Genomic DNA, 115,343 nt, shown 5'->3' on the forward strand with positions numbered 1-115,343 from the left:
ACCCAACACAGTGGAGCCACACCTTCTGAAGGGACCGGGCCCAATGCCGCTAGCGAAGGATCTAGATACCTGTATTTGGAATCCTCCAACAGCGGAGTAGGTTCCAATGCCTCGGCCATTCTTGATGGCCCCTGTATTGATGCTTCCTTATTAGCCAATTCTCAACTTACCTTCGACTACCATGCCTATGGGTCTACCGCAAGTCTTTCGGGTGCGAGTATAAAAGTGCAAGGAAGCTTGGCCGAAGGGCTGTGGTTCGATCTGTTCAGCACACCAACAACCCTAACGAGCCAGAATACTTGGATGCCCGTTTCTGTGGACTTGAGTAACTACGATCGAACCTTAAAACTTAGGGTAGTGGGGAGAACTGGAAATGGTTGGAAAAGCGATTTGGCCATAGACAATTTTAGAATTAAATCTGATTGTACGAGCTCTTTGGCTTCTCTGCCCTATTCCGAGGATTTTGAAACCCAAGGAGCACTGGGTCATTGGATACAGATCACAGGCGATGACGGCGATTGGACCCAACATACGGGAGCCACACCTTCCAATGACACAGGTCCAAGTTCGGCAAGTGAGGGATCGCGCTACTTATATCTCGAGGCTTCCAATAGTGGAATGGGCGCCAATGCCACGGCTATTTTGGAGGGACCTTGTGTGGGTAGTCCCCTTTTATCTGGAGCCCGGCTTATTTTCGACTACCATGCTTTCGGAACGAGTGCCACAGGAGCAAGCATAAAAGTGCAGGGAAGTACGACGGAAGGGGTTTGGTTCGATCTATTTGCAACGCCTTCTACCTTGATGAGTGAAGATCTTTGGATTCCCGTTTCTGTTGACCTCAGTAGTTATAATGATGATATAAAACTTCGCTTTGTGGGGAAAACAGGCCCCGGATGGTCCAGCGATTTGGCTTTGGATAATATCAGAATACACGAAAACCCTGTTTGCGAGCTGCCCATTCCTCTGTTGCCTCATGCCGAAAGTTTCGAAACACAGAACAATTTTGGGTTGTGGTCTCAAACTACGGGCGATGATGGCGATTGGACTCAACATACAGGGGCGACCCCAACTTCCAGTACGGGGCCGAGCGCCGCGAGTCACGGCGGTCAATATCTTTATTTGGAGTCCTCCAGTGTTTCCAATGGTGGGATAGGCTATAACGCAACGGCCATTATAAATGGTCCCTGTGTAGAAGCTGCAATGCTTTCCGACGCCCAATTAATGTTCGATTATCATGCCTATGGATCCAGCATTTCCGATGCTAGCTTAAAAGTACAGGCGAGCACGATTCATGGTGTTTGGTTCGACCTGTATACTACACCATTTCCACTCACAAGTCAGAATGTTTGGATTTCAGCATCTGTTGATTTGAGTAATTACAATCAGGATCTAAAGCTCCGATTCGTAGGGAAAACGGGCGCTAGTTATCGAAGTGATTTAGCCATAGACAATATTGAAATTGTCCAAACGCAACAAGCCTCCGTCGCAACAACACCCATTTTGACAATTGGGGAAGGCAAATCTTTATCCGAAATAGCCGTATATCCCAATCCTACATCGGGGATGGTGTTTATGGAATCTACTAGCTTAGAACGAATCATCAAGGCGGAGCTTTTGGATATGCAGGGACGGACCCTAAAAACCATTTTAGTAAATGATGGAAAGGGCTCTATCGATATTTCAAGCTTTGGTAGTGCAACGTATTTGCTGAAGATATCTACTGAAAGTAATGGTGAAATTATAAAGCGCATCATAAAACGATAGCAACCAAACTAAAAAAAGCCAGATTGACAATCTGGCTTTTTAATTATTGTCTGTTTTTGGACTTCACATTTTTGTTGAAGGGAATGCCCAATTGTATGGCTATGCTTTCATCGTCCGTATGGTCGGCGAGGTCCACCCCATATTGGATCTTTTTGGGGTCATCGTATACAAAGGTTCCGAAGAGACGATCCCAAATGGAGAACATATTTCCGTAGTTGGTGTCTGTCCAAGGCAGCTCGAAATGATGATGGAACTTATGCATGTTTGGAGTAACGATGAGGTAACTCAAGGTTTTATCCAAGGCCATGGGCAATGAGATATTGGCATGAGTCCAATAGGTGAACAACACGCTCAAAATTCTGTAGAACAAATAGAAAGCAATGGGCATTCCTGTAATGACCACCGCAATAAGGGCAAAGGTTTCACGAATGATGAAATCAATGGGGTGGTGCCGTGTCCCTGTTGTGGCATCTACGTTCTTATCGCTATGATGTACAATGTGCAATCGCCAAAACGCCGGAATTTGATGTAAAAAATAATGCACCCCATATTGGGCAATGAGGTCTAAAATGAGGATGGCCAAAATGAGCTCTACCCAAATAGGTGCTTCAAAAAAATGCAATAGTCCAAACTGTGAAGTGTTGAGCCAAGTGAAGATTCCCGCTGTTGCAATGCCGAACACCGCATTAATAATCATCACGAACAACAAAAGGATTAAATTGACTTTGGCGTGCTTCCATTTCTTGTACCTCAGCTGAAAAAGGGAATAATGCCCTTCCAGTATCCAAAAGAAGCCCAAGACTAAAAATACCCATCCGGCTTTCATCCAGATGGGCATGGTTTCAAAAAAGTTCAGGAATTCCTGCATATTATTATTTCAATATCTTATCGTATCGATTGGAGTTATTCAATATGGAAATGGCCTCCAAAATTTCAGGATTGTTCTCTACCTGATAATCATACAATCCTTCTCTATAAAAATAGCGTTTTAAAATTTCATCGGATAACAAAGACTTGATTTCGGCTTTTTTGCTCACCAAATCCTTTTCCTTAGCACGATCTATAGATTCCATCAAGGCATTGTAACTTGATTGAATATCCTCTTTCAACTCATCATCTTCGGCGCGACGCAATGCCTCCGCAAATTTCTTTTCGGATTCGGTTTCATACTCAAATCCATTCTTTCTTAGGTATTGAATAAAATCTTGAAAAACGGCATCGTCGATAGCGAATCCTTTCCAATCGGTCATTGGGTTCTTATAATAGTACTGCGTGGCATAATCGAAAATAGCATTGTCTTTGAGCAGTGCAGTCGTTATTGGGCTGAACTTGGCGGATTCTAACTCCACATCGGGTAAAATTCCACCACCATCATAGACGGTGCGACCGCCTTTGGTTTTGAATTTGTTGTATTCTTTAGGGTCCAAACGGATGGGATCTCCATTTTCATCACGGTTCCAATAATCTAAGGCTTGGATACAACGACCACTTGGGGTGTAGTACCTAGATATGGTCACTTTCAACTGGGTTCCATAGGCCAATTTCTTGGGCCTTTGTACCAGTCCTTTTCCGAAGCTTCTCGCTCCTACCACCACGGCACGGTCTAAATCCTGAAGACCACCCGATACGATTTCGCTGGCCGAAGCCGAACGCCCGTTTACCAAAACTACTAGGGGAATCTCGGTATCGATAGGCTCGTTACGTGTCTTATAGGTCTTGTTATATTTTTCAATAACAGATTTTGTAGTGGTAATGGTCTCCCCTTTGGGAACAAACAGATTTACCACATTAATAGCTTCATTGAGTAATCCTCCAGGATTGCCTCGAAGGTCCAAGATGATCTTTTGGGCACCGCCCAGCTTCAATTCTTCCAAAGCTGCTTTGGTTTCTACTGTAGTCCTACGGTTGAATTTTCGCAATACGATGTAGCCAATATCACCTTCGATCATTTTGTAATAGGGCACCGCTTTTACGTCTACCTTTTCACGGGTTAGGGTAGTGGTTTCCATTTTTCCTTGCCTTCTGTAAGTTAAATCTACAGTGCTACCGGCAGATCCCTTCAATAAGTCGCCAGCATCATCTTCGAAATCGGCCAAGTTGATATCTCCAATTTTTACGATCTCGTCTCCCGCCTTCAGTCCTGCTTTATCCGCTGGATAGTCTTGGAAAGGTTCCGTGATCACGATTTTATCCTTAAATGTGCGCACGGAGGCTCCAATCCCGGTGTAGGTTCCCGAATTCTTAATACGGGCATCCTCTACCGCTTGTTCGTTCCAATACACGGTGTAGGGATCTAAATCTTCCAACATTCCCTTAATGGCATTGTCCATTAAGGTAGCCGGGGTGTTTTCATCCACATAATTCATGTTGAGCTCCTTATAGAGCGTGGTGAAAATTTCTATCTGTTTGGCGATTTCAAAAAAATCGCTACGAAAACTGGAGGAGGTAATAAGCAGCCCGATAGCAAGGATCGGTATTAAGATTCTTCGCTTCATAATCCATATTTTAATTCCAAAATTCTATTAAATCGTCTATATCTTCTGTGTCGTTCAGTATTTTGATGTTTTCCCATTGAAATTGGCCATTGACAGTAGCGAACACGCGGTAATATCCGGGAGTTAAGCCTTTCAAATTTATCGACACATTTGTTTGATCTATATCATTAACCGTAATCACCGAACCCGTTGTTATTTCAGATTGCGCATATGTGCCCGAGTTGTAAATAGTGGAAAAATCCTCGCCTTGATGAATTTTTTCCTCTTCAGCAGGAACCAACCAAACATCGGAAATGACGCCTAGGGCATTGATGTTGATCACCGACCTCGTAAGTGTGGGGAAAACGGTAAGCGTTTGCCCATCCACAAAAACGTTCGGATTTCCCAGAACGAAGAATTCTTGATCGGGAATTTCTCGAGCACGAACTCCAGTAACCAACGAAAGTGATTCCACTTCCGTTATCATTGGGCCATCATCTTCTTGCATAGCGGTGTTGCTATTATCGTCGTCGTTTTTACAACCCACAAAAAGGAACAACGCGCAAAGTAGCAGGTAAAGGGTTCTCATATTCGGATTCGATTTAGAGGACCCAAAAGATAAAGAGCTTTTGGCGGATAAGATGGTAAGCATCTGTTAATTTTTGGCCTTCCTTCTTTTGAGGTATCGCCTAAGGATAAAGAACAAAATGCCGAAAATTAAAAACAGAGGCCATAGGTATAGAATCCCCAAAAAGAACACGGAGATTCCGTCCCATCCTCCTTTAAGGGCATTCACCATTTTCTGACCATAGGAAACGGTAACCCCAGTTTTTGCAGTGACCTTATAAAAGTGAATGGTTACGGTACTTAGGGATACTCGGTTTTTGAGATATTCCAAACGACCTTGCTTGGCTTCTATCTCTTCGCGGATGTTAGATAGTTCACGTTCTATCTCCAACATTTCCTCGACGTTTTTGGCTTTTTTCAGGAGCTCCAAATACCGGTTTTCAAGCTCTTTTTTGGCCTTTAATCTGGCTTTCAGATCTACAAATTCTTCCGAAACGTCCTTTTGGCTTATGTCCCTGCGATCGAAATATTCGACCCCTTCAGAAACCCCGTCTACGAAGGCATCAAAATTTTCGGAAGGCACCCGTACGGTTACATTTTGGTACAATTTGTTGTAACTCTTGCCAGAATTGTCATTTTGTACCAGGCCTTCGTGCTGGCGCACCAAATCCTGAATCTTCCCCTGGGTAGCCTCCAGGTCCTTGGTTTCGAATTCCAACTGGGCTGTTTTAATGATTTTTTGTTGGGCGGCTTCGGTTTGTTCTCCTGCAATTACTTTACCAACCTTATCATATTCCACATCATCATAGGAAGATTTGTTAGATTCGATAACGCTGAAGGTCATGCCGTCGGCAAAGGCTTCGTCTCCAGGTGATTCAGCTACAATACCTTGATTGTCAGAGCAGGCCACAATGGTGAGGCCTACAAAAAGCAAACTAAAAAATTTCATTACGTAATGTTTTTTAGCAGTGCCTTAATGGAGGAGGAGATTTTAGCATACTGCGGTTTATCTTTACTAATATACATAAAGAGTAGTGCAAACTTCTTGCCGTTTATGCTTTCTATAACACTTTTTTCCAGGCGATAAGCTTCCCGAAGTTGTCTTTTGATCCTATTTCTGGAGATGGCCAATTTAAAATTCCGTTTGGGAACAGCGAAGGTAGCTTGATGGTTTTCGGCGCCTTCTTGCTCTAAATAGATAAGTTTTATAGGAAATTTTTTGATCGATTTTCCTTCGGAAAACAACCGGTCTATGGTCTTTCTCGATTTTAGTTTCTCCTGTTTTGGGAATTTTTGGCTCACGGGGTAAAGATAGAAATAAAAAAACCTCGCTAAGGGAAAGCCTAGCGAGGTTCTATATTTTGAAAAACGAAACTAGTTCGCTTCGTAGGTGTTGTTTTCAGGTGCGATATCAGCCATCAATTTCGATGGATCGATCACCAAACGCTTCACCTTTTTGTTTGTCGGAATTTCGAACTCATAGGTTGGGTATGCCCATGCCCAATCTTTCAAAACCACACGGTCTATGTCTGGAGTAGGGTTGGTCTTTTCCCCACGCATCATTTGCAATGGAATGTAATAGGAAGCCTTACTTCCATCTTCGAATTCGGCATATACGTCGATAGGCATTCCCATAAGTCCAATACGCTGAAGGGTCACCTTCGTAGTCCCGTTTTCTTCAGAAACATTCTGAATGCCGTAATCGATGGTATTGGTAGTTTGCATAAAATCGGTCAAGTACCAATCCAGTTCCATGCCCGAAATTTTTTCGGCCACACGGATAAAGTCGTTGGGCGTTGGATGCTTAAACGCCCAATCTTTATAGTATTGTTTAATGGTCTTTTCCAGATTTTCCTTCCCAATCACATATCCCAATTGGGCCATGAACACGGCTCCTTTGCTATAGGCTGTGATTCCGTACGAACGATTGCTCGCATAACGATCAGCGTGGGTAGTAGCTGGTTGCTCCTGTCCGCTAGTTGCTAAGAAATTGTAACCGCGATAGGATCCAGCCACTGGGTTGGGATTGTCTTCTTCCATCACCTCAGCCTCAGCAAGGGCCGAAATGTATGAGGTAAATCCTTCGTCCATCCACTCATGTTTAGCTTCATTGGTAGCCAATAAAAATTGGAACCAAGAATGGGCCAATTCGTGTGCCGTAACACCGAATAAGCTTCCAAATTTACGCTCTCCGGTAATGAGGGTACACATGGCATATTCCATACCACCATCACCTCCTTGAATTACCGAATACTGCTTGTACGGATATGGGCCGATATGCTTGTTGAAATATTCCAACAATGCCGCTGTCTTAGGCTGAAGCTTTTTCCAATTCTCGATGATATCTGGATTGTTTTTGTAGTAGAAATTCAACACTACACCATTGGGTCCTTCGTAGGTATCGTGAATGTATTCCGGATCGGCCGCCCAAGTAAAGTCATGCACATCTGGCGCGTCGAACACCCAGGTTTTCTTTCCGCGACGCTTTTTAGGCTCTCCTTGTAAATACCCAGTTCCGCCGACAATATAATCTTCATCAATGGTGATGCTTACATTGAAATCGCCCCAAACGCCATGAAACTCACGAGCAATGTAAGGGTCGGCATGCCATCCTTGAAAATCGTATTCCGCTAATTTTGGGAACCATTGCGTCATGGACAAGGCCACACCTTCTTTGCTGTTTCTCCCACTTCTTCGAACTTGAACAGGCACCTGAGCATCCCATTCCATAGCCAATACGGTACTTTCACCGGGTTGAATGGGTTTTGCCAAATCTACTTCCAATACGGTACCCACAACTTCGTATTTCAACTTGGCACCATCTTGGGTAAGGGATGTTGGTTTTATGTATCCAATTTCTGAAGGAGTTAATTTCGAAATTCGATCTCCTACACGTGGATCGGGATCACCAATGGTTCGAGAACGAACATCCATTTCACTTCCCGGTTGAAAGGCATTGAAATACAAATGGTAGAATACCCTATCCAATACGTCGGGCGAATTATTGGTATACGTGATTTGTTGGCTCCCTTCGTATTGCCATTTTTCTACGTCTACGTCGATTTCCATTTTGTAATCGACTTTTTGTTGCCAGTATGAGGTACTGTTTTGGGCGTGTGCTACGGTGATGCATAACAAGGCCCAAAGACTATTCTTTAGAAATTTCATTATCGTGACATTTTATCTGCCATAATTAAGGCATTGTACAAATTCACCATTTTTCCGGAGTTGGAAATGGTGTTAAAGTTACTTTGTTTCGAAGCATCCCCACCTAAGATCACAGGAGTCTTGGAGGTAAGTCCGCTGTTCATAAGAATTTGCTTTACTTGTTTCGCAGAAAGCTTGGGGAAGTACGAACGGATCGTCGCAGCGACACCCGCCACTGCTGGTGCTGCCATCGATGTTCCTTGTAGATATTCGTATTCATTTAGCGGAGTAGTTGAATAAATCTTTACTCCGGGTGCAAAAGCATCTACATTGGATACTCCATAGTTGGAGAAGTTAGCTACCATTTCGCTACCGTAGTCATAATTTAGGGCCCCAATGGTAATAAAGGTGTCCCCAATTTCTTCTCCGGTTCCTTTTTGGTCGTTAGGGAATACTTGAATGGTATCCAAATCATAGGCCTCGTTTCCTGCTGCATTTACAATTAGCACGTCTTTTTTGCTAGCGTATTTTATCGCATCCCAAACCCATTCTGGATGTGGGGAGTAATACTTTCCAAAACTTGTATTGATGACCTTGGCTCCATTATCTACGGCATAACGAATCGCTAGGGCGATGTCTTTGTCATACTCATCGCCATCTGGCACCGCACGGATGACCATGATCTCTGCATTGTCTGCAACCCCGTTCATTCCAATTCCATTATTTCTTTTGGCGGCAATGATTCCGGCCACGTGGGTTCCGTGTAGGGCATCTTCTTCCTTAGGATCTGGACCGTCTACATCGTTGTTCCCATAACCCTTCTTGTCATCTAGGTCATCTGGGTTGTCTCCAATGGCCTCCCTAAAGTTGGTTTCCATATTAAAGTGGGTAGTAAGTCGACCTTTGTAGTAATCGATACCTCCGTTAATTTCCTTGATCACTTCTGGAATGGAATCCCCGAAATTCAACATTTGGCTAAGCATTCCGATTTGCTGTTGCTCATCGGCCGATGGGTTTTGAATGCCCGCAAGATCTTCTTTGGTATAGTCTTCTTTCCCAAATTTCTTGGCCATGGCTTCGTGTGCAGGCTTTACCTGCGCCAAAATTTGAGTGTACTGCTGTACGACGCCATTGGCCTCGGCTACATCCTTTTCGTATTCTGCCACGGCCTTTTTATAAATATCAAAGTCAGCACGATCTGTTGCGCTAATGGAGGCCTCTGTTTTTCCTTCGAATTTTGGGCCTAATTTTTTCATGTAGCGAACATATTCCATATTCTCTGCTATAATATCTCCCAGGAAGTTCCATCCGTGGATGTCATCTACATACCCATTGTTGTCATCGTCCTTTCCATTGCCAGGAATCTCGTCCTTGTTGGTCCAAATAACATCTTTAAGGTCTTCATGTTCAATATCTACACCACTGTCTATAACCCCAACGATCACTTTTTGGCCTTTTCTTCCTTTTAGGATCTCATTGTAGGCTTTGTCCACACTCATTCCAGGAATGGTATCGGTGAGGAGGTCGGCTGCCGCCCATGACTTCAATTGGGAATCTGTTAACGGCTGTGCCTTTAAGGGCAGGGTGTCAATATTTTCTATAGGAGTGGACACTATAGGCGCTACTCCGCCTGTACAACCAGAAAGTAAGGCTGCGGTTGCTACAGTAAATAAAGATGCTTTTATAAAATTCATGCTCAGGTATTTAATTAAATATTTCATCAATAGTAAAGGTGTCTTTTAAACGGACTCCTTTTTCGGTATGTTTTACGGTAATAATCGGATTGTGTGCATCGTGCTCTAGAAACAAATAATAATTGTTGTCTGCTGCCGCGTTCAAAAACTTCTCTTTTTCGGAGAGTGTCTGCAAGGGCCGAGTATCGTATCCCATTACAAACGGAAGAGGTAAATGCCCTGCCGTAGGTAATAGATCGGCCATAAAGACGATGGTCTTATCCTTATATTGAATGTGGGGAATCATTTGTTTTTCGGTATGTCCATCTGCAAAGAAAATGCCGAAATCCAATTCTTTCTTTTCAGAAAAGTCTCCAACCGGGTCTGCAACGAATTTTAGCTGTCCACTTTCCTGCATGGGGAGAATGTTTTCTTTCAGGAAAGAAGCCCGCTCCCTTCTATTGGGGTTTGTTGCCCAATCCCAGTGGCGCTCGTTGCTCCAAAATGTGGCATTTTTAAAGGCTGGTTCATACCCCGTTCGGTCTTTGTTCCACTGAACACTTCCGCCGCAATGATCAAAATGAAGATGGGTCATAAAGACATCGGTAATGTCGTCGCGATGAAAACCGTGTTGTTGTAGTGAGTTATCTAGGTTGTGAGTTCCCCAAGGATAGTAATACCCGAAAAACTTTTCGCTTTGTTTGTTGCCCATCCCTGTATCGATAAGTGTAAGCCGGTCGCCATTTTCAACCAACAGGCAACGGGCGGCGATATCAATCATATTATTGTTATCCGCCGGATTGGTTCTACTCCAAAGTGACTTGGGAACCACACCGAACATCGCGCCTCCATCGAGCTTAAAGTTACCAGCTTCTACAGGGTATAGTTTCATAGAAAGCGCAAAATACAAAAAGGAGTGGGATTGCGTACGGATGTTAAGGCTTTATTAAGACTTCTGTGAGAAGCCTATGAGTTGCGACTTGCCGCAATCGCTTTTACGTTTTCCAAAAACCCCACACTAATGGCATTAAATGGTTGGACCTTCAAACGATCAGGGAGTTTATAAAACCGCTAGAAATACTATTTTCCATGTGACAAGGAGTTCTCTTTTCATTAAACGAATGAAAAAGAATAGGCTCTATGAAAGTTTTGGTTATTTTTATGAACCAAACTAAAAAAAATGGTAGAACTCGCCGGTATCATCATACTAGGGATTCTTGCGCAATGGGTAGCATGGCGTTTTAAAATCCCAGCAATCTTACCTCTTATCCTCATTGGCCTTTTCGTTGGCCCTATATCGACACTAATCTCAGAAGACGGGACCCAGTGGATCCAACCCATTTGGAATGGGGAAGAAGGATTGTTCCCTGGAGAAAGTCTATTTTATTTTGTTTCATTGGCCATTGGAATTATTCTATTTGAAGGAGGACTTACCCTTCGCTTTGGTGAAGTGAAACGTGTGGGTGGTATTATTGGGAAATTAATTAGCCTGGGTTCTTTTGTCACTTTTGTGGGTTGCGGTGTCGCCGCCTATTTCGTTATGGGTCTAGGCTGGAAGGTTTCCTTTCTTTTCTCTTCACTTATAATCGTGACAGGGCCTACCGTAATTACCCCAATATTGAGAAACATTCCTCTGAAGAAAGATATTTCTGCGGTGCTAAAATGGGAAGGAATCCTGATCGATCCCATAGGCGCTTTAGTAGCCGTATTGGTGTTCGAGTTTATTTCGGTGAAAGGGGATCTAGGATTTACCAAACAGGCTTTTATTGAATTCGGAAAGATTTTACTAATAGGTTTCTCCTTCGGAATATCTGGGGGATATGCCCTTTATTTTGCGATTAAAAAGAATCTGATCCCGCATTACTTATTGAATGTGGTAGCCCTATCTGTAGTATTGCTCATTTTTGTGGAGAGCGATATTTTTGCTCATGAATCGGGGCTGTTGTCTGTTGTAGTTATGGGGATGTTCTTAGGGAACAGCGATCTTCCAAACCTCAAAGAATTACTCTATTTTAAAGAATCTTTAAGTGTACTGCTTATTTCTATTTTGTTCATTCTGCTTTCAGCAAACATTACGCTTGATGATCTGTATTTGGTAGCCAATTATAAAACTGCTATTCTTTTCGCTATTGTCATCTTCGTGGTAAGGCCTTTGGCGGTCTTCTTAAGTACGACAAAGTCCTCACTAAAAACCAACGAAAAGCTATTTATAAGTTGGGTTGGGCCTCGAGGAATTGTAGCAGCGGGTATTGCGTCGCTTTTCGGGAGCAAATTGGTTCAGAAAGGTGTTGAGGGTGCAGAATATATTACACCGCTTGTTTTTGCTGTGGTGTTAACGACCGTTTTATTGAATGCCACAACCGCCCGCTATTTTGCGAAAATCGTAGGGGTGTTCTTGAAGAAATCGGAAGGAATCCTTATAGTGGGTGCTTCCGAATTTCCGAGGCTACTGGCAAAGTACCTGCATACCAATGGGAGGCATGTAGTAGTTATAGATAGCAATCAGGAAAATGTGAAAAGGGCCAAGGAAATGGGCGTAGAAGCGCTTACGGCCAATGTATATTCGGATTCACTTAAAGACAATGTGGAACTGAGCGATGTAGGATACCTCATGGCCATCACGGGGAATTCCGACATCAACAAATACGCCTTGAATAAGTTTCAGAAACAATTCGGGGAGAATGGGGCTTTCAGATTAATAACTTCCGAAGAAATGGAAGACCGGAACAATAATCCAGAGCAAGGACTGTTTTCCCATATAGACGATTTTGCATCGGTAAGCAAAGTAGCTCAGGAACACCCTAGTATTTTGGAACTTCCTTTAAAGAGCAAGGAACACTACGATGGAATCATGGACAAAACCGATACAATCAAAGAGAGCATTCCTTTATTCCTGAAGGACCCGAAAGGAGATTTAAGAATCATTTCGTCCCATAACAAAAACATGGAGGACATTAAAAAAGGGTTTGCCTTGGTCTATATCGGAAAGCCGCTTGAAGTAGAAATACAGGAGAATTAAAAAAATTGCGATCATTTGAAAACCCCAAAGACATACCCTTATATCATCCTAATTGCATTGTTGGTCTTTTTTTCGTGTAAGGAAGATGAAACCAGAACTTGTACGCAATGCAACAATGAGCAAACCCCATCTTTCGAATTATGTCGGGAGCCCAACGGAAATGCGTCGGTGAATGGTGAAGACACAGGAACGAATTACGATGTTTATTTGGCCGATCTGGAGGAAGTCGGGACTACCTGTGGAGGCTAGGCCATAAACTTCTGTCTACTTTTTAGTCAGGTCTATCCTCACTCCAACGGAGAAGGTGGTTCTGTCGGAAACAAAAAGCGAATTACTTGTTGTCGTTTTTTCACCCCCTTCTTCAGCCTTGAACTGTATGTTGTTGTATTCGAATAGGTTCAGGATAGCCGCCAAGGCTATGTTTTCTGTGATATCAAATTCAACGCCACTGTAAACCCTCGCAGCGAACCCCGAAGTATTCTGTTTAAACCCAAAAGCCGATACATTTCCGAAAGTATATCCAGCATGTACGCCCCCCAAGATACTCGTGTTCCCTTGGCCTATTGGCACTTGATATTCTGCAGCTGGACCCAATAGGATTTGGGTTGCTTCAACGTTAGTATCACTTCCCACGGCTGTATGTAGGGTTGCTTTGGGACCTAGGTAGAAAGGGTTGTCGGCAATGGATGTTAGGTAAAACAAAACTCCCGCAGCACCAACCATTTCTGTTTCTTCATCCTTCGCAAAGCTTATCCCTAGATTGGTATCTATAAACGGGGTATAATCAATATTCTCATCCGGTGAAGTAAAACTACCGTCTTCAGGTTTTGTTGGCTTTTCTGGGCAGCATTCCAGCTTGTGCCTTTTGTATTTGGCGGAAGTCACTTTACCAAAGCGGACGCCAAACCCTATTATGTTGAAATGATCATTGGCGTATCTGGAGTAAGGCCCAGTAACTTTTCCCTTGTAGTGATAAATTGCACGTTTAACCTTGTGTTTGTTCTTTTCGTTGCAAGGACATTCAATGTCTATTTCTGTAGTAATTTCCCATTCAATCGATAAAAACTGTGGGCTTTTTTTATACCCTTGTTTCCATTTCAAAGGTTTTAAGTTTGTGCCTGCCACGATTTCGCAACCTTTATGCATAAACTTTATAGGCTTCAAGTCGATTCCTTTATTATAGAATCGCCGGGCCTTTTCATAGTACTTCTTGATGATCCGCTGCTTGTTCGTGGGAATATCCTTGTAGGGTTTAATAAAAAGGTCCCGACCAAATTCCTGCAATGTCTTAGAGGGACTGTAAACTTCGAAGGCGATATGGCCATATTTACCCATTACTAAATCTTGGGGTAAGTTTATGGTATCCATAATTCGATTAATTTCTTTGGCCAAAACCTTCTTGGAAGCGACCAATTTATTTCGGGGAATTGATTTGAGCAATTTAGAGGCATCGCACGTTTTGGGTTTCACCTTTTCCTCCTTTGCTTTGTTAAGGATATTTAAAATAGTGGTGCGAAGGTTCTTTCCGCTTTTCACCCTTGGGTTTTCCCTTTGTGCATGAATACAATCGAATGAGATGAATATAAACGCCAGACAAAGCGCCCTTGCAATTGAAGTTTTCATTGTTTAGAGTTTTAAAGGCCTAAATATTCCCCTAAACACCTATATATGCAAAAGAATGGGACTAGTAACAGTAAAAGGTTGACGAGTAACAGTGAATTAATCGATCGTCTTCAACTGGGTATTGTCAATTATGGAATGGATTAATCGTTCAGCTTAAGAACGGCCATAAAGGCTTCCTGAGGAATTTCCACATTACCCACAGCGCGCATTCGCTTCTTACCTTTTTTCTGCTTTTCCAAAAGTTTACGTTTACGGGAAATATCCCCTCCATAACATTTGGCGGTAACGTCCTTTCTCAAGGCCTTCACAGTTTCACGGGCAATAATCTTTGCTCCAATCGCCGCCTGAATAGGAATATCGAACTGCTGTCTCGGGATAAGTGTGCGTAGCTTTTCACACATTTTCTTCCCAATATCGTAGGCATTATCCTGGTGCAATAGTGCGGAAAGAGCATCTACCGTTTGCCCATTGAGGAGCACATCTACCTTCACAAGCTTGGAAGCCCGAAGCCCGATGGGACTGTAATCAAAGGAAGCATATCCTTTGGATACCGTCTTAAGACGATCATAGAAATCGAATACAATTTCTGCCAGGGGCATATCGAACATGAGCTCTACCCGTTCTGTGGTGAGATACGTTTGATTGGTAATCTGCCCTCTTTTTTCGATGCACAAGGACATTACGGGACCCACGAAATCCGCCTTGGTAATGATGGTCGCTTTTATATAAGGTTCTTCAACACGGTTTAAAGTGGAAGGCTCTGGCAAATCACTCGGGTTATTTACCAAGATAATATCGTCGGGTGCCCTGTTGGTAAAGGCGTGGTAGGACACGTTAGGTACAGTAGTGATTACCGTCATATCGAATTCCCTTTCCAATCGTTCCTGAATGATTTCTAAGTGAAGCATTCCTAGGAAACCACATCGGAATCCGAAACCAAGTGCCGCTGAACTTTCTGGCTGAAATACCAAAGAAGCATCGTTCAACTGCAACTTCTCCATAGAAGCACGAAGCTCCTCATAGTCTTCGGTATCTACAGGATAAATCCCGGCAAATACCATGGGCTTTACGTCTTCGAAACCTTCAATCGCATTTTGGGTTGGGGTTTTTGCGTCGGTAATAGTATCCCCCACTTTCACTTCTCGAGCATCCTTAATGCCAGTGATAAGGTAACCTACATCTCCACAGGTGATCTCCTTTTTTGGAGTCTGTTTTAGGTGTAAAGTTCCCACCTCATCTGCAAAATAGTTCTTGCCCGTGGCGACGAACTTAATTTGCTGTCCTTTCTTAATAGATCCATTTACAATTCGGAAATAGGTTTCCACTCCACGGAATGGATTGTATACAGAATCGAAAATCAACGCCTGTAATGGCTCTTCGGGTTCACCTTCGGGAGCTGGGATTCTTTCAATAATGGCTGTTAGAATCTCTTCGATTCCAATTCCGGTCTTCGCGCTTGCAGGAATCACCTCTTCAGCATCGCAACCCAAAAGGTCTACGATATCATCGGTTACCTCTTCTGGATTGGCCGAAGGAAGATCTACCTTATTAAGTACAGGGATAATCTCTAAATCATTTTCCAACGCCAAATACAGGTTGGAAATGGTTTGAGCTTGGATGCTCTGTGCGGCATCTACCACCAACAAAGCCCCTTCACAGGCAGCAATGGAACGTGACACCTCGTAGGAGAAGTCCACGTGACCGGGAGTGTCGATAAGGTTAAGGATATATTCCTCTCCCTCATGGGTATAGTTCATCTGAATGGCATGACTCTTAATGGTAATTCCACGTTCACGCTCCAGATCCATACTATCTAGAAGTTGATCTTGCGCCTCACGTTGGGTAACCGCTCCGGTAAAATCCAAAAGACGGTCCGCCAAGGTACTTTTACCATGGTCGATGTGGGCGATGATACAAAAATTGCGAATGTTCTTCATAAGTTCTTTCCAACAGCAATTAGGCCGCAAATATAGTGCAATTTAACTGCTTTTTAGTTGAAATCTAGCCTATTGTTTTGCCCTCTGCTTCATTAACCACTTCACCTATACCTTATTCTAGGGTAGGAAAGATTCTTTATTTCAGTATTTTTGCAGCAGCTATGGTAAAGATAGGAGACTTAGAAGTAGGAGAATTTCCATTGTTGCTCGCCCCGATGGAAGATGTAAGCGACCCACCGTTCCGCGCACTTTGCAAGGAGCAAGGGGCCGATGTGGTGTATACGGAATTCATTTCTTCGGAAGGGTTGATTCGTGATGCCGCTAAGAGTGTTATGAAGTTGGATATCTACGAAAAGGAACGTCCTGTAGGCATTCAGATTTTTGGTGCGGTATTGGAATCCATGTTGCGAAGTGTAGAGATTGTGGAAGCCAGTGGACCGGATATTATCGACATCAATTTTGGTTGCCCTGTGAAGAAGGTGGTGAGCAAAGGCGCCGGCGCCGGAATTCTGAAGGATATCGACCTTATGGTGAAGCTTACCGAAGCCATGGTAAAGCACACCAAACTACCCGTAACTGTGAAAACCCGTTTGGGCTGGGACCACGATTCCATAAAGATTGTAGAAGTAGCAGAGCGTCTTCAGGATGTGGGCTGTAAAGCCATTTCCATTCACGGGCGTACCCGGGCACAGATGTATAAGGGTGATGCCGATTGGGTGCCGATTGCCGAAGTAAAGAACAATCCAAGAATGCATATCCCTGTTTTCGGGAATGGTGATGTAAACTCACCGGAACGCGCCATGGAAATGCGCGATGTATATGGCTTGGACGGAGCTATGATTGGCCGAGCCAGTATTGGATATCCTTGGTTCTTTAGGGAAGTAAAACACTATTTTGAAACCGGAACTCACTTAGCCCCACCCACCATGGTAGAACGGGTAGAAGCGGCCCGTAGGCATTTACAAATGTCCATCGATTGGAAAGGTGAAAAACTGGGCGTGTTCGAAACCCGAAGACACTACACCAATTACTTTAAAGGCATTCCCGATTTCAAGAAATACCGAATGAAAATGGTAACCAGCGATGATTCTGCTTCTGTATTTGAGGCCTTCGATGAGGTACTCGAGAAGTTCGGTGACTTTCAGTTTGTTTAATCCAACAGTTTTTCCGTCACTTTTAAGGAAGCTATTTTGGAGGCGAGTGCCCCCAATGCACTAATGGTGACTAATACCAATAGTAAGTTCAAAAGGTTGTACTTAACTGGGTACGGCAAGGTGGGTGTAATGGGAACCAGTCCAAATTTCAGCTGTAACAATACGGCAGCGGAACCCAAGAAGAGTCCAATAGCAACACCCAATAAAGTCATCATAAGACCATTGTAGAAGAAAATTTTGCGTATTTCCCCAATGGTCAATCCCAAGAAAAACAGGGTTCTAATGTTGCCGCGTTTTTCCAGAATCACCATAATTATGGTTCCAGCTAAATTAAAAATAGCGATGGCCGCGATCAAGCTTACAAAAAGGTAGGTGAATAGGTTTTCGGCATTCAACATCTTGTACAGGGCATCATTTTGCTGAATGCGGTTTTTAATAACCACTTCTTCCGGGAACATAGCGGTAAGTTGAGGCACAATGGTTTCTTCTACAGCTCCTGGATTTAGTTTAAATTCCAATGAAGAGACCTGCAAAGAATCCAGACCTAACAATTGGCGTGCGAATTCCAGATCGGAAAAAACATATTTCCCGTTCAGTTCGTCATTAATTTCATAGATGCCGCTCGCGACTACTTTGCGTTTAGTAAATGCCGAGGAAGGGTCTAAAATATTGATCTGCCCGGTGCCGGGCTTGGGTACATAGACCTCCAGTAAATTACCATAATCCCTTATGGGAAGGGATAGCTTGTTTACTATGGAGAAACCCACGACCACTTCATCTTGATTGGGGATCATCCAATCGCCACTGAAAAGGATACTGTCTGTGGGAATTACCTTTTCGTATTGGCTGTCGACCCCTTTAATAAAAGCAATGTGGTTTTTACCTTGGTATTGAAGGAAGATACGTTCTTCGATGATTTTCGAAACCGCATCCACACCCTCCAATTGCTGTAGTTGTACAAACTGTTCGGGAGAAATGGAGAGCGTCTTACCTTTGGCAGGGTTCACTTTTAGGTCACTATCAAAAACGTTGGTGAATTGTAGTGCAAAATGTTTCAATCCCGAAAAGCCTGAAAGGACAATGAAAAGGGCCATGGATCCCACAATAACAGCTACAATGGCAATACCCGAGATGATATTGACGGCATTTCGATTGCTTTTGGAAAACAAATACCGCTTCGCTATGTAGATGGGATACCTCAAAAAGACTATTTCTTTTTCCTGCGCTCCAGTAGATCCGGATTTTCAATAGGATTGTCTTCCCCTTTAACGGCTTTTTCGATCTTTTCTATATAATCGAGGGAATCATCGTTATAAAAATTGAGGTCTGGCATTTTGCGCAACTGATCCTTGGTGAGCTGGGCCATTTGGTGCTTTATCCTTGGGGTAAGGGTATTGATTTCACTTACGATGCCTTCGGCTTTATCTGAAGGGAATATACTTACATATACCTTGGCGATAGAAAGATCTACCGTAACATTCACTTTGGAAACCGAAATAATGATTCCCATTTGTCCTGCTTCCCGTAGCATATTCTGTAGCAGGGTAGAAAGGTCTTTTTGAAGGACCCCTGCGATTTTCTTTTGCCTATTACTTTCTGTCATGCTGCAAAAATACTACAATTAATTAGGAATCTACTTAAGGTCATGTACTTGGGTTTTGTAATTTTGAAAAATAGAAAGTATAGTAAAATTCCATGAACAAAATTGAACATATCGGTATTGCGGTGAAGGACATAGAAGCTGCCAACTCCGTCTACAAGAGCCTACTGGGCTATGAGCATTACAAGACAGAAACGGTTGAAGGGGAAGGGGTCACTACTTCCTTTTTTACCTGTGGGGAAAGCAAAATAGAGTTGTTGGAAGCAACCCGGGAAGATAGCCCCATTGCTAAGTTTATAGAAAAGCGGGGAGAAGGGATTCACCACATCGCTTTTGCCGTAGATGATATCAACGCCGAAAAAGAACGGCTCAAGGCGGAAGGGTTTGTGGTTTTGAACGAAGAACCAAAACGCGGAGCCGACAACAAGTGGGTGGTTTTTCTACATCCAAAATCATCCCATGGCGTGTTGGTAGAGCTGTGTCAGGAGATAAATTAGAAATAGTTTTGCTAAGATTATAAAGTATCATACCTTTGCCGCTCGTTTTTACGGTACAACACACTGTTACTGAACAAAAAACGGAAAGGTCCCATAGCTCAGCTGGTTAGAGCACCTGACTCATAATCAGGGGGTCCTTGGTTCGAGCCCAAGTGGGACCACAATTTTTTTTTTGAAAAAGGACAATTTAATTGGAAAAAAGCAGTTAATATTTTTTTGATAACTTCATTTTTACATTGTTGTTTAAAAAAAATTATTACATTAGCCCATGTATATGCGACCCCAAATCGTAACTATAGCAACCCTTGTGCTATTCTTAGTTAATAGCACACTCATGCTAGGACAGTCCACAGGTAAGGAGGCAGGACCACCACCTCCTGCCCAGAGAACTCCTGGCGAACTCCCTATTGATAGCGGTTTATATATATTGTTGATTGCCGGAATTATTTACGGCGTTTACGTGCTGCTTCAAAGAAGAAAGGCTAAAAATATCCTTGACTAAGCCTTTTTAAGTATTTTCCCACGACATCGAATTCTAGATTTACGGTTGTTCCCGCTTTTATAGCATGAAATGTAGTATGTTCATACGTATAAGGTATAATGGCCACACTAAATTCCCTTTCTTTCGAATTTACCACCGTTAAACTCACGCCATTCACCGTAATGGAGCCTTTTTCAATCGTTACATTTCCGAAGGAAGGATCGTATTGAAAGGTGAACACCCAACTTCCGTCCATTGAGGTTACTGCTAGGCAGGTACCTTTCTGGTCCACATGTCCTTGAACGATATGGCCATCGAGTCGGTCGCCCAACTTCATGGCACGTTCCAGATTTACAGAACTCCCCACAGCAAGTTCCCCTAGATTGCTCTTATCCAAGGTTTCCTGAATGGCAGTAACCACATATTCGTCGCCATCTAAGGCTACAACAGTTAGGCATACGCCATTATGTGCTACACTCTGATCTATTTTCAGCTCTGGGGTAAGGGAAGATTTTACTTTAATATGAAGGTTTTCGGCATCTTGGGTAAGATCGGTAATTTCTCCAATAGTCTCTACAATTCCTGTAAACATGAATTAAATGGGTTACATTTGTGCTACAAAAATAATACAATATTAAGTAGCGAGTCGTATGTCCAAAAATGAAAAAATAGTAGTTGGGATTTCCATCGGGGATCTTAACGGGATTGGAAGCGAAGTGGTATTGAAAGCTTTTCAGGACACTAGAATGCTGGAGTTTTGTACCCCCGTTATTTTTGCTTCGGTGAAGTTGATGTCCTTTTTCAAAAAAACCTACGGCTTGGATATGAGCTTGCACGGCATTGATGATCTCAACAAGATCGTTCACAAAAAAATCAATGTGCTCAATGTTTGGAAAGAACCCGTGCAGATTGAATTTGGAAAAGAAGATCCTAAAATGGGAGCCTTTGCCATAAAATCATTGGAAGCCGCTACTACAGCCTTGAAGAATTCGGCGATCGATGTTCTCGTAACGGCACCTATTAATAAGAGCAATGTACAATCGGACAGCTTCAAGTTTCCAGGACATACCGATTATTTGGCGAAAGAGTTGGGCGGAAATAGCCTCATGCTTATGGTAACCGAAGACCTGAAGGTAGGTTTGCTTACCGATCATGTGGCCGTCAAGGACGTTCCGGGAACCATTACTCGGGAATTGGTGGAGAAAAAGATCAATACAATCCATAAAACCTTGGTAGAGGATTTTGGTGTGGTAAAACCAAAAATTGCTGTATTGGGCATCAATCCACATACGGGAGATAACGGAGTTATTGGCGATGAGGATGATACGGTATTAAGACCGGCCTTAGACAATATTCGGAACAATGGAAAGATCGTGATGGGTCCTTATGCGGCCGACAGCTTTTTCGGATCGGGGAATTACAAACACTTCGATGCGGTAATTGCCTCCTATCACGACCAAGGCTTAATTCCTTTTAAGACTTTGTCTTTTGGGATGGGGGTGAACTATACCGCAGGACTTAATAAAATACGCACTTCTCCCGACCACGGAACGGCCTATGACGTAGCTGGAAAGAATGTAGCCAATGCTGACTCTTTTAAGGAAGCGGTTTTTACGGCCATTCACATATTCCGCAAACGCAATGATTATAAGGATTTATCGGAAAATCCACTCAAGACCAATCGCAAGAAAACGGCCCCAAAAAAGAATTCATAATTCGAATTGGGAAATTAAAATATTTTTTATCTTTGCAGCCGCCTTATTCGTAAGGAGATAGCAAAATTTTAGGTGTGATTATGAAGGAACTGAAAGAATTTACTATTCCTTTTGTGGGATTAAAAGTTGGAGAACACACCTTCAAGTTTGATATCGGAAACACGTTCTTTGAGCATTTTGAGTATGACGAATTTAACGATGCCACCCTTGTTCTAAATGTATTGCTGAACAAGAAAACGACATTGTTGGAGTTTACCCTTCAGTTTAAGGGGCAGGTAAATGTTAATTGCGACCTTACCAATGAGCCCTATGAGCAACCGATAGAAGGAACCTACCATTTTGTGGTAAAGTTCGGCGAGGAATACAACGATGAATTAGAAGATATTCTCATCATTCCCCACGGAAGCTATCAGGTAAACATTCAACAACAAATTTATGAATCCATTGTGCTGTCCATGCCCGCACGCAGGATTCACCCTGGAATTGAAGATGGCAGCCTTAAAAGCGACATTCTCGAGAAACTTGAAGAGTTGAGCCCAAAAGAGGAAAAGGAGACCGAAGAGGAAACCGATCCACGATGGGACGATTTAAAGAAACTATTAACGGACAAATAATATTAAGTAATGGCACATCCTAAGAGAAAAATCTCAAGAACTAGAAGAGATAAAAGAAGAACGCATTACAAAGCCACAGCTCCTAAGATCGCTACAGACCCAACAACGGGAGAAGCTCACCTTTATCACAGAGCTCACTGGCACGAAGGAAAACTATACTACAGAGGTCAGGTAGTTATTGATGCAACCGAAGAAGCGGAAGCATAAAACCAGACACATAAAAACGTAAAACTCTCACGATCCCAGCGATGGAAGTGGGAGTTTTTTGTTAACGCTCATCTTACTTCAAAAACGAATATTTTTTAGGTTGTTTTTGATTAAAAATTAGTAATTTTCACTCCTTTTTAAAGGTTTTTGCCATTTTTTAGTGAATTTTAATTCGATTTTATGAGTAAAATCACAGCGGCGATTACAGCTGTAGGGGGCTATGTCCCAGAGTATGTTCTCACCAACCAGATCCTGGAGACCATGGTGGATACGAATGATGAATGGATCGTTACCCGAACTGGAATTAGAGAACGCCGAATCTTAAAAGAAGAAGGGAAAGGGACTTCCTACCTGGCCATTCAGGCAGCAAAAGACCTTCTTGAAAAAAGCAATACAGATCCCAAGGATATCGATATGGTGATTTTGGCCACGGCCACACCCGATATGCCCGTAGCAGTAACTGGCGTTTACGTTGCCTCAGAGATAGGAGCCGTAAACGCTTTTTCATATGACCTAGTTGCGGCCTGCTCAAGTTTTCTCTTCGGAATGTCTACAGCGGCCAAGTATATAGAGTCTGGGCGTTACAAAAAAGTGCTACTTATTGGGGCCGACAAAATGTCCTCCATTATCGATTACGAAGATCGAGCTACCTGCATCATTTTTGGAGACGGTGCCGGAGCGGTACTTTTCGAACCCAATGAAGAAGGACTTGGGGTACAGGACGAATTTTTAAGAACCGATGGTGTGGGTAGACCTCACCTTAAAATAGATGCGGGAGGTTCCATCCTTCCAGCTTCGGCAGAAACCGTTGCGAACAAACAGCACTATGTTTTCCAAGATGGAAGAACCGTGTTCAAGTTTGCGGTTTCTAACATGGCCGAAGTAAGCGAAAAAATAATGGAGCGTAACGGACTTTCGGGCGAAGATGTACATTGGTTGGTTCCCCACCAAGCCAATAAGCGAATTATCGATGCCACGGCAAGCCGTATGAACCTTCCCGAAGAGAAGGTGATGATTAATATCGACAAGTACGGAAACACAACTTCGGCTACTTTGCCGCTGTGCTTACGCGATTATGAAAAACAACTGAAAAAGGGTGACAACATTGTGTTTGCAGCCTTTGGAGGAGGATTTACATGGGGTTCGCTCTATCTTAAGTGGGCCTATAATTCAAATTAAACGAGACCAATCAACAAGAACATACTATGGAATTAAAAGACATTCAAAACCTTATCAAGTTCGTGGCCAAATCAGGCGCTAGCGAAGTAAAACTTGAAATGGAAGATGTAAAAATCACCATTCGTACGGGCGAAGGCGGAAAAGCCGAAACCACATATATTCAGCAAATCCCTGCCATGCCGGCAGCAACACCTCCAGCGGTTACTCCTGCTGCTCCAGTAGAAGCTGCTCCAGCGGCTACTCCAGCTGCAGAAGCTGCATCCGCCGAGGATGATTCTAAATATGTGACCATTAAATCCCCAATGATTGGTACATTCTACAGAAAACCTTCTCCAGACAAACCCGTTTTCTGCGAAGTAGGTGATACAGTAGCTGTTGGGGATACCCTTTGTATTATCGAAGCGATGAAACTATTCAACGAGATTGAAAGTGAAGTTTCGGGTAAAATCGTAAAAGTATTGGTAGACGATTCTTCTCCAGTAGAATACGACCAACCATTATATTTAATAGATCCGTCATAAGTTAAAATTCCTAATTCCAAGGCCCTTCTTTTGCTTTTAGAAAGAAGAAGCGGAATTTTAAATTACCAACGTTATGTTTAAAAAGATACTAATTGCCAATAGGGGAGAAATTGCGCTGCGCGTAATTCGTACCTGCAAGGAAATGGGAATTAAGACCGTAGCGGTGTATTCTAAGGCGGACGAAGAAAGTTTACATGTTCGTTTTGCCGATGAAGCAGTTTGCATAGGTCCTGCGCCCAGTAATGAAAGTTATTTGAAGATATCCAATATCATTGCTGCTGCAGAGATTACAAATGCAGATGCGATTCACCCAGGATATGGATTCCTTTCTGAGAATGCGAAGTTTTCCAAAATATGCGACGAGCACAATATTAAGTTTATTGGAGCGAGTGCTACCATGATCGAAAAAATGGGAGACAAGGCCTCCGCCAAAGCCACTATGAAGGCTGCTGGTGTACCTTGTGTTCCTGGAAGTGATGGGGTTATAGACGATTTCGAAACCTGTAAAAAGATTGCCATAGAAACGGGATATCCCGTAATGCTTAAGGCAAGTGCTGGAGGTGGAGGAAAAGGAATGCGTGCCGTTTGGAAAGAAGAAGACCTACAAGAAGCTTGGGAAAGCGCCAGAATGGAAAGTAAGGCTGCCTTTGGAAATGACGATATGTACATGGAGAAGTTGATCGAGGAACCGCGTCATATCGAAATCCAAATTGTTGGAGACAGCAAAGGAAAAGCCTGCCATTTAAGTGAGCGTGATTGTTCTGTGCAAAGACGTCACCAAAAATTGACCGAAGAAACCCCTAGCCCGTTCATGACCGATGAATTACGTGAAGCTATGGGAGAAGCCGCTATTAAGGCAGCCGAATATATTAAGTACGAAGGAGCGGGAACCGTAGAGTTCTTGGTAGACAAACACCGTAACTTCTACTTCATGGAAATGAACACCCGTATCCAGGTAGAGCACCCTATTACCGAGCAGGTAGTGGATCACGACCTGATCCGCGAACAGATTCTTGTGGCGGCAGGAGTGCCAATTTCTGGTAAGAACTATTATCCATCATTGCATTCTATCGAGTGTAGAATCAATGCTGAGGATCCGTACAACAACTTCCGTCCGTCCCCTGGTAAAATTACCACCTTGCATGCTCCTGGAGGGCACGGGGTACGATTGGATACGCATGTATATGCAGGATATATCATTCCACCCAATTACGATTCTATGATCGCCAAGCTTATTACTACGGCACAGACCCGTGAAGAAGCTATTAATAAAATGAAGCGCGCATTGGACGAGTTCGTAATCGAAGGAATTAAAACCACGATTCCATTCCACAGACAATTAATGGATCATCCCGATTATGTAGCAGGAGATTATACGACTGCTTTCATGAACGATTGGGAAATGGACGAACCTGAAGAAGAATAACCACCTTTTTCATAGCAATTAAAAGCGCCGTTACATCATATCTTTTGAAACGGCGCTTTTTTGTTTTCAGGCTTTCGTGTATCTTTTCGGTATGCTAAAGCACTTGACCCTTTTAATGATTATTTCTGCACTTCCTGCATTCATGCTTATTTCAGATGGGTATAGGGTTAAAAATGTTTCCAAAGGGGTGAACTATTTCATTTGGTTCGTTGTATTAACCGTAATCACCGTGATCCTGCTGTGGCAATTTAGATTGGATTTTGTGTTTGTGATTCCCGCACTTCTTTTCATAGCTTTACTGGCTTTTCGGAAAAAAAAGAAACTATGAATCTATCTTATTGGGAATACGAAACATGGATGCGCCATATCGATTTTGCCATCGTCGGCAGTGGAATCGTAGGATTGAGTTGTGCATTGTCCCTTCGAAAGAAACACCCAAAAAGCAAGATTGTGGTATTTGAAAGAGGCATGCTGCCCAGTGGAGCGAGCACCAAAAATGCGGGATTTGCCTGTTTTGGCAGTGCGTCTGAATTGTTGGACGATTTAAAAACCCATTCAGAAGCAGAAGTAGTCGATTTGGTGCAAAAACGACTCGCCGGATTGCGCTTGCTGCGTGACACCTTAGGCGACCCTGCATTGGATTATCAAGAACTGGGAGGATATGAAGTTTTCAGAAAGGAAGACAGCGATCTTTTCAGAGAATGCGAAGCCAAAATTCCTTATCTCAACGAATTGCTAAAAGAGGTGTTTTTGAACAAAAAAGAGGTGTTTTCGGTCCAAAACGATCCATTTTCCTTCAAAAACGTTCAAAATCGACTTATTTTCAATAGATACGAAGGACAGCTGGATACGGGTAAAATGATGAAGTCCCTTCTTCAAAAATGCATTCAAGAAGACATCTTAATCTTGAATACTACCGAGGTGACTTCCTTCCAAACAACGAACCTTGGAGTTGAGGTACAGTTGAATGATTCCGTTGAAATTACAACCCAGCATCTTTTCATAACTACCAATGGCTTTGCCAAGCAACTTTTAAATGAAGAAGTCGCTCCTGCAAGGGCTCAGGTGCTTATTACCGATCCTATTCCCAATCTTCAGATAAAGGGCACGTTCCACTTGGAAAAGGGGTACTATTATTTCAGAAACATTCACAACCGAATTTTATTGGGCGGAGGTAGAAACTTAGACTTCGAAGGGGAGACCACTACCACCATGGAAACTACCCAACGCATTCAGGATGAGCTAGAACGGCTCCTTCACACAACAATTTTACCAAATACTGCGTTTAAGATAAGCAGCCGATGGAGTGGCATTATGGGAGTTGGGGCCCAGAAGAAACCCATTGTTAAAGAATTGGAACCACGTGTGTATTGTGGCGTCCGGTTGGGAGGCATGGGAGTCGCTTTGGGGAGTTCTATCGGTGCGGAACTTTCATCATTCACCAATTAAAAAACATTTGCAAAACCGTTTCTTACGGTGCGCAGTAGAATCTAAAGATGCTTAAAAGAATAGCAAGGATTGTACTAAGATGCCTGCTTTGGTTTCTGGTATTGAGCGTAGCTTGGGTACTGGTCTACAAATATGTTCCAGTGCCTTACACTTCCCTTATGGCCATTCGTTCCGCTCAGGGTGGCCCCGACACACAGCATGACTGGGTTGCCATAGACCGTATAGCCCCCAGTATGCAATTGGCCGTTATCTGTGCCGAAGACCAACGCTTCATAGAACACAACGGATTTGATTACAACGCCATTAAGGCAGCGTACGAACGAAATCGAAAGGGGAACACCTTACGAGGGGGCAGTACTATCTCCCAACAAACAGCTAAAAATGTTTTTCTATGGCCGGGCCGAAGTTATGTGCGGAAAGGATTTGAAGCCTATTTTACTTTTCTTATTGAATTGTTCTGGAGCAAGGAGCGCATTCTGGAAGTTTACCTTAACAGCGTGGAAATGGGCGAAGGAGTGTACGGCGTAGAGGCAGCAGCTCAACACTGGTTTAATAAATCGGCCAAGGACTTGACGCGTCATGAGGCCGCTGCCATTGCTGCTATTTTACCCAATCCAAGGCAATACAAAGCCAATCCCAGAACCCCTTATTTGGAAACCCGAAAGCAATGGGTATTGCGGCAAATGTATAACTTTGGGGTGTTAGACTTACAGCCGATTGAAACCGCCAAAAACTAAAGAACTGCTACTGGAATTCTGCAAGGCATTTGTTGCCGACCGAAAGCAACAAATATTGGAGAACATTGCACGTATTGAAGAATCCTTATTGAGCGAAGGGAAAAGTACCGCCGGTGATAAGCATCATACGGGTCGTGCTATGCTTCAACTGGATCGGGAAAATGCAGGCAAGCAATTGCAGGAAATCGAAAAACTCGAGACCCTACTGGGTAAAATAGACATTACCCGAAGCTCAGACCGCGTTGCCTTGGGTAGCTTGGTGGTGACCCCTTCCGACCGGTACTTTTTGAGTATTTCCGCTGGTGTTCATTCTAAAGGTGGATTGAACACTTATTGCATTTCACCAGGAACACCCATAGGTCGATTGCTATTGGGAAAAAAACAAGGCGATACCGTAGTGTTTAGAGAGAAGGAAATACAGATTGTTGAGGTATACTAAAGATTAGGGGGCATCGTGAATTTCATACTCTAAGACATCTCATTTAAAAAATAAGAGGACTACAGGGGAAACATCGGCAAGGTTTCAATGAAATTTTCAATACATTAGTGTTTCAACCAAAGCATGCCGTGGTTCAGTTTTATCGCTATCCAAACAAATTACCCTTTCCCGATATTGTTCAGGGAATCTGGGGGTTTATGGGTGGTGTCGAAACTTCAGAATTCGAACTCATTTCCGACGGATACCCAGAAATGATCTTTATGATCCAAGGAGGCCACACCTTCACCGTGGCCGGGCAAACGTATCGGGTAGACAGCCATTCCTTTATCGGGCAGATTGAAAAGAAAGCGACCATCGTTTTTGACCCCAATACTATTTGTCTTAGTGTAAAACTAATGCCCTGGGCGCTCCCACTTTTAACGAACGATACGGCAAAGCTTTTCAAGAATCAGGTGGTTCATTGTGAGGACATCATGCACTTGCCCGAAAACCTGAAGACCTTACTGCAACCCGAAGGATTCTCCTTGCAAAAGACAGTAGAAGAAGGAATCATTCCCTTTCTTCGGGATCGAATATCTAGAGGGAAAGAAGCCCCTTCCTTGTTGAAGGATCAAATCCGGAATTTATTTTCCGATGTACAGCGCTTAAGTGATAATGAGACGGCGGCAGGAAATTATAGCGCCCGTTATTTGGAAAAAGCCTATCAGGAATACGTGGGGATTAGCCCCAAAAAATATCGAAGATTGATTCGAATTAAAAAGGCTTCCCTGCTACTTTCCGAAGATATGAAGGAAGAGAGTGTGGCGGCTTTGGCCTTGGCCTTGGGATATTTCGATCAAAGTCATTTTTACAAAGACTTTTTGATGTTTACCGAAACCTCACCATCAAAATTTATGGCAACAACTAATAATTCACCGGTATTAACCAACCAAAACTACCGCCAACAGTGGGAATACTCCTAGCCCAGCTCTTCTTCTTTTAGGTGTTTCGTTCGCTTTTTTACATGTCTTTTTGTCCTTGATTGGGTTCATTTGAAAAAAGAAATCAAAAATTATCAGCTATGAAAAAGAAATTATTATGCCTTGCATGGATCTTGGGCACGACCTTGGGGGTCGCCCAGAATCTTGAAGATCCTGCGGGCGCACACATTCCACAGGAAGTCCTAGCCATGGACGCCTATTATGAGCAATTATTACAGGAAAACGAGTACAAGCTCGAAAATTTGAAAGGAACGGGTTACATGCCCTATGTTAGAGGTCGGTATTTTTATGAAATGCGGAGGAATATGAATGGGGAATTGGATTTGGCCAAGCGTTGGGAAACCTTCAAAAAGATACGATCGGATCAAGGCAGAATGAATGGTGGCCCTTTGGCCAATTGGGAAAATATTGGCCCAACCGATATGGATGGGCATGGAGGAAGAATGATCTCGCACGCCTTCGATCCCAATGTGGCCGATGTCCTATGGGTAGGATCTGCTTCGGGAGGGCTTTGGCTTACCGAAGATGCTGGGCAAAGTTGGGAACCCATGACCAATGATATTCCCTCAACCGGAGTGGGAGCCGTGGCCGTACATCCTACCGATAGCGATATCCTTATCATTGGTACGGGTGAAGGTTTTGCGCCGCCCTTGGTAGTAATGAAAGGAGGGATTGGTGTTTTTCGTTCCTTGGATCGAGGCCTTACTTGGTTGCCCACCAGCTTGAGCTATGATCCTTCTTTGGCCGTTTCGGCCTTAAAACTTGCTTGGAACCCTAATGACCCCAATATTGTTTGGTTGGCCGCTACCAACGGATTGTTTAAAAGTGAGGATATGGGCGCCAATTGGACCCAAATATTCGGGGATGGCACCAATCATGGGAATTTCATATTCGATGATATCATCATTCAACAGGACAATCCCGACATCATGTTTGTGAGCCAAGAGAATGTAGGGATTTGGAAATCTACAGATGGAGGTGACAACTTTACGCTGCTTGGTGGAGGTCTTCCTGCTACCGACATCAACTTTATAAGTATCGATCAGTCGACAAACAATCCCAATGTGTTGTATGCAAGTATTACCAAGCTAAGCACGCTAGGACTGGAAGGTTTGTATCGATCTAACGATAATGGGGACACCTGGACCAGGCTTGACAACACTCCCGATGCCTTTTGTAATGCGCAAGGGATTTGCCAAGGATGGTACGACAATACGGTTGGGGTTTCGCCTGATGATCCGGACATTGTCATTTTCGGGGGAATCTCTTTTTGGCAAAGTGAAGATGGTGGAGTTACTTGGACTCAGAAGGACCGAACTGCTTGTGTGGGTTGTGGGGATACCCCAGCTTGTGCCACCTATGTGGATCATCACGATATTGGGTTCGATCCTCATGTGCCGAATCGGGTTTTTTCATTTAACGATGGAGGCGTTTCACGAAGTGCAGACAATGGAAATTGTTGGGACAATGCCAACGACGGATTGGTGACTGCCCAATTTTTAGGCATAGGATCGGGACGCACCAACACTAGTGTAGTGATTGGAGGATTGCAAGATCATGGGCTTCAAGGGATGAATTTGGATAACGGACAGCATTGGGAACGTTGGGGCTTTTTCGATGGAGTGAATGTTTCTGTAGATCCTACCAACGAACTACGTTTCTTCGGGACTTGGATCGACGGAACCTATTGGAGGGCTTTAAACGGCACCAATACCTTCGCAACACCCATTAATGTGGGAATCGATCTTACAGAAAATACAGGGGCACATTTCGCACCTTTGCGACAACACCCAACCGATCCCAGCATCCTTCTGGGATCTACCCAACAGGGATTATACCGTACGGATAATTTCGGGAACGGATGGAGCAAACGACAACAGGCCAACGTAATTACCGATGTGGCGTTTAGTCAGCATGATCCCGACCGCTGTTACGCCGCTTCTTGGAATGGAACGTCTTGGTTCTTTTTTAGAAGTGATGACACAGGGATGAATTGGGAATTTACCAACTCTTCGCCCGGTTGGCGCGTAACCGACATTAAAACGAGTGGATTGGACAAGGACGTAGTTTTTGCCAGCCGAAATAGTATTAATCCAGGAAATCCGCATATCTATAAGTCGGTTGATGGAGGCGACACTTGGATTTCCCTTCAGGGGGATTTACCCGATATGACTGTGAACGCCATTGCCGTGAATCATGGAAATGATGATATCATTTATGCCGCTACGGATTTGGGGGTTTTCATTACCGAAAATGGCGGACAGAATTGGTTTGAATTCAACGAAGGACTGGCCATTACGTTTGTGAATGATATTGAGTACAATCCCGTAGATCACAAAGTGCGAATCGGAACATTGGGTCGAGGGGTATGGATTTCGGACGCGTGGGGATTGCCATTGGGGGTTTCTGAAATTTCGAAGGATATTACTGGCATTACAGTATTCCCGAATCCCGCCGAAAGCTATATAGAAATGAACATTGCTAGCACCCAAGATATCACCAATGCTAGGATTGAAGTGTTGAATTATTTGGGACAGCGTGTTGCAACTTTATACGAAGGTGATTTGAACACGACGAGCGCATTTCAATTCAAGCTACCGCAATTAAGTAGCGGTCTGTATTTTGTACGGCTTGTTGCGAACAAAAGGGGGTATACCGAAAAATTAATGATTCGTTAGGGCCTTAACGGATCCTTCCCCTTCAGTAATTTGCTGAAGATATGAAAGCACCTCGCTTTGGGGTGCTTTTTTATTTTAGGGAGAATGTTCTGAAGGCATTCCTTAAAAGGTGAAACACCTGAAGTTTGCCCTGCAGCACTTCGGGCAATCCTAAAATAATTTTAAGTACTTCACTTACTTGCAGACTCGCGGTAATGGAAACCACACCGCTCACCACTCCGGAGTCGTTACAATGTTCTGCCATGAAGAGCTCTTCATAATCTGGAAAGGTGTTCTTAAATGATTTCCCATTGTTATGGTTGAAAACCGAAACACATCCTTCAAAACCTCTTACACCTCCATAAACCAGAGGGACTTTATGAGCACTACAATACGCGTCAATCACTAAACGACTCGATAGGTTATCCGTGCAATCTAGGACGATATCACTCTCCTTTAATAATCGATCCCGATTCTTGTTTGTGAGTCGTTCACAATGGTTGATGATATGAACGGTATCGTTTAATTCGAGCAGTTTTTGTTGAGCGACTTCCGATTTGTATTTACCAATGTCCTTTTGTGAAAACAAGGGTTGCCTTTGAAGGTTGGACAGTTCGATGGTATCATCATCTATGATCACGATTTTTCCAATTCCCAACTGCCCCAATTGAATTAAGACATTACCCCCAAGTCCTCCGGCCCCAACGACGGTAATGCGGGTATTTTGTATTTGCTTTTGCCCTTCATGTCCTATTTCTGGAAGGTTATGATGAACGTGGTATCTCTCTTCATCTAAGGACACTATCTGTTTATTTGAGTTAGTATGGTGGTATCTTCTATTTTGTTGTCCTCTGCCAATAAAAATGCCTTGCTTAAAATGAGGGACAAGCCGCGATCCCCTTCAAACGGCAAAAACACATTCGCAGTCTTTGTATCCTTGCCCCGCGCTGGGACAATGCATAGGTATTGATCGTTGGGCTCCATAAGGATATTGGTACTTCCTATGTGAATTTTATAAGTTCGTTTTGTGCCTTGTATTCTTAGGAATTTTCCATCAATACTGGCTACTTTGTTTATCTTTAATCGTGGTAATAGCCGTTCCAAAATTTCCCTTCGCGTTTTGGCCACTTCGGTCAATTCCCCAAAGGAATAGCTTGTCCAGTAGTCCCTGTATTGAGGCAATCCGCCATTATCCCGCCACTCGGGATCATTACCTACACTGCAAACCCCAACAAACAGGTCTACATTTCTCATGATTTCCGAAAACACAATTTTTGGGATATCGATTAAATCGGGCGCCTCACCATCGCTATTCACGAAACGAACTTGGTCTGTCGCCACATAATCCCAAATACCCATATCGTTCATGGCATCGTCTGCATTTATCTCATTGATCCAAAATTGGGCTTCCAAGTTGTGCGACTTAATCTGTATGGTCGCCATTTCGGCGTCAATGCCATTGTCGAACGCACCCATAAGCGAATATTTCCATCCTCTTAGGGCTGCCAGGGCATTGAATTGATGTTGTTTGAGAAGGTGGGCCGCCATACGATTGCTGTAGGAGCGGGTATTTACTTCTGCGTCGGTAAGAACATAAATTTCCCTGAAGGCTTGTTTCATGGGTTGCTTAAGCTCCAGTGCTTCCAGCCGATTTCTCCAAGCCAATACCTCATCAATCGATGAATTAATCGGGTGCCATAATCGAACGTTCTGGGAATTCACTTCTTTTAAAGTTTCTCCAGAGGCGTTTTTCCATTCACCATTCTCATACAATGCGGATGTTGTTTTATCCTTATCTCCAAACTCCCAGATTAGTCGCTTGGAAATAAAACCAACCAATCCATGATCCAGATAATGTTTGCTGAAATCTTCGTAGGACCAAGTACGATCGTCCAGATACAAGCGATCGATTCTGTCCCTTTGTGCGGTAAGGTATTTTTTAATTTGGGCTACATCGGCTTTGGCTTTCTTCAACAACTGTGTGTGCTTGGTGGTTGTTTTTACGAAAGAGGGTGTCGTTTTTTGGTTTTTCCCATCCGGTTTTTCCCAAATCAAATTTACTTTTCCCAGTTCTACGATTTCCAGTGTTAAGGTATAGTCGTTGAACGTATATGTCTTTATGCCATCCTTAAGTCCGAAGTCGGGAATGGAAATTTCTTCTATTTCTGAAGCGCTTATTCCCAATTTCTTGGAAGCTTCGTCCAGATATTTTTCGATCAACTTCCGTGTATTGTTTTGCTTCACCTTCAGTTTTAATCTGGAAAGATGACTAATGCCTTCAAGGCCTTTTGTATGACCTAGCACATAGATGCAGGCGTTACCTACTCCAGCCGCAGCGGGACCTACGCCTGGTATTTTCCTATAGGATCTTTCGGCCAATTGGGCGATAAGACTTAGGGTTTTGGAATCATGAAATTTATTGAGGCTCCAGATCAACCCCTTTAAAAATGTAGTGTTTTTTTCGTGTAGGAGTTCATACGTAGAGTGTCTATACACATGTCCATTATATGTATGCTCATGTACCGTTTCCACTTCTTTTAGCGCACAAACAAATGCTATCCAAGGATATATACGCTCCTTGTATTTTTTAATGCCGATTTTATCTATGGCACTTCCAGTAGCCTTCAGGAATTTAAGGGAAGGTTTGGCAGCGGAAGCCTTTACAAATAGGTGAAACAATTCGTACCAAAGATCTTTCTCATCATCTTTCAATGCTTCAATCTCTGGATTAATAAGCTGACTTAGTCGGTCCTCGGGAAGTTTATAAGGGGCTGTTCGCCCTTCGGTATTTTCGCTCTCAAAGACTAGTTTCTCCAGTTTCACGCGGACTTTCTCCAAGTCTGAACCCCAATAGCTTTTCTTCTGACTCAATTGCGGCCATTTCAGAAATTGTACGATGAATTCTTTGAGTTCATCGGATAATCCTTCCCTTTTTATGGTCTTTTCGATTTGTTGCACCGAGAAGCCCACAGGCCAATCTACAAAGTCCCTTATTCGCGAGTCGTCCGAAGATTTATAGGCATTGAAAAGTTCTTTTATTTCAGCCACAGGGAATTCCAGATTACTTCTAAGGATGGCACTAAGAATTTCTGAATAGGCATTGTAATTGTACCAATGGGTATCGTTGGAGGACCAACCTTTTTTGGAGTTATGAACTTTTTTGAATTGATTGATCCTTGGAATCATATAGAAAACAAGTTTTCTTTTTTCCGCGTTATCCCAAGCTTTAAGATTCTGATAGGATTCGATCTTCCCCAATTGTACGCCATACCACCAAGAACTGTTATGCTGTTTCGAAACTTCTTTGATAATGGTATTTAGAATAGCGTCGAACTTGGGATTTGAAGGAGAACTAGCCGGAACAGGTTTACGCGATCCGCCGAATAAGTTGAGTAGATTGTCTTTTATTCCCATTACAAATTAGCCTCCTACCAAGGGTGTTAACTTAACAAAACTTACGGGGGTTTCTTTTCCAATGATCAACTCCTGATCCAGGCTTTCCACTTGCTCGTCGTTTACCAAAATGATGTAACCATTTTTTTGGAACGCGTCATAGGCAACGAAGATCTGCTTTTCCAGATCGATGGTTTTTTTCTTGTTTTTTAGGCGGAATCCATTGAGTGTCTTTTCTGCTTCCGAAGGTTGAATCAACCCTTTGAAGTACTCGGGCATTCGGGAGTTGTATGCTTTCACTTCGGATGCTACGCGAGCAGCGATAAGATCGCGAACGGTCATCATTTCACTTTCTACGGCAATGGCAATTTCGTTGAGGATATCGCCCGTAAGGGACTCATCTTTTATGGTAATGGTCATGCGTTTTTATTTTACCTTAAACTTATCGCTTTTCTACTGCAATTGAAAATTTTATATCCTTGGAATAATGAAAAAACCACGACCCTCGGTTGGGGGTCGTGGCAGTTATATAAAGATAGTGTTTTTGTTTAAATCCACCTGATCCTGTTCGCTCTTGTGTAAGCACAGGTCTGTAAGCGGGCGATAGCGTGGGGCTATTGGCCGTTAAGGGCTTTTAGGGCTCGATTATAATAATTTTCTACTGTCAACGAATCCTTATCTATGTAGACTTTGAAGGTTTCGCCTCCCTTCTTAAATACTTTTATATAAGAGGCATAAGTAATGCTCATGGCCTTATTATGTAACTTGATACTGTCAATTTCATTGAGTAAGGCATGTTCCTTAAAATTGTCCGGCTCATGGCCTCCTAAAAAATAGGCAGCCATTCTTTTATCAGATAAAAAATTCCCCCCTTTCTTTAAGGTTAATTGGCTATCAAACCAAATTAGCTCTTCACCTTTTTCAAGTAAATCCAGATCCTTTAGATAGGATAAATCTGATTCATCCAAATTGCTTTGGTTGTCAAAGTTACAGCTTGATAATGACAAGCAGGCCAAAACGAATATTTTTATAACAAGTTTCATATCTATTTCTGTATTTTTTATTCCTAGATGCATTGACTCTCATTTTGCCATCCCCTCCTGCTGGCACCCGAACACTTTGACAAGCTAAGCGCAAGTCCATTAATCCCAAAAAAGAGCTCTTATCTTCGGAGCAACATATAAAAAAGAAATAATTGTTACAGTTGTATAAGATATGCCTAGAACATAACTAAGTACTTTCTTTTTATCCTTGTTTTGTTCAAAAAATTCAATAAGATTACTTTTTTTATAAGTATAAAACTAACTATAAGTGGAATTATCATGCTTATCATTACTGTAATTGTAATGCTGGATTCACTTATATACTTCTTCAAAGAATCAAAATAGCTTAGCAGTATTAAGGAACATATTGTAACAATATTTAGAAACAATTCTGAGGCAAAGATTAACCTGCTACTAAAAATAGTATCCTCATCACTTCCCCTAAATATTTTGTTGAAGAAGAACTTATACATAAAGATTAGATTGATTATATACATTAGTTCCTTTTTACTTTATTGTGAACGAGTACTCGATGTGCAAAAAAGTTGTTTTTGTTAGCAACTTCAGATAAATTATAAGTTTTCTTAGCTTCTTTGTTCTCTAACAACTTAATTTTAAACTTTCCTTTGTAAAACAAAAAACCACGACCCTCGGTTGGGGGTCGTGGTGGTTATATAAAGATAGTGATTTTGTTTAAATCCACTTATCCGCGCTAACTCATGAGTCAGCATGGCGTTTGTTCTAAACTATCTTATTGCCATTGTTTTTTTTATTTGATTTGGGAAGGAATAGGAAAGTGAAAAACAAAAAAAGTTGTAATAAAATAATCAAATACAAATCTAAATTGGCACCATGAAAAAAGAGCTCGACGACAAAATACGAACAAAGAAAAGCTATGTTCGACAACAGTAGTATAACAACTGTTATTAAAAGTTTTGATATCTTAATTTTACTTTCAATTTTATTACGGTTCATATAAGCATATATCGTTGCTATTGTCAAAAAACTGTAAAAAAATGAAGAAATAATAAAAACAGGTTTTATTTGATAAAAATCAAAACTTACGATTATCAATAAATATGCTAATCCAAGAAAAATAAAACTAGTTATAAAGCGCCTATGGAAATTCATAATTTAAATTTAATAATTAAAGTACAGCTCATTGTAATGTTTATATTCTATTTTTGGAAAATACCCTTCCTCTCTTAGGGAATCAACATTTTCATCATGAAGCTCCATTTTTTTCATAATATCTAGACGGCCTTTGGCGTATCCTACAATTGCACCAACTACAATACTCCAAGGAGTAAGGCTCTTGTTCCCGTTTAAGTAAAGGGTTTTAGTAGCTTTAGCTGGAGCTCCAAGACCAAGAGCCCCTTTCATAGCCTCAACTAAGGGTTTAGAGGATTTTTCATATGGTGCTCCTCTATGGGAATAAGCCTTTAACAATTTATATTTATACTCTATATCATCCGTTAGGTCTAAGTCTTTTAATTCTTCTAACGCCTCCTTTACGCGTTTTTCGTATTCCTCCTGACTTTCAATTACAATCCAATTATCTATAAATAGCATATAACTCACATTGTTAACAACTATAATCTCTCCATTTTTGAAAAGAGTGGGATTTGGACAATCATCGCAGTCTTTACCTGCATTGAGACCGGAAGCATTAATCCCTGTATTAGAAGCATCATCTTTCGAATTATTATTATTGGAACTATTATTTGCGGAATTATTTTCCTCTTCTTCTCCTTCTTCCTCCTTTTTCTTTTTCTCGGCGTCTATAGGATTAATTGTATTTGCTGCCGTTGCTCCACGCCCTGAATGCTGCATGGCAGCATTTGCCAAACCGGCATTGGCACCAGAGGGGTCTGCCCAATAGATCGGATTGTTATCAAACGCATTGTAAGGCGAATAATCGAAATGGATTACGGGATCAATACTGGTCCATCTTCCTATTGTAGGATCGTATTGTCGCACTTCCATTTCATAAAGGTTGAGGCTCAAGTCCTCATTGAGCTCTATCCCATTGTATTTCCATCGTTGAGCCAAACTGTTACCTCCGGAAATGGTGGTATTATATCCTTTCTGTTTCAAGCCAAACGGATAGTAATGGGATTCCTCAATGATTTCGGAGTTTGAAACAGAACCGTTTAGGTCACCATCAGCATAGGATAACCGAACATTCCCCAAATGGTCTTTGTACTGGAACACGTATTGGTAACCGCTCTGGGTAGTCTGACCACCCTTGGAACCCTTTACGCTCTCGGAGGTTCCCGATACGGGCTTCGTGTACCCTTCTGGATGGCTGAAAAACTGTAGTTCATCGTCCAGATAGATATAGCCATTGGCGTACTTGGTGGTATGCGAAGTTCCGTTCTCGGTCAAAGTCTTCTTCAATTTGGTACCCACGGCATCGTACACATACGTAATCGTTCCCGTTTGGCTGCCGTTCGCATTGACTGTTTCCGGCAGGTTGAAGTGATTGTAGTCTATGTTTGTGATATCCTTGTTCAGGTCCGTGATCAGGTTCCCGTTATCGTCATAGATATAGTCATTCCCCATATTGGTCCCGTCCTTAAACCCTTCTGTGATCAGGGCCGGGGTCTGACTATTGTCGTCCACTTTCATGAGCTGGTTGCCATTGTAGGTATAGGTCAAAGCATCCCAGACACCGGTCACCGTGCCATCATTATTGGCGCCAGAGCGGTTCAACTGTAAAATGTTCCCGTTCAGATCGTAATCCAGTCCCGACAGGCCATATGTGTCCGTGGTTAAGAGCAGACTCCCCTTGCGGCTGTAGGCATTCGTCAGGCGATTGAGTGCATCGTAGGTGTACCCATAGGTGCGCTTCTGACTATCGCTGTTCTTGGTGCGCCATATCGTTTGGGAAATGTTCCCGTTAAAGAGTGGTTCCACCCCAACGGCTCCTACATTACCCTCTATGGCCTCGTTGTAGTTGATACGGAAACTAAACAGATCCAGTTGCTGGTAGGGCGCATCCACATCATTGATGCCCAATAACCAACCCCGTACGTTATAGCTGTAATCCACTTCCTGTAACACCTTGTCTATGGTATGCCCGAAGAGGGTAAAGTCCTCGACTTCGGCATTGGTGTTATAAAGCCCCACCTTCCCGACGAGGTCTACGGTGCTGGTAAGGCTGTACGTATAGAAGGGTGAGGCTCCGTTCCTACGGAACTCGATTATGCTGTCTACGCGCTCCACAGAGAAGCTATCCCCGGCATTGAAGGTTTCGTACACCCCCACAACGGCATTGTTAACGATCACCTTTACATCGCGGTTGCCGTCCCCATTGCTATCCTGAGGGTTGAGTTCCAGGCCGTAGTTGTAGGCATCCCAACCGTTGGCACCCAACACCAAGGTGTTGCGAAGGCCAAAACGAAAGGCCTTGTCGGTTTGTGACACGGTAAGGCTCACTCCACCATCAGCAGTAATCTTCCCCTTGGTCTTGGCACCGGAGGTCCAGTCGCCCCCGCCATCGTTGCGCGTAATGGTGCCATCGAAGGTGACATCGGCCTTTTCTATACCTGTGTACCCATCGATGAAAGTCTCACCACCCACATCCTTTTTGTGCAACTGGCCTAGGTCATCGTAGTAGTTTTTGGCAATGAGCTGAACGGGCTCGGAGTCGATCTGTTGCTCATGGGTGATCAACCTTCCGGCATGGTCATAGACAAAATAGTCCAGTGTAAGGACACTGTTGGAAGAGATTCCTGCCACTTCATGGTGGGTTCGTGCTTCTATGGGCTTGCCCGTAAAGTCCAAGAGGCTCTCTATCTTATCCTTAGTGGATAGGTAGTCGTTCTCGGTGTTCACATAGACAGGCCTTGCCTTATCGTCATAACCAGTTACTGTGGTGATCCAGAACTGGCTGGGCGTTGGCTGGTCCAAACCATCCAACACGCGAACCTTGCTCACCGTAGGCAATCCCTGTGCGGCAGAGGTAATACTCGTTCCATAAATGTTCTGCACAGGTGGCGCCCCAAGGGAGCCCGTATCCACATAAGTATCGTAATAATTCACGGTGTGCACCTCGATATCGTTTTGTGGAAAAGCTTGGTTACTATAGTACAAAGGCGTACCATTGATGGTAGTTGTTCCCGTTTGTCGGTTCTCGAACAGGGGCGAAGTTGCAAGCGCATTTTTGGCACTGGATTCGGTCCAACCTTTTAGAATACCCGTATAGGCCACACGGCTCAAGATATCGTATTTGGTAAAGAGCCATTCGTTGCTTTTCAACTGCTCGGCATCCTGCGTAAGCACGGGACGGTCCAGTTTGTCATAGAGGATGGTCTCCTTTCCTTTTCCAGGGATCTTCTTTTCGAAGATACGCCCACGATAGTCGTATTTGTATTGGTAGCCCAAATCATCTAGGATGTCACCAGAGTTGGTAGCAAGGGCACCGCCCACAATGATCTGGTCCGATGCTTCTGGCGATAGTACATAGGTAAGGTTTCCATCGTCATCGTAGACATAATAGGTATCCAAGGTCTCACTACCATTAAAGGTACGCTTCAACACTGTTTGCCCTCGTTTGTTAGTGAAATCCTGTACGGTATGGTCGTTCCCACTAGTGGCTGTCCAGTTCTCGTCCTTGGTTACGTTTCTATAGAGTTCATTGGTCGGGTAATACCCTTCATAAGCCAAAGAAGGATCTGTGTAATCCGTACCTTGATTTCCGAAGGTAACCGTAAAATGGTATACCTCATTGGCACTGTTGGTCTCATACCCAAACTTGATAGTATGGTCGCTATAATCGGCATGCCAATCATAGCCCGGTGCGCCCTGTTCCAATACCCTGCTCAAGGGCGAGGCTTCCAACAGCTGTTCGCTGTAGGGGTTGTCATAATCGGGCTGTGCCCCGCCACCCTGATAGAAGTCCTCGGGGAACTTGGCCTTGTAAAAGACCTGTAGGTCGTTGGGAATGCTGGCCCCTGTTGGGGTATGGAATTCCCCTGCCTCGTTGCCACTGGTCAATGTCACGGGTAATGGAAGATAATCGATCGGTTTACGTCCAATACCGTCATAGAGCACTGGTATTACAAGGTTTTCCCTGTTGCCCCCCGCACGCTGTGCGACGGTTTGTACAACGCGGCCCAATCCGTCATAATAGGTGACAGTCTCCAACATGTCGTCCAGTGGTATGTTTCCGTTCAGTATTTCTGTCCACGTGTATTCCTTCTGGTAGGCTGTGGAGGTTGTATAGTTTTCGGTTTCGGTCTGTCCTTTCACCAAGAAAGGAAAAGCCAATATCGCGATGATAATAAATGCTACTTTTTTCATGTTTCCTCAGTGTTTTTAGTTATTGATCCTGTAATTGTATTCGTTGTTGCTAAGCACATGACCATCTTGGTCCTCAACATGCTGCAAACGGTTCTCATCGTCATAGAAAAAATGACTCTGGTAGCCCCGTGGATCGGTAATTGTGCTTACCATCATCTGTTCATTATAGACAAAGGTGGTCACCATACTCTCTGGTAGTGCTTGGCGGAGTTCGTCGATCTCACCAGCGATGAAACTGCTGGAAACACTGTTGTTCACCCCAGTCAAGTCGAAACCACTAATAAGTGACATTTGGTTATAGGTCGCATTCTCGATCTTGGCCACGGGCAAGCGGAAATCGTAACCCCAGATATAGACGGTAGGCGTACCATTTGCCTTTTTCATTTGTACGGGGTTGCCTTCACTGTCATAGGCCTCGAACTGAACCCTAGTCTCAGGAGCATCTCCTCGACGTGATACCTGTATGGATTGGGGAAGAATAAGTCCACCTGAATCCTGTAAAAGGGTTTTTTGGGTAGCTATCAGTTCGTCCTGTCCACCTTCACGCAAATAAGTTTCTGTTTGCAGCGGAGCAGAAATCCGGTTGTCTGCAATAAGATTGCTGGTATAAGGATCCCCGGGAAGATCTTCTGGGTACTTGTATTTGGCGACCAAAGTTTCATTGTTGTCACTGGTCGTACTTTCAGACTCGCTAGGCAAATAGAAGTTAGTACTATCGTAAACGGTTGTGGATGCCGTGGTCACAGGATTCCCGTTCAAATGGTGGGTACTTGTGCCTTTGGTCTTTTTGCTGTACTGTAATTTGTGATTCAACACGATTGGCTTAATCCTTGCATAGCGTTCCACATTGATACAACCAATATTGTTGCCAGCGACACATTGGGTAGGAGAAGGAACGGGGCCGGCAATACTATAATCTCCGTCGATATAGTATACTGTGATATCTATCCCATCATTTCCAGGATCGGACATAACTGGGAACTTCAATTGTTGATTCCCATCATCTCCCGTCGTTAACGATTTGTAATACACTTCATCATAGAAAGAAGTGTCTGTATCCAGCTCGTTTTCAGATTTAGAAAGAAGATTGTTTGCTTGATTGTACGCATATTGTTCCTTTAACTGTCCTTGGGATACATGGGTAAAATACTCGGAAGGGAAGGGCGATCCCTGTTGGGTTCGTATTCCCAAAGGTGCACTCCCGCTGTCATTATTGTAGAATACATGCTCCGTACGTCCCGTCTCGGCATTGCCACTTACTACGTTGATATCACGTTCTACCACCTTGCTGTAGGTGATGTAGGGCTGGTCGCCCATCACCCCTTTGGCGGACCTGAAGTATTGGGTGCCCAGAGTTGGGGTGTTATTGTGAAAGTACCGGTGTGGTTTAGAATATGCGAGATCCGGCAATACCCAAGCATCCAAGTGCTGATTTTGGTATTCGAACTCCTTTTTCGTCTCTATCGCCCCAGTATCAGAATAATTGGCGATGGAAGCCACACGGATGCCATTGGCTTCTGTATTCCCGTTAAGATGCTCTTCATAGTTGAATTCTGAATATCCTCCCGTTGGGTAGTGCATCTGGGTAAGGATTCCAATCTTGGCGTCGTTAAAGCTAAAACTTCGGTCCCCTCCGCCAGGATTGGGAACTGCGGGCTGTCCATTTTCGGGTGCTGGAAAAAGATCCTGTCCATCTGCTTGTCCATTATAACATCCAAAAATGTCCTGAGCCTTAGAATCCCTAGCTGGCATAAGCGTTGGGCTTTGGTATAGAAAGGAGTACTCCTTTTCGTAGTCGTAGGTGGGGCTTGCGGAACCTTTTCCACCGATCTCGATCTTATCCAGCTTCAATCTTTTGTTGTATTGTCCCGTTCCAGTCCCAAAATAGGTCTGATGAAATTTAAATGTGTTCATCACACTACCATCCAAGGGGCTTTTTATGGTGATTTTCTCAATCTTGTTATCTACATCGGTGAGATCCACACGCGATCCTAATGTGATATCGATAATCGTCTGGCCATTATGGATAACAGATTTTAGCGCCAGCTGATCAATTTTGTAGGAAGTGCCTGCATCGGCAGTACGACTGCTCCATTGTTGTGTGTCTTGGTTCCAGGTATCGATACGCTGGGTTTCCCAAGTATAAACGGGTTGTTGCCAAAGCCCTAATGTCTGGTAAGCAAATTCGTAAACATCCTTCCCGTTGGCCGAAACGATCTTAGTCAACAACCAAGAAGAGATATAGTCCATAGTTGTTGGTCCTGAAGGCACTCCGCTCGGATGAGAAGTATCCAATCCATTGAACATATGGGTAGTCTCATGTTCTTCAAAATAATAGGTGTTCCCCGACCCATCAATGATTTCCCAATCTGTAGAGGAACCGGGTGTTGAAGCTGGACTATCCGATTGTACAAATTTCAGTTTTGGGTCGTTCATTGCGATAGGAACAATGGAGTTGCTGTTCATATCGTAATTCATCAACACCTTATCGCCTAACCCTGGAGCACTTATACTATGGCTGTCTAACGCGAGGTCATAGACATTGGTCTGCACGCGGTCCAAAAACTGGAAGTATTCATTAGCTTCGGCCACATCGGCAAAAGTATTGCTGGTGCTAGGCGTTGTTGAAGTGCTCACGGATTTATCTACGAATCTCTCATATTTGTCCTGTAATGGGCCGCTTTTGTAAAGCGTTTCATAGATGCCTCCGGTTCCTTGGGTCACGTTAATATAATTGTCTGCCAACCCATTTACGTTACGTGTAATACGTCCGCCCAAGTTAAGATTCCATCCCATTCCTACCCCGGAAGCGATACTCTCTACCTTTCTGGCATGGATGTCATAAGTCAATGAAATGGGTAAGTCCATTTCCAGCCCTTTAAAGGTGTACAATGGAACAGAAATGTTGGGTGTACCGGTCCTAAGATTGACTGGGATGCTCCCGTAATTCCCAAATGCTTGGGCCTCTGGTGAATTTGGGGTTTGGATCATTTTACCGAGTTCTCCCTCGGCATTGAATTCCTCCTGCGCATAGGAGATCGTGCCTATAAGACATAGACACGCAACAAGAAATTGTTTCATACTTGCGTTTGTTTTTAATGAATAAATAGTTCTGTAGGTTGTTGTAAGGACAACCTATAATCGTGTTCTGCGCTGCCATGGAGAGAGTTGGCAACTCTTATTTGGAGGGAGATAATGCGCTGGGAAATCAACGCATTGCAAATGTACTATAATAAACGAGTGCTATGTTACAATGTTACACTGGAAACATATAAGGCACTCCAAAATCTTGAAATTTTAAATACGTTATTTCATGCTAAAGAATCATTATTAAGAGTTAAGGCTCGTATCTCTTACGAACAACTGGGCAATAGTAGTAATTCTTTAAAAGAGGGCGATGTGCATTTCGTTTTTCGGTCGATTCTATTTGTTAAACGGTAAGCGATGAGGGAGGTATGGGGATTCACTCATCGCAAAGGCCCTTTGGGCTCTGGAAGGGGAATGTAGGTGTCATCGCCTGGCACTTTTGGAAATCGTTTTTGCATCCAGTTTTCTTTGGCAACCTCCAGACGTTCTTTGGAAGAGGAAACAAAATTCCAGAAGAGAAAGCGTTCTTCGGGAAGGGCCTTCCCTCCGAAAAGCAGAATACGGCTTCCTTTTTCTAACGTAATAATACATTCATCCTCGGTTTTGGAAATAAGCATCTGTCCTTGTTCAATGGCTTCACCATCATTCAGCACCTTGCCTGTTGTCACAACAATGGCAATTTCGCCTTCCAATTGGCCGTGGATTTCCAAACAGGTTTCCTCATGTGCTCTTACGTCTACCATAAAGAGCGGGGAATGCACCGGTAAAGGCGATTTTCTTCCAAATCCTTCGCCTGCCACCAGGGTGATTTCCAAATTGTTTTCTTGCCAATGGGGAAGCTCATTTTTCGCTACGAAATCGAAACGGGGTTCCATTTCTTCCTTGTCTTTGGGCAGTGCCACCCAGACTTGATAACCGTGCACGGGATGCGACTTTCCATCTCTTTGATGTTGGGGTGTTCGTTCTGTATGGGCGACTCCTTTTCCGGCGGACATAAAGCCCACATCTCCTGCTTGGATGTGTTTTACAGCCCCGGTGCTGTCCCGATGCTCTACTTCACCTTCCAATAAATACGTAAGCGTAGAAAGCCCAATATGAGGATGCTGATCCACATCCATATACCTTCCTGGGCCGATATGGGAAGGCCCCATGTGATCGATAAAGGTGAAAGGGCCTACTTGTCTCTTTTTTCTGAAGGGCAGTAGCCTTCCCACCAAGAAGTTCCCCAGATCCCGAGAGCGTTCTTCAACGAGCATTTTATTGTTTCCCATGGCAAGCTTTTTATCCCTTAAAGTTACAACAATATCCCACCGAATAAAATAGGAAAGGGGTGCTGTCAGCACCCCTTTGACTCAAACTTAATAAAATATAAAAAATGAAAAAAAATTACTTTCTAATGAGTTTTACGCTTTGCGTTCCTGCGTCGGTTTTTACCTGTGCGAAATACACCCCAGCATTGAGGGATTCGTTATTGATCGCCACAGCTGTGTCATTCACCGTTTGCTGTGCAACCAGTTTTCCTAGCACGTCGTAAATAGCTACGCTTTGAATGTTCTGATTTGTAGTTGAAATGTTCCAAACCTTGTTCGCAGGATTTGGATATACGGAAACATTCACCGCATTTATATCATTTACACTCAACACAGGCGCGGTTACTACGATATTTCCTAAAGCAGCTTCGTCTGCTGGATTTGCATTTACCCCAGAAACGTAGAATCCGTACTGTACCACAGCATCTTCTGGCGCCACATCGGTATAGGTAATGGAAAAATTCTGTCCTGCAATTAACTCGGCAGTTTCAATTTTCAACACAGAGAAATCCCCGTTAAACACCTTAATGAAAGCCATGGCGGTGTATTCAGAATCTAACGTATTGCTTTCGGTGTATCCATTAAAGGTAAGTTCACTGCCTACTAGGCCATTATCCTCTACAAAGGTGTTTCCTTCAAAAATCTTATTTCCTTCCCCCGTGGTTTGGTTTACCCAAAACGGATCGGTTGGGTTATCTGCATAGGTATTGAAGTTAGGGTGTAGTGTAACGGTTCCCGCTCCCACATCTATGATTGTTTGAATGTCTGGGACACCCCACACTTCTCCAAAAACATATCCTCCTCCATCGGCTGGAAGATCAAAAACATTGGCAAAGCCAATCCAACTGGCTCCCGCATCTACTTCTACGGTGTTTTGTGCCTGTACTCCCACACAGAAGCTAAGCACTAGTACAATGGTTACATAAATCTGTTTCATAATATCGCTTTTTAGTTATTATTCGAGTTTAATTTTTAAGTATTCGAACCGTTTTGGTTCCTCTTTCCGTTGCAATGACAACTAGGTATACTCCTCTTTCCAAGATGGACATGTCCACTTCCACAGAAGTCGCATCTGGCGCCTTATCCATTAATTTTTGTCCTAAAATGCTGTATACCGTGATTGTTTCAACAGGATCATTGGCCTGTACATTCAACTTTGAATCTACCGGATTCGGGAAAGTTTGAATGTTGGAAAGATTGTTTTCATCTACGCTTAGTAGATCGCAGTCTATCGTTACATCACTAGCACCGCCGGTGTTCACTACATAGATGTAGTAAGCTTGTCCACCCGTAACCGGAATGGTAGTCGAAGTGGATGGGGCACATTGGTTATCGAACCAATCTACCAGTACCAGATCACTTACCGAAGCGTTTTCATCGGGAGCCGTAAAGAAGTTCACAAAACTTGCTCCTGCAGGAGAGGCTATGGCCGCAGAAATAACGCCATCACTTTCAGGAGTAATGTTGTACCACACTCCGTTGGCACCATCTATATTACATCCAGATGGATTGTCACCTTCCACCGTAGCATATTGTAAAGCCACATTGGTATCGGTGTATGGGCATCCTAATTCGTCTACGTCGATAGAGTTGCCGATCGCGTCATTCGTTGGTGGAATGAAATCGCAGGTCATGGAAAGTTCGAAGTTTCCGGTAGCTCCAGAAAAACCATGAACCAGAATATAATAAGTGGTTGCCCCGTCGCTTTGGAAACTCACCGAAGATTGGAAGTCGGTACAGTTGGGATCATCGTCGTTTCCTACAACGCAGGTCAATGGGGGTGCGCCACAGTCGCCTGTGTACACAGAAATCTTAGTATCGTAGTCTGTATTGGCACTACAGGTAGTAATGAAAATATCGGCAGCAAAACCGGAGGTGTCGTCAAATACATACCAAACTCCTGGTGCACTTGTGGTCGTGTCACAATCGGGCGCAGCAGCTGTATCATCGGTTGCATCTATGGTCGTTCCCATGATCATATCGCCACAGTTAATAGGCACAGCATTTTCGCATAGATCATTGGCTGGCGGAATGATGATATTGATCTGCTCCAAGTTGTCCCAATAGAAGATATTGGTATTCGGATCTACGACATTGAAATTCATAAATACGGTCACCGAATCGAAGGTAAGATCGCCTTCCGAACTGAAGTCGAACGTAAGTTCTTCCCACGCATTGGTCTGTGTCATGTTCACTAGGCGCTCTACATTGACACCTGTTACGGAATTTTCGAGTTTCAGTAATACGGGCAAGTCGGCCAATGGAGACCAAACGTCCATAATAAAGCCTTTGTCCACACTTATATCCAAGGTGGTCACTGGGATATTTACCCCTGCGAAAGCCGCGTTGCTTGGCACAGTGTTTTCGGCCACATTGGCTGAGGTATTGATACCCGAAGCATCCGGGTTTGCAATCACCTGAGTAAAGGATCCGTTGAAATCATTTAACGGAGGCTGATTCCCTTCAAAATCAATTGGCAGAGTCGCTGGGAAGTTGAACTGTTCCAAATTGTCCCAATAGAAGATATTGGTATTGGGGTCTACCACATTGAAGTTCATGAACACTGTGATAGAATTGAAGGTTAGCCCTCCTTCGGTACTGAAATCGAAAGTGATCTCTTCCCATGCATTGGTGGTGGTCATGTTTACCTGTCGTTCCACATTGACCCCTGTCACCGAATTTTCTAGCTTCAGCAACACTGGTGTGCCTGCCAAGGGAGACCATACATCCATTCGAAAGCCTTTTTCAACCGTAATATCTACATCTGTCGTAACAGGAATATTCACTCCAGCAAAAGCTGCATTACTAGGCACGGTATTTTCAGCTACATTGGCCGATGGATTAACTCCTGTTGGATCTGGATTCGCAATCACCTGAGTGAAGGATCCGTTGAAATCGTTAAACAATGGAGGTGTGCCTTCAAAATCGAAAGGTAGCTCTACAACGGTAGCACCAATATCGAACTGCTCTAGGTTATCCCAATAGAAGATATTCGTGTTAGGATCTACTACATTGAAGTTCATAAAGATGGTTACGGAATCGAAGGTTAACGCTCCTTCGGTACTAAAATCGAAAGTGAGTTCTTCCCACGCATTGGTTGCAGTCATATTCACTTGCCGTTCTACATTGACTCCCGTTACCGAATTTTCAAGCTTCAGAAGCACCGGAGTTCCAGCGAGGGGAGACCACACATCCATGATGAATCCTTTTTGTACAGAAATATCTACTGCCACAGGAATGTTCACTCCAGCAAATGCGGCATTACTCGGAACCGTGTTTTCAGCTACATTGGCTGAGGTGTTTACTCCCGTTGCATCCGGATTGGCAATCACCTGAGTGAAGGATCCGTTGAAATCGTTGAATGTCAAGGTTTGCCCACCTTCGAAATTGAAGGGAAGCGATACTGGCGGGGTTCCCAAATCAAACTGTTCTAGGTTATCCCAATAGTAAACTTGCGTACTGGGGTCTATTACGTTGAAGTTCATGAAAACCGTAACCGAATCGAAGGTGAGCGCTCCTTCTGAACCGAAATCAAAAGTGAGTTCTTCCCACGCCGCTGTTGTGGTCATATTTACTTGTCGTTCTACATTGACGCCTGTCACCGAATTTTCTAGCTTTAGAAGTACGGGTGTGCCCACTAGAGGGGACCAAACGTCCATGATGAATCCTTTTTCTGTTGAGATATCAATATCCACAGGAATGTTTACCCCAGCGAACGCAGCACCACCTGGAACCGTGTTCTCAGCTACGTTGGCACTCGGGTTTACTCCAGTAGGATCTGGATTGGCTATAACCTGTGTAAATGAGCCATTAAAATCGTTGAAGGTTAGTGCTTGTCCTTCAAAATTGAAAGGAAGGGAGGGAGGTAATACGAACTGCTCCAAGTTATCCCAATAGTATACTTGGGTATTGGGATCGATCACGTTGAAGTTCATAAAAACCGTGATCGAATCGAAGGTCAAAGCTCCTTCCGATCCGAAATCGAACGTAAGTTCTTCCCATGCACCTACTGCAGTGGTATTAGCCTGTCGCTCTACATTGACACCCGTTACCGAATTTTCCAGTTTCAATAAAACCGGGGTGTTTGGTAAAGGAGACCAAACATCCATAATAAATCCTTTCGCAGTAGTAATGTCCAGCGAAAAGGGAATGTTTACTCCCGCAAATGCTGCACTGGCGGGAACCGTATTTTCGGCTACATTGGCCGAAGTGTTGATTCCCGTTGCATCAGGATTTGCAATAACTTGTGTAAATGACCCATTAAAGTCGTTAAATGTTGGAGGTGCTCCTTCGAAATCGAAAATCACTTGGGCATAGCCAAGTGAAGTGATTAAAAAGGCAAAAAGAAATGTAATTTTTTTCATAATACGATATCTAAAAGATGAATTCCTCAGTTTAGTTCTTAATTAATTTTAGGGTTGTCTCTCCTGATAGGGAAACAACTTTGGCAAAATATATTCCTGATAACAAGTCGCTTACATCAACCATATGTTGAGTTGTATCAGGGAATTGTGTTTTTATGACTTGGCCAGAAATATTATAAATCGTTATTTTCTGAAGGGCGTCATTCGCTTTTACGGTCCAGTAGTTATCCATAGGATTGGGATAGGCAGTAATAGTACTTTCATCGAGATCGGAAACGTCTAAAACGGAATCTGAAAAGGAGATATCATCGAAGTAAATGATATTGTCCGAGGTGCGTGCATCGAAATCGGGAAACACAATGATTTGATCAATGTCCGTAGAGGAGGGCTCCCCAATGATCGAAGTGAAATCGAATACCAATTCTTCCCAAGCATTTACTACGGTATTAGGTACTTTTAATTCACCTGTAGAGGCTCCTGGCAGGGTAGCAAACTTAACTCCAACATCGCTAATAACCGATTTCCAAACCTTAACCCGAACAATGGCATTATCGGCCGTTAGTGTGAAAGTCCCAATATCTGCACCATGCATAGACTCAACACCTGCGAAGGGCGCTCCTTCCTGCAGGGCTGTGAACTTTGCCACCGTGGCCGAAGTGTTGATTCCAGAAGGATCTGGATTTGCAATGATTTCTAATGGCGGATTGGTGCCATTCTCGAAAACAGTCCAAGTCCAGTCGGCTCCAAATTCTCCTGCTTCAAAAGTTATCGGATTGTTTTGAGCTACCCCAACAGAGGTGACAAAAAATGCGATAAGGCATATAAATATTTTAATGTTAACTCTATTCATTAGTGTTTATAAATTTTTATATAGTCAACAATGAATTCTTGCGGAAAGATGGAATCGTCTACGTCGGGTCCTCCAAAATTTCCTCCAATGGCCATATTCATAAGCACATAAAAAGGCTTGTCGTAGGGCCATGTATCTGCATTTTTTTCTTGAGGCGAAAAGTGATATACGTGTTCGCCATCTATATAGAAATCGATGGCCTCCTTTGTCCAATTGATTTTGTAGGTATGAAAACCCACTTCGATATTGGGAAGTTCTGTTTTCTTGGAATTAATGGTATTCCCGAAGCTGGCTGGGGTATGTAATGAGGTATAAATAATCCCCGGTTCCCTGCCCACGTATTCCATGATGTCTATTTCCCCACATTTTGGCCAGATGTTGGTATCAATATCATTCCCCAACATCCAGATCGCGGGCCATAGCCCATGTCCTGTGGGCAGCTGGGCGCGCACCTCTACCGTTCCATACTGAAATTCCATTTTGTCCTTGGTGGTAATCCGACTGGAGTTGTAAATAGAATCCCTTTTGGTTGCGGTAATGATTAAAAAACCATTTTCTAGGCGTGCATTTTCCTTGGTGTAAAGTTGGCGTTCATTATTTCCCCAACCACATAAATTGGGACAACCATCGCCCAATTCGTAATTCCATATTTCTTCATTAAGGGAAGCCCCCTCAAAATTATCTTCGAAAAGAAGCTCAGGCGAGGAATCGCATGAAACGAAAAGTGCTAAGAGCGATATGTAAAAAAGAAACTTCATTTATTTAAGCTCGAATGTTTTGTGGTATTGAGTAGAAGAACTCCCCCCAACAAACACGTGGAATTCGCCGGGTTCTACCAGCCAATTACCATGATTATCATAGAACCCTAATTCTTTATGCGTCAGAGGGAAGGAAATCTTCTTGGTCTCACCTGGGGCTAGGGTTACTAATTCAAATCCTTTTAGTTCTTTTACGGGTCGGGTTACGGAGGCATATAGGTCGCGGATGTATAGCTGCACCACTTCTTTGCCTTCTACTTTCCCTGTGTTGCTCACTTCTACTGAAACATTTACGGTTCCATTTTGAGCATAAGCATTGTCTACGGATAGTTTGTTATACGCGAAAGAGGTATAGCTTAGCCCATGTCCGAAAGGATACAGTGCAGAATTTTGTTCGTCCGTATAATGCGACCAGAACACTAGGTTCGGAGCTGGAATTACAGGACGCCCCGTATTTTTGTAGTTATAGTATAATGGCACCTGCCCTAAACTTCTAGGAAAGGACATCGGCAATTTTCCACTCGGATTATAATCGCCATAAAGCACCTGTGCAATGGCATGTCCGCTTTGGCTACCCAAATGCCAAGCCTCTACAATGGCAGGAATGTTTTCATCGGCCCAACTGAGGTCTAATGGACGACCGTTATTTACGACCAAGACAATATTGGGGTTTGCCCTGTGGATTTCTTCCAACAATTCTTGTTGAACGCCAGGAAAGTCGATCGTAGTTCTACTTCTTCCTTCTCCACTCATAAAACCAAGTTCACCCAATACCATAACTACTATATCGGCAGCCTTAGCTGCCGCAACTGCTTCGGGGAACCCGCTTTTGTCGTCTTCATTTATTTCAATTTCCGTAATGAAACTGGTAGGACCTTTGGCGATATCGGCGCCTTTGGCATAGTTCAATTCGTTTCCAGAATATGCCTGCATTCCTTCCAATACGGAAACAGCTGTATTGTCATCTGCTGCAATTCTCCAACTTCCCAATGGGCTGTTTTTGTCAGCGGCTAAGGAACCAATAAGGGCGATCTTTTTGCCAGATTTATCTAAGGGAAGTAGATTCCCTTCATTTTTTAATAATACAATGGATTTCTTGGCGACATCCAGGACAGCATCGTGATTCTCTTTGGAATTGATTTCGCTTTTTTCCCTTTCCAGATCACAATACTTATAGGGATCGTCAAATAGACCCAACTCGAACTTCACCCGAAGAATTCTTCGCACAGCGTCGTCTATGACAGTTTCGTCCACCTTTTTGTCCCTAACCAATTGGGCTAACTCGGCTACATATAAATAGGATTCCATGTCCATATCAGATCCGGCTAAAACGGCCAATTCTGCGGCATGCTTTCCATCTTTGGCATAACCATGAGCGATCATTTCGCGAATGGATCCCCAGTCTGAAATAACAAAACCATCGAATTCCCACTTTCCTTTTAAGATGTCCCGCTGAAGGAACTTATCTCCCGTAGCAGGGATTCCATTCAATTCGTTAAAGGAGTTCATAAAGGTGCGCACTCCCGCTTCTTTAGCCGCTATAAAGGGAGGGAAAACGGTATTGTAGAGGGTCGATGTGCCAAAATCGGCGGTATTATAATCCCTGCCTCCTTCAGCAAATCCATATCCAGCAAAGTGTTTGGCACAGGCGGCAATGGTTTTTTCTGAGGATAAATTGTCTCCCTGAAAGCCTTTTACACGTGCAGCGGCGATTTTAGCACCCAAATAAGGGTCTTCCCCTCCGCCTTCCATGACACGTCCCCAGCGCGCGTCACGCGATATATCTACCATAGGGGCGAAGGTCCAATTAATACCGGAAGCAGCAGCTTCTCTAGCAGCCACTTGGGCTGCACTTTCTATAGCTTCCATATCCCAGCTAGCAGATTCTGCCAAGGGAATGGGACTCATTGTTTTATAGCCGTGAATAACGTCGAAACCAATAATGAGCGGAATGCCCAAACGGGTTTCTTCTACGGCAATTTTTTGAACGGCTCTTACCTGTTCTACACCTCGTACGTTCAACATGGACCCTACATAGCCTTTTCTAAGGTGATCGTATTTTTTTGCCGCATCTCCTCCTTGGGGAGCGGGGCCGGTAACATTCCAGAAACCATTGTATTGGTTCATTTGGCCAATCTTTTCCTCAAGCGTCATGATGCTGAGCAAAGAGTCTACTTTCTTTTCAATAAGAATAGGATCGGGTTTTGTTTCCGAAACTTTTTCGGCAACAGGTTCTTTATGTCCTAGGGGAAGGAACAAAAGCGCTATTAGGATACTGGTGAATATTTTCATGACTAAGGTTTATTGATACACTCTTACATAATCGATTTCCATAGTAGATTCCACAAAGCTGGGGTCAATTGTACCTCCAAAGGTTCCTCCCATGGCTACATTTAGAATGAGGAAGAAGTCTGCATTGAAGGGAAGGTTTCCATTGTTAAGTACCGTATGGTAGGGGACATCATCCACGAAGATGACGATCTCATTTTCATCCCATTCTACGGAGTAAACGTGGAATTCTGTCGAGGCATTGGGAACATCAATTTCGTCTCCATTGGCATTACCTCCAGACATTCCAGGATAATGCAATGTACCGTAAACCACGTCCTGATCATTTCCTATGTGTTCGGCGATATCGATTTCCCCGCAATTGGGCCAACCAATAATGTCGAAATTGGCTCCCAACATCCAGATCGCAGGCCAAGTGCCGCCACCCGTTGGGAATTTTGCACGTACATCTACCCTTCCGTAAGTAAATTCGAATAGATTTTCGGACTTAATGCGCGAAGAGGTATAATTGCTACTTTGGAAGGACTCGGCTCTCGCAGTAATCTTTAAGAGTCCGTCTTCTACAATAATATTTTCGGGTCTATCGGTATAATATTGAGACTCACCATTACCCCATCCGCCGTTTCCGGTTCCAATGTCATAGGTCCAATTTTCCGAACAAGGAGCTCCGTCCTCATTAAATTCATCGGCCCAAACCAAGACATCCATATTACCGCTTCCGGTATTGCCAGTAAGTCCAGAATCGCATTCGGGTTCCTGATTGCCAGAGTCGGGTACAAAGGTGTGGTACCAGGCCAATTGTTGTCCAGGAGGATCGAAAGGATCCTGAAGCCCACGTATAGTAAGTACATTTTCGGTAAGCTCTACAATTTCATAGGAAGTGGCACCCGACCAGTAAGACATGGTACTGTTGGTGACCGTGAGGGTTGAAGTACCATTCTCTTCCACAATGACAAACTCCGTGTCGGTCGCAATCTGGTTATTGATATCGCGGCACTCGTCCACAAATTCTCCCGGTGTTGCATCTGGGAAAAAGCGTTTTACTTCTGCCCAATTGATGAAGGAAGAACCTGCTGTATCTAGTTGAAATGTGTAGTTCCCTTGCCCGTCATGCATAAACGTAAGTGTGTCATCGTACAAACACGGATCCAATTGGTTGGGAGATGCACTAAAGAAATTCGGAAAGTCCACTGCAGGATCTCCCACTCCGAAATGACCGGCGTTGGAAGAGTCCCAAACCCAACGTTTTCCAACATTGGCAGCTCCAGCGATATTCTGAAGGGTAATGGCGTCGATTTCCAAAATCACATCCAGATCGATCACCACGGCCTGGGAACTGGAAGCACCTCCGGTTCCATAGGCAACCACTACGATCTCCTGTGAATACTGACCGGATTGTGTATATCTGAAAGAGGCTTGCTCCCCTTGTGTAATGATCACGGGATCACTTTCGGCCACGAAGAATACATGATAAATGGTGGCTCCTTGAGCACTAGGGGTAACGGTTACATTTCCAGATTGATCATTGGCAATAGAAACATCTATCGTAAGGTTGGTTGGGGTTGTTATGGCTCCAAATTCTGCATCATCCTCTTGGCAGGCCCAAACGAGACAGCAAAGGGATAAAATGCCTAATGTTCTTATAATCTTCTGCATAGCGGTAGCGTTTTTAATTTGCTAATTCAATTTCATCGAAATAATAGGTGGAGTCATCGCCAGGATTTCCAAAATCGAAGAAGATGACGATTCGGGTATAATCGGCCGAAGGGGCTCCACTAAAATCATAACTCAACTGTTCCCAACCATTGGCAACGGAGTTAACTATATCTACTTCATGGGTAATGCTGGCATCGGCATTCTCCAACTTCAGCTTTATGGTGATGCCCGAAGCAGGGGCATAGGTCATTACATTCACTCTATTAAATGAGCCGAGGTCTAATGGCGAAGCCACTTCAAAGAAAGTTCCTGCCCAGACTTCAGATCCAGCCGTTTTTACCTGACTGGCACTCATGGCCGAGGTATTGATACCCGAAGTATCGGGGTTGGCCACTACTTGTGCATCTTCAATATTTCCGAAAGAAACAAAGGTGGGCGGTGTTCCTTCAAAATCTTCAATAGCACTAGAAGGGAGAGTGGAAACAAGCCCGCCTTCACCCACTTCTATCTCATCGAAATAATATTCGGACCCGTCGCCTTCATTTCCAAAGTCATAGAATACCACAACTCTATTGTACTGGGCATCGGGTGCATCGGCGAAGTTGAAGACCAACTCCTCCCAAGCATTGGCCACAGTAGTGTTTACATCTACCTCGTGGGTAATGCTGGCATCTGCATTTTCCAGCTTGAGTTTTATCACTTTTCCGGTAGCGGGTGAATAGGATTTTAATCGCATTTTCTTCACGGCTGCGAACTGGATATGAGCATCGGTAAGTTCGAAGAAGGTTCCACCCCAAACCTGGGCTCCAACATTCTTCGTTAAACGAGCGCTATTAGGCGTTTCGTTCATGCCTCCAATAGATGGGTTGGCAGTGACAACAGTTTCCCCAATATCACCAAAGTCTGTAAACACGGGCGGCGTACCGTCGAAGTTTTCAACTAGGTCGAATTCCTCGGTAGCCAAGGTCGTTTGTGCAATATTATCGAAATAGAAAGTCGTATCGGTTCCCTCATTTCCGAAGTCATAGAAAATCACGATCCTAGAATATTCTTGAGATAGGTCGATCGTAGAGAAATCGAAGAATAAGGTTTCCCATGCACCAACGGCGCCCGTAACGGCATCCACTTCGGCTGCAATATTGGAATCCAATGCATTTTCAATCTTCAGTTTCACCGTAAGCCCCGCTTCTGGGGACCATGAATCCATTCGGAAAGCGGTATTACTACTAAAATCGATAGGGTCCCCTAGATCGAGGATCGTTCCTGCGAATACCTGCGCTCCTGCTTCTTTAAAGAACTGGCCCACAGTGGCACTGGTATTGATTCCTGAAGGATCTGGATTGTCTACAACAGAGCCAAACCCGCCTCCGAAGTCGGTGAATATATATTCCACTGTTTCCGATTCGAAATCGATAGGAAGTGCGAGAGGGTCTTCTATAAGGACCGTAACCGTTGTTTGTATGGTCTCACTTCCACCACTTAAGGCGGTAACCGTAAGCTCGAATTCCCCTACATCGGGATAGGTGTGTGTCAAAGTTTCCCCGATCATCATAGGTGTCGGTACTTCTCCGTCTACATCACCAAAAAGTACCTCAAAGCCAACCGCCAAATCGGCTGTGGCAGATACGGTGATCGAAAAATTATCTCCGGGAACCGGATTCACGGTAACCTCAAGGTTTTCGGGAGGTAAAAAGGAAACCGTAATAGGCTGTACAAACTGGGCCGTTTCCCCATTAATGTTTTGTGCGGTCAATGTGGCTTCGAAAGAACCTTCGCTATAAACGTGTTCTACACTGCTTCCTGGGGAAACCTCTGCTGTATCGGACCCATCGCCAAAATCGATGGTAAATAGGGAAGCTGACTCTCCACTAGGGGTTAAGGTGGCCAATCCCGAATTATCTTGCGCCATTTGAACCTGCAGGGCCAAATTGGACGGAACCGCGATTCCGTTAACCAAGCCCAAATCGTCATCCTCCGCACAGCCGATAAACAGGGCTACGGTGGAAATAAGACATATGATTGATAGTATTTTCTTCATGCTCTTCTCTTTAGTACCCTGGATTTTGTGCCCAGCGATTTCCGGTGAGTTCAATTTCTATTTGTGGAATGGGAAACAATTCGTGTTTTCCGGCCATGAAATTGGGAATTTCGGCAGCGGCCCTGCCCGTTCTTACAAGATCGAAGAATTGATGTCCTTCTCCCATTAGCTCCCAACGTCTTTCTTGATAAATGGCTTGGGTAAGGTCATTGCCCCCAAGGGAGAGATCTTCCAAGCCTGCTCTTTGGCGTACCTGATTTACATAGGTAAGTGCTACAGCATCGTTTCCGGCTCCGCGGTTGTGTGCTTCGGCCGCCATTAATAGTACATCGGCAAATCGAATGGAACGATAGTTATTGGGATTGGTAAGGTTTTGGTCCCCAATATTGGTATCTCCCTGTCTTGGGATGTATTTTCTGTTGAAAAAACCTGTATGCTCAAACCCTTCGGTCCAAGACACACCAGCTCCGTTGTTATAATCCTGATTGGCTTCGGCAAATGCCTCGATGTTTAGGATGGCGATGTCTCTTCTCAGGTCATTTTCATCATAACTATCGTAAGCTTCTTGGGTAGGAACATTAAAACTGAATCCTGATTCGAAAAGCGGGCCATTGAAATTTCTTGGTCCATTGAATCCTACAGCCACGTTCCCTTCACTACATTGTAAACAATCGAAGCCAGCTCCTTCCAAATCTGTGTATTGTACCTCGAACACCGATTCTTGGGTATTTTCATTGTCGTTTTCGAATAGCGTAGTGAAGTCTGCAATGAGGCTGTGGGGCCCTTCATTTATGAGTTCGTCCAAAACCCGTGCGGCATCCTGAAAATTATCTTGATATAGATACGCCTTGCCCAATAAAGCAAGAGCAGCACCTTTTGTAATTCTTCCTGTCTGTGTTTGTGTATAGGGAAGATTGTTGGAAGCATAGATAAGATCGGCTTCAATTTGTGCATAAACCTCAGCAGCAGGCGTACGGTCCAATTGCGTTTGCAAGGCAAAATCGATACGCTGATCTACCACTAACGGAACATCACCAAACCACTTTACCAATTCGAAATAGTAATAAGCTCTTAGAAATCGTGCCTGCCCTAAGACATTGTTTTTGTTTGGGAAATCGGTTTTATCCTGAAACTCCATGATGTAATTCGCTCGGTTCACCCCAGCATACATCCAACTCCAAATGTCGCGAAGCTGTTGGTTCACGGGTGTATGGATCATGTCGTCAATTTGCTGTATACCAATAACATCGGTTGCATTTTCCCCTCCCGCTAAGGTGTTGTTGGAGGCAATTTCCCCTACCATTACATTGAGGTAGGAGGATTGCAACATATCATAGGCGGCAATGAGTGCGTTTTGATAATCTTCTTCAGAATTGAAGAAATTTTCGGAGTTCTGATCCTGTGAATCAACATCGACAAAATCATCACTGCAGGAGAGTACAGTGAACAGAACTAGGATGAGTACTACTTTTAATTTCATGGCGGCTTATTATATTTTCAGGTTAACTCCAAGTAAATAGGTTCTTGGTGTTGGATACAGTCCTTGATCGAATCCACCTCCAATGGGAGCTCCTGTGGAAACAGTGGGATCGTATCCTCTATATTTTGTTAGTGTGAAGGCATTGCTTACAGACACATAGAATCTCAATTTGGCTAATCGCAATTGTTGCAAGGCTTTTTCACTCAATGAATACCCCAATTGCATATTTTGGGCTCTAATGAAGGAGCCGTCCTCCACATAAAAGTCTGAGAAGACTAGGTTAGAAGTCGCTCCTGTGGTGACCCTTGGAAAATCATTGGAAGTTCCTGCACCTGTCCAGCGATCCAAATAGTTCGTGGTTCTGTTGGTACGGGGGTGATTTCTCTCGTAATTGCGAACAATATCATTACCGATGGAGGCAAAGAAATAGGATCGGAAATCTAGGTTTTTGTATTCGAAGGAAAGATTCAATCCCAAGGTAACATCTGGAATAGGATCTCCAATGTTGGTACGATCTTCTTCATTTATAACTCCGTCCCCATTTTGATCCACAAAGCGGATATCTCCAGGTTGGGCTTCTGCTCCAAGCGCTATTTGAGAAGGATGATTATTTACTTCATCTATATTTTGAAAGAGTCCATCGGTTTCAAATCCGTAATAATACCCTAACGGGAATCCTTCTTCCATTCGTGCTGGGAAGGCCTGTCCAATACCGAAAGCACCTCCTGGTTCAAAACCAATTCCGTTATTTACGCTTAGTACTTCATTGTCTAACCAAGTAGCGTTAAAATTGACATTGAATGAAAAATTAGGGGAAAGCTTGTCCTGATAACCAACAGCCATTTCGAAACCGGTATTTCTCACAGTCCCCGCATTCGCCAAAGGGTTTCCAGAACCTGGCCCAGTAGAACCTGTGGTACCCGAAGTTTGTACTACCAAAAGCAGATCTTTTGTTTCCCTATTGAAATAGTCTACTTCAAGACTTAGTTTATTCTGAAGGAAGCGCGCATCCAACCCTACATCTAGGGTTTGTTGTTCTTCCCATTTAATTTCTGGGTTGGAAATGGCACCAATGGCTGTTCCAAATTCCAATTCGTCATCGAAAACGTACACTCCTTCTCCATTGAGTAAGGAAGCAAACCCAAATGCCGGAATTCTGTCGTTACCTATAATACCATAAGAACCGCGCAGCTTCAGGAAGTTGAAAATGTTGCTGTCCGACATGAAATTTTCGTCCGAAACGATCCACCCTGCCGAAAAGGAAGGGAATATTCCGAATTTGTTGTCTGGACCAAAAGCGGTAGAACCATCTCGGCGAACGACTGCAGAGAAAAGATACTTTCCTTTATAATCATATTGCAAACGTCCGAAATAGGATAATAGTCGCGAATCGAAGACCCGATTGCTGCGTGTCATGAAATTATCCACGATGGTTTCTGCATCGTTGATGTCTACTTGCGCAAAACCAACATCGGGAAGATTGATTCCGGTAATGCTGTAGGTGTCACCTGTGGTCTTGAAAACCGAGGTTCCTACCGTAAGATTTACTTTATGGTCTTCCCAAAAGGTATTGTCATAGGAAATGAAGGCATCGAAGGTGTAATCCCTAAAGAATTGTGTGTTTTCAACCAAAACGCTCACGTCACGGTCAAATACCTTGTCCGAAACACCCTGAACCCCAAAATCGGCCACCGGGAAATAGAATCTTCCGCGTACTTCCGAATAATTCCACTGGTAGTTTACTTCTGCAGAAAAATTATCGAGGAAATTGTAGTTAAGCCCGAAAACACCACTTATTCTGTCCACTTTGGTGTTGTTAAACGTGCTTTCTATTTGAGCCAATGGATTAATTACCTCAATAGGAAGGTTTTCGGCTCTCGAAAACCCATTTTCCGTTCTTGGAAGCAAGATTGGATCCATGTTCAGTGCGTTGTACAAAACAGATCCGATAGCATTCTCCTGAAGTGTTTTACGTTTCGTTCCCGTGTAAATTAAACTGGATTTGAACTTAAGGTTGTCAAGCAAATCCGTATTGTAATTGAGTCGTGCCGTATATCTCGTAAAGTTGGCCTTGTCCCCACCTACAATTCCATCCTGGGTGAGCAAGGAAGCCCCTGCAGAATAGGTAGACTTTTTAGATCCTCCCCGCATGGTAACACTATTATTAAGTATAGGCGCTCTAGAGAAAACCTCACTTTGCCAATCCGTTCCACGGCCCAATCCATTAATATTATTGAATAAGATGGGCTCTCCATTGGCGGCGAAAGCCTCATTGGCTAACAGTGCATATTCTGTAGCATTTAAGGTGGGAAGACTCCGAGTGGTTTCTTGTATTCCACCATAGGCATCGTACTCTATGGTGATGGGAGATTGCTTGCGTCCCGTTTTGGTCGTAATCAGTACCACACCGTTTGCAGCACGAACCCCATAGATACCAGCGGTGGCATCTTTTAATACATTAATGGTTTCAATATCCCCTGGATTGAGGACACTAAGGTCTTCAATCACGTTACCGTCTACCAAAATAAGTGGACGGTTATCCCCATTGGTTGAAATACCTCGAATCCGAATATCCAAGGCACTTCCTGGCGAACCGGATTGCGACGTAATTTGAACCCCTGAAATTTGTCCCTGTAATGCTTGCTCTATTCTGGCGGGTTTTAATTCTTCAATTGTTTCGGAAGAAATAACAGCAACCGCTCCGGTGATTTCCTTTTTCCGCTTGGCACCATATCCAATAACCACGATTTCATCCAAGGAAGCAATGTCTTCTTCCAAATAGATGGTGATGGCCGTATCGGACGCGACGGTTACTTCTTGGGTTACAAACCCGAGGTAGGAAATGACCAAAACATCGCCGGACGATATATCGTTAATTGTAAAATTTCCATCGAAATCGGTGGTGACCCCATTATTAGTTCCCTTCTGAACTACAGAAGCACTTAAGAGGGGTTCGTTGGTTCCTCTGTCGAGAACCGTTCCACTCACACTAAATGACTGGCCAAAACTTACCGAAATGGCCAAAAATGCACACAAAAAAAAGAAGCAATTCCTCATAGGCTGATTAATTACCGAAATATACCCTCATACAAAATGATGAGGTCTCTTTTTCGCTATATAAAAAGTATACAACGCAACGAAATGAGCCTAAAATTGAGAATATGATGTAAAAAAAGCCCTAAAAATGGGGCTTTAGCAAAATTTACCTACTTTTTTTGTTTAATTATTAATTACGAAAATTAATCAAAAATACCAAAATGTTGTGGTAATGTTGAGTTATGATGCCTCCATGTTGTAGCGATTATAGGCCTATGAAGTAGTCGTTTAGGTTAATTTCTCGATCCAGCCCAATTTTTTTCCGAAGTCTATAGCGTTTTATTTCCACACTTCGATGGGAAATATTGAGGAGTGGAGCAATCTCTTTGGAAGAAAGATTCAGCCTTAAATAGACACACAACCTTAGATCATTTGGAGTAAGGTCTGGGTGCAGCTCTTTTAGTTTTTTGAAGAAGTCCTTATCGGCATGATTGAAAGCTTCTTCGAAGAACTTCCATTCTTCTTGGGTGTTAATGCTATCATTTATGAGTTTGATCACCGAACTTTTTGGAGAGAGTTCGTATTCTTTCGAAAGTTGGGATTTAATCTGATTGAGTAGCGTGTTCTTTCGAATCATATTCATGGTAGAAACCGCTAGCTCACGGTTTCTGGATTCGATGTCCTGATTTAGTTTCTCATTCTTAAGCTGAATGATTTCCTTTTGGGCCGCCAGCTCTTTCAGTTTAAGTTCGTTTGTGGTCTTTTCTAAAATGCGTTCCCGCTGTTTGCGATAGTAACGCTTGTACAGATAGTTAATGAGTAGTACGGTGAGAAAGCCCAAGAAAGAATAAACAGCAATGGCACTATAGGAAAGGTGCCAAGGGCGTTTTATGGTAAAGGCATACGAAGCAATGTTTTTAGAATAGGCATTGTTGGTTTTGGCCCGCACTTTAAAGTTATAGTCACCATGTTCTAGATTTTTAAAGGAAACAGAACTTTCAAAACTCCACGGACTCCAGGAATCATAACTCCCTTCTAACATATATTGATACTCGGTGAGTAGGTATTTCTGATACTCCGGCACATGGTATTGAAATGAGATGTTGTTTTGTGAGGCCTCGAATTCCTGATTTTCGGTAAGCGAGAGAAGAACGGGACTTTCTGAGAATGAGGTAGCTTGCACCTGATGAATTGAAATCTCAAGTTCGGTAATGGGATTTGTGTAAGGGTCGATAATGAGATATCCGCTTGAGGTTCCAAAAATATATTGATCATCACCAAAAGGGGTAATGTTCTCATAGCCCTCCAATTCATTTCGAATTTCCTGTGGAATGGAAATCTTTTCAATGCGATAGGAACTGCCCAATTTTTCCGGGCTTATGAACCATAAATAGTTCTTGGTAAAGGCCCATAGTTTGTCTCCGCTGCTCACCAATTTTCCTGAGATGTATTCGTCTTCAACAAAGATGGAACTTAAGTTTTCGCTTTTATTGAAGGTTTCCGAGGTCGGATCATACGAGAATATCCCATTCCTACTGGAATGATAAATGGTATCCAGATATTTTACCAAACTGGAGTTGGCCCCTTTCTTCGGGTTTTCCAACTTGGAGTAGTTCGATACCTGTTTGGCGTCCAGATCTAGGATCAGTTCGAAAACCCCTTTGTATTCATGGTTCACAAACACCTTATTTTCGGACGCAAATTCGAATTGCCGGGCGGATATGTCGAAACCTTCCATTTTAGAACCATATTCCCAGGATCCGTCTCTTTTTTCAAGGGTATGGAATCCCTCATAATTTCCTTGCAGAATGAGATTAGGTCTATTGGGAACTGTGCGTAGATCCCATGCTCCAGGGATGTTAGAGATGAGTGTGGCACGATCCCCTTCAATAACAAAAGTCCCTGTATTGTGACCACAAAAAATGGTGTTGTCTATCAGGTTTAAGGACCAAACCTGCCCTTCGGTTCCTTCAATTCTACTGAATTCGGTCTCATCTAAGGAGGGTTTGTAAAACAATCCTTGATTGGTCCCTAAGTAAAGTGCTCCCTGATGCACTACCGAAGCATAGGTGGTTCCCAATCTTCCTTTCTGATCGGTATAGTTCTGTAAGGGAGCGTTCATATTAACACAGTTCACTCCGTTATCCAATCCTACCCAAACGTTGTGGTCCCTATCTTCGAAAACACTAAGGGCCGTATTGTTGCTTAGGCTATTTCCTTGACTAAGGTTATAGAGCAAATCCCCTTCTGAAGATAGAATGAATATTCCATTCGCGATACTTCCCAAAACGAGATTGCCGTTTTCCATTTGCAGGGCATTGTAAATGGTTTGTTGCAGTAGGATGTTGTCTGCTGGGGTTTCCCATGGGACTAGTTGTTCATCGGAGAGATAATAAAAGCCACGGTTTTCAGAAATAAATACAGGTGAATTACCCAATTGAAATAGGCCGATTAAACGGATGTTTTTGGCTACATCGGAATCGTTGACGAGGACTTTGGTTCCATTTTCAATACGGAAGAGCCCTTCTTCCATGACTTGAAAATAGACTTCATCATTATAGGCATATACCTTAGAAACCATGCCCTCGGCCTCAATGCTATCTACGGTATTATCTTCCGTATTTAAAATTAGGATTCGGTCCAAGGACTGAAACAGTATCCATTTATGCTGTTCCAATATATTCCAGAAATGTTCATCGTCTATGATGTCTATTCCCAATTCTTCACTTAAAGAGTGATATTCTAAAGTACCATTGGATGTTCGTGCCCAATACCCAAAATTCATGTAGAGTCCCGTGTATATTCGTTCGCCTATAACCTTTACGGAACGAACGATACTTTCATTGGGCGAAGGATAAAGGTTCCAAGTAGCACCGTTATATTCTAATAAGCCTTTGGTATTGGCAATGAAGATACGCCCTACATCATCCTGGGAGATCATCCAATTCTGATTGTCGGCACCATACTCCTCTGGGGGAAATTGGATAACCGGAGGTAGTTCCTGTGCATAGGAAATAAGTGGCCAAATGGCACATAGGATAAAACCGAAATACTTGGACAACCTCAAATTGGGAATCTAATTATTCCAACAATTTACTGCAATTTTTGCAAAAAGCACTCAGTGTGGGGATCGAGGCTCGATGGATGTTGGAAAAACACGTCGATTCCATTCGCATGGGCCATGATGAGATAATGACTCCCTTTAAAGAAGCTTTGGGCTACTGTAACTTTCAAGGCAGTTGCTGTTTCCACAACGCGTAATTGATGAGGAAGCAGAATATGTTTTTTTTCTGAAAGAATCCCAGCTGGGACCTCCGTCACTTCTCCAAAAAACCGCCCGACGAAGACCGAGGGAAGTGATGCGTAGATTTCTTCGGGTGTCCCCAAAGCCGCCATTTTTCCATCTTTCAGGATGAGCAATTTATCTGAAAATGCCAAAGCTTCCTCACTATCGTGTGTGGCTGTAATGCAAGCGATATTTTTCTTTTTTAGATAGTCGAAAAGAGTTCTTCTGAGCTTGCTTTTTCTGAAGGTATCGATATGGCTAAAAGGTTCGTCCAACAATAATAATTCGGGTTCCTTTGCCAAAGCCTTTGCCAGGGCTACCCTTTGTTTCTGTCCTCCGCTTAGGTCTTTCACCATGCGATCTTTGTGTTCGATTAGATCTACGACCTTCAGCAGCTCCGAAACCCTCATGTCGTCACTTTCTGCATCTAATCTACTTAAGTGTGTAGCGATATTTTCGGCTACCGTGATGAAAGGCATGACATTGAATTCTTGGGCCACCAGTTTCATGAAAGGCTCTCCCGGAACCAAATTGTGTCTTGGGCCCAACAAAGGTTTTGAATTCCATGAGAGGCTCCCATGTTCCAAATGAAGCAAGCCATAGATCAAGTGAAGCAACGTAGATTTTCCACATCCGCTTTCTCCAAGTACCGCAAGGTGTTTCCCCTTGTTCAGTGAAAAGGAAATATTCTTCAGGATTTCATTTTCGGTATAAGAGAAGGAAGCAATGTGTACTTGAAGCATGGGATATTAAAAAAGGAAGGTTGCCACGTCGAGCGCAGTCGAGACGTCTTACACAACCTTCCTAATGTTTTATTCAAAAAGAATTATTCTTTAATAGCGCTGTTTACTTTTTCAGGGAGTACCTCGTATCCCATATTGAACAGGGTAAATCCGTAAATATCGGCGTATTGTTCGATGGTTTTGGCAACAGGTGTTCCCGCTCCGTGACCTGCATCCGTTTCAATTCTAATCAAAACAGGATTTGGACCTGAATGTTTTTCCTGAAGCTCTGCCGCAAACTTGAAACTATGTGCCGGAACCACACGATCGTCATGATCTCCTGTGGTAACCAAAGTCGCTGGATAACTCGTTCCTGCTGTTACATTATGAACTGGTGAGTATCCCTTTAGGTATTCGAACATTTCCTGGCTTTCTTCGGCCGTTCCATAATCGTAGGCCCAACCAGCTCCAGCGGTAAATGTATGGTAACGAAGCATGTCTAAAACTCCCACAGCAGGAAGCGCTACTTTCATAAGATCGGGGCGTTGTGTCATAGTAGCTCCTACTAAAAGACCTCCGTTGGATCCCCCGCGAATGGCCAAGTAATCGCTAGAAGTATAGTTGTTTGCAATAAGATATTCTGCAGCAGCAATGAAATCATCGAATACGTTTTGTTTGTTCATTTTGGTACCGGCAACATGCCATTCTTTTCCGTATTCTCCACCTCCACGAAGGTTAGGAACTGCATAGATACCGCCTTGTTCCATCCAAACCGCATTAGAAATACTAAAGCTGGGTGTCAACGAAATATTGAAACCACCATATCCGTAAAGGATGGTTGGGTTCTTTCCGTCCATTTTCAACCCTTTTTTGTGGGTAATGATCATAGGAACCTTAGTACCGTCCTTAGAATTGTAGAAGACCTGGTTACTCACGTAATCGTCTGGATTAAAGTCTATTTTCGACTTGCGGTACAATTGCGATTTTCCAGAATCCATATCGAACTTATAAATGGTCGATGGGTTCACATAATTGGTAAAGGAATAGTACAATTCGGTTTCCTTCTTCTTGGCTCCAAATCCACCGGCACTTCCCACTCCGGGAAGTTCAATTTCACGTACCCTATTGCCATCAAAATCATACTGGTACACCTTGGATACGGCATCTACCATATACTCGGCAAAGAAGTATTTTCCACCACTAGAAGGGCTTAATACGTGTTCTGTTTCTGGAATGAAATCCACCCAATTTTCAGGAGTGGGATTGGCAGCATCTACTTTTACGATTCTTTTGTTCGGTGCATCCAAATTGGTGCTTAAGAATAGAGTAGACCCTTCATTTTCCATAACATAGGTGTCACTGTCGGTATGATCCAATACGGTAATAAAATCACCATTTTGCTCTAGGTCTTTAATGAAAAGTTTGTTTCCTGAAGTAGAAACACTGGCCGTAACGACCAAATACTTGTTGTCTTCGGTTACATAACCACCTACATAGCGATGTTTTTCTTCAGGAGTTCCTCCAAACACCAATTCGTCATTTTGTTGGGAAGTTCCCAGTTTGTGATAGTACAGTTTGTGCTGATCGGTTTTCGCAGAAAGCTCACTACCTTCTGGTTTGTCATAGCTGGAATAGAAAAAACCGTCATTGGCTTTCCAAGAAAGCCCACTAAATTTAATGTCCTGTAGGGTGTCTTCAATAATCTCCTTGGTTTCGGCATTCATAACAAGCACCTTTCTCCAATCGCTACCTCCTTCAGAAATACTATAGGCTGCCGTTTTTCCATCTTCAGAAAAGGTAAGTCCGCCCAAAGAGATGGTCCCGTCTTCCTTAAAGGTGTTGGGATCTAAGAATACCTCTGCCGTACTTGGGTCATCCCCAGTTTTGTATCGGTAGATGACATATTGGTTTTGTAGGCCATCGTTCTTATAGTAGTAGGTATAGTCACCTTCCTTAAAAGGGGAACCTACTTTTTCATAATTCCAAAGGGAAGAAAGGCGTTCTTTTAGTTCTTTTCTAAAAGGAATGGAATCTAAGTATCCAAAGGTCACCTTGTTTTGTGCTTTTACCCATTCTCCGGTCTCTTCGCTCATGTCGTCTTCTAGCCAGCGATAAGGGTCATGCACATCGGTACCGAAATAGGTGTCTACGGTATCGACTTTTTTGGTTTTATGATACGTCACAATAATTGGGTCTTTTTTTTCGGTTTCGGCACAGGAGCTCACTAGAGCTATCGCCGCAAGGGATAAAAGTAGATGTTTCATTTTTTTTGGATGCGGTTAAACAGCGTTAAAAATACATAAATATTAGGCCTTATTATGTTAGGAATGTGTTAGAAGATGTCCATAATTCCTAATATTGAAATAATGGACGATAGGCCTTCCAATATTTATAGATAAGAATCACATTACACAACACGATAAGGATGGCTACTAGAGAACCAGAAATATCGAGGAATACGTGAAACAAAAGTATGTTTATGGAGATGGGAGCCAATACAATTAAGGCGAAGGGCACCCATTTTTTGATCACAAGCAATATGCCCACAACAATTTCTATAGCGGCAACTAGATAAAAGACATATCCGGTGTTTTTTAGGGATTCCAAAAAGTTGGCTGCCGCAGGAGGCATTTCGAACATATGGATAAAATCTAGAAACTTGTTGAGGCCAAAAACCAAGAGGCACAAACCAAGAATGAAGCGAAGAATGGTCGTAAAAGAGGAATTCATAAGCTTGGTGGGTTGATTAGTGTTCTCTAAATATACAAAAAAACACCGCTCAAAAGGGATTTGAACGGTGCTTGAAAAACAAGATCAGGGGATCTTAATTTATTTTTTTATAAAGCGTTGTGTCTTGATTGTCTTCTTGTCGAACACACGCAAGATATAGTTACCCTGCGAAAGTCGGGAAACATCGATAGACTCTCCTTCCAGCTTGGCATTGGCCACACGTCTTCCGTTTACATCGAAAATAGTGTAAATAGGAGTGTCGAACTCATTGATGGTTCCTAAGTTAAGAATAGCACTCGTTGGATTAGGATAAAGGATAAGGTTATCGACCAAGGTATCTTCTAATCCAAGGGTAGAACCTTCAATAATTTCAATGGCCTGGTTGGCGCTTACGTCAGTCATAATATCGATAATACCAGAAGTCCAGTAAACGGTAATGTCTACAGTATCATCGGACCCCAAACCAAAGTGGGTGTTCATACTACTCATATCACCAAACCCTTCTCCACTTCGAACGTCTCTCATCTGGGTTCCTAAATCGGAGGTGATTTCCACACGGGCTCCAAGTCCATCGACATTACTATCGGTTCCTACGGTATAAATCTTAAGCCAGTTGTTGGAGTTTCCATCGTTATAGTGAATGGTGTTTCCTTGGAATACATCGATAAAACCGTCATTGTTGGCATCACCAAAGGCACCATTAATGAAGTTAGAAGTGCTACCAATAGTAAATGTCAAGTCTCCATTTCCGTAAAGAATGGTGTTGGCACTGGCGATATCTGCATATCCGTCATTATTGAAATCGTGAGTAGCATTTTCAACATCGGTGCTGTTGAAAGTTTCCAAACCAGATCCGGTCATTACATCGGTAAAGGTTCCGTCACCATTGTTGCGCATTAAGCGGTGGAATCCATCGCCCAAGCTACTGGCTCCAATCCAAGCATCCATGTCACCATCGTTGTCATAGTCTGCCCAAGCAGAAGACCAAGTTTGCATGTCGTCTTCCAAACCAACAAGTGCTCCTACTTCAGAAAAAGTACCGTCACCGTTGTTGTTGTGCAATTCGTTATCACGACGGGCAGATTCCCCTCCACACTTTGCAATGAAAAGGTCTACATCGCGGTCATTGTCATAATCGATCCAAACAGATCCATAATGTCCTCCAGATGGATAGTCTCCAAGACCTCCTTGGAAATAAGTGAAATCACCATTACCGTCGTTAATATAGTATACGTTCGGCTCCACATCGTGGCAAACGAAGGCATCTAGGTGCCCGTCGTTATTAATGTCTACGAAATTGGAACGTTGAGAGAAAACATATTCACTTCCCGAAATTTCGGTGTAGGCAGTTCCGTCATCGCTGGCACGCATAAAGGTTACACCACTTCCTCCTCCATATAAAAGGTCGGTATATCCATTTCGGTCATAATCGGCAGCAGCCATACTCCATGAGGGCATATTGTCTGCATTGGTCGTTGTGATGTTTGTCATTACGAACGAACCATCATCCTGTTGGAAGAAAATCTGAATGTTATTACTGGATACCGAAACGATATCATCCAAGTGGTCTCCGTCCATATCTACCATCGTACGGCTATACGAACCGATAGTGGCAATGTTCTGTAAGGAAAAGGTAACTTCTTGCGCCATAAGGGGCAGGGCTGCTAAGAGAGCTCCTAATAAAATAGTTTTTTTCATGATTATTAGATTCAATAAGTGATAGGTTAATTACAAGTTTCAGTTAAGGAATTGATCCATTCCTCGATTAAAGCAACACCTTCTTCGTGTTGTATGGTTCTGCCCAATAAAGGCATTCTATATTGTTCTTCATTGGTCTCCAGCCTGAAAAATAGAACGGAATCGCTCGGATCTCCAGGGGTTACAATTTTACTGTTATCATATCCCGGAATAGGAGTTTGAGGGGTGTCACAAACACCCATTAAGGTGGGATCTGTGGTTTCGTCGAAAGCAAATCGGACGGCTCTGTAATTACAGTGGCCTTCATCGCTGTGGCAACTTGCACAATTAATGTCGAAATAGGAACGTACCCTTAGATCCAATGGTTGGGAAGTATCGTTGTAGTCTACAACACCATTAATGTCTGCAGGAACATTACCTTCTAAGTATCCCATATCGATCCATTTCTGGATTTGGTTCTGTGTACCATCAGAATAGGCATAATCCGAATCCAAACTCTGTGGCTTTGTACCAATAGGTGCATTTATAAAATTAGCCTTGTGGCAGGTAAAGCACTGGCTGTCGGCCGGGATTCTATAGTTGGCGGATTTCTCCACACCATCCTGCAGCCATGTGATATCTACAAAACCTCCATCTCCAGAAGTATCTAAATCGGCCTCGTTCTGGGCCTCGTTCCAGATATAATCGGCGGTAATCCATCCATCCGATTTTTTAATGAGAAGACGAGTTTCAATAATTTTTGTGGTGTTTCCGGGAAGTACGTTCTCATAATAAAAGCTCTTTATAAGGACAGCACCTACAGGAAAGTCTAATAGCTCACTATCGCTTACATAGGAAGCACTTGTTCCCATGGGCATCCAAACAAAACGCTTTTTAAGCGCATAATCGGTAAATAGGCTGCTTGTGGGTTTGTAAGGAAGTACCCCGTATACAGGTTCGTGATTGGCCATATTTCCATCGAAGAAATTGTAGTCGGATAGCTTTGCATAGGGCACAGCATCTAGATCCAAAACAACAGGGGAAATGGGTAGCACATTAATAGTTACCGTTTCGGTTTCACAGTTTTCACCATTTAAATCGCAAATGGTATACTGAAAGGTTACATTGCCAAAGAACGTATCGCTTGGGGTGTAACGCACAAGATCATCCTGGGTATTGGCAGGGGTGCCATTATCGAGAATGGTAGCCGAACCAGAGGTTGGGGCCGCTACACTTAAAATACCATCGGTAGGTACGTTATTGTCATTCGAAAAAATGGCAATGTCCACGGTAGCATTTTGGAACACTTCTGCTGTATCGGGTTGGGTGACGATGTTTAAAGGAACATAATCATCACCATCTCCTCCGTCATCCTTGTTACAGCTAAAAACAAGGGCGGTAAGGGTTAATAAACCAAAGAATCGTAGGCAAATTCTTTTCATCATAACTCGTAAACAATTTTTTATTAAGGGGGGCTCTCTTTGAAGAACCCCCTAAATGTACTAAAAACTTTTGTTTACAAGCCTTTACCGCGATCTTTGTGGGAATTTTATGAGAAAAGTGGGCGGTAATGATCCCAGTTTTTATACATGAGATAGGCGTTTAGTACGGCTACTAAAATGGCAGGACCAATATTTGGGAGATTTACAAATGCGTGAAACAATACAATATTTATGGAAATTGGGACCAGCATCACCAAGGCAAATGGCACCCATTTTTTAAGGACCAAAAGCAAACCTACCACGACTTCGGTAAGCCCAACCAGATGCATAATGTATCCTTTACCAGAAACCTCTTCAGGGCCAGAATAGCGAAGGGCGTTGAATAAATGTTCCGCTTCCGGGAATCCGGTAAAATTGAAGTCCTGTAGGAACCAGAAGAATTTGTTGAAACCAAAGAGCAAGAGCATAAGCCCAAGTCCTACGCGTAGAATAATGTGAAAGATTTTCATTGTTGTTTTTTGAAATGGTTATGCGCTTTTAGACGCGGCATTTCGAAAACACTTACACAACAGCGGTTTACACCAGTTCGTGATGCAATAAATATTCGGCAATCTGAATGGCATTGGTAGCGGCACCTTTCCGAAGGTTATCACTTACCACCCAAAGATTAAGGGTGTTGGGTTGTGTTTCGTCCCTGCGCAATCTACCCACAAATACCTCATCTTTTTCATGCGCATAAATGGGCATGGGATAGGTGTTGGTGTCTGGATTGTCCTGAACTGTTACCCCAGGAGTCGCGTGTAGAATCTTACGGACTTCCTTTAGATCGAAGTCATTCCTGAACTCTACATTCACCGCTTCACTATGCCCACCCGCCGTAGGAATACGTACGGCAGTGGCCGAAACGGAAAAAGTTCTGTCGTCCAATATTTTTTGAGGTTCTCGCGCCAATTTCATTTCTTCCTTGGTATATCCATTCTCTTCAAAAACATCGCAATGCGGAAGCGCGTTTTTGTGAATGGGATAGGGATAGGCCATTTCCCCGCGTTGTCCAGTGATTTCATTCTCCAATTGCTTTACAGCCTTTACCCCTGTACCGGAAACCGATTGATAGGTAGAAACCACAACGCGTTTCATCTGATATTTTTTATGAAGGGGAGCCAAAGCCATCACCATTTGTATGGTAGAACAATTAGGGTTAGCTATGATCTTATCGTCTTTGGTAAGTACGTTGGCATTAATTTCGGGAACCACAAGTTTTTTGTTGGGATCCATACGCCAAGCGGAAGAATTATCGATAACCGTTGTACCTGCTTCCGCGAACTTAGGTGCCCATTCTAAAGAAGTACTTCCCCCAGCGGAAAAAATAGCGATATCCGGTTTTGCGTCTACCGCATCCTGCATACCAATAATTTTGTGGAGTTTTCCTTTAAATAGAATTTCACGACCTACAGATCGTTGGGAAGCAACGGGTAGCATTTCCTTGATCGGGAAATGCCGCTCTTCCAATAATTTCAACATTACACTGCCTACCATCCCGGTGGCACCTATTACAGCTACTCTCATTTCAGGTCTGTTTTCCATCAAATGTAAATGTTTATGAAATTGGCCTGTAAAATTACAACGAAAAAAAAGACCATCCTGTCGAAAAACAGGATGGTTTTGTTAAAATGTATAGTGTAGCGGTCGCTTTGTGTCTTATTTCTTTAATGCATCACGGATTTCCGTAAGCAAATCAATCTCAGACGGTCCTGGGTCTGGAGCTGGAGCTTCCTCTTTCTTCTTCTTTGTTTTGTTGTATGCCTTAACGATCATGAACAACACAAATCCAACAATGACTAAATTGATGAGCGCGTTTACCCATTTACCCCATAAAATAGCATTTTCTGGAGTGGTTACCGTACCGTCTTCAGCGACTACGGCATCGGATAGAACAACTTTCAATTCCGAAAAGTCCATTCCTCCGGTAAAATGTCCGATAACAGGCATCATAATGTCATTGGTAAATCCTGAAACAACGCCACCTATAGCTCCGGCTAAAATAACGGCCACGGCTAGATCGATGACATTACCCGTCATGATAAATTCTTTGAATTCTTTAAGCATTTCTGATTGGTTTTGAGGGTTAATAACTCCCAAATTACACAAAAGCAATAGCTTTCACAAAAAACTGTAAGAATTATCCTTAGGGTTTTCGACAAACAACCCGCTTTACTCTTTGAGAGATAGCTGTTAATAATTCATAGGAAATACTGCCCATACTTTCGGCCAATTGCGAGGCAGTCTGATCGGCTCCCACAACGATTACCTCATCGCCTTCCTTACACTCTATTCCCGTGATATCGACCATGAGCATATCCATACAAACGTTTCCAATAATAGGTGCTTTTTGTCCATGAACCAGTACCGATCCGACACCATTTCCTAATTTTCGGGAGATGCCATCCGCATGGCCAATAGGAATGGTAGCTGTCTTGGCGTAGTGCGTTGCCGTAAAGGCGCGATTGTAACCCACGGTTTCCCCAGGCTCTATCATATGTATTTGAGAGATGATACTTTTTAAGCGAGCCACAGGCTTTAGTTTGGCATCATATTCTTCAGTATTACCATAGCCATAAAGTCCAATGCCTGTGCGGACCATATCGAATTGTGCTTCGGGGTAATTAAGAATGGCCGAAGTGTTGCTTTGGTGTAGCATAGGAGCGTATCCAAGTCGTTCGGTCATATCGGCTGCGATCTTTTTGAAATTTTCAATCTGGCCCAAGGTGAATTCCTTCTCGCCCATATCTTCGCTGGCCGCCAAGTGAGAGAATAGGGATTTCACTTTAATTGAAGTGGTTTCATTCAATCGTTCTTCGATCCAAGAAGTGTCACTTTCCCAGAAGCCCAAACGGTTCAATCCTGTATTGAATTTTATATGAACGGGATAGTCCTTCTGCTTTTTTTCTTCAGCAACAGCCACAAATGATCGGAATATACGTGCGCTGTACAGGGCAGGTTCCAGACAGCGATCTATTAAGATTTCAAAATTGATGGGTTGCGGATGCAATACCAATATGGGTTGTGTAATCCCCGCATCACGCAAGGCTAACCCTTCCTTTACATAGGCTACGGCAAAATAATCGACCCCCAGGTTTACCAATTCCTTGGCCACTTCGGAAGCATCACTACCGTAACCAAAGGCTTTAACCACTCCCATGACCTTGGTATCGGATTGTAAGTGGGAAGTAAGGTAGTTGTAGTTGTGCGCAAGTGCGTCCAGATGAATTTCGAGAACGGTTTCTTGGGTCTTACTCATAAAAGGGAAAGGGTCTTATTGGGCTCTTTTTTTAGGTGTCACCTGTTCGGGATCCTTCACATCCATTTTTCGAACTTTTTCACGCAATTGTGCTTTGTAAAAGGCAGCGCGGCTCAGTGGCTCGTATTCGTCGGTTTCACCCAATAGCACAAGGTCATCACTTTTTGCTTTTCGGTAGCTGTAGTTGGCAAGATTCCCGGTTCTAGTACATACGGCGTGTACCTTGGTAACATATTCTGCGGTGGCCATTAATGCAGGCATCGGCCCAAATGGATTGCCTTTGTAGTCCATATCCAACCCCGCAACGATGACACGCAGCCCTTGATTGGCAAGGTCGTTACACACTTTTACGATTTCGTCATCAAAAAATTGAGCCTCGTCTATACCTACGACGTCGCAACCATCGGCCAAAATGGGAATATTGGCTGCCGCAGGAACGGGCGTAGAGCGTATTTCGTTACTATCGTGAGAGACTACCTTGTCATCGTCGTAGCGAACATCGACAGCAGGCTTAAAAATTTCCACCTTTTGTCGGGCAAATTGTGCCCGTTTCAGTCTACGGATGAGTTCTTCTGTTTTTCCCGAAAACATCGAGCCACAAATCACTTCAATCCACCCAAATTGCTCTTTTTGGTTTACAGTATTTTCGAGAAACATAACTTACTTTCAGAATAAAACGTAAAACTTTGACGTTTACGTAAAGGATGCGTAAATTTAACAAAACAAAAAATAGGAAGGCACTTTAATTGGAAAAGTTATGAAGAAGAAACTTCGGTCACAGATAAAGGATTTAGCCACACAGATCCTTTCCGAAAATTCCGAAAACAATACTCGAAAAATGAAACAACTGGCACGGGAGCTTTTCGAGAAGCTCACAGTGTTGGAGTATGTGGAAGTTCAGTTGTTAGGCGATGTGGATGAAGAGGCAGAAGAGCAGTCTTTGGACTCCAAGAGCTACCGTGAGAACAATTGGTTTAAAGAACCAGAGCCAGTTCCACAGCCAGAGCACAAAGAAGAGTTGGTAGAACCCGCCATAGAAAAGATCAAGGATATCGTGGCACAAATGCCCGAAGAGACCCAAAGTGTAGATGCGCTTTTGGAGGAAGTCCTTCCCAAAAAGGAATTCAATAAAAATGATTTGGAAGAGTTTGCTTCTTCCTATCAGGAAATGCCGGTTTTTGAACGTAAGGAAGAAAACAATGTGGCTACCGAGGTAAAGCTTACCATAGAAACCACAACGGAAGAAGAACCTGAGCCGGAGATGGAGTTAGAGGAAAAGGTGACTGCGAACGATGTAGAACGTCCCAAATCTATTAACGATGCGGTTGGCAAAGGCCTTCAGATTGGACTGAATGATCGTTTGGCCTTCGTGAAACACCTTTTCGATGGTAAAAGCGAAGACTATACCCGAGTACTATCACAAATAAGTACGTTTGGTACATTCGAAGAGGCCGAAACCTTCATCAAAGGAAAAGTAAAACCCGATTACAATTATTGGCTCCATAAGGACGATGTTTCCAAACGTTTTATGAAGATCGTGGAGCAGAGCTTCAATTAATTGAAATCTACATAACCAACCCAAATGAAACTGCAAAAGACCATTTATTGGATTGCAACAGTGCTGCTTTGTGGCGTCATGTTGTATTCCGCATCCATGTATTTCACCAAGACCGAAATGGTGAAGGGATTTTACGAACGTTTAGGATATCCAACTTATTTGGTAATACCTCTTGCCGTTGCTAAAGTTCTGGGAGTCATTATGGTCTTGTGGCGAAAAAGCAAATGGCTAACCGAATGGGCGTATGCAGGATTCTTCTTCGATCTTGTATTGGCTTTTTTTGCACATTACGTCTTGGGCGATGATGTCACCTTTACGCTTGCTGCCGTTGTCTTTTTATTGCTTTCCTATTTCTTCGGAAAGGAGGTCCGACACTAACGCATGGGAAAATTATATCTGGTACCTACGCCCATTGGGAATTTGAAGGACATGACCTTTCGTGCCGTTGAGGTGCTGAAGGAAGTAGATTTCATCTTGGCCGAAGATACCCGGACCAGTGGAAAGCTACTGAAGCATTTTGAAATTGCTACCCCTATGCATTCCCACCACATGCACAACGAACATAAAACCGTGCACGGCATTGTAGATCGTATTATGAGAGGCGAATCCGTAGCGCTTATTAGCGATGCTGGGACTCCAGCTATTAGTGATCCGGGGTTTTTGTTAACGCGTGCCTGTGTAGAAGCCGAAATTGAAGTGGATTGTTTGCCCGGCGCCACTGCTTTCGTACCTGCATTGGTGAATAGTGGGCTCCCCAACGACCGATTTGTTTTTGAAGGATTCCTTCCCGTGAAGAAAGGACGACAAACCCGATTGCAACTGTTGGCCGAGGAAACCCGTACTATGATCTTTTACGAATCCCCACATAAATTATTGAAGACCCTTTCCCATTTTTCGGAATACTTCGGAGCCGATCGAAAGGTGTCGGTATCTCGAGAACTCACCAAACTGCACGAAGAAACCATTCGCGGATCGATCACCGAAGTGATGGCTCATTTTGAAAAGAAAGCGCCGAAAGGGGAATTGGTTATTATAGTAGCGGGAAAATAGTCCGATGTTCCATTAAGCCCGTTCCACCTTACAATTAAAACAGCCCGGTCCTGCATTGTGTACATGAATGTAGTCGATCTCAGTATTGGAGAACAGTTCTTTTATGGCTTCCGAAATGGTTGCTCCCTCCACGGTCAAAGCTCCTTCCATATCACCAGACGAATTGTATCCTCTTACGGAAAGGGTTCGATGCTCCAGCATTTTCGGAATTTCATTTACTCTTAAATGTGACTCCCTAGCATTTTTTCTCACAAAGACAGGGCCTTTGCTTCGATAAGCAGAGGTGGCTGCATGGTGATCGTAGGAAAATAGAATGACCTCTTCGCCTATTTCGGCATCCTGTAAACTTACACGACAGGGAAAGCCTGGGTTGTGGGTTACTTTTTGCCGCGTGGCATGCATTTTTGCCAAGGCAGCATCGTCCAGTTCGAAGAGATGGGCTATGTTTTCTTTGGAAATGGGAATGATTTTGAAATCGGTTTTCATGGTATCTGTTTTTTAGTATTTGATACCAAGATAGAGCACGTATTGCTCCCAGGAAACCCGATTCTTGCTCAGTTAGATGGATACACGTGCCGCTTCCCATCCCACAATGGCTGCCTTTCTTGGACTTCCCCAACGATATTGACCCAGATCGCCTGTAGCACGAATGACTCTATGGCAAGGAATGAGATAAGCGATAGGGTTTTTACCAATGGCTGTTCCCACAGCACGGGTTGCTCCGGGAGAGTCCATTTGGGCTGCCACAGTGCCGTAGCTGGAGAGTTTTCCCTCAGGAATTTTTAAGAGCGACTCCCACACCTTGAGTTGAAATTCGGTTCCTTTCAAGTGTAGTTTTATTTCTGAAAGGGAGGTTTTCCCTTTGGAAAATATAGCAAGTCCGTTTTCAATATGTGGATGCCTTTCGGCATGGAACGTGGCCATAGGGAATAGGGCTTTCAAACGTATCAATTCTTCTTTTTCGTCTTGGAAGAACGACAAATGACAAATTCCTTTATCGGTAGCTGCGACCATGGCCTTGCCAAAGGGAGTTTGTTTTACGGTATGGTATATGGAAAGCAGTCTGCCTCCATTTTTATACTCCCCCGGGGTCATTCCTTCAATGGAAACAAACAAATCGTGCAAACGACCTGTACCGGACAACCCAGTTTCAAAAGAGGCGTCCATAATGGTACTGGTTCCATCGTCTAAAATGGATTTGGCGTGCTCGAGACTTAGGTATTGCAAGAATTTCTTTGGGGAAACCCCGGCCCAATCCTTAAAGGTTCTCTGAAAATGATAGGGACTAAGATGTACCTGATCGGCAATTTCAGCTAGGCTCGGCTGTTTCTTGAAATTATCCTGAATAAAGGTTATGGCCTTCGCAATTCGGTCGTAATCCAATGACTTTTGAGTTTCCATGTGTCAATTTTTCATAAAAGTATGTCAATTCCACCCATACCAAAACCCGTTTGTTGCTGAATTACTATTTTCGTTATTCCTACCTATGGAATCATTACTTTCAGACATAAAGAATTGCACCATTTGCGAAAAGCATCTTCCTCTAGGTCCTCGGCCCGTAGTAACAGGTCATCCGCAGTCGAAAATTATCATTATTGGACAAGCACCAGGGACCAAGGTTCATGCTTCGGGTATTCCGTGGGATGATGCCAGCGGTAAAGAATTACGAAGATGGCTGGATGTAACGCCTGAAGTTTTTTATGACATTTCAAAATTTGCGATTGTTCCCATGGGGTTTTGTTATCCAGGCAAAGGGAAAAGCGGGGATTTACCCCCAAGACACGAATGCGCTCCGCAGTGGCACGACTCATTGCTTTCGCAAATGCCCAAGGTTGAACTTGTCCTGCTTATTGGGATGTATTCGCAAAAGTATTATTTGAAAGAAACGGCCAAACGCACCTTAACGGAAACCGTTCAGAATTATGAGGAATATCTTCCCAAATTCCTTCCCTTGCCACATCCCTCGCCCAGAAACCGAATTTGGATGAAACGAAATGACTGGTTCGAAGCTGAGGTGATTCCTGTACTTAGGGAAAAAGTGTCGGGTTTATTGCATTAAAAAACGCCCCGAAATTCGAGACGTTTGTATTCTATTTTGAAAGGGTTTTACACGTGCTTTCCTTTGTTCCAGCCATGTTTTCCCAGATATTGTTCTCCACTTTCTACGGCGCCGTCTTCTATGGAGGTTCCCATAGAGTCGTTCCAGCGATTCAGGTAACCAAACAAGGAAATAACCCCTAACATTTCTACAATTTCACCTTCATCCCAATGTTCGTAAAGGCGTTTCTTAATGTCCTCATCCACTTGATTGGGAACTAATGACGCAGCAAGGGAAAAATCGAGTGCTGCTCGCTCGGCTTCACTAAAGGCGGGGTGGGTTCTGTATTCCCAAATATTATCCAATTGTTCCTGTTCTGCCCCATAGCGTTCGGCAGCACGAATGGCATGGGCTTGACAATAGCGACAACCCGTTGAGTTACTACTTACCCAAGCGATCATTCGTTTTAAGGCAGAGGTAACACGGCCTTCATTGGCCATTACGGCTTTGTTCAAATTGATAAAGGCTTTGCTAATCGCGGGTCTGCGTTGCATGGTAAGCACACTGTTGGGACAAAAACCGAGGGTTTCGTTAAAAAACTCTGCTAGTTGTTTGGTTTCCGGATCGTGATCTGCGGAAAGGGGTGTTACTAAAGGCATAGGTCTGTATTTTCGTTTAAGCGCATCGAAAATACAACTTCCCAATGGAAAATTGGGCGTTTGAAAAAAGTAAATGACCTACGGTTATTCCTTAATGAATTTGAAGGTAGTGTTTTCAGTCTTCAGAAAGTAGATTCCACTTTGCGCGTTTCTAATGTCTATGGACGAATCGGAAGGCGTTAATATCCCTTCCTGCACAATTTTGCCAGATATATCTACTACTGTATAAGCAATATTCTGCGAAAGACCGGATTCAACCTGAAGTGTATAAATTCCCGAGGAAGGATTGGGGAATAAAGTAGCTTTTTGAAGTGGAAAATCGGCAATATCTAAAGGGTCATTGTTGTAGCGGGCCCAGATGAAATCCAATTCGTTTGTAAACCACCATGTATAACCGAAGGCCAAGAGCTTACCGTCTTCTTGCATAAGGGCATCACCCATTTCAAACTGTTCTGAAACGCTTCCGCCATCACCAAAGGAAATATCGACATTACCATTGGGGTTGAGACGAGCAAAGGTGGATGTCCCAACTTCTGGGCCTCCTAAATTCCCTGCCAATACCACTTTCCCATTGGTTTGAATAATGATCTCATCGGGTATCAAACCGAGAAAGTCCACTTCGGCTGTACCCATGTACCCATAGGTTTGATCCAATTCTCCGTTTTCCAAATAACGGGAAACGAAAGTGGGATTGTAAAAGATATCCCCATTATCATTGGCATAGGCGACCCATAATCTTCCTTCCGCATCCAATTGGATGGTCCCTTCTGTAAAGTCTTCGTTCGTATCTACCACCAAGGTTCCATTTTCCGCAAAGGAAGCATCCAGTATTCCATTAGGAAGATACTTTAGAACCTGAGTTTGTTGAGGATCCGGAGATATCCCGACCATCCTTAGGCTGACAAATAGGTTTCCAGAGGAATCAATGATTGCCTCCAGCGGCCAGACATTGGCAGCATTAAAATCGGTGATTACAACACCATTATTTCCGTAAGAAGGATCTAGTATACCTTCTGCATCGTATTTGGTAATTAAAATACTCGGACCTGTAGTTGGCTCAGAGGTGTATCCGACAACAAAGATGGAATTGTTTGAAGCAACCATTCCAGTAAAATAATCTTGATCATTAACGTCAATAAACGCGTGTCCAGAATCACCAAAAGAAGTATCTAAAGTGCCGTTTGACATAAACCTGGAAACGACGAGGTCGGAATTTGGCGAGCCTACATGTCCAGAGGTAACAATTTTACCATCATCCTGTATGAAAACGTCAATGTATCGATTAATACCTCCGGTCCCAAAATCTATGAGGGCATACCCATCTACTCCAAATGAGGTATCCAATGTACCATCAGTGTTTAACTTTAGAACAGAATTGAGTGTTTCCGTTCCCGTATATAAATTGCCAACGGCGATAATGTTCTGATTTTCCGTAAGTGCTATTCCCCCAGAACGAGCATTAGTGTCAACATCCACCAGTTCGGCAATGCCAGCATCTCCAAAAGAAACATCCAAGGTTCCATCTTGAGCGAATAGCCACCCTGTGGAAAGGAAGAACAGGAAAAAAGAAATGGTATAGTTAGATTTCATAGCGTTTGTTGCCAAACAATATAATTCAATTTTGAAGGAATCCCTAAAAATCAGGGTCGCCATACATGAATCCACACCATAAAAAAGCCGCGGTGAATTGCGGTTCATCGCGGCTTTGGCTAAAATCAACTAAACTTAACTATCTAAAAAAATTACTCTATTACTGGTTTTGTACAGTATTTATGGTGCTAAAGTAGGACGGTTTGAAAGAATAATTTCAATGTTATAAACTGATAATCAATAAATTAAAAGCATGTTTTTTGTCAGGGAAAATACACAAAGACGTAAGGTGTTTTCCTTAAGGGTGAAAATCCCTTTTGAAATAGCTTTCAATTCTTGTAATTTGTAAGTTAAATGGAATGGCATATGCGTTGGAATTTGAAACCGAAGCCTTCTGCCGAGAAGGTTAAAAAACTAGCAACCGAACTTACTATAGATCCTATTCTCGCTTCCCTTTTGGTACAACGGGGTATTGAAACCTTCGAAGCGGCAAAAAAATTCTTCCGGCCTTCTTTGGAAGATTTACACGATCCTTTCCTTATGAAGGACATGCAAAAGGCAGTAGATCGTATTGAAAAAGCACTACAGTCGGGAGAAAATATCATGGTGTATGGAGATTATGATGTAGATGGCACCACCAGTGTGGCTCTGGTATCCTCTTTTCTAAAAACACTTTCACCCAACATCGCTACCTATATTCCAGATCGATATAAAGAAGGGTATGGAGTTTCCTATCAAGGAATCGATTTTGCCGACGACAATGGTTTCAGTCTGATCATCGCTTTGGATTGCGGTGTGAAGGCCATTGAAAAAGTAGCCTACGCAGCCGAAAAGGGAATTGACTTTATCATTTGCGATCACCACCGTCCTGGGGATGAACTTCCCAGTGCTGTGGCCGTTTTGGATCCCAAAAGGGAAGATTGTTTCTATCCCTACAAAGAACTGTGTGGCTGTGGCGTTGGATTTAAGTTGGTGCAGGCATTGTCCTCTGGAATTGGATGGACCATCGATGATCTCGTACCATATCTGGATTTGGTAGCTACAGCTATTGGTGCGGACATCGTTCCCATTACTGGTGAGAACAGAATCTTGGCCTATAATGGACTGCAGGTAATTAATAAAGCCCCGCGTATCGGATTTCAGGCCATCCTTAAACAGGTAAAAAAACAAAAGCTCACCATTACCGATGTGGTATTTATCATCGCTCCCCGAATCAATGCAGCGGGACGTATGAAGCACGGAAACCATGCGGTGACTTTGCTTACGGAAACGGATATAAATCAGGCGGCCTTGTGGGCAGCTGAAATTGAACAGTACAACGCCGATCGAAGGGAAGCTGACAAAAGGATTACGAAGGAGGCTTTGCAGCAGATTGAGGAGCTGAAAGAGAAAGAACGGTACACTACGGTAGTGTATCGAGAAGATTGGCACAAAGGGGTTATAGGCATAGTAGCTTCACGACTTACGGAAACCTATTATCGCCCTACGTTGGTCTTTACGAAAAGCGGGGATATGTTAGCGGGTTCGGCCCGTTCGGTAAAGGGGTTCGATGTGTACAAAGCCCTAGAGCAATGTGGCGAACATATTGAACAGTTTGGAGGACATAAATATGCTGCCGGACTTACCCTAAAGGAAAAGGATTATGAAGGATTCAAAAAGACTTTCGAAGAAGTGGTTCGTGCTACGATAGATCCCAAGCTTTTGGATCCCGAATTGATCATAGATTCCGAAATTAATTTTGGGGACATTAATCCGAAATTTTATCGCATTATAAAGCAATTGGCTCCTTTTGGACCCGAAAATAGAACCCCAATTTTTATGAGCACGCATGTTTGTGATACAGGTCATGGAAAAAAGGTAGGTGAAGACGGGGATCATTTACGATTGGTGATGCAACAGGGCAATTCGGCCTCCCTCACGGGAATTGGCTTTGGTTTGGGGCATAAAAGTGACGTCGCCTGTACGGGTGCCCCCTTTAAAGTTGCCTACACCGTCGATGAAAACGAGTGGCAGGGAACGGTGAGTCTTCAATTGAAATTGAAGGATATAAAAAGCTGAATTTATTATTTAGATTAATTCTAAATAAATATCTTTGTGGGAAAGAACGATGCCCATGCAAGACATAGTGCCCATATACAAAAACACCTTCGGATTCGGCTTTTATTGGATAAAGGAAGGTACTGTACTGCAAGATGCCGTGCAGATAATTTTTCGCGATATGGGGTTTTATCTTAAAAAGGGCGAGATCGTTTATTTCTCCAAGCTTTTGGAACAGGCCAAAGCCCGCTCGCAATGCCCACTTTCCTGCAAATCACCTTGCTGTCGTTCTGTGCTCTTAAAAACCCCTTCGCAGCATGTGGATTTGGCCATGAGCCGTCAGGAATTGAAATTATTGGACGATCTTTTAAAGGGCGTCCTATTTCACTTAGAACTTCGCGAATATGTGGAGAAGTTATCCGCAAACTAGTCCTTAGGTTACTATTTGTTGTAAAGGTTTCTTATTTTTATGGAAACTAACCGCGATGAAACAAATCATTATTTTTTTGTTGCTCGTCATCATTGGGATCATGGGCTACAATGTGTATTCCAAATACAAACGCTTTTCTTTAACTGAATATGGATATAAGACACCCCAGAATTTGGATCTAAGCAATGCCGATCAAGGTACCTTGTTGAATTACCATGAAGCGATAGAAGCGGTGAATGGATACGTCATTACCCAATGGAGCTCGAATAAGATCGATGTTCGGAATCCTAAAAAAGATAATGAAGCCACCAAAGCAGCCGTGGCAGAATACCGAAAAAAGCTAGCGGCTGTCTCCTACTACGAAACTCTGCTTCGCAACCCTAAAAAGGAGCCCGAAAAGAAGCCTCTTACCGAAGCAGAACTCAAAAAACAGCTCATTCTAAAGTCTTTTTACGCAAACCCCAAAGCCAATGAATTACGATTGGGAGAGCAGAATGCGTTGGTGTATGAGATTCAAAGATTACTTATAGAAAAAGGCGATTCCATTCGGCACGACGGGCTTTTTAGAACAGAAACCTTCAACGCACTTCGTAGTTTCGAGGAAAAGAGCGGACTGTTTCCCGATGGGAAATTGGATGCCATAACATTGGACTATCTTCTGCGTTAGAAGATTATGATCCATAGCAGATTCTGTGCTGTTGTTTTTGCAATTTTGAGTTGTTGTTTTAACTCTCTGGCTCAAGATTGCGAAGAATTTCAAAGGCACCTTCAATCCATAGATACTACCTTCTTTCCAGGACGGAGTCAAACTAATTGGGATTCCATAGTAAATGCAAACCGGGCATTTGTAGACTATACGATTGAAAAGCTTCTTGATAAACCTTCCGACAGTTGCTTTATTTCGAATAGAAATCTACTGAGAAAACTTAAGGACGTTCATTGCGATGACCAAAAGACAGTCATTCAGGATACCCTTACCAAAGGCGAAGCAATCAAAGTTATGCTGATAGCTGGCAAGTTTGATCCAAACAAGCATTCCATAAAAATAAACAAGGAGTCTTCCTTTTTTGAAAGCGTAGATGGAGCTTTTCCTTTTGGCGGACAGTACGGAGGTATAGAAGTTAAAATTGAGCAAATCCGAATAACCATTGACGGGAAACCCCTTCAAATTCCTAAAAAGTCCTACGGAAATTTATACAATCCATCTTTATGCGGGCATACTTCGTTTGTAAGGAGCATAGAAGTTTATGAATCTTTGAGCGGAGACTATATTTACCTCTACATTTTTGGTGGAAATGCGGCGAGTACATATTTCGCAAAGCTCATTTTCGATAAGACACAATTCCTCACAAAAATAGTAAGCGATTACTATCCTATGAGTATACATGGTTCCTTTAGAGCCGACTTCATTGGCTATTGAAATGCTTTAACTTATAAAATCTGAAATGATTTGGGCAATTTCATCTGGATTTTCCTCCTGAATGAAATGCTTGGCTTCCAAAAGGTGTATGTTTGTTTCAGCAATGTTGAGGTCTTTCTTAACTCTTTCCTTCTGCCGTTCCCACAATAAGAAGGAATCGTGTTTTCCCCAAATGACAGCAACGGGAATGTTCAATCCCTTAAGCACTTCACTGAAATCGGGCAATTTGTTACAGGTCTGGGTAAAGAAATAGTACATGGCCCGTGTCTTGCCTTCCTTCAACGGAACTTTATACCCAACTTCGTCTTCCTTGGTGAGGTTGTTTTCAACCAAACCACTATTAAAAAGACCCTTTATCATCGTACCAGTAGTGATGCCATTTCTATAGCTCCACATCGCCATTTTTGCCAAAAGTCCTTTTTCGAATCGGATGGGTGGAGAAAATCCTTCCTCGTAAATGAGGGTGTTGAGAATGACCAATTTTGAGACGCTCTCAGGAGCCCTTCGAAGCATTTCCCAGGTCCACAATCCGCCTGCATCATGCATAACATGCGTCCAGTTCTTAATTCCCAAGGCATCCATAAGCGCCAAGATTCGTTCGGCATGTTTTTTTTCAGAATAGATTTCGTATCCCTTTGGGGAATCACTATTTCCAAATCCTAACATATCGGGAACTATGACTCGGTGATTTTCGGAAAGGGAATCGATCATATGCCGATACAGCCACCCCGAGGTAGGTACTCCATGCAATAACAGTATGACCTCGCCTTCTCCATTATCTATATAAGCAAGATCTCCATCTGCCGTGGTAAACTTTTGCTGTGCTTGCCTAAATTGAGAATAGTTCATTGTAAGTAGGAAGGCTAGTACTCCTTCAATTCAAACTTTTCACCATCGAAAACGCCATAAGTAAAATGTGTGATCCAGTCACCCAGATTAAAATAGGTCGAATTTTCACCCACTTGTATTTCCATAGGTAAGTGGCGATGGCCAAAAACAAAATAGTCATAGTGCTTGTCCTGAAGCTTACGTTTGGCGTATTGTGCCAGCCATTCGTTCTCTTCTCCCAAGAACTTCTTGTCCTCATCGCCTGAGATCAGCTTGTTTTTTACAGACATATACTGCGCTATGCGCATGCCCCATTCTGGATGTAACCAGCGAAACAACCAATTGAAAACAGGATTGGTGAAGATTTTCTTCATACGTTTGTAGCCTTTGTCTCCTGGACCTTTTCCATCGCCATGGCCAATAAGGAAGTGCTTATCATTAAAGGTAAACTCCTTTACATCGCGGTAGGTAGGGATTTTCAATTCGTCCTCGAAATAGGTGCGCATCCATAGGTCATGATTACCCACAAAGAAGTGGATAGGGATGCCTCGATCGGATAATTCAGCCAATTTTCCCAGAACGCGCACAAATCCTTTGGGGACTACAGTTTTGTACTCGAACCAAAAATCGAAAAGGTCTCCCAATAGGAAAATGGCAGCGGCATCTTCTTTCACTTCGTCCAACCAGCGAACAAACTTCAATTCCCTGGGCCTACTGGCTTCCATGGTAGGAGCCCCTAAGTGATTGTCGCTCGAGAAGTAAATTTTTTTACCCTTGGGAATTTGCATTGGATAAAGATAAGGAAAAGAGTTTTCGGGCTAACGCCCTTTATGGGGTTTCCGAAGGAGATTAGTTATCGCTCGCAAACCACTCCGCAAAGCTCGTTTCGGTTTCCTGTAGTTTTAGCGAGTGCAGGGTGATCCCAGCTGGCAATCGTTTTTTGATTTTATCGGCAAAGTCCAAAACCATCATTTCGCTGGTGGGTTGATAATCTACCAATAATACGTTATGATCACGATCGCTTAATTCTTTAGCCAATTCTACGTGTGGGGTGTTTTTGTTGAAAACCGTGGCATGATCGAATACATCGACGATCTCTTCCTTCACTATTTTCTTGAGATCCCCAAAATCGATTACCATCCCGAATTTTACATGGTTGTTATCCGAAATGGGCTGTCCGATAACGGTAACCGATAGTTTATAGCTATGGCCGTGTACATTTCTGCATTTCCCATCATAACCATAGAGGGCATGACCGGTTTCGAAAGAGAACATTTTGGTGATTCTTATTTGCGCCATTTTTATTGCTTCTTTTTGGAAGAGGTTCTATGATATTTTCGGGCTTTCATCTTATTGTAAAGAACTACTATTACCACAAACAATCCGAGGACCATAAAAAGTCCGTTTCCACTTAAAAAATTAAGTATATCCATAATCGTAAAATACTGGGCATAAAAATACCACTATTTTAGAAACTCAAACGGGCATTTCGGAAGTTGAATGAATCCTCCTACCTCAAAAATTGTAGCTTTGGTAAAATTTGGTCAGTTGTTGCGATTTTCCATAATCCTACTTTCTTTTTTATGCTTCGGAACCCTAGTCGCTCAGGAGCCCAGTGCCATACACCTTACCGAAAAGGACGGCCTTCCCGATATTGAGTTCTACGATATGTTACCCGATCGCCAAGGGTTTATTTGGTTGGCGGCAGACAAGGGGTTGTTTCGATATGATGGAAAGACCTTCAAAAATTATTCGAACCCCGAAAAACGGGGACTTTCCGTTTTCAACCTAGTGGAGGACCCAAAGGGTCGTATTTGGTGTAAGAATATTTCAGGACAGATCTTCTACATCGAAAATGATGAACTGATCACTTTCATGGACTTGGAATTGAGCCTGTTGGGAGAGGCGTTTAATATCAACATTCTCAACAATCAGCTCTATCTTTTTTTGAGGGATAAAGCGCTTATTGTCGATATTGAAACCAAGGACATTTTAGAAGTGGAATTTGACAAGCATGATGTAATTGGCAACGGGTTTGTTTTTAAGGGAGCTGTGTATAATATATACAATGATCAACTTTTGGAGTTTCACCCGGATGGTACAGCAAATTCCTTATTTAGTGTGGAGGAACTTGCCATTCCCGATCTACAATACCGTTTTTTCCTATTTCAGAACCAGCTTTTTATGTTGACCAAAGTGGACGGACGGAACCACTTGTATATGGTAGATACCAGGGCACCGTCCATGAAGGAAATCGAGTTGCCCTCCGAGCTTTGGAGCCCAACATTGGTAAGGTTTGTAGGTGAAGGGAATACATTGTGGGTAGCTACTTCTTCTGGAGCGTTTCAATATGCTTTTTCACAGGAAAAATTCATTTTCAAAAACCACTTTCTGAAGGATAAGTTCGTAACCAAATTTTTGATAGACCGTAATGGGAACTCTTGGTTTACCACGCTGGACGATGGTATATACGTATTGCCCAACATTCATGTAAAGCGCTACGAATTACCTGAAGAGTTGAATCATATTTCCGCATTGAACAAGGTTTCGGAAGATGAATTTATCTTTGGCACTTTCAGCGGCAGGGCAGGACGCTATCGGATCATGGATCAGGAGTATGATTTGTTCCCTAGGGATTTCGGAAGGGTGTCGGGAGTCTTCTACCATCGAGATTTGGAAACAAATTTCATTAGCCCGGATGGTGCTAGAAAAGGGTATGGCATCTCCGATGCTGGAGAGGATGAAATGAACTTTTTGGTGAATGTAAAGGATTTTGCCATTGTGGAAGAAACCTCTTTTATGGTAGCACAATCGGGAAAGGCTATTATAGTGGATGAAGCGAAAAAAGGAACGTCTTCACATATGGAATTACTGGACTCCAAACGCTCTTATTCTTGTTATTACGATCGGCAAAAAAAAGACTATTACGTAAGCTATGCCGATGCTCTGGTCCGACACGATTCTTTGCTTAATTCGCACCCTATTTTACATAATAATAGGTCCATTTTCGCTCTGGACATTACCCAAACTGAAGACGGGATTATCTGGGTAACTACTTTCAATAATGGAATTTTGGGCATCGTAAACGATGAGGTTTTTGCTGTTTATAATACCGAAAATGGATTGGTGTCTAATCAAACCTCGAAAATACAGAATGAAGGTAATTTTCTTTGGGTGGCTACGGACTATGGCATCCAAAGAATTGATACTGAAACCGAAACTGTGAGAACACTTACGCGACAGGATGGGATTCCTTCCTATAAAATTTCGGGAATAGCGGTATTGAAGGACAGAATCGTATTTGGTAGTAATCTCGGCATTTTTGAAGTGGATAGGAAACGAGCTTTTCGCCAACGTCCTCCCCCAAAAGTGTATTTTAAAAGTATAACCATTGCAAAGGAAGCACGTGAAATCCAAGAGGATTATCATCTAACGTATGACCAAAACAATATCCGTTTCGATTTCCACGCCAATGGCTTCAATACGAACGAGAATATCGTTTATGAATACCGATTGTTGGGAGGAAACGAAAGTTGGACCTCCTTGGAAATGGGAGTTGACTTTGCTGAATTTGGAAGTCTCTCCAACGGCCAATATACGTTCGAGGTTCGGGCCAAAAATGCCTTTGCCGAACAGGTATCGAAAGTACAACGGGTTTCCTTCAGCATTGCCTCCCCCTTTTGGGAGCGTTGGTGGTTTGTAGTGGGTTGTATTTCTCTGTTGCTGCTGTTCGTGATATTGTACTTCAATAAGCTTCAAAAGCGAAAGGAACGGGATAAAAACCTTGAGGTGAACCAATTGCAGTTGGAGAATCAGCTTACCTCTTTAAAGTTGGAAAATTTGCGTTCGCAAATGAATCCACATTTCATTTTTAATGCGCTTAATTCCATTCAGGAATATATTGTACTCAACCAAAAACAATTGGCCAGCGACTATTTGGGAAAATTTGCCGATCTGGTGCGCACCTACTTAAAGCACAGCGGTAAAGGAACGATTACACTTCAAGAAGAAATCGATTGTTTGGAAATGTACTTGGAGCTGGAACAAATGCGATTTGAGGACAAATTGAAATATAGCATCAGCAAAAGTCAGGATCTTTTCCCAGAAGAAATCCAAATTCCTACCATGCTTATACAACCATACGTGGAGAATTCATTAAAGCACGGATTGTTGCACAAAAAGGACAATTGTTTGCTCACGGTTTCTTTCAAATTTGCGGATGATTTCAGAAATATTATTTGTGAAGTAGAAGACAACGGCATAGGAAGGGAACGCGCCATGGAGTATCTTAAAAAAAGAAAGAAAAACCATGAATCTTTTGCTACTAAAGCCAATGACGACCGCCTAGAACTATTGAATTACGAAAAGAAGAAAAAAATCGGGGTAGTGATCGAAGATTTGTACGATACGGAAGAAAACCCATCAGGAACCAAAGTTACCATCACCATACCCTGTACAAAAGAATAAGATATGAAGGCAATCATTATAGATGACGAACCCAAAGCCCGGAAATTGCTTCAAGTACTCTTGGAAGAAAATTGTCCTGCGGTAGACGATATTTACCAAGCTGGGGATTTGTTGGCAGGGGTAGAATGCATTAAACAGGAGCGACCCCAAATCGTGTTTCTAGATATTGAAATGCCCCAGCATTCGGGATTGGAAATCGTGGATTTCTTGGATCGTGAGGAACTCAATTTCGAAATTATTTTTACGACAGCCTATAGCGAATACGCCATACAGGCCTTCGAGCTTTCGGCCGTAGACTACATCCTGAAACCGCTTCGTCCTAGCAAAGTAGTCGATGCCGTGGAAAAGGCGATGGCTTCCTTGGGAAAATCGCAAGTGCATGTAAAACTGGAAGAGCTCAAGGCCATACTTTCCTCTTCGCAGTTCAAGAAGATTGCTTTACCCGTGGCAGAAGGCATCCGCTTTGTGGAATTTGATAAGATCATCATGTTAGAGGCCAATGGTATGTATACTAAGATAAGCATGATCGATGAGGAAATACTCATTAGCAAGCCCTTGAAGCATTTTGTGGAATTGCTTCAGAAAGCACCTACCTTTTATAAACCGCATCGTTCCTATCTCATCAATTTGGCGTTTATTAAGCAATATGTAAAAAGTGATGGCGGATATATCCTTATGGATAACGATAGGGCCGTCTCCATTTCCAAGGATAAAAAGGACGAGTTTTTGAGTATCGTCCAGAGTTTATGACCGTTTAGAAGTCGAAAAGCGCATTTCAGAAATCGCGATGAGTTTTTGGGAGGGGAATCATTTAGTTTTACCCTGCCTAATGAAACGGAGTACTAACTGACCAAGTTTATTTTTCAAGGTAAGACTGTCAAAATTTTTGGCAGTCTTTTTTTATTCCCCATATCCCATTCTTTTAGAAATTCAAAACGGGGATTCAGAAATTTCTGTCAGAAAAAAGAAACAACTCAATTCATATTTGCATCAGCATTAACGACCAGCAATTATGAAAAAATCAATCCTCTTTTTACTTCTAGCCATGTGCTTCGGAATAGCAAAAGCACAACAAAACCAAAACGAAATCCTACAACAATATGCTTCTGGAAAGTATGCTGTCTATAAAGTAAACGCCAAGAAAAAATTCGAAAAAGTAAAGAAAACTTGGCCATTGGAAATATCCAGTGAAGGAGGACAGGCTTCCAAGGTGTTGGTAAAGCGCTCTGGGATTTTAGATGAAAACTTTGAAGTAGACGTACCCGGATATCCCGCCTATTTCGGTTATAAAAATTATAGGCTCACCTTTCTGAAAAACTACGCTGCCTATTACGAATGGAATGGGAAGCAACAGGCAAAGGTGAAGTACATATTCGTAAAAGAAGGAGGTTCTTTCGGGAAGAGCTTTACCGATACCAATACGGAAATTGCTAGTTATGCAAAGGCCATTTTTGCCAACCAATCTTCGGCCAGAGCCGATGTGAAAAAGGAAAAGAAGGCCTTGGCCGAAGCTGAGCGACAAGCAAACTCCTTAGAAGGGAAATCGGTAGCAAAGATTGAAGTGGAGTGGATCAATCCGCCACAAAAGATCTCTCATTTCAGCAAATCCATTGACTTCGGAATTGTAGCAACCCTAAAAGATGGGTCGCAACTTAAAACCCCAAATCTGGGAGGAAAATTACCATGGAGCGATTTCGAATTTTCCAACGTGGGATGTAGCAATACTACAGAGCGAGTAAATGTAGAAGAGGATGCTTCTAAGATTCCGAACGATAAAGTGGTCGTACGGGCTACTTCTAGGTATCATCCCTCCCTCAAGGCCCAGAAGAGCTTGGCGACCACGAATGATATTTCCATCCAGGTGAGCAGGAATGGGTTTTATGGGGCCGACCGTGCAAGAGCGACGGGAATGGCTACCGTGGGAGCCAGTCAGCGAGGTGGAAATGGCCATAGTCTTACCGTAAAAGTGAAGGGCGGCAAGAACAAGCAGACGGGTATGCCCATGAACAAAATTCAAATTTATGATGAGAGTGAGCGTAAAGTAATCGCTCGATACAAACTATCGCCTGCTACCCAACTCATTCTTAATGTGAACGGAGGAAAAGGACAATGGGGAAGCGATGGTTCCAGCGCCAGTTTCCCGAATGGTGATGACGGCGGAAATGGTGGAAATGGCGGTACTATCACCATCCTGAAAGATCCCTCGGTCACCTCTATGAACATTACCGTGAATAACAAAGGTGGTGCTGGTGGTGCTGGTGGAAAGCGATACAATGTAAATGGAACATCTGGTAGCACCGGAAGAAGCGGTAGTACTGGTAGCAACACTACCAAAACACAATCTGTAACACTTGATTTTTAACTATAGAACCAATTTAAATTTTAGTATGATGAGAAAACAAACAATAATCACGGCACTTTTAAGTCTGTTCCTAATCATAGGGATTAGCAACACGGCCGAAGCACAATTCGGGAAGAAAGCCAAACAGGCCTTAGGATTGGGTAAAAAAGGCAAGAAGAAGAAGAAAGGAAAAGGCGGAGGATCTGCCAAATTTTCGGACTTCAACAATGAAGCTGATGAAATGGGCGTAACCGGACAATACTTCGAATTGAAAGATGGGAAAGCCTATGGATTCCGATTCGTAAAGGAAGCCGATGGAAAAATGGTGAACCAGTTGCACTATTTCGAATCCAAGGGAGATCCTGCCCTAAAAATGGCCATGAAAGAAAGCTACTATAACAAGTACCAGGTGAAATTGTTCTTTGAATGGATGAGCGCTAGTTCTTCAGGATATATAGAATTGATTGAGGTAGACCCAGGGGTATTGGCCCAGATAAAGAGTGACCGTAGCCTGAACCGCTATGAAGATCCTGTGCCATTGGATGCCGAGCGTACCGTGATCAATGTGTATGCAAAAGACAAAGCAGCTTTCGATACATGGGATATTGAAACGGCTCAAGCCAAAGTAGATATGGTGGTAGGAACCTTGAAAGGAGCGCAAGGCGAGAAGATTAAGAAGAAGTTGATGCGTTTCGAGGTGTACAAAAACTACAAAGGGAAGATCGCTTTTGCCAAAGGAACTAACTACTTGCGTAACCAGAAGGACAATCAGCCTATCGAGAAGCCAGAAAACTTCATTACCAAAAGAGAATTGGGGTCTACGGTAGCATTTAAACCTTATTTCGAGCAGCCATTGGAGCAGAGCCACCCAGGTGCATGGTTCAATATTACGTATGAAATGGCGGGTGTAAAAACCGATAGAGAGGCCTTGCGTAAGTCCAGTTCTACTTTTGCGAAGAACATTCCGCAGATCGACAAAGACAAAGATAAGTTCTACTTCTGGTATCCTAAGGTGACCATTAACACCTCTAATAATGTGGCCGATTACGCCTTCTTGGAGTTGTTGCGTTTGGCTCAAGATAAACTGCAAGCGGGTCAGACCTATGATCTAAAAGTGACGGTTTGGGCTCATAAGGACGGAGAAAACCTAGATCCAGTGGCACAGGGGACCATTCAGTTGGAGTATACCGCCGAAGCCAATGGAACACAAAAATTATTATTCGACCCCGTAGACGGTTGGGTAACCAAAATAGAAGATGTTTTAGATGAGTAATACGTTGGTGTTAGGATTGTCTTAGACTTATACAATCCGTTTGGTCGGCCAGGTTGTTGAGGAGCAGCCTGGCCTTTATTTTACCAGCACATAGTATTTTCTCCAGTACTTAATGATCAAGGCCAGGGCGCGGTAAGCCACCCAAACGATCATAGCGAGCCAAATGCCGTAGAGCTCCCAATCTAAATATTTGGTTACGTATAAAACGGGTACGAAACCAAATAACGTAGCTCCCAGAAGAACGTTTCGCAAATACCCCATTTCTCCCAATCCCTTAAAAATGGCATCCAATGTAAATGCTAGAGAACAGAAAGGAAGACTTATAATGACCATGTAAAAAATATCTTTGAACAAGGAAATGACCTTGGCATCATCGTTAAAGAATCCACCGATATAATCATAACCCGCTACTCCCAATAGCATGAGCAACAAAGCGACTACTAGGTTATAGGCATTCACCCGTTTGGTCACGGTCCAAAGGGCTTTAAAGTTTTGTTCTCCCAGAAGTTTACCTCCCAGAATATTTCCTGCAGCGCCATAGCCATCGATAAAGAAGGCGGCGAATATCCAGACATTATAGGCAATTACATGGGCTGCGATGTATTCTTTTCCTAAATCTGTCGCCTCTCGGGTTGCTAGAATAAGTGCTGCATTCAATGCAATGGATCGCAAAATAAGATTCGCACTCATTACAATGAGACGATGTATTTCTGGATGAATATCCCGTTTCAGCCGAAGCGAGACATCTGTTTTTTTCAATAGTAAAATCAAGGAAAGCAATGCCATGATTGCCTGTGAAACAAGACTGGCCCAAGCCGCTCCAATTACATTCATGGGTTCGATAACATCGGGAATACCGTAGACAAGGGCAAAGTCCAAAATCACGTTGATTCCGGCACCGATGGCCGCAATGATCATGGGCCAAAATGTATTCTGAAGTCCCCGGAACAAGCCAAAAACGGCAAAGGTGAACAGGGTTAATGGGAACCCCCAAACCCGTATGTTATAATAGTCTACGCTGAGGTCCAAGATCATCCCCTTTGCATTAAAGAGAATGAAGATTTCTTCCACAAAGAAATAAGTGGAAAAGAGTACGATGATGCTCAACGCAATATTGTAGAAAATTGCTTGTGCGGGAAACCGTTTCAATTGTTCAATTTTCCCGGCACCCAGATTTTGAGCAACGATTGCGGCAATGGCACTTCGGGTTTGCGCCAAAATCCAAATGAGCGCAGATAAAAACGACCCCACGATCCCTACAGCAGCCAAGGACTCCGTTCCGTATTCGGGAATATTCCCAACAATAGCAGTGTCCGTAATAGACAGCACAGGCTCTGCTACACCTGCAATAATAGCGGGTATGGCCAGCTGTTGGATTCGGGAAAAAGAGATATTGGTTTCTGAAGATTTCAAGTCGCAAAATTACTTGAAAACTTTGGGAGAATACAATATATTGAAGGTCAAATATTTCAGCAGCTTTAAATTCATTATCTTTAGTTGTTGCTATGATCTTGAGAAGAATTTTTAACCTCCTGTTCTTTTTCTCCCACTCGCTTTTTTTGGCGCAAGAGTGCCCAGATTTATTGGATCCAACCGATGGCGCGGTAGATGTTCCGGTGACCACTTCCATAAGTTGGGAAAGTGTCGTTGGGGTTTCCGGTTACCGAATTTCCTTGGGGACATCCCCAGGCGGTTTTGAAATTGTGAACAACCAGAACGTGGGAAATGCTACTACATTTACACCTCCTTTGGGACTGCCCGAATCTACCGAGGTTTTTGTGACCATTACCCTATTCTTCTTTAATCAGGATGATATAGAATGCCCTAGCCAGTCATTTCGTACCGAAGATGTTACCTCCATCCCTGTATGTACAGAGCTTACGAGTCCACAGGATGGCGATGTGGATGTACCCAGAACTACAAATCTCTTCTGGAGTTATGCTCCCTTAGCAACAGGATATCGCATTAGGATAGGAACCTCTCCTGGGGCAGGGGATATTGTGAACAACCAAGATGTAGGGAATGTACTGAGTTTTAATCCTCCTGGGGATTTACCCATTGGAGTTCCTATATATGTACAGATTACTCCATACAATGAGAATGGAAATGCAACGGGTTGTCCAGAGGAAAGTTTTATTACTGCAGATTTGGGAGACCCTCCGGGATGTACCCAGCTTATTAGCCCATTGGATGGAGCCACGAATGTAGAACTCTCCCCTTTGTTGGAATGGGAACCCGTTCCTGGAGCCACGGGATATATAGTTTATTTGGGACGAACTCCTTTCGAAAATGACGTGTTGGACGGTACCATCTTCTTTACCAATGCGACTTTCGTATTGAATTTTGAAGCCAACAATACCTATTTCATCCGCATTATTCCTTTCAATAAAGCGGGTCCGGCTCAGGGTTGTGCGCAGGAATCATTCGCGACTATTCTAGGATGTGGCCCATTCATAGACGATGATACAGGGGAAATTATCTATCTGAACCCCGAAATCGATTTTCCGGATCAGATAAGCATTTGCGAAAATGAACTTCCCACTAGAATTACCACTACCGATGAAGCAGATGGATTCCGATGGTATCAGATTGGCCCTTCGGGAAATGAAACGCTCATATCGGAAGCACCCTCGGTAAATATTTCAGAAACGGGGACCTACATTTATGAGGCGTATACGGTAGTAAATCAGGACGGGGTAATCGTAGAGTGTCCTACTTCCAAAGAGTTTACGGTAGTTTCCTCTTCTACTGCGCGTATCGATGATATTGATATTGAATTGGTGGGACAACGATTTAATATCACGGTTTTGGCTTCTGGGATCGGGGATTATGAATATTCCCTCTTGGACAGCGTGGGCGGTTATTCGGACAACAATACCTTCACAAACCTTGAGGCAGGAACCTACACCGTGTATGTGCGCGACAAGAATGGATGCGGGGTGGTAGAAGAAACTTTTGAATTGCGATTACGACCTCCCGGATTCCCACAGTTCTTTACACCCAACGGAGATGGTTTCAACGATCTTTGGCAGTACATTCCTCCCAAAGAAAACCCACTGAATATTCGGTATATCTTCATTTATGACCGAATGGGGAAGCTGATGATTATTATTAAACCCGATAGTGAAGGATGGAATGGCATGTATCGCGGCAATCCCCTACCTTCTTCAGAATATTGGTACCGCGCCCAGCTTTGGGATGGCACCCAAATTCGCGGTCATTTCTCCCTTATAAGATAAGCTCGTAGCAATAGAAAGGATCTTCACTTTGCTTAGGGAAATAAATATCTCCTAGGCGTTCGTATCCTCTTTTTTCATAGAAACGCTGGTTCCTAGGATTTTTACTGAAGGTATCCAGGCGAACCGATACGCCGTGATTCTTTCGGATTTCACTTTCGGCAAAATCCATCATTTTTTTGGCCAATCCCTGATGCTGAAAGTCTGGGTGAATGGCCAATCTATGGATGTAATAGTTATTACCGTCTGGCGTGAGCCAATCGATCGATTCGTATTCTTCGTCTTTTAGGGTAGAAATGACAATGGTTCCCATGATCGTATTTTCTTCATTGGTAAGGACATAAAGCTCTTCCCTTTCTATATCTTTAATGAAAGCTTTGGGGTTGGGGTAGTGCTCGTTCCACTGATAAATACCGTTGGCTATCATTTTGGCACCACAGGCGCGGGTCATGACCATAATTTCTTCGATTTGGGAAAGTTTCCCCTTTTGTATCATAATAATGCGCTAATTTTGCAACAGATTTAAAGATACTATTTCTTTACCTTGTAATCTTAAAGTAGCAGTGATGAAAAATATTTTGGTTCCCGTAGGTTCTTCAGAAAGTGCAGTAGGTACATTGCAGTATGCCATCGATTTGGCCGAAACCGTAGGCGCCTACGTGTATGTGTTGTCTGTTTTTCAGGAGTTTTCTAAAGTAGGGGGCCTTACCAAGGTGAATACCATTATTAAGGAAGACACCGAAAACTTATTGGAAGAAGTTCTTTCTAAAGTGGATCATAAAAACGTTACTGTGATTTCCCATCCCATAAAGGGAAGCGTGTTGGATATTGTGGAGCGATTCAATAAGCACGTTGAGATTGATTTAATGGTGCTGTCGCCAAGAAGCAATTCTATAAATGAGGAGTTGTATTTAGGGAAAACCTCTGGTAAGTTGGTTAAGGATACCAACATTCCGGCACTCATTGTACCAGAAGGAACTGTATTTCAAGCCCCTTCTAAGGTATTGATGGCCTTTAAGAATGGAAACTTCCCGAAGAAAAAGATGTTGGAGCCCCTACGCAATTTCATAAAGCATTTCGATACCAAGGTGAGTCTGTTGCATGTAGAGACTCCCGAAACCGATGAAAAGATGCGCAAAGTAAGTGGGAAGCTTCAGAAAATATCCGATTCGTATACACAATCTACCAATGTTACTACCTTTCAGGCCGTGTTGGAGCATTTTCAGTCGCATAATCCGGATATGATCTGTGTGGTACGACGCAGAAGAGGATTCTTCAAAAAGCTTTGGGAAAAGGATACGGTACTTAAAAGGGAATTCTACACTACCAAGCCTTTATTGGTGCTAAGTGTCCAGTAGTAAGTTTTTTACGCCCCATTTTGGTTGAGGATTTTTCAGAAAATTCGTACTTTTGCACCTGATTTTTGAAAAATTCACAACTATCGGTTAAAAAACTACTTTTACTTCAAAATGAAAAACATTCTCGTTCCTGTTGGCTCTGTTGAAAATGGAGTGAACAATTTGCGTTATGCCGTTAACTTTGCCAGTTTTACCCAAGCCAGGGTATATGTTACTTGCATTAAGACGGACGAAAATACCGAAGCCGTACTTCGGGAGGTATTAAACAGTGTAGATACCAAAGATGTTCAGGTGGTATCCAAGCGAATTTCAGGTGATATTTTTGAAGGGATTGCTTCGCTTTCCCGTGTCTTGAACATCGATTTTATGATTCTTTCCCCACAGAGTGTGGATATTAATGATGAGGTATATTTGGGAAAAGTAACTGGGAAAATCGTTCGTCAGACAGAAATCCCTTTAATGATCGTTCCAAAGGACTATTTGTTCCGAAGGTTCGACAGTATCCTATTTGCATTTAAGAATGCCCCTATTGTGTCCGATGAAACTTCGGATACGCTAGAATCATTCTTAGAGATTTTTCACTCCAAACTTCACTTACTGCAAGTCGTTACGCCGGATACGGCTAATAATTTTAGGACTTTAAGCGAACCGGTGGCAAAGTTGAATGGGGAGTTAAGAACTACGGAGAACGCTACGGTTTTTGAAGGGATTGTAGAGCATTTCAATGCGATAGATCCTGAGATGCTTTGTATCCTGAGAAGAAAGGAAAAGATGAGCTTTTTCAGGAAGTTGTGGGGCACCCACAATGAGATTTTGAAGAAAGATTTCCATACATCGAAACCTTTATTGATTTTAAAGGAACGGGAATAAGAAAATTTCTTATTTTCGCAGTCCGATCTGATGTTCCCGTAACAGGGAATTCATGGGGATGTAGCTCAGCTGGCTAGAGCGCTTGACTGGCAGTCAAGAGGTCGTGGGTTCGAGTCCCATCTTCTCCACATCAAGCACTAAATCCATTTGTGAAAGCAAATGGATTTTTTATTTCCAAGGCTTGGAAGCTTGCTTTCAAAAGCCACAGGAAATAAAAAAAGGTTCTTGCCGTCAGGCGAGGGATTTAGTATTTGCAGTAGTGCGTGAATGTTGGGCCCAGCGGAGCAAATCCCATCTTCTCCACATCAAGCACTAAATCCATTTGTGAAAGCAAATGGATTTTTTATTTCCAAGCGAGGGGTAATTGTGGTCCGCTCCCGAAGTAATCCGCTTTTCGTGTTTCTAAAACCTTAGTCAATTTACGATTGGCCACGATAATTCTAACCTTCTTATCAACGCTTATCAGAAATATATTTTGAGCATGTTTTTGAAGGCAGTTCGTGGAAAATAGCATGCAACTTCCTCATTATGAGGTAAAAATACCAGAAAACCCATAGAAAAAACGGTATTTTTCCTCTTGTAGGCCCCTTGCCCTCCTTCTAATTTCGTCATGATTAATAATTAAACCATCAAATTATGAGAACAATTGTAAAAATGTTTTCTCTTGCACTTTGTTTTGCCCTTCTGGCATTTACTAATGAAGGTAAAGAAGTAGTGACTGGAGAAAACGAAGCGGGGAAAAGACACAAAGAACTTATTGTGAAATCACTCCGAGGACAGCACAAAGGGGATTATTCGAAAGTTTCTTTTCAGGAAATTACCACTAAAGTGGCTATGGATTGGATGAAAAAAAATGGACGCAAAAAGTGCAATGCAGTCAACAAATCGAATAAAAATGTGCTAAAAAAGATTAGCAAAAAAGGACAATTAAAGGGCTATCTTATCAAGGGGATTTCAAAAGGTAAGATCACGGAAGCCTTATTGGTCTACAATCAAACGGGTTTTCAGATTGAGAAGGCCGATTTCAGCTATTGGGTAGTTACCAATGGAGATGCCATGGCTTATGGTGACGACGACGATGATGACGATGATGAAGAACCAGAAGAATGTCCCACTACTTCGGAGACCAGTATGTATGGCTATGCTGCAGATTATACAACCTCGGCACCTTTCCCACCAGAGGATTACGGCAGCGGAGGTGCGTGCCCTTGTATGGCAGAGAGTGTCCCCGATGGTGAAGGCGGAGGGAACTGCGCAGAACAATGCTAAATGCCCTTTCCTAACCAGAAACAAAAAAAGCCCTGCATTCGCAGGGCTTTCCATTTTATAAGGATTAAGATTATCTCTTAATAATTTGCTTCACAGCACTCGAATTCTCCGAATCGATTCGAGCAAAGTACAAGCCGGCAGCCAACGCATCTATAGAGAAGTTGATTCGCGTAGTTGCATTTCGCATGTCGATGGTCTGAATCGTTCTTCCATTCACATCGGTAATGGTAATGGAAGTCAATACCTCAGTACTGTTGTTTACCAAAGTAAGTTCTCCAGAAGTTGGATTCGGGAACAATACCAACTGATTGCTCAAGGTCGTATCGTTCAAGCCCAATACTTCATCTACCACAACATCAAAAGTACAAGTACTTGTATTTCCAGCATCATCGGTAGCGGTAATGGTAACTACAGTGGTTCCTACCCCTACATCGGTTCCTGCGGCTGGATCCTGACTTAGTGCAGGAGCTGCAGTACAGTTATCGGTTGCACTTGCACTTCCGGTATAATCGGGAAGCGTGTAAAGCTCACCTGGGTTAACAGTTACAGTCACATCTGCCGGACACGTCACAGTAGGATCTTCATCATCGGTTACCGTCACGGTCTGAGTACAGGTTGCTGTATTTCCAGCAGCATCGGTTACCGTCCAAGTTACGGTAGTATCTCCCACTGGGAAGGTACTTGGTGCATCGTTCGAGGTCGTTTCGCCTGTACAGTTGTCACTCGTAGTTGGACTTCCAAGACTTACTCCAGTTGCCTCACAAGATCCTGCATCTGCACTTACTGTTACATCTCCAGGACAAGCGATGGTTGGATCTTCATCATCGGTTACGGTTACCGTTTGTGTACAGGTAGCTGTATTTCCTGCGGCATCGGTTACCGTCCAAGTTACTGTGGTATCTCCAATTGGGAAAGTACTTGGCGCATCGTTGGTTACTGTTTCGCCCGTACAGTTATCACTAGCTGTTGGTGTTCCTAAGTTCACCCCAGAAGCAGTACATGATCCAGTATCTGTACCTACGGTAACATTCCCTGGACAAGAGATGGTTGGATCCTCATCTTCGGTTACTGTTACGGTTTGAGTACAAGTGGCAGTGTTTCCAGCTGCATCCGTTACCGTCCAAGTTACTGTCGTATCTCCTACCGGGAAGGAACTAGGTGCGTCATTACTGGTGGTTTCTCCAGAACAGTTGTCACTTGTTATTGGACTTCCCAGACTCACTCCGGTAGCCTCACAAGAACCTGTATCGACACTTACGGAAATATTTCCTGGGCAGTTTATGGTTGGTGCTTGTGCATCGGCCGTTATTACAGCTTCTCCGCGGGCACCCAGACAACCGTCTATGCCAAGATCGATGTCCGCATTGGCAGTTCCATAATCGGCTGTGGTACATACATCAGCCCAATTGGTAGCATCATCATCGTCTCCAATTCTTCGGAAAGAATCATTACAATTCTGGGTAAGGCTGGCCCCTACTCCTGTCCAATCCAGATCGGCAGCAGTGATATTGAATCCACTAATGTTCACATTGAAAGTAGCAATTTCTGCGGCACTGAAATTCCAGAATACAGAATCTACTACATTACCGGTATCATCGAGGATGATGATCCATCCGGTACCTGTATTGTCCCAGAAAAGGTTACTTCCCCAGTATTGGGCAGAACCAGAACTGTCGTCCCACCATTCAACCGAATCGGCGCCCATGGCACCCAAGGTGATGACTACTGGATTTACCACATTAATATTACTATATGGGGTTTCACTTACCGCTACGGAATACCCTGTATAATCAGCTGCCTGACCTACATTTTGAATTTCGAAACGGTCTGGAGTTTCTAAGGTAATTTCAGAAATCTTAAGTTGAGATAATGGTCCAGGAGGTTGTTCCTGTGCCCAAACACTCGTAGCGCCTGAAGGCGTAAAGGTATAATCTTCACCTTCGAACAAGAAGTTTCCTCCAATTTCGGCATCGTACCAACGGATTACGTTCAATGGATCATTAGGTGTAGCCGATACAGTTACCGAATCTCCGATACAAATATCCGATGCACCCGTAGTAGCTGGCGCTCCTGGGATTCCTATAACTTCGATGGTATCCGTAGCTGAAGAGGCTACGGAACAAGGACCCGCAGGCACATCATAGGTAATGGTATGAACTCCCACTCCTGCAGCGGCAGGATCGAAAGAATACGTAGATCCGTTACCATCATCGGTAACACCGGGTCCACTATATACTCCTCCACTTGGAGTACCACCACTTAGTCCAGTAAGTACACCTTCATTTTCACAAACATCATCTGGAGCAGTGAATGAAGCCACACCTGAAGGTGTATCGAAGGCTTCGGTTCCATCACTTCTACTAGATGAAGATCCTTGGATGGCACTTACTCCTAATCCACGACGGGCAAAAGCATCCCAAATGGCACACTCGTTGGCTCCTCCGTAAAGGGCTACGTCTGCTGCTAAAATAGCGTCACGTCCGTCTACAAATCCTGGGCTACACGTCTGTAATTTCATCGCCTCGGTTACCAAGGCAAATGTCTGTACGTTTCCGGCATCTAGGTTTACATCACCGGTAAAGTTGTAAATGTCTGGATCCCATCCGTGATCACCAATGAGTTCCCAGGTAAGTTCCCATAGCATGGTACACCATACAGAACCTAATCCGTGAGGAACAGTAGCGGTTTTAATATCATCATACGTTTGTGGGTTTACGGCAAAATCGGTGCTATAAGGGAAGGGTCTAATACCAGGACCACCCGCACCCTGATCGAACAAGTATGTTCCCACACCACGCGGGTCGGTTGCAGTGTCTCCTGGTTCAATGGTCATGACGGCACCATACCAGTCACTCCATCCTTCTCCCATTTGCTCGGTATTACTTAAACATCCAGAGTTTCCAGGACCTCCGGTAAGGCGGTTGGAAATTCCATGTCCGTATTCGTGTACAATTACAAGGTTATCGAAATCCCCATCCTTGTCTCCACAAACATACATCTGCATTCTTGGCAAACTTCCATCGGCTGGGGTAAAGAAATTGGCATTACAAGTACCAGAACCATCCTGTGCTTCGGCACGAACCCAATCATTTCCTATTCCGCCGTTTCCGTAGTTATTGTCTTGGAAATTACCCGCTGGTTCATCGAAACCATACAAATACAAGACATCATGAATGATGTTGGTCCAATAGAATAGGTTGGTTAATGCAGCATCTTCGTATTGGTTTGTGGCGCTGTAGTTCTGGTCGAATGGGAAACCTGTAAATTCCAAGGTAGCGCCTCCATCGGCTCGGTACCCTGCATTGTCTCCATCTTCATAAGTATCTGTATTGTTTCCAATGGTCAAGGTGGACTCTGCTCCAGGCGAACCGTTGGTGTCGTGCCACCCAAACGGTGATGCTGTTGGGTGCGCTGGGGTCACTTCTATAGTTCTAACCCCATAATAAGGACTTTCTATAGGCATGGCAAAAACTTCGTAACTATCTATCGATAGATTGGCTTCCCTAGCCGCCTTGTTTTTGGCCATTAATTCGTCATAATTTGGTATATCGTAAAGGTTGCGGTGGTAGTTCAGTTCTTCGTGTACCGAATGATCGTGGTCGAAATTACAGCTGGTTCCCCAGTTTACTTGATCGATCACAGCTCCGGTAGTAGCATCTACTCGAACGCTCCACCAGTTTTCCTGTGCAACTTCTTCTATGGAAATATCCCATGCCAACACCACATCTCCGTTTTGGTTTTGTTGGTATACCAATTTTGCGGGAATCGGGCTTAAGGAAATACCTCCTGTGGAAAGCATTAATTCTTGGCCTGCAGCTCGTGACTCGAGCACCGAAATCCCTTCAGAAATGGAATAGTTGAAGTGCCCTGCTGCTCTTTGTACCGCTTGTGCGGCGGTTAGCGAAGGACTGGTTGCCCCTGCTGCCTTGTTGGCTGCATTGGGAATAAATTTGTTATTGGACTTCAATAACTGCCCATTGGGCATGATGTGCACACTGGATTGGGATCCGTAAATTTCGATCCCATTCAGTAGTTGGCGGTAATACACGTGGTGTACGCCTGTGGTTCGGCTCGTGTGCTGGTCGGTAATTACCCATTGCGAATCTTGGGTGGTCAATTCATTACTTTCCAGTAGTTGGTGAATTTGCTCATTGATGGTTTTTGTTACCTCTTGTGAATGCACTTTGGGAGAAAGCAACACAAGTAGCCCAACAAGCAAAGGCAAGGTGAATTTTTTCATGTGTAGTGATTTGGTTTAAAATTTAGTTTTAGGGCTAGGGGTTCACAAATCTATTAAACCTATAGGGAATCAACAAACGAAAATTGCATTATATGCTTGTTTTCTAGGCAGTTTTCCCTATTATAGAGGGCTCATTTACAATAAAATAACATCTAATCACCCTACCTGAGGAAGGTTTTCATGCCCATTTTTCGAGCTTATGAGATATCTTGTTCATGATTTTGGGTCTTTCCTTCCTTTATTTCTTGGTTTTGTTCCATTTAATCCAAAACTCTAGAGGTTTTATTGTCCCTTTGAATAAAATTACTTGCTCAGTTAAATACGAATTGGAAGAGTAAGTCAAAGTAATTTTTAAACAGGAAGAAATGGATCCATTCTAGAACTGTTTACTATCGATTATTTGAATCATTACAGACTTTTTAAAACAGTATTAATTTAAAACCAATAATTATGGAAACCACAGATCAACTTTTTACAGTTACCGAGCCGCCTGGGAATAGAATAACAGAAATTCAATTTTCACCGCTATTGGTAGGAGGAAATGAAGTTATCATCCATGCTCCCTCGCCCGTAAATCGGGATTCTCTTTTTGCACCTAGTAATCAGGAATGCAAGCGTGATAAACACGATGAGTTGAAACTACAATGTACTACACTCGTTTTAATAAATGAGGACACGGCCATAGACCATGGCAGCCCCCTAAGTGTTTTCTTTGACGAAAGCGTGAGACCTCCGGCAATTTATATAGCGTATGACAGTCCGCAAGAACCATCGGAAGACTTTCAAATATATGAGGTCCAGTTTACGATCGATAATTTTTCACTTGCGCACCTCTCGGTAGAGACCTTTTTATTCAATGGCGATCCTGTAACCTCTAGGGGAACAGAAACCACAGTTCAGAATAGCGATGGCTCTTAGCTAGCATACCTGTAGACTCACAAGTAGTAAAATGAATGCAGAGGTTAATAGGCCTCTGCTTTTTTTCTATTCTAAATTTGGCTAAATTGCTACTAAATTAACAAGCGTATGAAGTTTTTTATAACAGTGCCGCTTGTTTCCCTATTTTTTATTTTCCCCACACTACTTTTTTCTCAGTTAAAAACTGGAACCTCGGTTTTTGAAACAGAGCTGAAAAATAAGAGTGATAAATTTAGTGACGAGACGTATTTTCATCGGGCACGATTCTTCTTCTTGAATAAGGAATGGGATTCTACTTTGGTGTATTCGGACAAACATTTGAGTACGTCATCGGAAAATACCGAACTAAAAGACTATTCCCATTTTTTTCGGGGATACAGTTTTAAACAGAAAAAATTATTCAATGAGTCCTATAAGGAGTTTGCCTCAATTTCTGAGTCTTTCCGCTTTCGGGATTTTGTTACGCTCAATTTGGGGGAGATCGCTTTGGAACAAAAAGAATTTAAAAAAGCAATTCAATTATTTGAGGTAATAGAATCGCTGGACACCTACAAACTCTTTGGCATAAGAAATAGTGCGATAGCGCATAATCTAGGAATCTGTTATTTGCATTTAGAGGAATTCGATGCATCAGAATCCTATCTCATTAAAAGCGCGAAAAAGCAGGAGTCGGAAGGGGATACGTTGCTTATTATAGGAGCCTACGGTGACATTGCCAATCTGTATTACGTTCAGTATAAGGACGATTTGGCGATTCCCTATTTTAAAAAGGCATACGAATTATCTAAAAAAGTAAAGGACTTCGAACCAAAACGAAGAACAGCCCTTAACATGGCCGTGGTAGAAGAAAACCGAAAAGACTTTAAGGCAGCATTGGTCTATAGGAAGGAATTCGAAAAATGGAAGGATTCTTTAAACGATCAGAATAAAATATGGGAAGTAGCCGCTTTGGAAAAACAATTTGCAGTAAGACAAAAACAGAAAGAAGTGAGTTTATTGCAAGCCGAAAACAAGATAAAAATAGCCGAAAGGAACGGACTATTTTATTCGGCGGTTGTTCTGTTATTATTACTGGTTACCGGCATCTTTTTTTATAAGGAGAAAACAAAAGCCAATAAAATAATCACAGCGCAAAAGGAAGACTTGGATGAACTAAATGCTACGAAGGACAAACTGTTTTCTGTTGTGAGTCATGATCTACGTTCGTCGGTAAGTGCCTTAAAAAAGAGCAACACGGTATTATTAGATCACCTAGAAGCAAAGAACCTGGAAAGATTGGATCATGATTTGCAAACGAATAATGCCATTGTGAACGGAGCTTATCGATTGTTGGACAACCTGTTGCATTGGGCACTACTACAAACCAAGCAATCCTATTTTGAGATTGCCCCCCTTCGGCTTTATCCCCTTGTAGAACAAATGGTGTACAACTATAAGCCTTTAATGATTGAAAAGAACATACGCTTTGAGAATAAAGTTTCGAAGAAGGACAGGGTCCTTGCAGATCAGGAATCTTTAAAACTTGTTTTAAGAAATGTACTGGACAACGCAATAAAATTTTCCAATACCAATGGATTAATTCAAGTATTTACTGCAAATACGTATGAAGGCTATGTAGATTTAGTAATTGAAGATACAGGGTCGGGAATGAGTGAAGAGACAAGATTGGCCTTGTTAAAGGATACTGCCGTACTCCCAAAAAGGAAGCACAAGGATGCAAAGGGTACGGGGCTTGGTTTACAACTCTGTAAGTCTGTGATTCGAAAAAATAATGGGAAATTCAATATAGAAAGTAAACCTGGGCATGGTACAAAGATTATTGTGTCTTTACCTAAAACAGAAAAAAATGACTAACGTAAATGTACTTGTTGTAGAAGATGTCCCGTCGGAAAGCAGTTCTTTGGTCAAAATGCTTTTGGAGAATAACTATGAAGTCGTTGGGGTGGCGCGAAATTTTAAGGATGCAATGACCTTATTCTACAATTCGAAAGTAGATGTAGTCATTATCGATATTTTTTTAAACGGGGTTCCGGATGGGATTTCTTTCGCCGAGGCTATCAATATTACCCCGAACGCATCAAAACCCTTTGTGTTTTTAACCAGTTCCACAGACCGTAAAATATTCGAAAGGGCAAAACTCACCCAGCCCTTTAGCTATTTAATAAAGCCCTTTAACGAATTGGAGATTTTGTACGCTATCGAAATGGCCATAGAACGGTTTTACGAACAAAATGAGGTGTTTTTGGGTGAAGAAGAGAATACAGTCATAAGCACCGAATACTTATTTATAAAAAAGGGCAAGTCTTTAAAGAAGGTACTTCTAAACGAAATCATTTATATAGAAGTGGAAGAAAAGTACTGCAATATTGTGACCGAAAGGGAAAAATTTGTCATTCTAATATCACTTACTAAAATGTTAAAGATGTTAGATGATAGGATTTTCTGTAGAACGCACAGAAACTTCATTGTGAATACCCATAAAATTCTGGAGATAGTGCCCGCAGACAACCTTATTTTGTTATCGGGAAATCATAAAGTTACGCTTAGCCATAAATACAAAGAAATCCTGAAAAAGGTCCGAACCTTAAAATAGAGGGGCATTATCGATATTTCTACTAGCGCACCTACCACAGAAATAATCTTTCTACCCTTTAGCTAGCTCTTGGCATATGAGCTAAGATTTATTTTCTTCATTCTCTCCACTTCGTGGCTAAAAACCACTGTTTCATTCCATTTTTTTCCTGTAAGCAATTGTGCATCAATACTTTTATATAAGAAATAATAGCTAGCAAATTACTTTCAACTTTCGTTTTACGTAATGTATTCAAGGCCATAAACCCTACTGTGTTTACAGGATGAATATAATATAGGTGCATTGAAACATTACTAAAAGCAGTACAAAGTGAAGCAGAGATCACTCTAAAAAACGTGGCTAAACCCTCATGGCCAAATAACAAGGGTACCAAAAACAAAATATTATGTCAATAGCAACTCAAGCTCAGGTAAAGGATATGTTTATGAATGTTCCTCCGGTAGAGGTACCTGCAAACGAAACATCTCAAACAAATGTTGCCACAGAAGGGTACAATGTAATTACCATTACGCCAAATGGAAACTACTCGGTACAAGCTCAGCTTCTATACGGGTCCGATTCAAAGACACAGAATGTTCCTGCGGGATCTCCTGTGGTGTACCCAATTGTACAACAATTTGGGAATAATGTGATTCAGGTGAATAACCTAAATACTCAGCAGGACACAGCTTTGCTTTCTGGCTGGTACGCATTAAGTACAAGCCCTAATGAAAAGCTGGTGAATACACCCACAACGGTTAAACAATACCAATCTATTGGTGCACAAACTACTTCTAGTATACAAACGTTGACCTTGGAGGCACGCTCTACGGCTGCCACCTTGGCAATTTTAATTATTGGAGGTAATAAGCCGGTTCCCGTCTTTTTGAACACGAACAAGGGGAATCTTCCTCCAGCATGGCAAAATTTGGACAATGCAGTTTTCGAGACGGGAAATACATACCAGATGTCTCAAAATTTCTTCGGACAAACGATGTTTATTGTTAATGTTTCATTAACCAAAGGGGCAACATTCGATGCTCGTATTCAGTAAACTTCAAATAAGGCCCTATTATCCAACGCGCATAATAGGGCTTTTCTTTTTATTATTCATTTTTGGTTTCGGTAAGCACCTCATTTATTTTAATCGTGATACGACAAGTCTCACTAAGGGAGAATATGCTTATGTAAATCAACCCAAGCGCGGACCCTTACTTTGGAGCGTTGAAGTGCTCAACAATTATGGGCAAGAAATATCCTTAGTAACCCCCACTTGGGATACTGTACTTAAATTACCCCCGGGTACGCCCATATCCTATTCATTTTGGAAAAACTATAAACAAGGCTATCAGCAAATCACAAATTTGGGATACTATGGAGATAGCAAAGTTCTCATTGCTTGTTTTTCTCCCTCGGTTCCTGCGAAAAAGACCATTGTTGAAGGGGGTAGCGTCAAATTGAAAAGATACGAGTCTGTAGAATACATTTCAAAAGGGATATCTACGGTTAGATTGTCCAGCTACAGCAATAATAACCTTTTAATTTATGGTTTTTTCGGAACCGACTCTATCCTCCCCATTGCCCTCAACACTTCAAAAGATCACATGCCAAATTTTTATCACCAGATTGAAAACTTAAAAGTGGTAGGAGGCAACAGATGTGATTTTAGGGCGAAATGGGATTCAAAAAAATTGTTCTTCGTATTCATTCCATATGTACAGGACAGCATCTTGGTAGAGTTCTTTCCTGGATAAATATTTCGGCATAACAGTTCAGTCTTTTATTGATGAAACTTACTTTTCCTCGCCTATATAACTCAGTAAGGCTTTTGTTTTGAAATGATGGTAATAGGCGTTTCATGGAGTGAAATGAGTAGCTCGTGTATCTCATTCTGTGCATGTTATAATTAAATACTACATTTAGCCCTCCCCACTGGATAATTGACATGATCGCTGGTCAAGCATCCCCAAATTTGCTGTGTCATTCTATAAGAACTCCTCAACATGTCAAAATCTGAAGAAGCAGACCTCTACATACTGGTAAAAGGGCTAAAACCAAAGCGATTCAATTCCTTTAAACGCAGCCTTAACGATGCTCACCTCAGCAATAAGGAAATCAAACTGAAGCTTTTGGAAGCGCTCAAAAAACGATCTTTTAATAAAGTTAAGTTCCTTGAGAAAAATCATCTAGAGCCAAAAAAGTACAACGCCATTAAGTATGAGCTATTTCAGGAATTATTGGACCATCTTAAAGTTACAGACGATCCTTTTTCTGACGTGGCCCTTCAGAATGAGGTGGTAGAGCTCGAAGTCCTACTCAAAAACGGACTCTATGTAAAAGCGAAGCGGAAGCTGGATAAGATCAAGAAAATCGGCAGGGAAAAGTGCGATTTCAATGTATGTTGCCAGGCCCAAAGGAAAGCGTTGGAATACCGCCTTTTCAATTATGGAAAAGGGAAGAACAATTTTAAGGAAGCCACTATAGAGTTGAAAGAATTGTTGGAATTATCCTTTAATCTAGAGTCCTATAAGTTGTTGTCTAACGAGGTGGTCGAACTACATTATCAGTTCTTGGACAAGCGGATCAAAAACCGAAAGCCTTTATTAGAATTTAAGGATCACGAATTGTTGAAGGGGAACAAAAAACCGAAGTCGGTCTTAGCGGTCTACTACTATTATCGGGCAAAATCCTTGGCGCATTTGGGGGACAATGATTTTCAGGAATGCAAAAGATACTCATTGCTGGCCTATGAGCATTTAAGTGATTACCCTTCTCCTTATAGAAATGATTACCTGCTTCAGATACGAGCGTTGAACAATTATCTGGATTCCAGCATGAATCTTTCAGAAACCCTTCCTTTTGAAGAGACCTTTCCTAAAATTGAGGCCTTGGCTACGCAATATGTGGGAAAAATCGATTCGTACACAGATGCAATGACATTTCAATTCATGGCAAGTCTTAAATTGAACTATGTATGGTTGAAAAAGGATGTGGATGCTTTTATCTCTGAGTTCCCGAAGTTGCAGGAATTGTACAATACCTATGACGAACTGTTAAGTCCTAATATTCGCCTTGAGATCTTATTAGGATTTGCGCGAATGCATTTTCTCATGGGAGATTTAAGCAAAGCTAATTCCTTTTGCGTGGCCATATCCGACGAAAAATCCAATCCTACTTCTCTTTTCATTTCTTGCGGAAACATTCTCAGAGTAATGATCAATCACGATATGGGGAATCATTACCTAATCCCGCATCTTATAAGTACCAGTAAATACTTCCTGAAAAACAAAGAGCGCCTCTTTACATTGGAGCGATCCATTTTAAATGGACTGCATAAAATTAAACCCTATTATTCCGATGCCGAGAAGTCGAAACTCTTCCAAGAGTTGTATGCCGAAATAGATGGTCTCCTATTGGAAGTGGAAGATGCAACGCTGAATGAAAAAATCGGTATACTGGACTGGCTGCAATCGAAAACTTCTTGATCATAACCTTCAGAAAAGGACAATATTGCGGTAATACCTAATTCCTAATTACTTACTAAAACAGTTCTGTTATACTCTGAAATAATATAAAAATCAGAATTTCCCCTCATTTTTTCATTTTCATAAAAGATTGATTTTCAAATATTTAAAACTTAAACTTGTTTTAAAAACACCTGAATTATTCAAAATATCCGATTGAATATTTATTTCCTTTTGAAGCAAATACTGATGAGTTTTGGAAAAAATTAACTCAAATTTTAAATATGATGAAACATTCAAAAGGAAAGACTAGAAAATCTTTAACGGTTAGGTTAATAGCACTAAGTTGTCTTCTCGTATCCTTCTATGCTTGCGAAAAAGAAGGGGGAGCAGAAGACATTGAAGTGCAAGAGTCTGCAAACTCCACTGTAAACAGTAATGAGGTGGAGCTTACCCATGATCAGATTTTTAAGTTGGCCGCAAATTCTATTGTGCCGTCCAGCAAGATAGTTCAGGAAGTAGAAGGCAATTTCTTCGGAAGGGACCTGTCTGGTATTTTAATAGACGATCAATTTGTTTCCTACCGTCAACTTAAGGAGTGGGACAGCCATTCTGAGGAAGATCATGACTCTCGTTTGCGTATTACCAAAAGTCGGGTTTCTTTCCCCTCTTTTGGAAAAAGAACTTTGGTATACGGACTTCCTTACAATGGAACCGATGCCCTTAGTTGGAAACAGATCAATGCTGCGATTACTGCCATTCAGCGTTACGACGCGTTGAATACCGCGAAACTAAATTTCCAATTTTTCATTGGAAGTGGTAGTCAAATCATGAACGGCCTTAATAATGGAACCCTTGACGCGGTGATCTTTAATGACGATGACAACAATTTCGTGGGGGGTGCCGACGGAAGGGCGCTATTCCCAAGTAACGGAAATCCCGGATTCCTGATCGGACTTAATGACATTACCGATACCTATTCTCAACAGAATATTACGGTGTTAATTCAACATGAAATGGGGCATACCATTGGTTTGGCCCATGGCGATTATTTGACCCGCGTAAGCTGTAATGATGGGTTGAGCGATATCGATCCAAATATCATAGAAATCATTCCGGGCACAGGAGGAAATAACGGAAACTTTACCAATACCGTTATGAGAGCGTGTGGTTTCTTTGCCTTTAACGACTTTAGATTCGAAGACCGTCGATCTATTCAAAATGCCTATAACGGACAGAGTTTCTAATAGTAGTAAGGTAGGCACGAACTACTATTTTTGAGATTAATCTGGAACCCGGGCGAAAGTCCGGGTTTTTTGTTGCTAAAAACCAAACACTGACTTCCGTCATATTTTAGGCCATTCGCTTCCTCTAGTTTTGACCCATCATTAAAAATCAAAAACAGATGAAAGCATTTTACAACAAACTGAGCAGTGATTGGAACGAGAACTTTATGCTGTATGCGGCATTATCCATTATTGCATCAACTTGTTTAGGTTCCATGGCTGTGATGGCAATTTTCACCCATGGCAATACATTGTTCCAGATGCTACAGATTTTCCTTGTAGTTGCTGTATGCAATGCCTTGTTGGCTTCCATACTTTCGGTACAGAAGCCTAAGGTGGTTTTAAATCTGCTCATTGTAAGTTTAGGGGTTTGTGCCCTTCTTGCTGCCCTTAACTTTTTATTCTAATAAAAAATATGTGCACACTGGTATCTAAATACAATGTTCCAGGGCCAAGGTATACGAGCTATCCCACCGTTCCCTATTGGGATCCCGACACCTTTTCGTTGTTGGGTTGGAAGGGAACCATTACGGAAAGTTTTAACCAAAGCAAGGACCGGGAAGGAATCAGTTTGTACATTCATTTACCGTTTTGCGAAAGCATGTGCACCTTTTGCGGATGCAACAAGCGCATTACTAAAAATCACGAAGTAGAGGTTCCCTATCTTAGGGCTGTAATTCGAGAATTGCAATTGTATGTGGATCTATTGCGAGAGAGACCACTTGTTAGTCAGTTGCATTTGGGCGGGGGAACCCCTACTTTTTTCTCACCCGATCATCTGGATCGACTCCTAAGCGGAATTTTTAGCGTTGC

The 115,343-nt window shown here is 42.9% G+C and carries 93 protein-coding genes, 2 tRNA genes and 1 pseudogene (2 of these 96 cut by a window edge); 45 read left to right on the plus strand and 51 right to left on the minus strand.

What is annotated here, in order from left to right; all coding sequences use genetic code 11:
* Positions 1–1,764, plus strand: partial view of a VPS10 domain-containing protein gene (locus POV27_RS13695; RefSeq protein WP_272863351.1) — the final stretch only. Its footprint begins 2,325 nt before the window's first position; the window shows 1,764 of its 4,089 coding nt (coding positions 2,326–4,089); its start codon lies off the left edge, out of view; the stop codon is at positions 1,762–1,764.
* Between the two features lie 43 nt (positions 1,765–1,807).
* Here POV27_RS13695 and POV27_RS13700 read toward each other — a convergent pair whose 3' ends face one another.
* The 8 genes from POV27_RS13700 to POV27_RS13735 all read right to left on the minus strand — a co-directional run bounded on the left by POV27_RS13700 (position 1,808) and on the right by POV27_RS13735 (position 10,517).
* A complete protein-coding gene (locus POV27_RS13700; RefSeq protein ID WP_272863352.1) occupies positions 1,808–2,632 on the minus strand; it encodes a sterol desaturase family protein in 825 nt (274 codons plus the stop codon).
* Positions 2,633–2,636: 4 nt separating this feature from the next.
* Positions 2,637–4,259, minus strand: a complete 1,623-nt coding sequence (locus POV27_RS13705; protein ID WP_272863353.1) for a S41 family peptidase — start codon at positions 4,257–4,259, stop codon at positions 2,637–2,639.
* A 10-nt stretch (positions 4,260–4,269) separates the two neighbouring features.
* Positions 4,270–4,827: a hypothetical protein gene (locus POV27_RS13710; RefSeq protein WP_272863354.1), complete on the minus strand. Its 558-nt coding sequence runs from the start codon at positions 4,825–4,827 to the stop codon at positions 4,270–4,272.
* A gap of 66 nt (positions 4,828–4,893) precedes the next feature.
* Positions 4,894–5,754, minus strand: a complete 861-nt coding sequence (locus tag POV27_RS13715) for a DUF4349 domain-containing protein (RefSeq protein ID WP_272863355.1) — start codon at positions 5,752–5,754, stop codon at positions 4,894–4,896.
* On the minus strand, positions 5,754–6,107 hold the full coding sequence (rnpA, locus tag POV27_RS13720; protein WP_272863356.1) for a ribonuclease P protein component: 354 nt from the start codon (positions 6,105–6,107) through the stop codon (positions 5,754–5,756). Before rnpA ends, POV27_RS13715 begins: the two co-directional genes overlap by 1 nt.
* A gap of 72 nt (positions 6,108–6,179) precedes the next feature.
* Complete coding sequence (locus POV27_RS13725) at positions 6,180–7,973, minus strand: M1 family metallopeptidase (RefSeq protein WP_272863357.1); 1,794 nt, start codon at positions 7,971–7,973, stop codon at positions 6,180–6,182.
* On the minus strand, positions 7,973–9,646 hold the full coding sequence (locus POV27_RS13730; protein ID WP_272863358.1) for a S8 family peptidase: 1,674 nt from the start codon (positions 9,644–9,646) through the stop codon (positions 7,973–7,975). Before POV27_RS13730 ends, POV27_RS13725 begins: the two co-directional genes overlap by 1 nt.
* 10 nt (positions 9,647–9,656) lie before the next feature.
* Entirely contained in the window at positions 9,657–10,517 is an 861-nt protein-coding gene (locus tag POV27_RS13735) for an MBL fold metallo-hydrolase (protein ID WP_272863359.1), read from the minus strand.
* A gap of 288 nt (positions 10,518–10,805) precedes the next feature.
* On the opposite strand from POV27_RS13735, the gene POV27_RS13740 reads away from it, so the two are divergent.
* Positions 10,806–12,644, plus strand: a complete 1,839-nt coding sequence (locus POV27_RS13740) for a cation:proton antiporter (RefSeq protein ID WP_272863360.1) — start codon at positions 10,806–10,808, stop codon at positions 12,642–12,644.
* A gap of 15 nt (positions 12,645–12,659) precedes the next feature.
* Entirely contained in the window at positions 12,660–12,893 is a 234-nt protein-coding gene (locus POV27_RS13745) for a hypothetical protein (RefSeq protein WP_272863361.1), read from the plus strand.
* 15 nt (positions 12,894–12,908) lie between these two features.
* Here POV27_RS13745 and POV27_RS13750 read toward each other — a convergent pair whose 3' ends face one another.
* Positions 12,909–14,267, minus strand: a complete 1,359-nt coding sequence (locus POV27_RS13750) for an outer membrane beta-barrel protein (protein ID WP_272863362.1) — start codon at positions 14,265–14,267, stop codon at positions 12,909–12,911.
* A gap of 140 nt (positions 14,268–14,407) precedes the next feature.
* Positions 14,408–16,204 (minus strand): translation elongation factor 4, encoded by a 1,797-nt coding sequence (gene lepA / locus POV27_RS13755; protein WP_272863363.1) that lies wholly within the window; start codon positions 16,202–16,204, stop codon positions 14,408–14,410.
* Positions 16,205–16,365: 161 nt separating this feature from the next.
* Here lepA and dusB point away from each other — a divergent pair, with 161 nt between their 5' ends.
* A complete protein-coding gene (gene dusB / locus POV27_RS13760; RefSeq protein ID WP_272863364.1) occupies positions 16,366–17,358 on the plus strand; it encodes a tRNA dihydrouridine synthase DusB in 993 nt (330 codons plus the stop codon).
* On the opposite strand, the gene POV27_RS13765 is transcribed toward dusB, so the two are convergent.
* On the minus strand, positions 17,355–18,560 hold the full coding sequence (locus POV27_RS13765; RefSeq protein ID WP_272863365.1) for an ABC transporter permease: 1,206 nt from the start codon (positions 18,558–18,560) through the stop codon (positions 17,355–17,357). The genes dusB and POV27_RS13765 overlap by 4 nt on opposite strands.
* 5 nt (positions 18,561–18,565) lie before the next feature.
* On the minus strand, positions 18,566–18,961 hold the full coding sequence (gene rbfA / locus POV27_RS13770; RefSeq protein ID WP_272863366.1) for a 30S ribosome-binding factor RbfA: 396 nt from the start codon (positions 18,959–18,961) through the stop codon (positions 18,566–18,568).
* 92 nt (positions 18,962–19,053) lie between these two features.
* Here rbfA and mce point away from each other — a divergent pair, with 92 nt between their 5' ends.
* From mce to POV27_RS13785, 3 genes are all read left to right on the plus strand, one after another.
* Entirely contained in the window at positions 19,054–19,455 is a 402-nt protein-coding gene (mce, locus tag POV27_RS13775) for a methylmalonyl-CoA epimerase (protein WP_272863367.1), read from the plus strand.
* Between the two features lie 87 nt (positions 19,456–19,542).
* Positions 19,543–19,616, plus strand: a tRNA-Ile gene (locus POV27_RS13780).
* Between the two features lie 113 nt (positions 19,617–19,729).
* On the plus strand, positions 19,730–19,957 hold the full coding sequence (locus tag POV27_RS13785; protein WP_272863368.1) for a PID-CTERM protein-sorting domain-containing protein: 228 nt from the start codon (positions 19,730–19,732) through the stop codon (positions 19,955–19,957).
* Here the strand turns inward: POV27_RS13785 and POV27_RS13790 are convergent.
* Positions 19,938–20,528, minus strand: a complete 591-nt coding sequence (locus POV27_RS13790) for a riboflavin synthase (RefSeq protein ID WP_272863369.1) — start codon at positions 20,526–20,528, stop codon at positions 19,938–19,940. The genes POV27_RS13785 and POV27_RS13790 overlap by 20 nt on opposite strands.
* A gap of 58 nt (positions 20,529–20,586) precedes the next feature.
* Between POV27_RS13790 and pdxA the strand changes: the two genes are divergently transcribed.
* The 12 genes from pdxA (at position 20,587) to POV27_RS13850 (ending at position 31,881) form a co-directional block, all read left to right on the plus strand.
* A complete protein-coding gene (pdxA, locus tag POV27_RS13795; protein WP_272863370.1) occupies positions 20,587–21,651 on the plus strand; it encodes a 4-hydroxythreonine-4-phosphate dehydrogenase PdxA in 1,065 nt (354 codons plus the stop codon).
* An 80-nt stretch (positions 21,652–21,731) separates the two neighbouring features.
* Positions 21,732–22,265, plus strand: a complete 534-nt coding sequence (locus POV27_RS13800; RefSeq protein WP_272863371.1) for a YceD family protein — start codon at positions 21,732–21,734, stop codon at positions 22,263–22,265.
* A gap of 9 nt (positions 22,266–22,274) precedes the next feature.
* The gene (gene rpmF / locus POV27_RS13805) at positions 22,275–22,472 is read left to right on the plus strand and encodes a 50S ribosomal protein L32 (RefSeq protein WP_272863372.1); all 198 of its coding nucleotides are present in this window, start codon (positions 22,275–22,277) and stop codon (positions 22,470–22,472) included.
* A 180-nt stretch (positions 22,473–22,652) separates the two neighbouring features.
* Positions 22,653–23,651 carry a beta-ketoacyl-ACP synthase III gene (locus tag POV27_RS13810; RefSeq protein ID WP_272863373.1) on the plus strand — a complete coding sequence of 333 codons (999 nt, stop codon included), beginning with the start codon at positions 22,653–22,655 and terminating at the stop codon, positions 23,649–23,651.
* 26 nt (positions 23,652–23,677) lie between these two features.
* Entirely contained in the window at positions 23,678–24,172 is a 495-nt protein-coding gene (gene accB / locus POV27_RS13815) for an acetyl-CoA carboxylase biotin carboxyl carrier protein (RefSeq protein ID WP_272863374.1), read from the plus strand.
* 73 nt (positions 24,173–24,245) lie between these two features.
* Positions 24,246–25,598, plus strand: coding sequence for an acetyl-CoA carboxylase biotin carboxylase subunit (accC, locus tag POV27_RS13820; RefSeq protein ID WP_272863375.1), 1,353 nt, complete (start codon positions 24,246–24,248; stop codon positions 25,596–25,598).
* A 91-nt stretch (positions 25,599–25,689) separates the two neighbouring features.
* Positions 25,690–25,926, plus strand: a complete 237-nt coding sequence (locus POV27_RS13825) for a hypothetical protein (protein WP_272863376.1) — start codon at positions 25,690–25,692, stop codon at positions 25,924–25,926.
* Positions 25,923–27,047 carry an NAD(P)/FAD-dependent oxidoreductase gene (locus POV27_RS13830; protein WP_272863377.1) on the plus strand — a complete coding sequence of 375 codons (1,125 nt, stop codon included), beginning with the start codon at positions 25,923–25,925 and terminating at the stop codon, positions 27,045–27,047. The genes POV27_RS13825 and POV27_RS13830 overlap by 4 nt, the downstream gene beginning before the upstream one ends.
* Before the next feature lie 47 nt (positions 27,048–27,094).
* Positions 27,095–27,784 (plus strand): monofunctional biosynthetic peptidoglycan transglycosylase, encoded by a 690-nt coding sequence (gene mtgA / locus POV27_RS13835; protein ID WP_272863378.1) that lies wholly within the window; start codon positions 27,095–27,097, stop codon positions 27,782–27,784.
* Positions 27,765–28,223 (plus strand): GreA/GreB family elongation factor, encoded by a 459-nt coding sequence (locus tag POV27_RS13840; protein WP_272863379.1) that lies wholly within the window; start codon positions 27,765–27,767, stop codon positions 28,221–28,223. Before mtgA ends, POV27_RS13840 begins: the two co-directional genes overlap by 20 nt.
* A 107-nt stretch (positions 28,224–28,330) precedes the next feature.
* The gene (locus POV27_RS13845) at positions 28,331–29,185 is read left to right on the plus strand and encodes an AraC family transcriptional regulator (protein ID WP_272863380.1); all 855 of its coding nucleotides are present in this window, start codon (positions 28,331–28,333) and stop codon (positions 29,183–29,185) included.
* 98 nt (positions 29,186–29,283) lie between these two features.
* A complete protein-coding gene (locus POV27_RS13850) occupies positions 29,284–31,881 on the plus strand; it encodes a T9SS type A sorting domain-containing protein (RefSeq protein ID WP_272863381.1) in 2,598 nt (865 codons plus the stop codon).
* A gap of 70 nt (positions 31,882–31,951) precedes the next feature.
* On the opposite strand, the gene POV27_RS13855 is transcribed toward POV27_RS13850, so the two are convergent.
* The 28 genes and pseudogenes from POV27_RS13855 to POV27_RS13985 all read right to left on the minus strand — a co-directional run bounded on the left by POV27_RS13855 (position 31,952) and on the right by POV27_RS13985 (position 76,283).
* Positions 31,952–32,662, minus strand: coding sequence for a HesA/MoeB/ThiF family protein (locus POV27_RS13855; protein ID WP_272863382.1), 711 nt, complete (start codon positions 32,660–32,662; stop codon positions 31,952–31,954).
* Entirely contained in the window at positions 32,662–35,274 is a 2,613-nt protein-coding gene (locus POV27_RS13860) for a DUF4132 domain-containing protein (protein WP_272863383.1), read from the minus strand. Before POV27_RS13860 ends, POV27_RS13855 begins: the two co-directional genes overlap by 1 nt.
* Positions 35,275–35,280: 6 nt before the next feature.
* Entirely contained in the window at positions 35,281–35,673 is a 393-nt protein-coding gene (locus POV27_RS13865; protein WP_272863384.1) for a hypothetical protein, read from the minus strand.
* Positions 35,674–35,867: 194 nt separating this feature from the next.
* The gene (locus POV27_RS13870) at positions 35,868–36,329 is read right to left on the minus strand and encodes a hypothetical protein (RefSeq protein WP_272863385.1); all 462 of its coding nucleotides are present in this window, start codon (positions 36,327–36,329) and stop codon (positions 35,868–35,870) included.
* A gap of 1,107 nt (positions 36,330–37,436) precedes the next feature.
* A complete protein-coding gene (locus POV27_RS20345) occupies positions 37,437–38,927 on the minus strand; it encodes an RHS repeat domain-containing protein (RefSeq protein ID WP_419179951.1) in 1,491 nt (496 codons plus the stop codon).
* 2,127 nt (positions 38,928–41,054) lie between these two features.
* Positions 41,055–41,603: pseudogene (locus tag POV27_RS20350) on the minus strand (DUF6443 domain-containing protein); the annotation flags it as partial.
* Between the two features lie 15 nt (positions 41,604–41,618).
* Positions 41,619–44,684 (minus strand): hypothetical protein, encoded by a 3,066-nt coding sequence (locus POV27_RS13880; protein WP_272863387.1) that lies wholly within the window; start codon positions 44,682–44,684, stop codon positions 41,619–41,621.
* 386 nt (positions 44,685–45,070) lie between these two features.
* The gene (locus POV27_RS13885; RefSeq protein WP_272863388.1) at positions 45,071–45,961 is read right to left on the minus strand and encodes a pirin family protein; all 891 of its coding nucleotides are present in this window, start codon (positions 45,959–45,961) and stop codon (positions 45,071–45,073) included.
* Between the two features lie 115 nt (positions 45,962–46,076).
* Entirely contained in the window at positions 46,077–46,937 is an 861-nt protein-coding gene (locus tag POV27_RS13890; RefSeq protein ID WP_272863389.1) for a T9SS type A sorting domain-containing protein, read from the minus strand.
* A gap of 28 nt (positions 46,938–46,965) precedes the next feature.
* Complete coding sequence (locus tag POV27_RS13895; protein ID WP_272863390.1) at positions 46,966–50,364, minus strand: T9SS type A sorting domain-containing protein; 3,399 nt, start codon at positions 50,362–50,364, stop codon at positions 46,966–46,968.
* Between the two features lie 31 nt (positions 50,365–50,395).
* Positions 50,396–51,214, minus strand: coding sequence for a T9SS type A sorting domain-containing protein (locus tag POV27_RS13900; protein WP_272863391.1), 819 nt, complete (start codon positions 51,212–51,214; stop codon positions 50,396–50,398).
* On the minus strand, positions 51,214–51,972 hold the full coding sequence (locus POV27_RS13905; RefSeq protein WP_272863392.1) for a glycoside hydrolase family 16 protein: 759 nt from the start codon (positions 51,970–51,972) through the stop codon (positions 51,214–51,216). The genes POV27_RS13900 and POV27_RS13905 overlap by 1 nt, the downstream gene beginning before the upstream one ends.
* Positions 51,973–54,264 (minus strand): beta-glucosidase BglX, encoded by a 2,292-nt coding sequence (bglX, locus tag POV27_RS13910; protein WP_272863393.1) that lies wholly within the window; start codon positions 54,262–54,264, stop codon positions 51,973–51,975.
* Positions 54,265–54,273: 9 nt separating this feature from the next.
* On the minus strand, positions 54,274–55,917 hold the full coding sequence (locus tag POV27_RS13915) for a glycoside hydrolase family 16 protein (RefSeq protein ID WP_272863394.1): 1,644 nt from the start codon (positions 55,915–55,917) through the stop codon (positions 54,274–54,276).
* A gap of 13 nt (positions 55,918–55,930) precedes the next feature.
* Entirely contained in the window at positions 55,931–57,955 is a 2,025-nt protein-coding gene (locus tag POV27_RS13920) for a PKD domain-containing protein (protein ID WP_272863395.1), read from the minus strand.
* Positions 57,956–57,965: 10 nt separating this feature from the next.
* Complete coding sequence (locus POV27_RS13925) at positions 57,966–59,435, minus strand: RagB/SusD family nutrient uptake outer membrane protein (protein ID WP_272863396.1); 1,470 nt, start codon at positions 59,433–59,435, stop codon at positions 57,966–57,968.
* Positions 59,436–59,444: 9 nt separating this feature from the next.
* Positions 59,445–62,492 carry a SusC/RagA family TonB-linked outer membrane protein gene (locus POV27_RS13930; protein ID WP_272863397.1) on the minus strand — a complete coding sequence of 1,016 codons (3,048 nt, stop codon included), beginning with the start codon at positions 62,490–62,492 and terminating at the stop codon, positions 59,445–59,447.
* A 244-nt stretch (positions 62,493–62,736) separates the two neighbouring features.
* Complete coding sequence (locus tag POV27_RS13935) at positions 62,737–65,538, minus strand: helix-turn-helix and ligand-binding sensor domain-containing protein (protein WP_272863398.1); 2,802 nt, start codon at positions 65,536–65,538, stop codon at positions 62,737–62,739.
* Positions 65,539–65,564: 26 nt separating this feature from the next.
* Positions 65,565–66,500, minus strand: coding sequence for an ABC transporter ATP-binding protein (locus POV27_RS13940; protein WP_272863399.1), 936 nt, complete (start codon positions 66,498–66,500; stop codon positions 65,565–65,567).
* 83 nt (positions 66,501–66,583) lie between these two features.
* Positions 66,584–68,743, minus strand: coding sequence for a prolyl oligopeptidase family serine peptidase (locus POV27_RS13945; RefSeq protein ID WP_272863400.1), 2,160 nt, complete (start codon positions 68,741–68,743; stop codon positions 66,584–66,586).
* 88 nt (positions 68,744–68,831) lie between these two features.
* Positions 68,832–69,209, minus strand: coding sequence for a DoxX family membrane protein (locus POV27_RS13950; RefSeq protein ID WP_272863401.1), 378 nt, complete (start codon positions 69,207–69,209; stop codon positions 68,832–68,834).
* A 99-nt stretch (positions 69,210–69,308) separates the two neighbouring features.
* Entirely contained in the window at positions 69,309–70,907 is a 1,599-nt protein-coding gene (locus POV27_RS13955; protein WP_272863402.1) for an FG-GAP-like repeat-containing protein, read from the minus strand.
* Positions 70,908–70,933: 26 nt separating this feature from the next.
* On the minus strand, positions 70,934–72,331 hold the full coding sequence (locus POV27_RS13960) for an Ig-like domain-containing protein (protein ID WP_272863403.1): 1,398 nt from the start codon (positions 72,329–72,331) through the stop codon (positions 70,934–70,936).
* Between the two features lie 104 nt (positions 72,332–72,435).
* Complete coding sequence (locus POV27_RS13965; protein WP_272863404.1) at positions 72,436–72,837, minus strand: DoxX family membrane protein; 402 nt, start codon at positions 72,835–72,837, stop codon at positions 72,436–72,438.
* A 67-nt stretch (positions 72,838–72,904) separates the two neighbouring features.
* Positions 72,905–73,894, minus strand: a complete 990-nt coding sequence (locus POV27_RS13970; RefSeq protein ID WP_272863405.1) for an aspartate-semialdehyde dehydrogenase — start codon at positions 73,892–73,894, stop codon at positions 72,905–72,907.
* Between the two features lie 132 nt (positions 73,895–74,026).
* Positions 74,027–74,434, minus strand: coding sequence for a large conductance mechanosensitive channel protein MscL (gene mscL / locus POV27_RS13975; protein WP_272863406.1), 408 nt, complete (start codon positions 74,432–74,434; stop codon positions 74,027–74,029).
* 79 nt (positions 74,435–74,513) lie between these two features.
* Positions 74,514–75,626 carry an alanine racemase gene (gene alr, locus POV27_RS13980; protein ID WP_272863407.1) on the minus strand — a complete coding sequence of 371 codons (1,113 nt, stop codon included), beginning with the start codon at positions 75,624–75,626 and terminating at the stop codon, positions 74,514–74,516.
* A 15-nt stretch (positions 75,627–75,641) separates the two neighbouring features.
* Positions 75,642–76,283 carry a thymidine kinase gene (locus tag POV27_RS13985; protein WP_272863408.1) on the minus strand — a complete coding sequence of 214 codons (642 nt, stop codon included), beginning with the start codon at positions 76,281–76,283 and terminating at the stop codon, positions 75,642–75,644.
* Between the two features lie 100 nt (positions 76,284–76,383).
* Between POV27_RS13985 and POV27_RS13990 the strand changes: the two genes are divergently transcribed.
* The 3 genes from POV27_RS13990 to rsmI are packed head-to-tail and all read left to right on the plus strand — an operon-like array spanning position 76,384 to position 78,234.
* Positions 76,384–77,184: a hypothetical protein gene (locus tag POV27_RS13990; protein ID WP_272863409.1), complete on the plus strand. Its 801-nt coding sequence runs from the start codon at positions 76,384–76,386 to the stop codon at positions 77,182–77,184.
* Positions 77,185–77,208: 24 nt separating this feature from the next.
* The gene (locus POV27_RS13995; protein ID WP_272863410.1) at positions 77,209–77,562 is read left to right on the plus strand and encodes a DoxX family protein; all 354 of its coding nucleotides are present in this window, start codon (positions 77,209–77,211) and stop codon (positions 77,560–77,562) included.
* 3 nt (positions 77,563–77,565) lie between these two features.
* Positions 77,566–78,234 (plus strand): 16S rRNA (cytidine(1402)-2'-O)-methyltransferase, encoded by a 669-nt coding sequence (gene rsmI, locus POV27_RS14000; protein ID WP_272863411.1) that lies wholly within the window; start codon positions 77,566–77,568, stop codon positions 78,232–78,234.
* A 12-nt stretch (positions 78,235–78,246) separates the two neighbouring features.
* Here rsmI and POV27_RS14005 read toward each other — a convergent pair whose 3' ends face one another.
* The gene (locus tag POV27_RS14005; RefSeq protein ID WP_272863412.1) at positions 78,247–78,720 is read right to left on the minus strand and encodes a DUF1203 domain-containing protein; all 474 of its coding nucleotides are present in this window, start codon (positions 78,718–78,720) and stop codon (positions 78,247–78,249) included.
* Between the two features lie 72 nt (positions 78,721–78,792).
* Entirely contained in the window at positions 78,793–79,635 is an 843-nt protein-coding gene (locus POV27_RS14010; protein WP_272863413.1) for a methylated-DNA--[protein]-cysteine S-methyltransferase, read from the minus strand.
* Between the two features lie 85 nt (positions 79,636–79,720).
* Between POV27_RS14010 and POV27_RS14015 the strand changes: the two genes are divergently transcribed.
* Positions 79,721–80,293 carry a uracil-DNA glycosylase family protein gene (locus POV27_RS14015; protein WP_272863414.1) on the plus strand — a complete coding sequence of 191 codons (573 nt, stop codon included), beginning with the start codon at positions 79,721–79,723 and terminating at the stop codon, positions 80,291–80,293.
* Positions 80,294–80,340: 47 nt separating this feature from the next.
* On the opposite strand, the gene POV27_RS14020 is transcribed toward POV27_RS14015, so the two are convergent.
* Both POV27_RS14020 and POV27_RS14025 read right to left on the minus strand, forming a co-directional pair.
* Positions 80,341–80,931 carry a carboxymuconolactone decarboxylase family protein gene (locus POV27_RS14020; RefSeq protein ID WP_272863415.1) on the minus strand — a complete coding sequence of 197 codons (591 nt, stop codon included), beginning with the start codon at positions 80,929–80,931 and terminating at the stop codon, positions 80,341–80,343.
* Between the two features lie 84 nt (positions 80,932–81,015).
* Positions 81,016–82,521 carry a T9SS type A sorting domain-containing protein gene (locus tag POV27_RS14025; RefSeq protein ID WP_272863416.1) on the minus strand — a complete coding sequence of 502 codons (1,506 nt, stop codon included), beginning with the start codon at positions 82,519–82,521 and terminating at the stop codon, positions 81,016–81,018.
* 366 nt (positions 82,522–82,887) lie between these two features.
* Between POV27_RS14025 and recJ the strand changes: the two genes are divergently transcribed.
* Genes recJ through POV27_RS14045 form a run of 4 tightly spaced genes read left to right on the plus strand, consistent with a single transcriptional unit; the run spans position 82,888 to position 86,408 of the window.
* Positions 82,888–84,579 carry a single-stranded-DNA-specific exonuclease RecJ gene (recJ, locus tag POV27_RS14030; RefSeq protein ID WP_272863417.1) on the plus strand — a complete coding sequence of 564 codons (1,692 nt, stop codon included), beginning with the start codon at positions 82,888–82,890 and terminating at the stop codon, positions 84,577–84,579.
* A gap of 55 nt (positions 84,580–84,634) precedes the next feature.
* A complete protein-coding gene (locus POV27_RS14035) occupies positions 84,635–84,988 on the plus strand; it encodes a hypothetical protein (RefSeq protein ID WP_272863418.1) in 354 nt (117 codons plus the stop codon).
* A gap of 55 nt (positions 84,989–85,043) precedes the next feature.
* Positions 85,044–85,655 carry a peptidoglycan-binding domain-containing protein gene (locus POV27_RS14040; RefSeq protein WP_272863419.1) on the plus strand — a complete coding sequence of 204 codons (612 nt, stop codon included), beginning with the start codon at positions 85,044–85,046 and terminating at the stop codon, positions 85,653–85,655.
* 6 nt (positions 85,656–85,661) lie between these two features.
* Complete coding sequence (locus POV27_RS14045) at positions 85,662–86,408, plus strand: hypothetical protein (RefSeq protein ID WP_272863420.1); 747 nt, start codon at positions 85,662–85,664, stop codon at positions 86,406–86,408.
* Between the two features lie 6 nt (positions 86,409–86,414).
* Here the strand turns inward: POV27_RS14045 and POV27_RS14050 are convergent, their stop codons facing one another.
* The 3 genes from POV27_RS14050 to POV27_RS14060 all read right to left on the minus strand — a co-directional run bounded on the left by POV27_RS14050 (position 86,415) and on the right by POV27_RS14060 (position 88,535).
* The gene (locus POV27_RS14050; RefSeq protein WP_272863421.1) at positions 86,415–87,257 is read right to left on the minus strand and encodes an alpha/beta fold hydrolase; all 843 of its coding nucleotides are present in this window, start codon (positions 87,255–87,257) and stop codon (positions 86,415–86,417) included.
* A gap of 14 nt (positions 87,258–87,271) precedes the next feature.
* Entirely contained in the window at positions 87,272–88,024 is a 753-nt protein-coding gene (locus POV27_RS14055) for a UDP-2,3-diacylglucosamine diphosphatase (RefSeq protein WP_272863422.1), read from the minus strand.
* A gap of 61 nt (positions 88,025–88,085) precedes the next feature.
* Positions 88,086–88,535, minus strand: a complete 450-nt coding sequence (locus POV27_RS14060; protein WP_272863423.1) for a 6-pyruvoyl trahydropterin synthase family protein — start codon at positions 88,533–88,535, stop codon at positions 88,086–88,088.
* A gap of 201 nt (positions 88,536–88,736) precedes the next feature.
* On the opposite strand from POV27_RS14060, the gene POV27_RS14065 reads away from it, so the two are divergent.
* From POV27_RS14065 to POV27_RS14080, 4 genes are all read left to right on the plus strand, one after another.
* Positions 88,737–91,703 carry a sensor histidine kinase gene (locus POV27_RS14065; protein WP_272863424.1) on the plus strand — a complete coding sequence of 989 codons (2,967 nt, stop codon included), beginning with the start codon at positions 88,737–88,739 and terminating at the stop codon, positions 91,701–91,703.
* Between the two features lie 3 nt (positions 91,704–91,706).
* Positions 91,707–92,453, plus strand: a complete 747-nt coding sequence (locus tag POV27_RS14070; RefSeq protein ID WP_272863425.1) for a LytR/AlgR family response regulator transcription factor — start codon at positions 91,707–91,709, stop codon at positions 92,451–92,453.
* Positions 92,454–92,715: 262 nt separating this feature from the next.
* A complete protein-coding gene (locus POV27_RS14075) occupies positions 92,716–94,065 on the plus strand; it encodes a hypothetical protein (RefSeq protein ID WP_272863426.1) in 1,350 nt (449 codons plus the stop codon).
* Positions 94,066–94,090: 25 nt separating this feature from the next.
* On the plus strand, positions 94,091–95,317 hold the full coding sequence (locus POV27_RS14080; RefSeq protein ID WP_272863427.1) for a hypothetical protein: 1,227 nt from the start codon (positions 94,091–94,093) through the stop codon (positions 95,315–95,317).
* A gap of 75 nt (positions 95,318–95,392) precedes the next feature.
* Here the strand turns inward: POV27_RS14080 and POV27_RS14085 are convergent, their stop codons facing one another.
* Entirely contained in the window at positions 95,393–96,730 is a 1,338-nt protein-coding gene (locus POV27_RS14085; RefSeq protein ID WP_272863428.1) for an MATE family efflux transporter, read from the minus strand.
* A 146-nt stretch (positions 96,731–96,876) separates the two neighbouring features.
* Between POV27_RS14085 and POV27_RS14090 the strand changes: the two genes are divergently transcribed.
* A complete protein-coding gene (locus POV27_RS14090; RefSeq protein WP_272863429.1) occupies positions 96,877–98,556 on the plus strand; it encodes a T9SS type B sorting domain-containing protein in 1,680 nt (559 codons plus the stop codon).
* Here the strand turns inward: POV27_RS14090 and POV27_RS14095 are convergent.
* Positions 98,546–99,049: a GNAT family N-acetyltransferase gene (locus POV27_RS14095; RefSeq protein ID WP_272863430.1), complete on the minus strand. Its 504-nt coding sequence runs from the start codon at positions 99,047–99,049 to the stop codon at positions 98,546–98,548. The genes POV27_RS14090 and POV27_RS14095 overlap by 11 nt on opposite strands.
* Before the next feature lie 70 nt (positions 99,050–99,119).
* Between POV27_RS14095 and POV27_RS14100 the strand changes: the two genes are divergently transcribed.
* From POV27_RS14100 to POV27_RS14115, 4 genes are all read left to right on the plus strand, one after another.
* Positions 99,120–99,911 carry a universal stress protein gene (locus POV27_RS14100; RefSeq protein WP_272863431.1) on the plus strand — a complete coding sequence of 264 codons (792 nt, stop codon included), beginning with the start codon at positions 99,120–99,122 and terminating at the stop codon, positions 99,909–99,911.
* Positions 99,912–100,022: 111 nt separating this feature from the next.
* Positions 100,023–100,781, plus strand: a complete 759-nt coding sequence (locus POV27_RS14105) for a universal stress protein (protein ID WP_272863432.1) — start codon at positions 100,023–100,025, stop codon at positions 100,779–100,781.
* A 54-nt stretch (positions 100,782–100,835) separates the two neighbouring features.
* Positions 100,836–100,909 (plus strand) — tRNA-Ala (locus tag POV27_RS14110).
* A gap of 508 nt (positions 100,910–101,417) precedes the next feature.
* Entirely contained in the window at positions 101,418–102,050 is a 633-nt protein-coding gene (locus tag POV27_RS14115) for a hypothetical protein (protein WP_272863433.1), read from the plus strand.
* Positions 102,051–102,120: 70 nt separating this feature from the next.
* Here POV27_RS14115 and POV27_RS14120 read toward each other — a convergent pair whose 3' ends face one another.
* Positions 102,121–106,290 carry a M36 family metallopeptidase gene (locus POV27_RS14120; RefSeq protein ID WP_272863434.1) on the minus strand — a complete coding sequence of 1,390 codons (4,170 nt, stop codon included), beginning with the start codon at positions 106,288–106,290 and terminating at the stop codon, positions 102,121–102,123.
* A 450-nt stretch (positions 106,291–106,740) separates the two neighbouring features.
* Between POV27_RS14120 and POV27_RS14125 the strand changes: the two genes are divergently transcribed.
* From POV27_RS14125 to hemN, 9 genes are all read left to right on the plus strand, one after another.
* Positions 106,741–107,208: a hypothetical protein gene (locus POV27_RS14125; protein ID WP_272863435.1), complete on the plus strand. Its 468-nt coding sequence runs from the start codon at positions 106,741–106,743 to the stop codon at positions 107,206–107,208.
* A 108-nt stretch (positions 107,209–107,316) separates the two neighbouring features.
* On the plus strand, positions 107,317–109,062 hold the full coding sequence (locus POV27_RS14130) for a tetratricopeptide repeat-containing sensor histidine kinase (RefSeq protein WP_272863436.1): 1,746 nt from the start codon (positions 107,317–107,319) through the stop codon (positions 109,060–109,062).
* Entirely contained in the window at positions 109,055–109,801 is a 747-nt protein-coding gene (locus POV27_RS14135) for a LytR/AlgR family response regulator transcription factor (RefSeq protein ID WP_272863437.1), read from the plus strand. Before POV27_RS14130 ends, POV27_RS14135 begins: the two co-directional genes overlap by 8 nt.
* Before the next feature lie 385 nt (positions 109,802–110,186).
* Entirely contained in the window at positions 110,187–110,834 is a 648-nt protein-coding gene (locus POV27_RS14140; protein WP_272863438.1) for a hypothetical protein, read from the plus strand.
* Positions 110,818–111,534, plus strand: coding sequence for a hypothetical protein (locus tag POV27_RS14145; protein WP_272863439.1), 717 nt, complete (start codon positions 110,818–110,820; stop codon positions 111,532–111,534). Before POV27_RS14140 ends, POV27_RS14145 begins: the two co-directional genes overlap by 17 nt.
* A gap of 249 nt (positions 111,535–111,783) precedes the next feature.
* Positions 111,784–113,265, plus strand: coding sequence for a hypothetical protein (locus POV27_RS14150; protein WP_272863440.1), 1,482 nt, complete (start codon positions 111,784–111,786; stop codon positions 113,263–113,265).
* Between the two features lie 263 nt (positions 113,266–113,528).
* Positions 113,529–114,491, plus strand: coding sequence for a M57 family metalloprotease (locus POV27_RS14155; protein ID WP_272863441.1), 963 nt, complete (start codon positions 113,529–113,531; stop codon positions 114,489–114,491).
* Positions 114,492–114,649: 158 nt separating this feature from the next.
* Positions 114,650–114,937, plus strand: a complete 288-nt coding sequence (locus POV27_RS14160) for a hypothetical protein (RefSeq protein WP_272863442.1) — start codon at positions 114,650–114,652, stop codon at positions 114,935–114,937.
* Between the two features lie 8 nt (positions 114,938–114,945).
* A protein-coding gene (gene hemN / locus POV27_RS14165) for an oxygen-independent coproporphyrinogen III oxidase (protein WP_272863443.1) crosses the window boundary here: on the plus strand, positions 114,946–115,343 show its start. 964 nt of this gene lie beyond the right edge of the window; the window shows 398 of its 1,362 coding nt (coding positions 1–398); it begins with the start codon at positions 114,946–114,948; the stop codon falls past the right edge of the window.

It is taken from the genome of Aureisphaera galaxeae (assembly GCF_028561275.1).
Lineage (GTDB): Bacteria > Bacteroidota > Bacteroidia > Flavobacteriales > Flavobacteriaceae > Aureisphaera > Aureisphaera galaxeae.

Coding starts and splice junctions, on each gene's coding strand:
- POV27_RS13700 (WP_272863352.1), bottom strand. CDS start 2,632: ATGCAGGAATTCCTGAACTTTTTTGAAACCATGCCCATCTGGATGAAA.
- POV27_RS13705 (WP_272863353.1), bottom strand. CDS start 4,259: ATGAAGCGAAGAATCTTAATACCGATCCTTGCTATCGGGCTGCTTATT.
- POV27_RS13710 (WP_272863354.1), bottom strand. CDS start 4,827: ATGAGAACCCTTTACCTGCTACTTTGCGCGTTGTTCCTTTTTGTGGGT.
- POV27_RS13715 (WP_272863355.1), bottom strand. CDS start 5,754: ATGAAATTTTTTAGTTTGCTTTTTGTAGGCCTCACCATTGTGGCCTGC.
- POV27_RS13725 (WP_272863357.1), bottom strand. CDS start 7,973: ATGAAATTTCTAAAGAATAGTCTTTGGGCCTTGTTATGCATCACCGTA.
- POV27_RS13730 (WP_272863358.1), bottom strand. CDS start 9,646: ATGAATTTTATAAAAGCATCTTTATTTACTGTAGCAACCGCAGCCTTA.
- POV27_RS13735 (WP_272863359.1), bottom strand. CDS start 10,517: ATGAAACTATACCCTGTAGAAGCTGGTAACTTTAAGCTCGATGGAGGC.
- POV27_RS13740 (WP_272863360.1), top strand. CDS start 10,806: ATGGTAGAACTCGCCGGTATCATCATACTAGGGATTCTTGCGCAATGG.
- POV27_RS13750 (WP_272863362.1), bottom strand. CDS start 14,267: ATGAAAACTTCAATTGCAAGGGCGCTTTGTCTGGCGTTTATATTCATC.
- lepA (WP_272863363.1), bottom strand. CDS start 16,204: ATGAAGAACATTCGCAATTTTTGTATCATCGCCCACATCGACCATGGT.
- dusB (WP_272863364.1), top strand. CDS start 16,366: ATGGTAAAGATAGGAGACTTAGAAGTAGGAGAATTTCCATTGTTGCTC.
- rbfA (WP_272863366.1), bottom strand. CDS start 18,961: ATGACAGAAAGTAATAGGCAAAAGAAAATCGCAGGGGTCCTTCAAAAA.
- mce (WP_272863367.1), top strand. CDS start 19,054: ATGAACAAAATTGAACATATCGGTATTGCGGTGAAGGACATAGAAGCT.
- POV27_RS13785 (WP_272863368.1), top strand. CDS start 19,730: ATGCGACCCCAAATCGTAACTATAGCAACCCTTGTGCTATTCTTAGTT.
- POV27_RS13790 (WP_272863369.1), bottom strand. CDS start 20,528: ATGTTTACAGGAATTGTAGAGACTATTGGAGAAATTACCGATCTTACC.
- pdxA (WP_272863370.1), top strand. CDS start 20,587: ATGTCCAAAAATGAAAAAATAGTAGTTGGGATTTCCATCGGGGATCTT.
- POV27_RS13800 (WP_272863371.1), top strand. CDS start 21,732: ATGAAGGAACTGAAAGAATTTACTATTCCTTTTGTGGGATTAAAAGTT.
- rpmF (WP_272863372.1), top strand. CDS start 22,275: ATGGCACATCCTAAGAGAAAAATCTCAAGAACTAGAAGAGATAAAAGA.
- POV27_RS13810 (WP_272863373.1), top strand. CDS start 22,653: ATGAGTAAAATCACAGCGGCGATTACAGCTGTAGGGGGCTATGTCCCA.
- accB (WP_272863374.1), top strand. CDS start 23,678: ATGGAATTAAAAGACATTCAAAACCTTATCAAGTTCGTGGCCAAATCA.
- accC (WP_272863375.1), top strand. CDS start 24,246: ATGTTTAAAAAGATACTAATTGCCAATAGGGGAGAAATTGCGCTGCGC.
- POV27_RS13825 (WP_272863376.1), top strand. CDS start 25,690: ATGCTAAAGCACTTGACCCTTTTAATGATTATTTCTGCACTTCCTGCA.
- POV27_RS13830 (WP_272863377.1), top strand. CDS start 25,923: ATGAATCTATCTTATTGGGAATACGAAACATGGATGCGCCATATCGAT.
- mtgA (WP_272863378.1), top strand. CDS start 27,095: ATGCTTAAAAGAATAGCAAGGATTGTACTAAGATGCCTGCTTTGGTTT.
- POV27_RS13850 (WP_272863381.1), top strand. CDS start 29,284: ATGAAAAAGAAATTATTATGCCTTGCATGGATCTTGGGCACGACCTTG.
- POV27_RS13860 (WP_272863383.1), bottom strand. CDS start 35,274: ATGGGAATAAAAGACAATCTACTCAACTTATTCGGCGGATCGCGTAAA.
- POV27_RS13865 (WP_272863384.1), bottom strand. CDS start 35,673: ATGACCATTACCATAAAAGATGAGTCCCTTACGGGCGATATCCTCAAC.
- POV27_RS13870 (WP_272863385.1), bottom strand. CDS start 36,329: ATGCATCTAGGAATAAAAAATACAGAAATAGATATGAAACTTGTTATA.
- POV27_RS20345 (WP_419179951.1), bottom strand. CDS start 38,927: ATGAAAGTGGACGACAATAGTCAGACCCCGGCCCTGATCACAGAAGGG.
- POV27_RS13880 (WP_272863387.1), bottom strand. CDS start 44,684: ATGAAACAATTTCTTGTTGCGTGTCTATGTCTTATAGGCACGATCTCC.
- POV27_RS13885 (WP_272863388.1), bottom strand. CDS start 45,961: ATGGGAAACAATAAAATGCTCGTTGAAGAACGCTCTCGGGATCTGGGG.
- POV27_RS13890 (WP_272863389.1), bottom strand. CDS start 46,937: ATGAAACAGATTTATGTAACCATTGTACTAGTGCTTAGCTTCTGTGTG.
- POV27_RS13895 (WP_272863390.1), bottom strand. CDS start 50,364: ATGAAAAAAATTACATTTCTTTTTGCCTTTTTAATCACTTCACTTGGC.
- POV27_RS13900 (WP_272863391.1), bottom strand. CDS start 51,214: ATGAATAGAGTTAACATTAAAATATTTATATGCCTTATCGCATTTTTT.
- POV27_RS13905 (WP_272863392.1), bottom strand. CDS start 51,972: ATGAAGTTTCTTTTTTACATATCGCTCTTAGCACTTTTCGTTTCATGC.
- bglX (WP_272863393.1), bottom strand. CDS start 54,264: ATGAAAATATTCACCAGTATCCTAATAGCGCTTTTGTTCCTTCCCCTA.
- POV27_RS13915 (WP_272863394.1), bottom strand. CDS start 55,917: ATGCAGAAGATTATAAGAACATTAGGCATTTTATCCCTTTGCTGTCTC.
- POV27_RS13920 (WP_272863395.1), bottom strand. CDS start 57,955: ATGAAGAAAATACTATCAATCATATGTCTTATTTCCACCGTAGCCCTG.
- POV27_RS13925 (WP_272863396.1), bottom strand. CDS start 59,435: ATGAAATTAAAAGTAGTACTCATCCTAGTTCTGTTCACTGTACTCTCC.
- POV27_RS13930 (WP_272863397.1), bottom strand. CDS start 62,492: ATGAGGAATTGCTTCTTTTTTTTGTGTGCATTTTTGGCCATTTCGGTA.
- POV27_RS13940 (WP_272863399.1), bottom strand. CDS start 66,500: ATGCTTCAAGTACACATTGCTTCCTTCTCTTATACCGAAAATGAAATC.
- POV27_RS13945 (WP_272863400.1), bottom strand. CDS start 68,743: ATGAAACATCTACTTTTATCCCTTGCGGCGATAGCTCTAGTGAGCTCC.
- POV27_RS13950 (WP_272863401.1), bottom strand. CDS start 69,209: ATGAATTCCTCTTTTACGACCATTCTTCGCTTCATTCTTGGTTTGTGC.
- POV27_RS13955 (WP_272863402.1), bottom strand. CDS start 70,907: ATGAAAAAAACTATTTTATTAGGAGCTCTCTTAGCAGCCCTGCCCCTT.
- POV27_RS13960 (WP_272863403.1), bottom strand. CDS start 72,331: ATGATGAAAAGAATTTGCCTACGATTCTTTGGTTTATTAACCCTTACC.
- POV27_RS13965 (WP_272863404.1), bottom strand. CDS start 72,837: ATGAAAATCTTTCACATTATTCTACGCGTAGGACTTGGGCTTATGCTC.
- POV27_RS13970 (WP_272863405.1), bottom strand. CDS start 73,894: ATGAGAGTAGCTGTAATAGGTGCCACCGGGATGGTAGGCAGTGTAATG.
- mscL (WP_272863406.1), bottom strand. CDS start 74,434: ATGCTTAAAGAATTCAAAGAATTTATCATGACGGGTAATGTCATCGAT.
- alr (WP_272863407.1), bottom strand. CDS start 75,626: ATGAGTAAGACCCAAGAAACCGTTCTCGAAATTCATCTGGACGCACTT.
- POV27_RS13985 (WP_272863408.1), bottom strand. CDS start 76,283: ATGTTTCTCGAAAATACTGTAAACCAAAAAGAGCAATTTGGGTGGATT.
- POV27_RS13990 (WP_272863409.1), top strand. CDS start 76,384: ATGAAGAAGAAACTTCGGTCACAGATAAAGGATTTAGCCACACAGATC.
- POV27_RS13995 (WP_272863410.1), top strand. CDS start 77,209: ATGAAACTGCAAAAGACCATTTATTGGATTGCAACAGTGCTGCTTTGT.
- rsmI (WP_272863411.1), top strand. CDS start 77,566: ATGGGAAAATTATATCTGGTACCTACGCCCATTGGGAATTTGAAGGAC.
- POV27_RS14005 (WP_272863412.1), bottom strand. CDS start 78,720: ATGAAAACCGATTTCAAAATCATTCCCATTTCCAAAGAAAACATAGCC.
- POV27_RS14010 (WP_272863413.1), bottom strand. CDS start 79,635: ATGGAAACTCAAAAGTCATTGGATTACGACCGAATTGCGAAGGCCATA.
- POV27_RS14015 (WP_272863414.1), top strand. CDS start 79,721: ATGGAATCATTACTTTCAGACATAAAGAATTGCACCATTTGCGAAAAG.
- POV27_RS14020 (WP_272863415.1), bottom strand. CDS start 80,931: ATGCCTTTAGTAACACCCCTTTCCGCAGATCACGATCCGGAAACCAAA.
- POV27_RS14025 (WP_272863416.1), bottom strand. CDS start 82,521: ATGAAATCTAACTATACCATTTCTTTTTTCCTGTTCTTCCTTTCCACA.
- recJ (WP_272863417.1), top strand. CDS start 82,888: ATGCGTTGGAATTTGAAACCGAAGCCTTCTGCCGAGAAGGTTAAAAAA.
- POV27_RS14035 (WP_272863418.1), top strand. CDS start 84,635: ATGCAAGACATAGTGCCCATATACAAAAACACCTTCGGATTCGGCTTT.
- POV27_RS14040 (WP_272863419.1), top strand. CDS start 85,044: ATGAAACAAATCATTATTTTTTTGTTGCTCGTCATCATTGGGATCATG.
- POV27_RS14045 (WP_272863420.1), top strand. CDS start 85,662: ATGATCCATAGCAGATTCTGTGCTGTTGTTTTTGCAATTTTGAGTTGT.
- POV27_RS14050 (WP_272863421.1), bottom strand. CDS start 87,257: ATGAACTATTCTCAATTTAGGCAAGCACAGCAAAAGTTTACCACGGCA.
- POV27_RS14055 (WP_272863422.1), bottom strand. CDS start 88,024: ATGCAAATTCCCAAGGGTAAAAAAATTTACTTCTCGAGCGACAATCAC.
- POV27_RS14060 (WP_272863423.1), bottom strand. CDS start 88,535: ATGGCGCAAATAAGAATCACCAAAATGTTCTCTTTCGAAACCGGTCAT.
- POV27_RS14065 (WP_272863424.1), top strand. CDS start 88,737: ATGAATCCTCCTACCTCAAAAATTGTAGCTTTGGTAAAATTTGGTCAG.
- POV27_RS14070 (WP_272863425.1), top strand. CDS start 91,707: ATGAAGGCAATCATTATAGATGACGAACCCAAAGCCCGGAAATTGCTT.
- POV27_RS14075 (WP_272863426.1), top strand. CDS start 92,716: ATGAAAAAATCAATCCTCTTTTTACTTCTAGCCATGTGCTTCGGAATA.
- POV27_RS14080 (WP_272863427.1), top strand. CDS start 94,091: ATGATGAGAAAACAAACAATAATCACGGCACTTTTAAGTCTGTTCCTA.
- POV27_RS14095 (WP_272863430.1), bottom strand. CDS start 99,049: ATGATACAAAAGGGGAAACTTTCCCAAATCGAAGAAATTATGGTCATG.
- POV27_RS14100 (WP_272863431.1), top strand. CDS start 99,120: ATGAAAAATATTTTGGTTCCCGTAGGTTCTTCAGAAAGTGCAGTAGGT.
- POV27_RS14105 (WP_272863432.1), top strand. CDS start 100,023: ATGAAAAACATTCTCGTTCCTGTTGGCTCTGTTGAAAATGGAGTGAAC.
- POV27_RS14115 (WP_272863433.1), top strand. CDS start 101,418: ATGAGAACAATTGTAAAAATGTTTTCTCTTGCACTTTGTTTTGCCCTT.
- POV27_RS14120 (WP_272863434.1), bottom strand. CDS start 106,290: ATGAAAAAATTCACCTTGCCTTTGCTTGTTGGGCTACTTGTGTTGCTT.
- POV27_RS14125 (WP_272863435.1), top strand. CDS start 106,741: ATGGAAACCACAGATCAACTTTTTACAGTTACCGAGCCGCCTGGGAAT.
- POV27_RS14130 (WP_272863436.1), top strand. CDS start 107,317: ATGAAGTTTTTTATAACAGTGCCGCTTGTTTCCCTATTTTTTATTTTC.
- POV27_RS14135 (WP_272863437.1), top strand. CDS start 109,055: ATGACTAACGTAAATGTACTTGTTGTAGAAGATGTCCCGTCGGAAAGC.
- POV27_RS14140 (WP_272863438.1), top strand. CDS start 110,187: ATGTCAATAGCAACTCAAGCTCAGGTAAAGGATATGTTTATGAATGTT.
- POV27_RS14145 (WP_272863439.1), top strand. CDS start 110,818: ATGCTCGTATTCAGTAAACTTCAAATAAGGCCCTATTATCCAACGCGC.
- POV27_RS14150 (WP_272863440.1), top strand. CDS start 111,784: ATGTCAAAATCTGAAGAAGCAGACCTCTACATACTGGTAAAAGGGCTA.
- POV27_RS14155 (WP_272863441.1), top strand. CDS start 113,529: ATGATGAAACATTCAAAAGGAAAGACTAGAAAATCTTTAACGGTTAGG.
- POV27_RS14160 (WP_272863442.1), top strand. CDS start 114,650: ATGAAAGCATTTTACAACAAACTGAGCAGTGATTGGAACGAGAACTTT.